Below are 107,289 nucleotides of genomic sequence, written 5' to 3'. Positions count from 1 at the left end.
GTTTTTGTTGTGAAGTAGACGGGGACCACCGAGATCTAAGCGGAGTGGATCGTCGGCAGCGTCAGATGTGAAGAAGAGACAGGTACGCGCCGCCGTCAACGCACGGCGACTGGCAAAGTCCGCGCGTTCGGCCTCAAGTACATCCAGATACACGCCCTCGCCTTCGGCAAAACGCGTGCGCGCAAACCTGGCCGCCTCACGATTGGCCGCCGCCTCCAGCAGCCGCAGGCCCAAGGTGCTGCCTGCGGCACTGTTGGCCTGGAACGCATCGTCGGTTTCCTGCAAGGCACGCAATACGGTCTGGTCATAGGCGATCAAGGCCGCCTGGGTACGCGACTCGCTGGCGGCGATCCGCGCACGCACGCGTGCGGTGTCCAGCAGCGACCAGCGAATCACCGGTGCGATAAAGTTCGACTGCATGCCCGCATCACCCAGGGAGCCAAGACTACCGGCCAGTAACCCGATGGAGCCCTGCACCTGGATATCCGGATACAAACCGGCGGTTTCCACACCTATTTGTGCGGTCTCAGCCGCCAGCGTGCGTTCAGCCGCAGCAATATCGGCGCGCCGGGCCAACAAGCCGGCCGGGTCGCCCACTTGCAGGGTGCGCAGGTTCAAGGGCTCACGACCGGGCCTGGCCAGCGGCGGCTTGAACCCTTGCGGCGCCTGCCCCAGCAGCACCGCCAAGGCGTTGGTGGAGGTTGCGCGACGCCGCTCAAGATCGGGCGCTACCGCCTCGACATTGCGCAGCAATGCCTCGGCGCGCAGCCGGTCGAACTCGGTGGCGGCGCCGACGCTGACCAGATGCCCCACCAGGCCCAGGCTGTCGCGCTGGCTCTGGCTGATGTCAGCAACCACCGCTTGTTCGGCTTCGATTCCTTGCAGTTCAAACCAGGTGGCGGCGACAGTGGCCGCGACGCTCGCCTGCACACTGCGCAGCAGCGCCTGGCGCGACCCGGCCTGGGCCTGCGCCACCTCAACCGAGCGACGCACGCGGCCAAACAGGTCGATTTCCCAGGCCGCATCCAGGGCCGCGCGGGTGGACTCAACGGAGCGCTGCTCGCCGTATGGCGTCTCGACTTCACTGCGCCGTCGGTGCTCATAACCGAGGGCGGCACCGCCGCTGGGCAAGAACCCCTGCCGGCTTTCGCGCAGCATCGCCTTGGCTTCGTCCAGGCGTGCGGCGGCGATACCGATGTCGTGGTTGGCCGCCAGCGCTTGCTGGATCAATTGGCTGAGTGCCGGCTCGTCGAACACCTGCCACCACTGCGCCTCGACATCGCCGGTACCGAGACCGGCGACGGGTGCACCGAAGCTTGCCGGCCGCTGCGCAGCGGGCAGTACAGGCTCGGAATAATCAGGCCCCACCGAGGCGCAACCGGCCACCAGCAGCAAGGGCAACAGAAACGCTGGATAAGACCGTCTCATGATGCGCGCTCCTCCAACTGCAACTTCGGACTCGAACCCTGACGCTGCACGCGCAGCGCCAGGCTGCGCATCACTACGTAGAACACCGGTGTGAGGAACAGGCCGAACAGCGTCACCCCGAGCATGCCGGCAAACACCGCAACGCCCATGGCGTGACGCATTTCGGCGCCGGCGCCGCTGGCAAATACCAGCGGTACCACACCGGCGATGAACGCCAGGGACGTCATCAGGATCGGCCGCAAACGCAGTTGGCAGGCGTGGATAACCGCCTCCAGCGGGCTGGCGCCTTCGGCTTCAAGACTGCGGGCAAACTCGACGATCAGAATGGCGTTTTTCGCCGCCAGCCCGACCAGTACCACCAGCCCGATCTGCACGAACACGTTGTTGTCGCCATCCACTAGCCACACGCCGATGATCGCGCTGAGCAAGCACATGGGCACGATCAGCAAGACGGCCAAAGGCAGCAGCCAGCTGTTGTACTGCGCGGCGAGGATCAGGTACGCCAGCAACACACACAGCGGGAAAATAAACAGTGCCGATGACCCCGCGAGCTTCTGCTGGTAGGTCAAGTCCGTCCACTCATAGGTCACGCCTTCGGGCAACACCTCTTGCGCCAGGCGCTCCATGAGTGCAACGGCCTGACCCGAACTGACCCCGGGCATCGCCCCACCGGAGATATCCGCCGAAGGGTAGCCGTTGTAATGAATCACGCGGTCGGGGCCGGAACCCGGGGTGACGGTGACAAACGCCGACAACGGCAGCATGTCCCCGGCCGCATTGCGCACTTGCAGGCGGCCGATGGCTTCGGCCTGCATGCGGTGGTCCGCATCGGCCTGGGCAGTAACCTTGTAGGTGCGACCGAACCGGTTGAAGTCGTTGACATACAACGAACCGAGGTACACCTGCAGTGACTCGAACACATCCGCCAGGCGCACGCCCTGGCTCTTGACCTGGGTGCGGTCGATATCGACATTCAGCTGAGGCGCGTTGACGTCCAGGCTGGTCATCAAGCCGGCGATCTGGCCTGACTCGGTGGCTTTGGTCATCAGCAGCTGGGTCTGCTGCACCAATGCGTCAAGCCCCACCCCGCCACGGTCCTCGACCTGCAGCTTGAAGCCCCCGGTGACGCCAAGGCCGGGCACTGGCGGCGGCGGAAACACGCCGAGGAAACCGTCAGGAATGCTCGCGAACTTGGCTTGCAGGCGCCCGGCGATGGCGACTGCGGCCATGTCGGGCGAGGTACGTTCCTTGAACGGATCGAGCATGACGAACATCACCGCAGCATTCGGCACATTAACGAAGCCGTTGACCGACAGCCCAGGGAACGCCACCACGCTTTCGACCCCGGGTTCATCCAGGGCGATTTTCGACATCTGCCGCACCACCGCATCGGTACGATCCAGTGAGGCCGAATTGGGCAATTGGGCGATGCCGACCAGGTAGTACTTGTCTTGCATCGGCACGAAGCCCGCCGGAACGGCGCTGAAGCCGAACCAGGTCAACGCCAGCAACCCGCCATAAGCCACCAATGCCAAACCGCGACGACCGACGACCTTGCGCACCGTGTTGCCATACGCCTGGGGCGCACGCTGAAACGGCCGACCCAGTACCTCCACCAGGTGCGCGGCACGCCCGCGAAGGCTGCGCGGGTCGTGGACCACGGCTGCACCGCGTGGCCGCAGCAACAAGCCGGCCAGCGCCGGGCTGAGGGTCAACGAGTTGACCGCCGAGAGGATCGTGGAAATCGCGATGGTCAGCGCAAATTGCCGATAGAACTCACCTTGCAGGCCACTGAGGAAGGCCGTGGGAATAAACACCGCAGCCAGCACCGAGGTGATCGCAATAATGGGCCCTGTGACCTCGCCCATCGCACGCCGCGCAGCTTGCGTGGGCTCCTCGCCGTTCTCGATATGCCGCTCGACGTTCTCGACCACCACGATGGCATCGTCGACCACGATACCGATCGATAGCACCAGGCCGAACAACGACAAGGTATTGAGGGAAAAACCCATCAGGTGCATGACCGCGAAGGTGCCGATAATCGACACTGGCACGGCCATCAACGGGATCAGCGATGCACGCCAGTTACGCAGGAACACCACCACCACGATGACCACCAGCAGGATCGCTTCCATCAAGGTGATGGCGACGGATTCCAGCGAAGCGCGTACAAACACGGTCGGGTCATAGGCAATCCGCGATACCAGCCCTTCGGGGAAATTGGTCTGCAGACGCTGCATGGTATCGCGCACCGCCTGCGCCACATCGAGCGCATTGGCCCCCGGGCTCTGGATGATTTGCAAGGCCACGGCCGGCTCACCGTCCAACAGGCTGCGCAGCGCGTAGGCATCGGCGCCCATTTCGATACGCGCCACATCGCGCAGGCGCGTCACCTGGCCGTTATCGCCGGTGCGAATGATGATGTCGCCGAACTGCTCCTCATCCGTCAGGCGCCCAAGGGTGTTGACCGTGACTTGGAAGGCCGCACTGGAATCAGGCGCTTGCCCGACGGAGCCGGCCGCCACTTGCACGTTCTGCTCGCGCACTGCGCTAATCACATCGCCGGCGGTCAAGCCACGGGCGGCGATCAAGTCCGGGGCCAGCCACAGCCGCATGCTGTATTCGCCCGCGCCCCACACCAGCACATCGTTGATCCCCGGGAGGCGCGACAGCTCGTCGCGCACCTGCAGGTAGGCATAGTTGGAAATGTACAGCGGGTCATAACGTTTGTCGGGAGACAGCAGGTGGACCACCATGAGGATGTCCGGCGAGGTCTTTTGCGTGACCACGCCGAGGCGCTGCACCTCTTCGGGCAAGCGCGGCAAGGCTCGCGAAACGCGGTTCTGCACCTGGATCTGGGCCATGTCGGCATTGGTGCCCTGAGCGAAGGTTGCAGTCAGGATCATGCGGCCATCGGTGGCCGCTTGCGACGTCATGTACAGCATGCCCTCGACGCCGGTAATCACCTGTTCCAATGGCGCTGCCACCGTCTCGGCAATCACCTGCGGGTTGGCCCCCGGATAAGAAGCGGTGACTTGCACAGTGGGCGGCGTGACTGCGGGGTATTCGCTCAGCGGCAGATGGAAGAAGGCCACGATGCCGCCAATCATCATCAACACCGACAAGACGATGGCGAAGATCGGCCGATCAATGAAAAAGCGTGGGAAGCTCATTGCACGCCCCCCACGGTCAACGGTGCCTCAAGCACCTTGCCCTCGATGCTGGCGGCCAGCGGCGTCACCTGCATGCCGGGGCGCACCAGGCCCTTGACGACAATACGCTCGCCCGGTTGCAAGCCTTGTTCGATCACGCGCAGGCCGTCGGCCATCGGGCCCAGTTCGACCGGGCGGTACTCGGTCTTGTCGCCTTCGCCGACTACCAGCACATAGCGGCGGCCCTGGTCAGTGCCGATGGAATGGTCGGCGATCAACACACGAGGTTGCGCCGCGCCGGTGTCCAGCTTGACCTTGGCGAACAGCCCGGGCGTCAAGCGCCCGTCCGGGTTGTCGACCACCGCACGCACGCGCACGGTGCCGGTCTTGCGGTCGGCCGCGTTGGCCAGAAAGTCCACCCGCCCAGCCCGTGCATAGGTCGCATCGTTGAGCATCGCCACCATGACCTTGGCAGCTTTTTCGCCCTTCGACCCAGCGTGTGCCCGCGTCGCGGCAAGCGAGTGCAGGTAGGTGCGCTCGTCGACATCGAAATACACATGCAACGGGTCGATGGAGACGATAGTCGTCAACGCCGTCACCCCTTGAGTCACGTAGTTGCCTTCGGTAACGAGCGCGCGGTCGATGCGGCCGCTGATGGGCGCGGTGACGCGGGTGTAGCTCAGGTCCAATTGGGCCGCATCCAGTGCGGCTTTGGCGGCCTCCACCTGTGCCCTGCCGGCGTTCAACGAGGCAATGGCGGTATCGAGACGATCACGCGCCACCACCTTCTTGGCGAACAGTTGCTCGGCTCGACCATGTTCGGCCTGGGCGAGCAGCGCGTTGGCCTCGGCCTCACGCAAGCGCGCCTTGGCAGCATTCAACGCCGCCTGGAACCCGCGCGGATCGATCACAAACAACGGGCTACCCTTGGCGACGAATTGGCCTTCGGGCACGCTGACATTTTGCAGATAGCCGCTGACACGCGGGCGCAACTCTACCTGATCAATGGCGGTGAGCGATCCGGTGTACTCGACAAACGGGGTCACCGCTCGCGCAACCACCTCGGCCACTGGCACACCCGGCGGCTTGGCGGCCGCGGCCGGCGGCGCGCTGTCTGTGCATCCGCCCAGCGTCAACACCACGGCCATCGCCCCGGTGATCAGGCTTATTGGTTTGGCGTACATCGTTCACCCTCCTTGGAATTTTCAAGAAAAACCGACACTGAGGGTTTTTATCGGGCTTGCCATATTGGGAAGGTCAAGCGCTGTAAAGCCGATAGGTATGTTTTTGGCTGAAGGGTGTTTGGAGGGGGGCGGCCTGACTGCGGGCGACTATCTAAATGATGCAACGCGATCCAACTGTGGGGCTGGCTTGCCTGCGAAGGCGGCCTGGCAGCTGGCCAGGATATTGGATCAGACTTTGTATATATCCGTTATCCAGGTAACGGCCACTTAGGGTTCCGCCCTGATACCGGGGGGTGGTTACCACATTGGAGCCGAGCCCATCAGGTCCACGCCACCACCAACAACCCCACCCCCAGCACCAGGCACAACGGCGAGTAAACGTACGTATCCAGCCGCGCAAACCTCGAGCCGCCGACCTTCTTGAAAAAACCCACCAGTTCCGAATCCCCAATCGCCCGGGCGAACATCAGCACCGCAATCGCGCTGATGCCCCACTGCAACGCCCCATGGGAAACCGGCGAGAAATACAGCCCGGCGCGCAGGCAAACGAGCAAGGCAATCGCCACCAGGCCCATGGCCACCAGCAAGGTGCCCAGCGCCGACGGCTTGAATGCCGGTCGCGGCCCGCTGGCAAATTCACCCGGCAGTTGCGGAATGGCAGCCAGGCTGCCGAACTTGCCGCCGGCGGCCCAATACAGATGCACCATGCTGATAAAAGTAAAAACCCCGACGACCCATCGTGCTATGACAAAGCTCATGGCGGGCGCTCCCCAAAAAATGTGGGAGTGAGGATAGTCGCCCTGAGATTTTTTGCAGGCATTTCGTCGGCGGCTGATGGTAAAGTGCCGCCCCATGAAACTCGCCCGTACCGATCGCTCGCTCATTGCCTGGATGCTCTACTGCTGCGTCCTGTTCAATGTATTCGCCTGCAGCATTGGTCACGGGCAAATGGTGGGAATGCAGCTCAACGGCATCAGCGGCCAGTTCTGTACCGTAGACCCACGCACCCAGGCGCCCCTGCAAAGCAACTCTACGGATGAGAGCCTGCCAACGCTGTCAAAGGCGTTCGGCTGCCCGTTGTGTTCGTCCGGCGGCATGGGCCCCGCGCTCAACACTCACCTGAATGTGGCGGTCTTGCCACAACCCCACGCACCGCCGGCCGCAGTGGTGCTCGCTGCTGACATTCCTGCCCGCTTCACTTGGCCCACGGCTAACCCGCGTGCGCCACCTGCCTTCGCCTGATCCCTGCGCTTTCTGATCTGCATTGCCCCCCGTTTCCGTGAGGAAGAACCGGCGGCCGTGCGTTGTTTTCAAGCCAAGTTTTCAGGATTCAACCATGAAACATTTACCCCTGTTGGCGGGCCTGTTCGGCTGCCTGCCTGTTTGCGCCTCTGCCATTGAGCTAGCGCCGACCACCATTGAAGGCGAGCAAGGCGTCGAGCCCGGGCTAGCCCTGGACCAATCCAGCGGCATGGCGTCGCGCCTGGGCCTGAGCGTGCGGGAAACCCCGGCATCGGTCGCTATCGCTAATCGCAACGACATCGAGCGCCATGGCGCCAAGACCTTTCGCGACGCGGCTAATACCTTGCCTGGCGTTAACGCCAGCGCGCCGCCCGGGTTTGGTGGTTTTGTCTCGTATCGAGGGTTTACCAGCAGCCAGATTACCCAGATGTTCAACGGTATCAATGTCGCCACGGGCCTGGCGCGGCCAGTGGATGCGTGGATCTATGATCGCGTCGAACTGGTGGGTGGCCCCTCCTCCCTGATCAACGGCGCAGGCTCTGTGGGCGGCTCATTGAACTACGTGACCAAACTGGCCAAGCGTGAAGAACAGACCGTCGAAGGCCAGTTGAACTATGGCAGCTATGACACCGCCGGCATGGCCTTCGGCCTCAATCATGCACTGACCGAGCCTGGCGCCGAGGTGCAGCATTACGCGCGCCTGGATGTGAGCCGCAACACCAACCACAGCTACATCGACCGCGACCAGCGGGATGCCTGGAGCCTGGCGTTTTCCCTGCTCAGCGACTTGACCCCCAACCTGTCCCACACCCTGGCCCTGGAATATCAGGACGAACATGAAGACAGCCCTTACTGGGGCACGCCGGTGCTCAATCCCAAGGCCGGCGAACTGAAGATCGACAAGCACAACCGCTTCAACAACTACAACGTCGCCGACGGCCGTTACGAACAGCGCACGATCTGGGCACGCTCGATCATTGACTACCGGGTAAACGACAGCACCACGCTGAAAAACACCCTCTACCACCTCGACAGCCAGCGCGATTATCGCAACCTGGAGACCTACCAGTACAACGCCGATAACAGCGCGGTGAACCGTTCAACCGCCTATCAGGTGCGGCATCAAGGCGAACAGAACGGCAACCAGTTCGAACTGCGCCATGACACCCGTATCTTCGGCCTCTCCACTACGTGGTCCGGCGGCTTTGAGTACAAGGTCAACAGCACCACCAACAGCCCCCTGAACGTAACGGGCAAAAGTACCGTGAACCCGAACAACTACGACCCGGGGCACTTCTATGACATCCCCGGCACCCGGCCGGGTTTCGTCAAGGACAAGACCAACCAGGTGACCACCAAGGCACTGTTCGTGGAAAACCGCCTGGGGTTGACGGATAAACTCTCGCTGCTGACTGGCCTGCGTTATGACGCCATCGACATGGACGTGACCAACCACCGCGCGATCACCGCCACAAGCCCACGGCACTTCAAGCGCAGCTGGGAACCGGTGACGGGGCGTGTGGGGATGACCTATCAGTTCATCCCCTCGGCCAATGTCTACGTGCAATACAGCACCGCCGTGGAACAGCCTAATACCACCACCCAGGTGTTTGATGTGTCCACCGGCAAGCAGTGGGAGATCGGCAGCAAGTTCGACTACTTGGAAGGGCGTGGTTCCGCCACGGTCGCTGCCTACAAGATCGAACGCAAAGACTTCGCCGTCACCGACCCACTGGACCCGATCAACAGCATCCCGGTGGGTGCACAGTCATCCAAGGGCATCGAGTTGGCCAGTTCACTGCGCATCACGCCTAGATTGCTGGCCGAAGGCAACTTTGCCTGGGTGGCTGCTGAGTACGATGAGTTCAATGAGAAAATCGCCAGCGGCGCCGTGGTCTCGCGCAAGGGCAATACGCCGACCAACGTGCCCAAGCGCGTGGGTAACCTGTGGTTGACCTACGACTTTTCCGAGGATTGGCAAGGTGGCGTGGATGCACGCTATGTCGCCCAGGTGTATGCGGACAATGCCAACACCCAAACGGTACCGGCCTACACGCTGTTCGGTACGTTCCTGCGCTACAAGCTGGACGCGCATACTTCAGTGACCGGCCGCGTGCGCAACTTGACCAATGAGGTGTATGCCGAGTTTGCGCATGTATCGCCAGCTTACTATCTGGGGTCACCGCGGACCTTCGAGGTAGCGGTACAAACGCGATTCTAAATCTGGAATGCAAAAAAACTGTGGGAGGGGGCTTGCTCCCGATGAGGGAGTGTCAGTCAATTTATCTGTGATTGACACTCCGCCATCGGGAGCTAGCCCCCTCCCACATTTTGTTCTGCATTCAGGCTATTTAAGGGCTGACTCAACTTTTTGCGCAACATCATCGGTCAGCCACGCCTTCCACACCTCAGGATGCTCCTTGAGGAACGCCTGGGCCACGTCACGCGGTGCCGTGTGGTTCTCGCTCATCTTCGCCAGGGCTTTGTTCAGCGGCTCGATGGGAAACTCAACCTTCTCGAAGAACTGCGCAATCTGCGGATGTTCCTGCTGGAACGGCGTCGATACGCCAATGCTCAACTTGGATGCCAACGACCGCGTAGGCTTGGGGTCTGGGTTATCCGCATCGGTCAGGGTTTTCCACGCATCCGCATCAAACGGCGGCTCTTCCAACTGGATCAATTTGTATCGCCCCATCAACGGGGTGGGTGACCAGTAGTAGAACAGCACCGGCTTGCCGCGACGGATCGACGAAGCAATCTCCGCATCCAGCGCCGCGCCCGAACCGCTGCGGAAATTCACGTAGCTGTCTTCCAGGCCATAGGCCTTGAGCTTCTGTTTGTTGACCACTTCCGAGGTCCAGCCGATCGGGCTGTTGAGAAAGCGACCCTTGCCCGGAGATTCCGGGTCCTTGAACACGTCTTTGTAGCGCGCCAGGTCCTTTACGCTTTTCAGGTCAGGAGCCAGGGGCTTGAGGTTTTTCGACGGGTCACCCTTGACCACGTATTCCGGCACCCACCAACCCTCAGTTGCGCCCTTGACCGTATCCCCCAGGCCGACCACTTTGCCTTCGGCTTCAGCCTTGACCCACACCGGGCTGCGGCCAGCCCACTCTTCGCCGATCACCTGGATGTCGTTCTTGGCCAGGGCTGTTTCCAGAGTGATGGTGGTGCCGGGCAAGGTGTCGGTGGGCAAGTCGTAGCCCTTCTCGACGATAAAGCGCAGGACTTCGGTGATCAGGCTGCCGCTTTCCCAGTTCAGGTCGGCAAAATGCACCGGTGCCTGTGCGGCCGAAACCGGCAATGACAGGCTCAAGGCCGTCAAGGACGCAGCCAACAGTGATTTCAATCCCTTCATGCTTTGCACCTCGCGTCTCAGCCATGGCGAACGGCTTTGCCGCCAATGCGCGAAGCCTCTGAATAGTTAAGTCAACTCAACTGTAGTAGAGGTTCCGCAAGAGACTGGTACACGAAGCGTTTAACGGTTACTCGCTGGCCTTGAAGGTGACCAGTTCACCCTTGCGCCATTTGGCAGCCTTGCCGGTCACGGCCTTGAGGGTCTTGGTCAGTCCTTCCTGCAACTGCTCATTGGCGGCAAATACCAGCATGACGCTGTGGCCCTCCTTGAACACGATGCCCTGGCCTTCGGCCGAGGAAACAAAGGCGTAATCGCCCAGCCCATACACGGTCAACTTGATATCGCGAAACTTCAGTTCGAACTTGCCACCTTCACGGCTAGGCAAGACAGCCGCACGGAAATGGTCACCCACCTTGAGTTCAAGGCGTGGCTTGTCATCCACGACCATCGCCGTTTCGGTGTCGATCTCGGCGATGTAAATGCCTTCCGGTGTCTGCTCAGTGACGTAGACAAACCGAGATTGAAATTGCTTGACCAACTTTGCGCGCAAATCACCCAGCACGAACAACGCGTGCATGTCCAGATTACTGACTGCCAAGGAAACGCCCCCACATCAAAAAAGCGCTGGCCGCCGAAGCGGGCAACCCAAAAACGGCCGTTACGGCACGATCACACATTTGTTAAAAACTGAAGATAACCCACAAGGCTAGTACAGACAGCCGCAGTGGACCTTAGACAAGGTCATCCGGTAGCACAGCAAATCACAGGTTTAGCGAATCGAGAATACGAGTCGACCAACTTCAGAGAATAACCCAATTAAAAATGCAGTTTTCCGACACGCAAATAAAAAAACACTCGGGCATGGAACCAGTCGCGAACTGCCGACGACAATACTAAAACAGCAACCCGGGTTAAACCACCCGAAACGCCACTGACAGACCAACTAGATCGACAGGAGCTGAGCATGCAGAGACATCAACACGACGCAGCCTCTTTCCACACACGTTCATCATGGTCAGAGGAACGCCAATACTACTGCTTGCTTAACCCTAATGGGTATGCGAATTCGGTTATTTATCAAGTTGTACCGGCTGGAAAGAATTTTTTCCACATTCTTGAAGTGCCCAGCGGCCGGATCAAGGGATTCCGCAGCGATCACAACAAGGCCTGTGAACTGGCCAAGACCCTGGAGGCCAAATTGCAAGCCCTGTGCGACACACTCGTTTCGTCAGCTAGGTGATTTTGCTGCGCCGCCGCCTCTCAACAACTGCCATACTGGCCCGTCCATTGAAGTTTGCCCCCTGCGGGTCAGGTTTCATCAGTGCAGTTACCTTGAAGGGAAGGCTATACGTGACGGAATTTGATATTGGCGAATTTTTTATCCACGGTGATGCCAGGGAAGTAGACGGAGAGTTTCAAGCAGTTATCGTAATGCGTGCCAAGCCACCCTTGACCACCGTCACTACGCATCAGGTAGAGAAGGACCGCTGGTTCAAAACCGTGGACGCCGCTGCCAGTGCCGCGAAGGACGCTGCCAAGGCGCTCAAGGCAGCCGTGGATTCAGGGGCGCTCACCTCCTGACAATCTGATAGAACTCTGCCGCGCCCCAAGCCTCCCATGCATACACACCTGAACTGCATGGAGTACGACATGGACACCACCACCCCCACGCTCGAAACCTTGTTCGATCAACTGGGCCTGGACTCGAGCCAGGAAGCCATCGAGCGCTTTACCGCCGAGCATCGCCTGCCGGATGATGTCAAACTCATCGACGCACCGTTCTGGAGCGAACAACAGGCGAGTTTCCTCAAGGAACAATTGCATGTAGATGCCGAATGGGCGCCTGCGGTGGATGACCTCAACGCACTGTTGCACGAATCGCCCAAGGAATAATTCAGTGCAGGCTGTCTGACTGTTCCATGCGCAACAGCGCTTGCCAGGCAGTCCTGCACTCCTCTGCCTCATCGCGGCTGGCGAAAGCGGTGCCGCGCTGTTCACCGTTGAGCAACACCACCCAGCAGGCTCTCTGGCCCAACGCACGCAAGGTTTCAGGTACGCCACTGCCAATCATCACGGCCACATCGACTTTGTTTTGCATGGAGCTTCTCCGCAGCATTAGTTAGCTTGCTAACAATGTTGGGCATGCTACGGTTTTATTCCAGTTGGAAAAAGCTATCTTCGGTATAGCTTCATTGCATTAACAGCAACAATCCACCGCGCTGGACGCGGCCGGATGCTCTCGCGATGCTGTTGCAGGCGGGGCGGCCGGCTCACTCGCAGGCGCCCCCGCTCACCCGTATCAGGCTTGGCGCTGGTGCTTGTCGATCTGCTCGTGGCGCTCTTGCGCTTCGATGCAGTACTTGGTGGTCGGGCTGATCAACAGGCGCTTGAGGCCGATAGGCTCGCCGCTGTCATCACACCAGCCAAAGGAATCTTCCTTGATGCGTTCCAAGGCACGCTCAAGCTGCGGCAGCATGCGCTGGTCGCGGTCGATGGCATTCACCAGCCAGGTGCGCTCTTCTTCGACGGAAGCAGCGTCAGCCGGGTCAGCCGGGGTATCCAGGCTTTCAATGGCGATGCGGTTCTGTTCAATGCGCTCGTGGTGTTCCACCTTCATGTCTTGCAGCAGCTGCTCGAAAAAAGCGTGCTGTTCGGCATTCATGTAGTCATCCGCCGGCATGGCCAGCAACTTTTCCTTTGTCATTGATTTCTCTATAAAAAATACGTGCATTAAGGCGAATAAGGGAGCGTTCCGGCCGACCTCTGCAGGTCTCGCAAGGGCGCCGTCCATTTCAAGCGCCACCCGGCACTCAATTTACGAGGGGCGGCAGTCTAAGGCCGACTTGAGGGCGCAGCAACTGAAAAGACAGGCATTTTTTCCCAATTAACCCCCAAAGGCACCAGGACGGGCTTGGTGAACGGTCATCGGAGTGCGTTTATAGCAAGAAATTCAGTGTTGTGGAGCTATATAGAAGACAAACGGTTGAAAGTGGCTGATCCCGGACTAAATGTGGGAGGGGGCTTGCTCCCTCCCACATTTGGTTGGTGTTGTCCTTGAAATAGGCTCAACGCTTGAGCTTGCGCTTATTGCGGTACTGGTCAATCACCACCGCCACCACGATGATCAGGCCCTTGATGATGTCCTGGATATACGCATCCACCCCGACGAAGGTAAACCCGCTGGCCATCACACCGAGGATCAGTGCGCCGATCACGGTGCCGGTAATGCGCCCTACCCCGCCCGCCAGGCTGGTGCCGCCGATGACCGCAGCGGCAATCGCGTCCAGCTCATAGGACATGCCCATACCCGCCTGGCCGGTAGCGGCGCGTGCCGACGCCACCACGCCGGCCAGACCTGCCAGCAGACCGGCGATGCTGTAGACGATGATCAAGTGGCGCTTGACGTTGATCCCCGAGGTACGCGCCGCCTGCATATTGCCGCCAATGGCGTAGGTGTACTTGCCGTACTTGGTGTAGCGCAGGGCGATGTGGAAGATCACCGCCACCACCAGGAAGATAATCACCGGCATCGCACCATGGCCGATAGCCGTGTAGGAGTCCGAGAGCATGCTCACCGGCTGGCCTTCGGTGTAATAGCGCGCCAGGCCACGAGCCGAGACCATCATGCCCAGGGTTGCGATAAACGGCGGGATACCCGTGACCGCGATGATGCTGCCATTGATTGCACCTGCCAGCAGTCCCACCCCCAAGCCCATCGCCACCGGGATCCACACCGGCAAGTCGGTCAGCGACGGAAACACCGCCCGGGAAAAATCGGAGGTCTGCGCCAGGCTGGCAGCGATCATCGCCGACAAGGCCAATACGGAGCCTGAAGACAAGTCGATCCCCGTGGTGATGATCACCTGCGTCACACCGATGGCCAGCAGGCCGATGATCGACACCTGCAAAATCATCAGCACCAGGCGCTGGGAGTTCATCAAAAAGCTCTGGTCGCGCACGATCCAGCCGAACAGTTCAAACACCAGGCCGATACCGATCAGCACCAGGAAGATGCTCAGCTCGGTAGGCATGCGTCGACGGTTCTTGACCGGTGCCGTCGCCGGCTTGTTGTCTGTTATTGCGTTCATAACCCATCACCTTCTTATTCTGTAGATCAGTGGACCGCGGTCATACCGGAAGCCAACTGCATGACTTTTTCCTGGGTGGCCTCAGCGCGATCCAGGGTGCCCATCAGCTCACCTTCGTGCATCACCATCACCCGGTCGCTCATGCCGAGCACTTCGGGCAGCTCAGAGGAAATCATGATCACCGCCATGCCTTCGCTGGCGAGGAAGGAGATCAAGCGATAGATCTCAGCCTTGGCACCCACGTCGATACCGCGGGTTGGCTCATCGAGGATCAGCAGGCGTGGTTTGGTCATCAGCCAGCGTGCCAGCAAGGCCTTTTGCTGGTTGCCGCCGGACAAGGTGTCGATGCATTGCTCCAGGGACGGGGTTTTCACCCGCAGCTTCTTGCACATGTCTTCACACAGGACGCGCAGGGCTTTTTGCTGGATAAAGCCGTTGCCCGAATAGTGCGGCAGCACCGCCATCTCCATGTTCTCCAGCACCGACAGGCACGGGAACAGGCCACTGAGCTTGCGGTCCTCGGTCAACAGCGCAAAGCCCTTCTCGATGGCCATGTGCGGGTCGCTGATGCGCACCGCCTTGCCGTCGAGGGTGATTTGCCCGCGGGTGCTTGGGGTGATGCCAAAAATGGTCTCTGCCACGTTGGTGCGCCCCGAGCCCATCAAGCCGGCGATGCCGAGGATCTCCCCGGCGTGCAGGTCGAACGACACGTCCTTGAACACACCGTCCAGGCTCAAGTCGCGCACCGACAGCAGCAGGTCACCAATAGGCGTCTCACGCACCGGGAACAACTGGCTCAACTCACGCCCCACCATCATCGCGATCAGGCTGTCGCTGTTCATGCTGTCGGCACGTTGCAGGCCGATGTACTGCCCGTCACGGAACACCGCCACTTCATCGGCGATGGCAAACACTTCGTTCATTTTGTGCGTGATGTAGACGATGCCTTTGCCCTGGGACTTGAGGTCGGCAATGATCGAAAACAGGTGGGCGACTTCCTTGTCGGTAATGGCCGAGGTCGGTTCATCCATGATCAGGATGTCGGAGTCGTAGGACACGGCCTTGGCAATCTCGACCATCTGCCGTTCGGCGATGCTCAGGTTGCCGACCTGTTCTTCCGGGTCGAGGTTGATGCGCAGGCGCGCCAGCAACTCGGCTGTGCAGCGGTGCATTTCGCGGTGGTTGACCAAGTGCAGGCTGTTGAGCTGCTCGCGGCCGATCCAGATATTCTCGGCGATGCTCATATGGGGCATCAGGTTGAGCTCCTGGTGGATCATCGCGATCCCCGCCTTCTGCGCCGCCAGCGGTGTCTCGAAGGTGATGGGCCTGCCACGCAGGCGGATTTCGCCGGCGTCCGGCTGGTAGATGCCGGCGATGATCTTCATCAGCGTCGACTTGCCCGCACCGTTCTCGCCCATCAACGCCAGTACCGTGCCAGGGCGCACCCGCAGTTGCACATCGTCCAGGGCCACGACGCCGGGAAAGCCTTTGCTGATGTTGAGGATTTCCAGCAGGTAGGGTTCGTCCAGCGCCAGCGGCTGGATGCCCGGGGGCTGCGAGACAGCGGCTTGAGCAAGCATAGGGAGGTACTCCATCTGCAGGGCGATCGTAACCGCCCTGCCGGCTTATTGTTGTTATGTCAGGGCTACTTGAAGTCTTTGACGTTGTCCGGGGTGATCAACTGGAACGGGATGACAATGTTCTGTTCGATCGTCTCGCTCTTCGCCATCTTGCGGGCCGCCTCCAACGAGCCGACTGCCTGGCCCTTGGCGTCCTGGAACACCGACACAGTCATTTCGCCCTTGGTGATCGCATTCAAGCCATCCGGTGTGCCGTCGACACCCGCAATCAATACGCTGCCCGGTTTGGTTCCGGCCGACTTCAACGCCATGGCTGCACCAATGGCCATTTCATCGTTGTTGGCGAGCACCGCATTGAATTCACGGCCCTGGGTCAACCAATCGTTGACCAGGGTCATGCCCTTGTCACGCAACCAGATGCCGGTCTGCTCCTGCTCGATCTTGATGTCTGGGTAGTTGGCCAGGACGGCCTTGATCCCCTTGGTACGGTTGGTAGTGGAGTTGTTCGCCAAGTCGCCCAGCAGGATCACGATCTTGCCCTTGCCACCAAGTTTGTCGGCGACGTACTGCATCTGCAGCTTGCCGGCTTCTTCATCATCGGAAGTCACAGCAGCCACACCTTTGGGCAAGTCTTTCTGGTCAGGCCGACGGTTGACGTACACCAGCGGGATCCCGGCTTCGATCGCCGACTTGCTGATCCGCGCCGTAGACGCCGTGTCCACCGGGTTAACGATGATGGCGTCGACTTTCTGGCTGATAAAGTTCTCGACCTGGCTCAGTTGCTTGACCACGTCGGCGCGGGCGTCCTCGAACTGCAATTGCACCCCATCACCCTTGGGATAGGACTTGGCTTGCTTGTCCATGTACTCACGCACGTTGGTCAAGTAGGTGTCATCGAACTGCGACATACTCACGCCGATCTTCAGATCGGCAGCCATGGCAAAACCGCTGCCCAGTAACATGCACAGGGCCAGCGCAGTAAAACGGATCGGGGTCTTCATGAACGGTCTGTCTCCACTTTCTTGTTGGTTTTCTGGACGTTGCGTTTATCAGGACTCGGCGGGCACACGAACCAACGGCGCGCCTGGAATGCAGCACACCAGCGCGCCTTGGTTTTCGACGCACAGCACATTAAGGAAGGAGAAGTAGAACGGCCGGGCGCGGGGCAGTGCGCGTGGCGCTTGGGCGGGGCGTAAAACTCGCAGTACAGCGTTGAAGATTTTCATCTGACGGTACCTGGTTGTTTTTGATCTTGTTTTTGTCGAGCCGTCCCAACCGTATCCGAGACGTACTTTATGCAACCTGGAAAAGACTGTATTAGAAAATAATTTCCATATCAACCTGTTTTAGAATTTTATTCTATTTTTGTCCAAACCACCTGCTGGCGCTCGGCGCTCAGGCGTGCGGCGTCCAATATACGGGTGGTTTCCAGCGCGTCATAGGCGCTTACAGGCAGCGGCCCCTGGCCTTGCACGGCCACTTGCAACTGCCGATAGAACTGGTTCCAGCAGCCCTTCTCCGACGGCACCCGCTCACGTTCCGGCCCTTGCTCGAACCAGCCCCAGCGTCGGTGCTCCTCAAAGCCCCAATGCTCACCTTCGGTTTTCGGCGATTTGCCGGCCATCAGCGCGTCTTCCTGGCCGTCCAGACCTTCCACGGTGTAGCAACCCAACGTGCCGCTGACCCGAAACCGTGGCGCCTGGCTGTTCTGCAAGGCGCTGCCCCACAGGTGAGAGATCACGCCGTTGGCATGGGTCAGGGAAACAAAGAAGCCGTGGTCCACGGTGGGGTGTTCCGGGGTGTATTGCAGTTGGGCGAACACCTGATCCACCGGGCCGAACAGTTGCAACGCCTGATCCACGAGATGGCTGCCCAGGTCACGCAGCCATCCACCGCCACTGGCATTGCCCACAGCCTGCGGGCTGTAGCGCTCTACGCGGGATTCAAATCGGGTAATGGTGCCCAGGGCGCCGGCGTCGATGAGTTTGCGCAGAGTTAAGTAATCCGAGTCCCAGCGCCGGTTCTGGTAGACGCTGAGCAGCGAGCCTTGGCGCTCGGCAGCGGTGATCAAGGCTTGGGCTTGTTCGGCGTTCGAGGCAAAGGGCTTGTCACTGACCACGGCTACGCCGTGTTCGATGGCTTCGAGGACTAATGCAGGGCGGCCTTTAAGCGTGGTGCAGATGACCAGAGCGTCGACACCGGCTTCGACGATCTGTCCGATGGAGTCAAACGCCTTCACTCCTGGCAGGTCGGAACTCAATTGCTGGCGGCGTTCGGGTGAGCGAGTCACCACCCCGACAAAGGTTGCGCCAGGCAGGGTTGCTATCAGCGGCGCATGAAAAAAGCGCCCGCCGTGGCCGTAGCCGACTAGTCCGATTCGCATGAATCAACTCCTTCTTGAACTGGAAACCCAATCCACATGTGGGAGGGGGCTTGCCCCCTCCCACATTGACCAGGTTCCACCTGTGAAATTGGGGTCAGCCGTAGAACTGCGGGCGATCCGGCAAGCTCACCGGCACAATCTGCCCACTGCCCTGCGCTTCAATACACGCATCCGCCGCTACCGCCGCGGCAAACCCATCCCACGCCGACGGGCCACCGACCTGCCCTGCCCGCACGCTGTCGATAAACGCCTGCAACTCCACGTCATAGGCGCCGATGAAGCGGTCCTTCCAGTCCATCAGGATCGCGTTGGACAGTTTCGCGCCACTGCGCAGTTGCACCTGGGACGGCTCCGGCAATTTGGCGATGCCGGTCTCCCCCACCACTTCGCACTGGATGTCGTAGCCGTATTGGCAGTTCACAAACACTTCCACATCGATACGCGTGCCCTTGGCGGTTTCCAGCAGCACGATCTGCGGATCGCGCAGGTGCGCCAGGGCCTTGCTGGTCTTGCGCGGGAACACCACTTGCACCGACACGTAGTCATCGTTGAGCAGCCAACGCAACACGTCCAACTCGTGGATCAGGGTGTCGGTGATCGCCATGCCCGTGTCGTAGTTCTCGCCCACCGTCGGGTTGCGGTGTGCGCAGTGCAGCATCAACGGTTCGCCGATCTGGCCGCTGTCGATCACTGCCTTGAGGGCGCGATAGCCTTCGTCGTAGGGGCGCATGAAGCCCACTTGCACCAAGCGCTTGCCGTGGGCCACTTCAGCCTCGACGATCTTGCGGCAGCCAGCGGCCGTCACCGCCAGGGGTTTTTCACAGAACACCGGTTTACCGGCGGCGATGGCGGCCAGTACGAACTCTTCGTGGCTCGGACCCCACGACGTCACCAATACCGCTTCGACCTGGGGCGAGTTGATCAATGCATGGCCGTCCGGGTACACCTCGGCATCCAGCTTCAAGTCCGCCACTACCTGGGCGGCCTGCTCAAGGTTGATGTCGGTGACCGCCACCACCTGGCTGTTGAGCAAGGTCTGGCTGCAACGACGGATATGGTCCCGGCCAATGGCGCCCGTACCGATCACTCCAAGCTTCAAAGACATGCAAACACTCCTCTTGTTATTAGTACTGCCGGGCCTTGGCCAGCTGTTCATTGAGTTTTTTTGCCGCGGCGTTGGTGCGTTCACTGGTGGACACCTGCGCTACACCCACCCGCCACCAAGACAGGTAGCCGTGGATCATGGTCTTGGGCAGCACCTTGATATCGATCAGGGTCGAGACGGTCTGCGTGCGCGCATCGGCCAAAGCCGCTTCGAGCTGTTCCACGCTGCTGACCTTGTAGGTCTTGCAGCCATAGGCCGCCGCACTCATGGCGAAATCCACCGGCACCAGGCCGCCGTCGAGCTTGCCGCTCTCGGGGTTGCGGTAGCGGAACTCGGTGCCGAAACTGTCCATGCCATTGCCGATCTGCAGGTTATTGATGCAGCCGAAGGCCATGTTGTCGAGCAGCACCACGTTGATCTTGCGGCGCTCCTGGATCGAGGTGGCCAGCTCCGAATGCAGCATCATGTAAGAGCCATCACCGACCAGCGCGTAGACCTCCTTGGTCGGTTCGGCCAGCTTCACACCCAGGGCGGCGTTGATCTCGTAGCCCATGCACGAATAGCCGTATTCGACGTGGTAGGTGTTGACGCCTTTGCTGCGCCAGGCACGCTGCAAATCGCCGGGCAGGCTGCCAGCGGCGGCGACGATGATTGCGTCGTCAGCCAGGCGGTCATTGAGCACGCCGAGTACACGGCTTTGGGTCAGGCATGAGCCGGTCAGTTCGATGAATTCACGCAGTACACCGCGGTCCAGGTGGTCGTCGACTTCGGGGACGAACGCATCGCCCAGATACTCCACTTGATGCACACGGTCCACTTCGGCGTCGAGTTGCGCCTTGGCGTCAGCGATTTGCTCACCCCAGCCAGAGCGGTAATCGCCCAGCGCATCGGCCAGCGCGTCAAGGGCGACTTTGGCATCTGCCAGCACTTGTAAGCCGTCAAGTTTCAAGGCGTCGCACGGGCTGATATTGAGGTTGAGAAACTTCACCTCGGCATGCTTGAACAGCGATTTGGACGAGGTAGTGAAGTCGGTATAACGGGTGCCGATGCCGATGATCAGGTCCGCCTCGGGCGCCAGCAGGTTGGCCGCCAGGCAGCCGGTCTCGCCGATGCCGCCAACGTTCAGCGGGTGGCTGGAGACCACCGCACTTTTGCCCGCCTGGGTTTCCGCGAAGGGAATGGCAAAGCGCTCGGCAAAGGCTTGCAGCGCCGCGTTCGCACCCGAGTACTTCACCCCGCCGCCGCAAATGATCAGCGGTTTGCGCTTGCCCCGGAAGGCGGCGAGCGCATCGTCAAGCATGGCGCTGGTGGGCGGGCGCCGGTCGATGCGGTGCACGCGCTTTTGCAGGAAGTAGTCGGGATAGTCCCAGGCTTCGGCCTGCACGTCCTGGGGCAAGGCCAGGGTCACCGCGCCGGTTTCCGCCGGGTCGGTGAGCACGCGCATGGCGTGGATCGCTGCGGTCATCAGTTGCTCAGGGCGGTTGATGCGGTCCCAGTATTTGCTCACAGAGCGGAAGGCATCGTTGGTGCTGATGCTCAAGTCGTGGAACTGCTCGATTTGCTGCAACACCGGGTCGGGCTGGCGGCTGGCGTAGACATCGCCAGGCAACAGCAACAACGGGATACGGTTGGCCGTGGCGGTGGCGGCGGCAGTGAGCATATTCGCCGCGCCGGGCCCCACCGACGCCGTGCACGCATAGATCTTGCGGCGCAGGTGCTGCTTGGCAAAGCCGATGGCGGCGTGGGCCATGCCTTGCTCGTTGCGGCCCTGATGCACCACCAGGTCACCGCTGTCCTGCTCCAGGGCCTGGCCGAGCCCCAACACATTGCCGTGGCCAAAAATGGTGAACACCCCGGCGACAAACTTGCTCTGTACGCCGTCGACTTCGATGTATTGGTTATCCAGGAATTTCACCAGGGCCTGGGCCATGGTCAGTCGGGTTGTGCTCATGTCGCGCCCCTTAGAGGTCCAGCAGCCAGCTGTGCTGCGGGTCGTTATGGAAATGCCAGGCGCGCTTGGGGCCGGCCATCACGTTGAGGTAATAAGACTCGTAGCCATACGGCACACTGACCGGGTGATAGCCCTTGGGTACCACCACCAGGTCGCTGTTTTCCACGGCCATGGCCTGGTCGATGCTGCGGTCGTCGGTGTACACGCGCTGGAACACGAAGCCCTGGGGTGGGTTGACCTGGTGGTAGTAGGTCTCCTCCAGAAAGCTCTGGTGCGGCAGGTCGTCGGTGTCGTGCTTGTGCGGCGGGTAGCTGGAGGAATGCCCCGACGGCGTGCGCACTTCCACCACCAGCAGCGAATGGGCCGGCTCGCTGTCAGGCAGGATGTCGCACACATAGCGGGTGTTGGCACCTTTACCACGTACGCTGCGCTTGCACTGCTCAGGGCGGATCAGACGCGGGGCGAAACCCTGGGCGCCCGGCGCAGCGCAAACAGCGATCTGTACGTCGCTCAAGGCGGTGACCTGGGCATCAGTGCCGGGCGGCAGGTAGGCGGCGAACGGTGATTTGTCTTCGAACACCGACTGGCGATCACCGAGGTTCTGCCAACTGAAGCCCGCGCCTTCGATAGTCACCCGACCGCTGAGCAACACCAGGCACAGCTCTTGATCGCCCGCGCTGACCGGCAAGGTTTCGCCCAAGCTCAGGCGGTAGGCGGCAAAGCCTACGTACTCCAGGCGCCCGGCTTCCAGGGCGACCATGGTTTGTCCACGTTTGCTGCTTTTGACCAACAAGCTCATCACTCAAGTCCTCTCGCAAAGAAGCGCACGCAAGGTGTCATAACCCTTTTTCGCATAGATATAGCTGGGCGCCACGGCCGGGTCCTGCTCGGCTTCCACCACCAACCAACCTTGGTAGTTAGCCGCGATCAGCACGTCCAGCAGCGGCGCAAAGTCGATATCGCCATCGCCGGGCACGGTGAAGGTGCCGTTGACGATGCAATCGGGGAAGCTCCACATCTGGTTGCGCGCCAGCTGTACCACAGGTTTGCGCACGTCCTTGAAATGCACGTGGCAGACGCGGTCGATATGTTTGCGCAACACCTCAATGGGCTCGCCGCCGCCCATGTAGCAGTGGCCCGAATCGAACAGCAGGCCGACTTCCGGGCCCGTTCGCTTCATAAGCTGGTCAATGTCTTCGGGGGATTCGACGTAAGCGCCCATATGGTGGTGGTAAGCCAGGCGCACGCCCTGGGACAAGGTGAAGCACGCCAGTTCGGTGAGTTTGTCGGCGTAGTCTTGCCAGGCCTGCTCACTGTGAAAACGCGGGCGTTCGATCAGGCGCACGTATGAACCCTGGATCGAGTCGGCGACTTCGCCGTACACCAGCACCGAGGCGCCATTGTGCTTGAGCAGTTCGACATGGCCGGCAATCGCCTCGATTTCCTCGGCCACGGAGCGACGGGCCAGGCGGCTGGAGTACCAGCCGGAGACCAGGGCCAGGTCGTAGGGGCGCAACACGTCGCCAACGCCCTTGGCATCCTTGGGGAATTTACCGTTGAGTTCGAAACCTTCGTAGCCGATGGCCTTGCCTTCGCTCAGGGCCGTGCTCAGCGGGGTTTCACCGCCGAGGGCCGGGAGGTCGTCGTTGCTCCAGGAGATCGGGTTGATGCCAATTCGGATTGCGGGCATGGCTGCACCTTTATTATTTTCAGGTATCACTGAGATCTGCTTTATGTGGGAGGGGGCTTGCTCCCTCCCACATTGGATTGCATTGAACATTTGGAATGTGTGACTAAGTTCGGGAACTGCGCCAGGCATTGATCAGTTGTTCGAAGGTCGCCTGTACTTGCTCAATCAGCGTCTCATCATCCATCTCCCCCGCCATCCACGCCCGGCTCGGTTCCTGGAAGATCGTGCGGCCTACGGCAAACCCGCGGCAGGTGCTGCTTTGACTGGCCTGCTTGAAGCCGTCAGCCAGAAACTCAGGGGACGCATTCAGGCCCAACAGCACCACGCCACGGCAGTACGGGTCGCGCTCCTGAATCAGCTCGTCGAGCTTTTTCCAGTCTTCGGCCGACTGCGCCTCGATCTTCCACCAGGCCGGGTAGATGCCCAGGTTGTACAGGCGCTTGAGGCTGCGATACAGCACGTCGGGGTAAGTGGACGGGTGATCCTTGGGCGGGATGACTTCCAGCAACAGTTCATGCCCACTCACGATGGACGCCTCGTAAACCGCCTTGAGCTGCGCTTCCTGTTCCAGGCGCAGCATCGGCTCGTCATCGGGATGGAATTGCACCAGGCACTTGATGATCTGTTCCTGGGGCCAGGCAATCAGGTTGCTGCCCACCGACCGGCCATGTTCGAACGCCAGGGGCCGTGAGTTCTGCACTTCCACCGGGCGTGCGATCCACCAGCCGCGACCGCTGGCAGCGTTGAGGGCATCCTGGCCGAAGCGTTGGTCGGCGAGCATGCCCACGTCAGCCTCGACGCCCTGCTCGCCGAGTTTGCGCTCCACGCGCTCGATGGCCTGGATAAACAACTGCTTGATCGCGCTGATACGCGCCGGATCCTGGCCGCCTTTTTGCGCCAGGTCCACCAGTTGCCAACGGTGGTCGAAGGCGAACACGAACAGCTGCTTCCAAGCCTTGCGCGGCACCGTGACGCGGTGCAGGCGTTGCAGGGTTGCATCCTGATCCGGCCGGGTGATGGGCACTGGACTGCTGAACAGGTAATCAAGTTCGGCCGGCGTCGGCATGGCGGGGGCGCAGGCGTGGCGCGAGACAACCAGGCCGCCGCAGGCATTGGCCAACTGGCTGCAACGTTCGTCGCTGGCATCGTTGATCCAGCCACTGAGGAAGCCCGACATGAAGGCATCGCCGGCCCCCAGCACATTGAGCACTTCAACGCGCACACCGGGGTAAATCGCCCCGTCCTCCAACCGCGCAGGAATCGCGCCGTGGATGACCGTGCAGCCCTGGGGGCCGAGCTTGACCACCAAAGTTGCCGGGGTCAGTTCACGCACGGTGCGCAGGGCCGTGAGCAGGTCTTCACTGCCGCCAGCGATAAGGAATTCTTCCTCAGTGCCAACGATCAGGTCAAAACGCGGCAGGATTGTCTGCACATGCTGGCTGACATTCTGGTCGGCGACGAAACGGGTTTCGCCATCGGCCTTGCCCGCCAGGCCCCACAGTACCGGGCGGTAGTCGATGTCCAGCACGCGTTTGACGTTGTGCCTGGCGGCGTAGTCCAGGGCCTGGATGCTGGCCTTGTACACGCCGTCGGTGGAGAAATGCGTGCCGGTGATCAGCAGCGCTTTGCTGGAGGCAATAAAGGCTTCGCTGATGTCTTCGGCGCGCAGGGCCATGTCGGCGCAGTTTTCACGGTAGAACACCAAAGGAAAGGTTTCGCGGTCCTTGAGGCCCAACAGCACCAGGGCAGTGAGGCGCTCCGGGTCGACCTTGATGCCGCTGACATCGCAGCCTTCGCGAGCCAGGGATTCCACCAGAAAACGGCCCATATGGTCGTCGCCCACCCGGCTCAGCATCGCCGACTTGAGCCCTAGCCTGGCGGTGCCGAAGGCGATATTGGCGGAGGAACCGCCGAGGTACTTGGCGAAGCTGGACACGTCCTCGAGCCGCGCACCGACTTGCTGCGCATAGAGGTCGACGCCCAGGCGCCCGAGGCAAATCAGATCCAATTGACGCCCACTGGCAAAACGAGTCTGGCCCATGCTGGCTCCTGTTATTTTTATCAGCCTGCGTTGTGCCGCCGTGGCGACGGCAAACGCTCTTGGTGGGAGCAGACTAGAACGTCCAACGGCGGCAATCAATATTTATTCCATAATTATTTTTAGTGGAATATTTTTTCCAATACGTCAGCATAGGGGCAAGCCAACGCTCGTGCATCGTTTCAGCAGGCCACGCGGGCCGTGATGCCGAGGTATTTTTTTGCGCCTACCCTGTAGACTTGCGCCACTCATCAGCGCATCAGACGAACACGCCAGAAGGATTGCCCATGTCTCGCACCGATCCCGAGCCCCCCCTGGAAGAAACTGTCGCCAGCCCGCCGATCAATGCCGAACGCCTGTTGCAGCTGATCACCGACGAATACGAGAGCCTGCCGCGTCAGCTCAAGCGCATTGCCAGCTACATGAGCCAGCAGAGCGACCGGATCATGGTCGACCGCATCAGCGACATTGCCCGCGAGTGCGAAGTGCACCCCTCGGCCATCGTGCGGTTTTCCCAGCGTTTCGGCTTCAGTGGGTTCAGTGAGATGCAGGCGCTGTTTCGCGAGGCGTATACGCACAAGACCACGCCGGTGCAGAACTACCAGCAGCGCATCCGCAGCATGATCGCCAACAAGTCGCAGAAGGCCAGCGGCGGCGACCTGGCGCGCGAATGCGTCAACGCTACCCTCTCGGGCATCGAACGCCTGGGCCTGGAGCTGGACGATAGCGCTTTCGAAAAAGCCGTAGACCTGGTGGTCAATGCCGACAACATCTACGTGGTCGGTGTGCGCCGTTCCTTCGCAGTGGCCGACTACCTGGTCTACAACCTGCAGCACACCAACAAGCGCATCCACCTGATCTCCGGCCTCGGCGGCAGTTACCGCGAGCAGATGCGCAGTGTGCGCGCCAATGACCTGGTGATTGCGATCAGCTTCACGCCCTACGGCAAAGAGACACAGCACTGCCTGCGCATCGCCCAGCATCATCAGGCCAAGACCCTGATCATCACCGACAGCAACCTGTCGCCCCTGGCCAAGCGTGCGAATGCGGTGCTGTTGGTGAATGAAGGCTCCTCGTTTGCCTTCCGCTCATTGAGCGCCACCTTGTGCCTGTGCCAGGCGTTGTTTATTGCGGTGGCGTATCGGTTGGAATTGAAAGTGGATGAGATTCACGAGCAGGTCGGTTTCGACGACTGAGGGGCGCCACCTGTAGGAGCGAGCTTGCTCGCGAAAAAACCAAAGGCACTGCGATCATCCAGGATGCACGCGTTATCGTTAACGATCTTCGCGAGCAGGTTCGCTCCTACAGTAATTGCGCCAGGGCCCGGCCGTGGAAACGGATCTGCGCGAGGGTCAACGCGGTGTAGCCGATAATCACGGCGGGCGGCAACGTCACATCGACACAGAACTTGCCCAGCGGTTGCAAGCTCAGCCCGGCGTTGGCGGCGCGGGCGCAGAAATCCGCCTCTTGCACCCCGGCCGGCAACCACAACACGCAATGCAGCCCGGCCTGCTGGCCACTGACCGTGACGCCCTCCGGCAGGCAGGCGAGCAAGGCATCACGCCGCGCCTGATACGCCTGGCGCGAAGCGCGCAAATGCCGAACGAATGCACCACTGCCAAGAAACTCCACCAGGCCCAACTGATCGGTTGCGCCCACTGAATGCCCGGTCAGTTGCAAGGTGCGCAGCAGTGCCGGGCGCACAACCTTGGGCACCACCATGAAGCCGACCCGCAAGCCCGGAAACAGGTTCTTGTTGAAGCTGCCGCAATAGATCACGCGGTTGTTCGAGTCCAGGGATTTGAGCGCCGCCAGCGGCGCGCTGTTGTAGTTGTACTCGCTGTCATAGTCGTCCTCGACCACCCAGGCATCGGCACGGCTGGCCCAGTCCAGCAACGCCAAGCGGTGCGACACCGACAGGGTCACGCCCAGCGGCGCCTGGTGTGCGGGGGTGACATAGGCCAGCCGTGCGTACTCAGGGAGCCGGGTAGTATCGAGCCCTTCGGCAGTGACCGGGATCGCCTGCACCTGCGCCCCGGCCAGGCTGAACAGCCGTTGCGCCGGTGTGTAGCCGGGGTCCTCGACGCAGGCCGTGTCACCCGGCTGAAGCAGCGTGCGGGCGATCAGGTCGAGGCCATGGCGAATGCCCGTGGTGACGATCACTTCGTCCGCCTCGCAGTGCATGCCGCGATAGCTGCGCAGGTAATCCGCAATCTGTTCACGCAAGGTCGGCAGCCCACCCGGGTGCGCGGCCTCCAGTACGCCGGGGCCTGCCGCCAGCAGCCCGCGGGAGATGCAACGTGCCCAGGCCTTGAGGTCGAACAGGCTGGCATCCGGGCGTCGTGCCACAAAGGGCACGTGGCTTTGTACGCCGGCGTGAGGAGGATCGGGTTCGACCGGTCGGCGCACGGGTTGCGCCGCCGCCGGGGCCGCGATGAATTGCTCGGGGATCACTGCGCACACTCGCGTCCCGGATCCAGCCACGCGTTGCACATAGCCTTCGCCATGCAAACGCTCGAACGCGGCTTCAAGGGTGCCGCGTGACACCTGCCAACGCTCGGCCAGGCTGCGGGTCGACGGCAAACGGCTGCCCGCCGGCAACTGCCGAGTCAGGATCGCACTGCGCAGCGCCTCGTAGGCGCCCTGCTGCTTCCCTACGTCCAGCGTATCGGGGCGCGGCAGGTCAAGGTTGGAGGCGGCTTTTCCTCGGCTCATAGTGGTCCAGTCATTCCAGGCCTAAGTGGTTCTCAGGATTAAACCACAAAGCCGCTAGAGTCCGAGCTCGACTCCTTGCGAAGAAACCCGCCCATGACTCAACGCCTACTCGCACCCTGGTTCTGGCTGACCCTGCTGACGGTCCTGGTGGGCCTGCCGCGTCTCACCCTGGACCTGCACTTACCCGCCATGCCCGCCATGGCCGACTACTTCCAGACCTCAGACAGCCAGTTGCAATTGGTCCTGACCCTGTACACCCTCGGCTCGGCCATTTCCTTGCTGGTCAGCGGCCCGCTCACCGACCGCTTCGGCCGACGCCCGGTGTTACTGGCCGGGCTGACGATGTATGTGCTGGCAACCATCACCTGCGCACTGGCCGACAGCCTGGGCGTGCTGGTCATTGCGCGGCTGTTCCAGGCGCTGGGCGGGTGCTGCACCACGGTGATTGGCCGGGTGATCGTGCGCGATTATTTTGACCGGCATGAGCAGGCGCGCCTGTTGGGGTTGATCTCCATGGCGATGGCCGTGTCGCCCATGGCCGCGCCGGTGCTCGGCAGCGTGTTGTTGCCGCTTTTGGGGTGGCGTGGCTTGTTTGTGTTGCTCGGGGTGGTCGGCAGCGTGCTGTGCCTGGTGGTCCAGCGCCGCTTGCCTGAAACACGCCCGCCGGAAGTAGCCGCTGCACCGCCCGCCAACGTGCTGCGCATTTACAGTCAACTGCTGCGTGATCGCTATTTCCTGCGCTACGCCTTGGCGATTGGCTGCGTGTACAGCACGTACTTTCCGTTTATCAGCGAGTCTTCGGCGTTGCTGCAGCGGGGCTTTGATTTGTCGCCGACTGCCTACGCCCTGGTGTTTGCCGCGACGATCAGCGGCTACATGCTCGGTGCCAACCTGTTCCGACGCCTGGTGGCGCGGTTCGAGGCAGACCGCTTGATCAGCGTCGCCATCGGCCTGAATGTGCTGGGCAGCATCCTGCTCGCCACGGCCACGACACTGATGGCGCAAGAGTGGCTGGCGATTGTATTGCCGATGGTGGTGATCATGGTGTCGGTGGGCCTGACGATGCCTGCCTGCCAGTTGTCTGTGTTGCAGCCTTATGGGGCGATCGCCGGCACGGCGTCGGGGCTGTTCTTTTTTATCCAGATGTTTGTCACGGCGGTGAGCAGTTGGGTCACCGGGCTGCTGTCGGACGGCAGTTCAGCACCGTTGGTGATCATGACATCGCTTGCCAGTGCATTGCTGGTCACCACCTGGCTGATGTTGCGCACAACGAAAAGTGGGAGGGAACAAATTCCCTCCCACTCTTTATCGAGACAGTCTCAGGTTTAGTGCATGAAGATCGCGATCAGGATGATCACCGGAATCGGCACGCCGAGGAACCACAGCAGTAATGAGCGCATGATGCTTTCCTTAAATGAATGGGCCTTGAATTAACGAACGTAGTTTTCGGTTTCGACATACACCACGGCATCCCGGCGGCGACCGCCAAAAGTAGCGGCGAAGCTGGCGAAGAACGCACCGATCAACAGCGCCACGAAGGTCCACAGCGAGGTATAGGCTGCGACTTTTGCGGCAGTGTCAGCAGCCTGCTTGGCCTTGACCTTGGCGTCTTCGATAGCTTTGCGGGCATCGCCGTAGACTTTGTCGATACGCGCTTCGGCATCGGCCTGGCTGAGGTTGGTGCGCTGGCTGATCAACTGGGCCAGGTAGGTACGGTCTTCGGCGGCGAGTTGGCCATCATTGCTCAAGGTACGGGCGAAGATACGACCGACGACAGCGTGAGCGGCGTCGTCGCTGACCGCGGCCGGGCGATCATCGCGGAACAGGCTGTCGACGTAGTAGCCAAAATCACCGCTGTCGGCGCCTTTGGCCACGCTGCCGGCCGCTTGGGTCAGGCCGCTCGCGGCACCCGAAGCAACGCTGGCACCGGCTTTCACACCGCCACTGACCACGCTGCTGACCGAACCGACTACCAGCATCGCGGTGACCAGCGTAGCCACTGCCCAGGCCAGGAAGCCATGGGCGGTGTCGCGAAAGTACACCTCATCGCCATGCATATTGGCCCACTTCACCCGCAACCGGCCGGCGATGTAGCCGCCCAGGCCCGATGCGACAATCTGGGTAAAGGCAAGCCAGACAATCGTGGAAATGCCAAGGCCCTTGGCACTGATGCCGCTGTCGGCCCACGGCGATACCGCCGAAAAGCCCAGGCCGAAGCCCAGCAACACCAGTATCAATGACAAGGCAGCGGCCGCAGCGGCCCCAGCGAATATCGCCCCCCAGGAAACCCCGGAGAGCGTGCTTGACTCTTGCAGCGTGGATGAGGATGTGATCATTGTTTTTTTGCTCCAGGCATGAAAAATGGTGTTACAAGTCTCAAAAAGGACAGTGCAGGCACCATGCCAGTTGAAGCAAAAATTAAAGTCTTTATTTTTCAATAAGTTAATTAAATTGAACTTACTAAAACCATGCAAGTTGCAAGAAATGGCTGTTCCGAGCGGGCGATATGCATTCTCTCAACGAACACAGCTCCATGTGGGAGCAAGCCCCTCCCACACTGGGTCGTGCCAGTCATGAACAGGTAGCAGTTTTGCCAAGATGAAGTTTTATTTAGGAAACATTCAGCAACTTCTTGGCAAAATGCCCTCACTTCTAGTGTGAACGCTCACCAGGTAATCCTATGACCCGCATTTTGACCATCGAGGATGACGCCGTAACGGCCCGCGAGATCGTCGCCGAGCTGAGTAGCCATGGACTGGACGTGGACTGGGTGGACAACGGCCGCGAGGGCCTGGTCCGTGCCGTGAGCGGTGATTACGACCTGATCACCCTCGACCGCATGCTGCCCGAGCTGGATGGCCTGGCCATCGTCACCACCTTGCGCACCATCGGGGTGTCGACGCCGATCCTGATGATCAGCGCCCTCTCCGATGTCGATGAGCGCGTGCGCGGTCTGCGTGCCGGGGGTGATGATTACCTGACCAAGCCGTTCGCTTCCGACGAAATGGCCGCCCGCGTCGAAGTGCTGCTGCGGCGCAAAAGCACGGTCAAGGAATTCGAAACCGCCCTGCGCGTGGCCGACCTGGAACTGAACCTGATCAGCCGCGAAGCCAGCCGTGCCGAGCAGCCGCTGACGCTGTTGCCCACCGAATACAAACTGCTCGAATTCCTGATGCGCAACACCGGGCAGATCCTGTCGAGGATGATGATCTTCGAAGAAGTCTGGGGCTATCACTTTGACCCGGGCACCAACCTGATCGATGTGCACATCGGTCGCCTGCGCAAGAAAATCGACCCCCCGGGCCTCACGCCGCTGATCCGCACGGTACGAGGTTCCGGTTATGTCATTGCTGAACCCCTCTAAAGGCTGGCGCTCTTCCAGCAGTCGGTTGCTGGCGCTGTACAGTTCGTTGTTCGTGGCGTGGAGTTGCATCCTCATGGGGGTGCTGTATTACGAGGTGTCTGGCTACTTGGCCGACTTGTCGCGCCATTCCCTGATGCAGCGCCAACACTTGTTCCAGCGCTTTGAAGGCGAAGAACTGGTGGAAGCGCTGACCACCAGCATGACCTTCGACATGAAAGGCGTAGACGCCTATGGCCTGTTCGATGAGCAATTTCGCCCGTTGAGCGGGCCGATACGCGCAGTGCCGGCTGACTTGCCGATGGATGGCAAGATCCACGCCCTGGCTAATTGCGTCGAGTCCGACGACCCGAAACTACCCAAGGACAGTTGCGACGCCGTCGCCACCCATACCGACGACGGGCGCTGGCTGGTGCTGGTGCGCGCCAACGGCTCGTTATTCGGGGTGACCCGGATCATTTGGCATGCGCTGCTGTGGGCGCTGTCGTTGACCATCATCCCCGGCGCGGCGGGCTGGCACCTGCTGCGCCGTCGCCCATTGCGGCGGATCCGTGGGATCCAGGCCAGCGCCGAAGCCATCGTCGCCGGCGACCTGACACATCGCTTGCCGCTGTCCAACCGTCGTGACGAGCTGGACATGCTCGCCGCTATTGTCAACGCCATGCTCGACCGCATCGAGAAGCTGATGAACGAGGTCAAGGGCGTGTGCGACAACATCGCCCACGACCTACGCACCCCGCTCACCCGCCTGCGCGCGCAGCTTTACCGCATCAAGCAACAAGCCGAGGAAGATTCGGCCCACGCGGTAAAACTCGATGATGCGATAGCCGAAACCGACACCCTGATGGCGCGCTTTCGCGGGCTGCTGCGCATTTCTGAACTGGAAGACCACCAGCGCCGCTCGGGTTTCCTGGTGATGGACCCGCTGCCGCTGCTGCGCGAATTGCACGACTTTTACTTGCCCCTGGCCGAAGAAGGCGAAATGGAACTGGTGCTGCAGGCGCCCGAATCAATGCCGTGGGTTACCGGCGACCGCGCGCTGTTGTTTGAGGCCTTGGCCAACCTGTTGAGCAACTCGATCAAGTTCACCCCGCCTGCCGGCAAAGTCATCCTGCGGGCGGTCAATGATATGGGCAGCACCCGTATCGAAGTGCTTGACTCAGGGCCCGGCATTCCGGCCGCCGAGCGCGCTTCGGTATTCCAGCGCTTCTATCGGGTGGATGAGAGCGATCAGCACGGCGGTTTTGGTCTGGGATTGTCGATTGTGGCAGCGATCATCAACTTGCATGGCTTCAAGCTCGAAGTCGGTACCAGTGAACTGGGCGGCGCCCGCCTGGTGCTGGAGTGCCGTCAGCAGTTGATGCCTGACTAGATCGTCGGGGCACAGAGAACCAAATGTGGGAGGGGGCTTGCCCCCTCCCACATGGGTACCGAGCCATTGAGCGCTACAACACACTCCCCATGGCCTTGATCAACACCGGATCAAATGCATAGATATCCGGCGCGTAGATCAGGCTCCCCTGGCGATCCACCTCCACGGTCCAATACCCCAACAGCACCGGCACCGGCGTGGCCAGCCTGAATTCATGGGTCACACCGGTGGCCAGCAATTCATCAGTGCGGGTGCGTTCGGCCGGGGTCACCAGCAGGTCGCGCAGTAGCAGCGGCTGCTCGACCCTCACGCATCCCGAACTGAACGCCCGCGGCCCCTTGGTAAACAACGGCTGACTGGGGGTGTCGTGCAGGTACACCGAATAGGGGTTGGGAAAACGCATCACAATCTTGCCCAGTGGGTTGCGCGGGCCGGCCTGCTGGCGCAGCAGGATGTTACCGGGGCGCGCCCAATCGACCTGGTCGGGCGACAGCGGGTGGCCTTCGGCGTCGAGCACTTGCAGGTTTTGCTGGCGCAAGTATTCGGGGTTGAGGCGGATGGCCGGGAGTTTGTCCTCGCGCATGATGGTGGGCGGGATGGTCCAGGTGGGGTTGAGGGTCAGCCGGGTGATGCGCGACTTGAGCAACGGTGTCTGACGTTCGGCGCGCCCCACTTGCAGGCGGGTTTGCCACACCGGGATGCCGCTCTGGTACACGCTCAGTTGCGCAGCTGCCACGTTGACCACTACGCCTTCGGGCTCCAGGTCCTGGGCCAGCCAGCGGAAACGCTCCAGGTTGATGCGCAGTTGCTCGCGGCGCATCTGCGGGCTGATATTGAGTTCGGCCACGGTGCCGGCACCGATCACGCCGTCGGCTTGCAGCGAGTGGCTGAGTTGGAACGCCTTCACCGCCTTGACCAACTCGCCCTGGTATTGCTTGCCGTTGCCGCTGGGCAACTTGGTCAGGTAACCGCCACTGTGCAGGCGCCGCGCCAGTTCCGGCACGCGTGGGTCTTCCATCCCCGGGCGCAATAAAGGGCCGTCGGCGACGGGGCCCCAATGGGGCAACGGCTGCTGGCGTACGCCGGCATAGACATTGCGCAGGCTGCGGTATAAATCGGCGCTGGGCCGTGCCTGGTCGAAGGCTTTGGCCATGTCTTGCAGGCCGGTGGCGGCGAACGCCAGCACTTCGGTATTCGGGTCGCGGGTGGGTGGCTGGGAACGCCAGAGCGGTTCGAAGCGTGATTGCTGCAGGCGCCCGTAATGCAAATCCTGCAGGGCTTGCAGGTACTGCTGGCTGGTAGCGATGTCGCTGCACAGCACGTTAGCCGCGGCATCCACCGTGGGCAAGCTATAGTAGGAGGGGTCCAGGCCGTCGTCGGCCAGTATCAGCAACTGGGTTTGCAGTGTTTTGCGGGGTTCTTCAGCCGACCACAGCGGCGCAATGCCCTGCTGCTGGTAAAAGGCCTGCAGGCGCACCAGCGCGGCGGCGTCGATCCGCGGGGCCAACTGGGGGCAGACGCTGGGCAGCTGCGCCAGGGCCTGTTGCACAGGCGCCAGGTCAACCGGCGCCGGCGTGGTTACTGGCAACGGCTCCAGCGGCAGTGCATCTGCCGTGGCGACCAATGGTGCAACGAGCAAGCAAATGCTCAAGTAACATGCGTGTTTTTTGAACAATTGACTTAGCTCCACTCCACAGCGGGGGAATCGACTGTAGATGCTGACTTTTATGCGCCACCTCGGCTTGATCACCGGGAGCCTGGCTTTACTGAGCAATTTTGCGCTCGCCGCCAATAGCCCCCCTCCTTCCTTGTATAGCAGCCTGGCGCGCTCGGCTCCAGAACTCAATCCCACCGTGCTTAAAAGCGCCCTGAGCGCGGTGCAGTGTGCGGTCAATAACGGCGAGGAGCGCTCCGATCGCCTAGCGGTTATTGACTACTCCCAGCCCTCGACCGCCCGTCGGCTGTGGATCTTCGATTTGCGCAAACAAACCCTGGTGCTGCGCGACCTGGTAGCCCACGGTGCCAAGTCCGGGGAAAACTTCGCCACCCAGTTCTCCAATCTCGAGGGCAGCCACCAGTCCAGCCTGGGGTTGTTCCGCACCCAGGAAAGCTACCTCGGCGCCCACGGCTATTCGCTGCGCATGGATGGCCTGGAGCCGGGTTTCAATGACCAGGCCCGCGACCGCGCGATCGTGATTCATGCCGCCGACTACGTCAGCCCGCTGTGGAGCAAGCGCGAAGGTCGGATCGGCCGCAGCCAGGGTTGCCCGGCAGTGCGCCCGCAGGTGGCGCGCCAGGTAGTGGACAAGCTCAAGGACGGGCAGTTCATGTTCTCGTGGTACCCCGACCAGCATTGGTTGAAGTCTTCGACGTACCTCAACTGCAAACCCCAACAGGTGGCGAGTAGTCGTACAATCCGTGGCGGATAGCCTGTCCCCATAGATAAAAGAGAGCGTCGCATGCTTCTACACACCAGCACCTGGATCGAAATCGGGCAATTTCTGGAGCGCAGCCGCACGGTGGTGATCCCCATCGGCTCCAACGAACAGCACGGCCCCACCGGCCTGCTGGGCACCGACTGGATGTGCCCGGAGATCATTGCCCATGAGGCGCAAAAAAACGCTGACATCCTGATCGGCCCGACCTTCAATATCGGCATGGCCCAACACCACCTGGGTTTTCCCGGCACGATCTCCCTGCGCCCTTCCACCTTCATCGCTGCGATTGGCGATTGGGTGCGCTCGCTGGCCGGGCATGGTTTCGAGAAGATCCTGTTTTTGAACGGCCACGGCGGCAATATCGCCACGATTGAAGCGGCGTTCTCCGAACTGTACGCCGAAGCCAGCTATGCTCGCCGCCCGGCCGGGTTCGCGCTGAAGCTGGTGAACTGGTGGGACCTGGAAGGCGTCACCGACCTGGCCCACCGCCAATTCCCGGTGGGCCACGGCAGCCACGCCACGCCGTCGGAAATTGCGATAACGCAGTGGGCTTACCCGCAGTCGATCAAGTCAGCCGACTACTCGCCGCAAATCGCCAACACCGGGCCGATCCGCGAAGCCCTGGACTTCCGCGCACGCTTCCCGGACGGCCGCATGGGCTCGGACCCGGCACTGGCAACGGTAGAGAAAGGCGGTGAGTTGGTGGCGTTGGCGTCGCAGGGGTTGGTCAAGGCGGTCGATAGCTTCAGCAACGAAGCCAAACCTTGAGTCGAATGTTGGCCCCCTCCCACATTTGATTTGTATTGTCTTCCAGAGCGGGCTTACCTGCAGCCCTGAGCCGCCTGCTCAAGTCGCGACGGCTTGATCGCAGAAGCCAGCGGCTTGCGCTCATACAGGAACACCTTGGTGCCGTCCTGTGACTTGTAGGCCTCCAGCACATCATCGGCAGCAATCTTGCTGGTCAACAGCACCTTGGCGTGGCGCGAGTTCTGCGTCACGGTCGAGGTGATGCCGTGCTTTTCCAGCTTGGGCAACACGCATTGCACATAGCCTTCGGGGGTCTTGTCGGTTTGCAGGGTCAGCGACGGGGCATTGGGAGCAGTGATACAACCGGCCAGCAACAAGGAAGCAAAGGCCAGGGCCGGGGCGAAAAAAGAGCGCATACAGATTCCTGAAAATAACAAATAGGGTTTACATCCATTCGCGGGTCAACCTGCGCGAACCAGGGCCTTGAGCGACACATCGAATTGCTTCAGGGCGTCTTGCTGGATATCTCGTTGTTGCTCGATCAGCGCGGCAATCTCAGGCGCCGCCTTGCCGTGTACCCACACCGACGGTACTTGCCTGTCCACCGAGCCCTCAGCTTTGGCGATGTACTGCAGGTTCGCGTCATAAAAGCGTGCGGCAAATCGCGCCTCGACCCGATCGTTACGCTGGGTCAGCAATTGGTTATGGGTATCGAGCACCACCACCACGTCCGGGTGCGCCTGCACCAGGGCATCCAGGCTGCTGTAGACCGTCACCGAGAGAAAAGCGCCTTGCAGCGAATTCATCAACCAGTCGATAGCCAGTTCCGGGTCGGAGCTGTTGACGAACGCCTCACGAATCCGCCCATCCAGGGCATCCTTGGCGCCGTTCAGCGCCATGGCGTGGTAGCGTTCAAGGTAGCTGAGGTTGTCGCGAGTGTTTTCGCTGAACAACACCCCCACCGAACGGTCTCGCTGCAGGGAGTCTACGCTAGCAGCGAGTGGCAGCAAATGGCCTGTACGCAGTTCATCAGCCATTGCCGGGGTGGTCATGACCGCCGTGCCAAGCATCAGGGCCATTAAAGCCAGCGGGATAATCGTCCTCATCGCACATTTCCTTGAGTCGCGTCTCGATGTGCAGATTCTGCGCGCTTGGCGAAAAAACAGAACTTGTGATCCTTGATGGTGACTATCATTTGAACCGATAGTGTCAGGCAGCCCATAAAACCTATAAGGACCCCGCCATGAAGCCCTACCAGAAAACCTTCGACCGCATCCGCGAAGCCGTACTGCCGGAGTTTCGCGAGCGGGTCGCTGATTACCTGGCCGTTTATGAAAAAGTGCTGCTGGACCAAAGCGCCAAAGCCGAGAGACGCTCGGCTAGTGCCCAACAACTGCGCGGCTACCTGCACGGCTTGAATACCACGCGGGTGCTGGGTATGGCGGACTGGGAAGAGCTCGACCGGCGTGTAACCCGAGAGTGGCAGCTAGAGCACAGGCCGTCGCAGGTCGACCCACTCTCGCACTGAGGGCCTTTGCCACTGGCGCTGCGTATACGCCACCAGCTCGGCCGGCACGGCGTCGCCGTTGAGGATGAGACGATTGAGCATCACCGCCAGGTCAACATCGGCAATCGACCACTCCCCGAACAGGTAGTCAGGGTTGCCCCCCAGCAACGCCTGCGCCGCACTGATCAACTTGCCCGCGGCGGCCTGCGCCAGCGGCGACAACGGCGGCATCTGCTGCCCATAGAACACCACCAGCGTCGAGCGCTCCTGGCGAATCGGCAGCAAGTCACTGCGCAGCCATGCCTGAACCTGTCGCGCCCTCGCCCGTTGCTGCAGGTCGGCGGGGTAAACGCTGGTCTCGGGGTAGGCCTGGTCCAGATATTCCGTGATCGCCGAAGACTCAGACAGCGCGAAGCCGCCATCCTCCAGAGTCGGCACGCGATGGGTCAGGGAGCGTTGGATGAAATCCGCCGTCTGGTTTTGTCCAGCGTCCAGGTCCAGGGTGACGGTGTCGAAAGCCAGGCCCTTTTCCCGCAGGGCAACGAACACCGACATGGCGTAGGGGCTGGTGAACAGCGAATCAACGTAGAGGCGCAGCAGGCGTTGGCTCATGGGCAATCTCCAGGGATGAATCCTCACGCTACGAGATCCGGGCCGATAAAGACAATGCAGGGTTTTTATGGGGGCATTCCTGGCGGGAATAGAGCAGATAGTGGCAATATTATGGCTACACGCTGATATTCAAGGACGAACAGCATATGAAACAAGCGGTTGTGGTCATCCACGGCATCGGCGAACAGCGCCCGATGGACACCCTGCGCGGCTTTGTCGAGGCGATGATCCCTACGGATACGCCCGATGACAAACCCCTCTACTGGAGCAAGCCGGATCGGCTGTCGCGCAATTTTGACCTGCGCGTATTGAAGTCATCGGGCCGCACCTCTACGGACTTCTACGAGTACTACTGGGCCCACAAGATGCAGGGCACCAAGCTCGGCCATCTATTGGGTTGGCTGTGGGACATCTTCAAGCGCCCGCGCCGCGACATTCCCGACGCGATTGTGCCGATCTGGCGCAGCACACGCTGGACAGTGATGGTGTTATTGCTGCTGATTGCCAGCGGCACCCTGGCCTCGATCTGGGGCCAATTCACCCCGGACGACAACCCCTTCGCGCTGATCCCGCTGCTGCTGGCCGGCATTGGCCTGGGGCTGCGCTATTCGGCGCTGTCGTACCTGGGAGACGCCGCGCGCTACCTGAGCCCCAACCCGCAGAATGTGATGGTGCGCGAACAGATCCGCGCTGACGGCGTTGAATTGCTGCGTGCCCTGCACAACCAGGGCAACTACGAGCGCATCATCGTCGTCGGCCACAGCCTGGGCAGCGTGATTGCCTACGATATCGTCGGCTACCTATGGCACGAACATCACGACCAGTTGACCCAGTTGACCCCCGGCAACCGTGAGTTGGCGGCTCGTTATGCCAACCGCGAACCGCTGCAGCCGGTGGTCAAGAATGCCCTGCCCACAGCCGGCGCCATGCTGGACGGCAGTTTGGGCAGCACCTTGAAATTTCGCGAGCAACAGGCCGAGGCATTTATCGAACAGCGCGGCCTGGGCAACCCCTGGCGCATCACCGACCTGGTCACCGTGGGTAGCCCGATGGCCCACGCCAGCCTGCTGCTGGGCCGCAGCGTCAGCGATTTCAAGCAGCGCATCGAACGCCGCGAAGCCCCGGCCTGCCCGCCCAACGAAGACACCCAAGGCTACGGCTACAACGCCCGCCAACCACTGATGCTCGGCCAAAAACCCTTCACCCCGTATTACCTGCACCATGCCGCGGCATTTGCGGTGACGCGCTGGACCAACCTCTACTTCCCTGCCCCCTTCGGCCTGTTCGGCGACATCGTCGGCGGCCCGGTCAAGCCGGTGATGGGCAACGGCGTGCTGGACTTGCCGGTGACCGTGGGCAAATACAAAGGCTGGCTCGCCAGATCCTGGCTCAGCCACACCCACTACTGGAGTGAGCGCGGCGGCGCCCAAGGTTATCTCGGCGCTCTGGGCGAGGACGAGCAAGCGATCACCCACGGCCCAAGACCATCAGCCACTGAAGCGCTGCGTTGGGCGATTGACCTTAAGGGGTTGCGGCGTTTTCGTAACGTCGGCGCCAAGCAAAGCCTGGCGCAAGCAGAAGCCTAACCGGAAAAGCCACCCGCTTTTAAGAAGGTATGCTCTTCTTCGGTGGTGACCCTGCCCAACACCGCATTACGATGCGGAAAACGCCCAAACCGCTCGATAATATCGGCATGCTCCTTGGCCCAGTGGTAGGTGTTGGCATCCAACTGCCGGTTGAGGTCGAGGGAGCGCTGCTGGTCCTGTGGATATTCCGAGTGCTCAAACGGCAAATAACAAAACGCACGCAGCTCGGGTTCGATTTGTTGATCCAGCCCGGCGTCCACTATCTGGCGCGCATACAGACGCGCCAGCGGGTCGGTGGCGAACATATGCGCGGTGCCGCGAAAGGCGTTGCGCGGGTATTGGTCCAGCAGGATCAATAACGCCAGCGCGCCGTCGGCCGAGGCCAGCCAACCCTCCAGCTCGCGCCGCGCTGCCTGCATGTGGGTGGCGTGGAAGGTGTCGCGAAAGGCTGCATCGAAGCCCTCGTCCTTGGCGAACCAACGCTTGGGCCCCGCCTGTTTCCAGAACTGGATCACGGCCTCGGCCGATTGTGTGGTCATGCTTGTCATCAGCACCTCGCTAAATGTTATAGGATAACGTCAATTTTTTGCCCGCTTGCGATCCTTACTTATGACTGACGCTACGCCTTTACGCCAACGCCTGCTGTCCATCGATGCCCTGCGCGGCCTGGTAATTCTGTTCATGTTACTGGACCACGTGCGCGAAACCTTCCTGCTGCACCGCCAGGTCAGCGACCCGATGAGCATCGACAGTACCGAGCCTGCACTGTTTGTCAGCCGCACCCTTGCCCATCTCTGTGCGCCGGTGTTTGTGCTGCTCACCGGATTATCGGCGTGGCTCTACGGCCAGAAATATCAGGGCCGCCGTGACGTGTCGGCGTTTTTGTTCAAGCGCGGGCTGTTCCTGGTGGTGCTGGAGTTCACCCTGGTCAATTTCGCCTGGACCTTCCAGTTACCGCCCAGTGTGATCTACATGCAAGTGATCTGGGCGATCGGCATCAGCATGATCGCCCTCGCCGCCTTGATCTGGCTACCTCGTGCATTGCTGATCGCGTTGGCGCTGGTGATCATTGCCGGGCATAACCTGCTCGATGGCGTGCATTTCACTCCGGGATCGGCGTGGCACATCCCGTGGACGATCCTGCATGAACGCAGTTGGATAGAGGTGTCTGAACACCTGCGCCTGCGTACTACCTACCCGGTGCTACCGTGGATCGGTGTGATTGCCCTGGGCTATGGCCTCGGGCCGTGGTTTGCCAAAGCCACGCAGCCGCTCATGCGCCAGCGCTATTTGCTGATCGCGGGTGTGGGGGCTTTGGTGAGCTTTGTATTGTTGCGGGCGGCCAACGGTTATGGCGAGCAGCCTTGGCACGCGTATGACAGTGGGGTGCTGACGGTGATGAGCTTTTTCAACATCACCAAGTACCCGCCGTCGCTGTTGTTCCTGACGCTGACGCTGGGGATCGGGCTGTTGTTATTGCTTGCGTTCGAACGCGCCGGGCAGCAACGCTGGATCGGCGTGCTGGCCGTGTTTGGCGCCGCGCCGATGTTCTTTTACCTGTTGCACCTGTATGTACTGAAAGTGCTGTATGTCGCCTGTGTGGCGTGGTTTGGGCTCAACCACGGCAGCTACTTTGGCTTCGACAGCGTTGGCGCGGTGTGGTTAACCGCGCTGTTGCTGCCGCTGGCCTTGTACCCGCCAGTGCATTGGTTTGCCGGGCTCAAAGCGCGTCGGCGCGACATCGTCTGGCTCAAATACCTCTGACCTGACGCCGCCCCCGCAGTTTGAGCCTCGCTCGGCTCAGGACTCAGGCCAACTCAGCGCGCAGTTGGCGAGCCGCAGTGACCATGTGGATCAATGCCGCTTCCGTTTCCGGCCAACCCCGCGTCTTCAAGCCGCAATCGGGGTTGACCCACAGACGGTTGGCCGGAATCCGCTTGGCGGCCTTGCGCAGCAGGTTGGCCATTTCCGAGGCATCCGGTACCCGTGGCGAGTGGATGTCATACACACCTGGGCCGATGTCGTTCGGGTAAGCGAAGGCTTCGAACGCGTCGAGCAACTCCATATCCGAACGCGAGGTTTCGATGGTAATCACGTCGGCATCCATCGCCGCGATGGACTCGATTACATCGTTGAACTCGCTGTAGCACATATGCGTATGGATCTGGGTTTCGTCACGCACGCCAGAGGCGCACAGGCGGAACACTTCGGTGGCCCAATCCAGATAGTGCTGCCACTGCGCCTGGCGCAACGGCAAGCCCTCACGGAACGCGGCTTCGTCGATCTGCACGATCTTGATGCCGGCGGCTTCCAGGTCCACCACCTCATCACGAATCGCCAGGGCCAATTGCCGGGCTTGCACTTCGCGGCTCACGTCTTCGCGTGGGAACGACCACATCAGCATGGTCACAGGGCCAGTCAGCATGCCCTTCATCACCTTGTCGGTCAGGCCTTGGGCATAGCGGATCCACTCGACCGTCATGGCCTTCGGGCGGCTCAAGTCACCAAAGATCACTGCCGGTTTCACGCAGCGCGAACCGTAGCTCTGTACCCAGCCGAAGCGGGTGAACACATAGCCATCCAGTTGCTCGGCGAAGTACTCGACCATGTCGTTACGCTCGGCCTCACCGTGTACCAGCACATCCAGGCCAAGGTTTTCCTGGACCTCGACGGCGTGCTTGATCTCACTGTGCATGGCTTCGACGTACTCGGCTTCGCTCAACTTGCCGGCCTTGTACGACTGGCGCGCCAGGCGGATCGACGCGGTTTGCGGGAACGAACCGATGGTGGTGGTCGGGAACAACGGCAGGTTCAGGCCGGCCCGTTGTTTCTGGATACGCTGGGCAAACAGTGAGTGACGCTGGCTGTCCTTGGCGCTGATCGCAGCCACTCGGGCTTGCACCGCCGGTTTGTGGATACGCGGCGAAGCGGCACGGGCTGCTTGCACGGCGCGGCTTTCAGCCAAGGCGGCAATAACGTTTGGCGCTTCAGGCTGGTTCACAGCCTGAGCCAGCACCGCCACTTCTTCGCACTTTTGCACGGCAAACGCCAGCCAGCTCTTCAGCTCGGCATCCAGCTTGTCTTCGCGGCCCAGGTCCACCGGGCTATGCAGCAGCGAGCAAGACGGCGCAACCCACAAGCGATCGCCCAACTTCGCATGGGCATGCTGCAAGGTGGCCAGGGCTTTTTCCAGGTCGCAGCGCCACACGTTACGACCGTTGACCACGCCCAGGGACAGCACTTTATACGCCGGCAGGCGGTCGAGGATGGTCGGGTACTGGTCCGGTGCACGCACCAGGTCGATGTGCAGACCGTCCACCGGCAGGTTGGCTGCCAGGCCGAGGTTCTCCTCCAGGCCACCGAAGTAAGTCGCCACCAGCTTTTTCAGCGGGTCACGCTGGATCAGGTTATAGGCACGCTCAAAGGCGTTTTTCCATTCCTGCGGCAAATCGAGCACCAGGATCGGCTCGTCGATCTGCACCCACTCCACGCCCAGGTCCGCCAGGCGCTGGAAGATCTGGCCGTACAGCGGCAACAGGCGCTCGAGCAGGTCGAGCTTGTCGAAATCGCCGCCCTTGGTCTTGCCCAGCCACAGGTAGGTCAGCGGGCCGATGACGACCGGCTTGACGGTGTGGCCGAGGTCACGGGCTTCCTTGACCTCTTCAAACAGTTGGTCCCAACCCAGGTGGAATTGCTGATCGACGCTGAACTCAGGCACCAGATAGTGATAGTTGGTATCGAACCATTTGGTCATCTCCTGGGCGTGGGCACCGCCGCAGCAGTTGTCACTGACGCCACGGGCCATGGCGAACAAGGTGTGCAGCGTGGCCTGGCCATCGGCTGGGCGGAAACGTTCAGGGATTACACCAAACATCAGCGAGTGGGTCAGCACTTGGTCGTACCAGGCGAAATCACCCGCGGGCAACAGCTCAATCCCGGCGTCCTTTTGCAGGGCCCAGTGGGTCTTGCGCAAGTCACGGCCCACGGCACGCAGGCCGGCTTCGTCGAGCTCACCCTTCCAGAACGCTTCCTGCGCTTTTTTCAGTTCACGGTCGCGTCCAATGCGCGGAAATCCAAGAGAATGAGCGACTGCCATGACTTACAACTCCAATAGGTGCGTTTATGGGAGCTATTGTCGACAGACCCTCATAGTGAGACAAACTCATTTTATTCTAGATGATCACAAGATCTACTCATGTTCAGATCAGATGAAACAGTGAACGTACGAACCACGAAATACCCACACACGGCGGCGCCAGCCTCAGTGCTGTGCCTGTCGGCCAAACCATTCCATGACGACAGCACAGCCTGGATGAGAGGCTGCCATCGGTTGCAGGCACAACGCATACACCCCACCCGTTGCCAATGGCTGACCCAAGGGCACCACCAATATGCCCCGGTCAATGGACTCGCTAGCCAACGTCAGGTCTGTCATCGCCACCCCAAGCCCGCGGGCGGCGGCATCCAATGCCAGCTCATCGAGGTTGAAAGGGAGATGCCGGTAATCGTCCAAGGTCCCGGCGCTGTGGGCGGCCAGCCATACGCGCCAGTCATGTTTGTCGACTGAACGATGCAGCAGCGTCTGCCGCAACAGGTCTTCCATTGTGGCCATTGCCCCCAGGCCAGGCGCGCACACCGGCACCAGTTGCTCCTCGAATAACGTCAGGCAGGCCGAGTCGTTCGGCGGCTGGGGCAGGTACTGGATGTAAGCGTCGCTGTCGCTGGCAGGCTCGACGACTTCGGTGGCGACGGTTTCGATCGCCAGGGAGGTATCCGGGTGCAACCGATAAAAATCGCTCAGCCTAGGCAGCAGCCAGCGCACAGCCAATGACACGTGCAGGCGAATGCGGAATGGGCGCTTGTACGGTGAGATCCGGTCTTCCAGCGTCTTCAGTTGCGCCAGGATATTGCGCGCGCTGGCCAGTACCTGCTCACCTTCGGCGGTGAGGCGCAGGCTACGACTGGTGCGGGCCAACAACGGCATGCCGAAATGGCTCTCCAATTGTTGTACCTGGCGACTGACCGCGCTCTGGGTCAGGCACAACGTCTGTGCGGCTTGGGTGAAGCTGCCGCTGTCGCTGACCGCAACCAACGCCTGCAAGCCCTGCAGCGAGGGTACATGACGAACCTTATCCATGCGTTTTCCAAATAGCTGGATGATTTTATAACGTTGGTTGTATCACCCAACCCCCTATAGATTCTAGCCATCGCCTTAAATCATCCATGCGAACAGCGCATGTAACCGAGGTCACCGTGGAAAATATCTGTGGCTGGATAGCCCAAACCGACCCCCTACCCGCCCGCAGCACCTTACAAGGCGCGCAACTGGCAGACTGGCTGGTAATCGGCGCCGGCATCACGGGGCTGTGTGCCGCTCATAGCCTGGCGGAAAAACACCCCGACGCCCGCATCGTCATCGTCGATCGCCAGTGTGCGGCGCAAGGTGCCTCAGCCCGTAACTCGGGGTTTGTGGTGGCCCACGAACATCCGGCCGACAACGAATTGATGGGGCGACCGGGCTACGCCGGCTTTGAGGTGGACACTGCCATCGCCCGAGCCGCCAGCGACGAAGTGCGCCAGCGCATCGCTCGCCACGGCATCCACTGCGACTTTCGCGACAATGGCTACTTCTTCGCCGTGCATGATGCCGACAAGCTCAACCAGGTCGACGCCAAGCTCGCCACCCTGCGCGCCCTCGGTGCGCAGGCGCAGTTCCTGCAAGGCGACGACCTGCGGCACACGCTTGGCACCGCGCACTACCAGGCGGGGATTTGGTGCGGCGCGGGCAACGCCTTGCTGCAACCGGCCAAATACGTGAAGGGCTTGCTGGAGGCATTGCCGGCGAATGTCACCCTGTATGAGAACACCGCCATCACCGGCCTGGAGCGCATGACCAACGGTGCCCTTCGCGCCACAAGCCCTAGCGGGCATATTGAAGCCCGCCAAGTACTGGTGTGCCTGAACGCCTTTATCCCCCGCGTCGGCTTGGACAACAGTGCCACCTTCCCCATGGAACTCAGCGCCAGCCTCACCCGCCCGCTGACGGAAAAAGAATGCGCCGCCGAACCTTGGGGTGTGTTGTCAACACGTCCGCTCGGGGCCACCGTGCGCCTGACCCCAGACCGTCGTGTGATGATCCGCAACACCGCCGAATACCGCACACGCGACTTGTCAAACCGCGACTTGCTTGAGCGCCGTCACCACCATGTGCGGGGCTTGCAATGTCGCTTCCCCTGGCTCACCGAGCAGGACATTCACTACACCTGGACCGGTCACCTGAGCGCATCACGCTCCGGCCAACCCTACTTCGCCCAGGTGCAAAACAACCTGTATGCCATCGCCGGCTGCAACGGCTCCGGCGTCGCGCGAGGCACCTTGTGGGGCCGGTTGTTGGCCGAGTGGGCCAGTGGTGAACGCTCGCCCTTGCTGCAATCGGTCATCCAGCGTGCGCAACCCGGCTGGTTGCCACCGCGCCCCTTGTTCGACCTCGGTGCCCTGCTGCGCATGCGCGTCGAAGCCGTACGCGCCCGTTCAGAAATCTAAAACAAAAAAGGTGAATGCAATGCCCATCAAGCGATTGTCCGTGGCCTTCATGCTCAGCGCATTTTCTGTGGCCAGTCACGCCGCCGAAGACGTGAACATCTCCAACTGGAACGGCTATATCGCCGACGACACTCTCTTGAGCTTTACCCAGGCCACCGGAATCAAGGCCACCTACGACATCCATGACAGCAACGAAGTGCTGGAGTCGAAGCTGATGACGGGCAATACCGGCTACGATGTGGTCAGCCCGTCGAACCATTTTCTGTCGCGCCTGATCAAAGCCGGGGCCATCCAGAAACTGGATCGCAGCCAGTTGCCCAATTGGAAAAACCTCAATCCGGTATTGATGAAAAAACTTGAGGCCAACGACCCCGACAACCAATACGGTTTCCCGTATATGTGGGGCACAGCCGGCATCGGTTACAACGTCGAGAAGATCAAGGCGATTTTCGGCAATACCGATGTGACCCGTTCCTGGAAAATGTTCTTCGATGAGGACACCATCAAGAAGCTCAGCACCTGTGGCGTGGCGATCATCGACAACCCCACGCAGATCCTGCCCATTACCCTCAACTACCTGGGCCTGCCCCACCACAGCCATGAACCGGGCGACTATAAAAAAGCCGAGCAGGCACTGTTGAAGATCCGCCCCTATGTGCAGTATTTCCACGCGTCCAAGTACATCAGCGACCTGGCCAACGGCAACATCTGCGCAGTCATCGGTTTCAACGGCGATGTGGTGCAAGCCGCCACCAGCGCCAAAGAGGCTAAAAACGGTATCGAGATCGCCTACTCCATCCCCGAAGAAGGCACGACGCTATGGCTGGACATGGTCGTAATGCCAAAGGCCGCACCCCATGAAAAGAACGCCTACGCCTACATGAACTACCTGCTGGACCCTAAGGTAATCGCCAACATCAGTAACAGCATCCACTACGCCAACCCCAACAGCGCAGCAGATGAATTCCTCACCCCAGCGGTAAAACAGGACCCGGCGATCTACCCACCGAGCAGTGTGATGGACAAGCTGTTTATCGTCGAAGACCTGCCACCGGCCATAGCCCGGCTGGCGACCCGGCTGTGGACCAAGTTGAAGACCAATACTTAAGCGCATCCTTCGCTGGGCACAATCAATCCGCTGCGATAACAGTGGGTCAAGCGACCGCCAAACTGACGGTACCCATGCGCCCACTCTCACCTCTCGTCGCCCCAACCTGGTTCCCTGCCCCGGGGGGCTCATCCTACTGACGGCCTGTCATACTCACAGGCCAGATTAAACGCGGCGCGCAAAATCCGCCCACTAACCTTTCGATCTGTTCCAAGTGCGGGCACAATGCGTGTCCTTTTTTGGCAGGCACCGCCGCAGGCTCTCAAAAATGATCAAAACGCCGTACTACCTCATCGATAAACAGAAGCTTCTGGTCAATATGCAGAAGATTGCCTACGTGCGCGAACAGTCCGGCGCCAAGGCTTTGCTGGCACTCAAGTGCTTTGCCACCTGGTCGGTGTTCGACCTGATGCAGCAATACATGGACGGCACCACCTCGTCGTCGCTGTACGAGTTGAAGCTCGGTCGCCAGAAATTCGAAGGTGAAGCGCACGCCTACAGCGTGGCCTGGGCCGACGATGAAATCGAAGAGATGCTGGAGAACTGCGACAAGATCATCTTCAACTCCATCAGCCAACTCAAGCGTTTTGCCGAGCGCTCCGAAGGCAAGACCCGTGGCCTGCGTGTGAACCCACAGGTGAGCAGCTCCGACTACCTGCTGGCCGACCCGGCGCGCCCGTTCAGCCGCCTGGGCGAGTGGGACCCGGTGAAGATCGACGGCGTGATCGATCAAATCTCCGGCTTCATGTTCCACAACAACTGCGAAAACGGCGACTTCAGCCTGTTCGACAAGATGCTCGGCACCATCGAGGAGCGCTTCGGTGAGCTGCTGCACAAGGTCAAGTGGGTCAGCCTCGGCGGCGGCATCCACTTTACCGGTGAAGGCTACGCGCTGGATGCATTTTGCGCGCGTTTGAAGGCGTTCTCCGAGAAGTACGGCGTGCAGGTGTACCTGGAACCCGGCGAAGCGGCGATCACCAACAGCGCCTCCCTGGAAGTCACCGTGCTCGACACGCTCTACAACGGCAAGAACCTCGCCGTGGTAGACAGCTCCATCGAAGCCCACCTGCTGGACCTGCTGATCTATCGCCTCAATGCCAAGCTGGCGCCAAGCGAGGGTGAACACACCTACATGGTGTGCGGCAAATCCTGCCTGGCTGGGGACATCTTCGGCGAGTATCAATTCGATCGTCCGCTGGCCATCGGCGATCGGCTGTCGTTCATCGACACCGCGGGCTACACCATGGTCAAGAAAAATTGGTTCAACGGCCTGAAAATGCCGTCCATCGTAGTGAAACAACTCGACGGTACAGTCGAAGTGGTTCGTGAATTTGGTTACGACGACTACCTGTCCAGCCTTTCGTAAGCTGGCGGATATAGGAGAAATAAAGCAATTGAAAAAGAACGTTCTTATCATTGGTGCAGGAGGTGTCGCCAAGGTGGTGGCCCACAAGTGCGCGCAGCACAACGACGAACTCGGTCGTATTGCTATCGCGTCGCGCAACATCTCCAAATGCCAGGCCATCATCGACAGCGTCAAGGCCAAGGGTAGCCTCAAGGTACCCGCCGATATCCAGGCCTTTGCGCTGAACGCCCTGGACGTGGAAGCGACCAAGGCCCTGATCCGCGAGACCGAGTCGCAGATCGTCATCAACGTCGGTTCCGCCTTCCTCAACATGTCGGTACTGCGTGCCTGCATCGATACAGGCGTGGCCTACCTCGACACCGCCATCCACGAAGAGCCGGGCAAGGTCTGCGAGACCCCGCCGTGGTACGGCAACTACGAATGGAACCACCTGCAAGAGTGCAAACAGAAGAACATCACTGCCATCCTTGGCGCGGGCTTCGACCCAGGTGTCGTCAACGCGTACGCCGCGCTGGCGCAGCAACAGCATTTCGACCGCATTGATTCGATCGACATTCTCGACGTCAATGCCGGCTCCCATGGCAAATACTTCGCCACCAATTTCGATCCGGAAATCAACTTCCGCGAATTCACCGGGCAGGTGTGGAGCTGGCAGAACAGCCAGTGGACCAGCAACACCATGTTCGAAGTCAAACGCACCGACGACCTGCCGGTAGTCGGTTCGCAGAACCTCTACCTCACCGGCCACGATGAAGTGCACTCGCTGTCGAAAAACCTCGACGTGCCCAACGTGCGTTTCTGGATGAGCTTCGGCGAACACTACATCAATGTGTTCACCGTGTTGAAGAACCTTGGCCTGCTCTCCGAAAAGCCGGTCAAGACCGCCGAAGGCCTGGAAGTAATTCCGTTGAAAGTGGTCAAGGCCGTGCTGCCCGACCCGTCTTCGCTGGCCCCGGGCTATACCGGCAAGACCTGCATCGGCGACCTGGTCAAAGGCACCAAGAACGGCCAGCCGCACGAGATGTTCATCTACAACGTGGCGTGCCATGAAGAAGCCTTCGCCGAGACCGACAGCCAGGGCATCTCCTACACCGCAGGCGTGCCCCCGGTGGCCGCTGCGCTGCTGGTTGCGCGTGGTGAGTGGGATGTGAAGCACATGGCCAACGTCGAGGAGCTGCCGGCAGAGCCGTTCCTCAAGGCGCTGGATGTGATGGGGTTGCCGACTCGGATCAAAGACGAGCACGGTGATCGTGCCTGGGATGCGATTGCCTGATAGGCGATAGCTGACCGGACAAAAAAATGCGCCCTCAGGGGCGCATTTTTTGTTGGAGCCTATAGAGACTCTTCAGAACAACGAAGCGGGACTACTGCTCAATCGCCCGGCTTGAAGCAACGTCCTGCGGTGGCAGTAACCAATGCCGTGTGGCTGTCCATCCCAGAAAGACTCTCGCGCCATCCTCAGTTGGCGCGTGCTGGGGCAACACTTCGCCGCCGCAAGCCTTGCGCAAGCCACTCATTAGCGGAAGAAATCTCTCTTGAAAGACCACTGGCTGTGTGGCGAAATAAGCCTCGACTGACGCCAAGGCATCTCTGCGCTCACACTCGTCAAGCATCGCCAGGTAGAACACCATCTGGCGCCAGGCATAGGCCGTATTTTTGAGCATTATCAACCGCGCATGATAGTGTTCAATTCGCATCTGATGCCGTTTGCAAACCCACTCAAAACACGCCTGCACCATGCTGCCCAGTCTAGGCTGCAGCAAAACCTTCAACCCAAGCTCTTCAAACAGTAGCGCAAGGTTCTGCGTAGTTAAAATTTGCTGCTGCTCAAGAATGGTGCCGTTGGTAGCCGGGTGCCACGTACCCAGCTCAGCCCCTGCACGCTTTGCGCACAACGTCGCGAAGGCATCGCTTGCAACTCGTGCACGTCGTCGCCCTCTGGCAACAAGGCTCGCCAGCTCATCGGTATCAATGTCGTAATAGCGTGCGTAAAGCGAACCTGCTATCACCCGGCCCGTTCGTCTGGCGGCATCGGCAAACTTATCGGAAAACTTACCCATGAAGATATCTGCAGCAACCTCTTCCACAAAGAGCAGGTCCAGCTCCGCAGTGTCCGCCAGTGTTGAATATTCCTGGAGAAGCTTGTTAGGCAGGATGGCGTATGGGAAAGCAGAAAGCGTCAATGCCGATGACTCAACCAGCGTCTGCTTGGCAGCTCCCGCCACCAGAGCACCGGGCTGGCGGTCGCCTTCAATTACGGCAACCCAAGGCAACTCACTGAGGCCAACCTGACGCTCAAGGTTCAGCAGTAATAACGAACGCCGCCGGCGGAACGCACGATAGGTAGAGGCGTAGACCATTCTAAGCGCTTCGTCGCGCAACCCCGAGCTACTCAGTTGCGCTGTCATTGCGGACAGCACCCGCGCGACGGTATCACCTGAAGTAATCAGCCCATGCTCAATCAACTCGCTAATCGTCCCACTCCGGCATCGCTGAAGACGGCGCAGGATCGCCGCGGGTATGGCTGTGCCCTCACTCAGCCCAAACGCCAATGCCTCCTCAGCGGTGATCGGCGCTGCCAAATCAGCAAAATCCGAGAGACCACTTTGCGCGGGATACGCTGAGAGACGCCTCGCCACAATACGAGCAATGAGGTGATGCTCTGGCCTCGCCACCTGACTAAGTTGATTCGCACGCAACGCAAGGTGAGAGGCTGAATCCGGATCGCCATGCTTTCGCACAAAATCATCGACGATTTGCCGTATGCGACCGACTTGACGCCCGGTGAGCGATTCCGCGTCGCGGGAGCATTGACCAAGTAAAGAAAACAGTTCCTCCACGCGATCCGAAGAGCGCCTGTCGATACCAAGCCGCTTAAAATCCACCTCTAACTCGGCCGCCAGCTCGCGCCACCCACTCGGGTAATTACGGCATGGCCAGCCAGCCACATAGGTCAGGAGGAAATGCGAAACAGCTGAATCATAAAGCGGTAAACGCGTTTCGATCGTCTGTTTCTGCACAACGATCTGAGCCTGGGAAGGCAAGGATGAAAGCAACTGCTTAATCTCGCCAGCGTCCACAATGTGAACCTGCGCTGCTGAGATCGGCAACTGCGTAGAGATCGACGGAAAAAACCGCAGTCGGTCAAAGAAGGGCCCAATCACGTCTATCAGCGCTCGAGCCTGCTCGGTGCGCTGCTGCCCTACTAGCCAAGCTACTGTCAGCAACGCGGCCTCTTCCGGCACATCGACCGCATAATCACAACGGGCTAAACGTGAGTGCAGGGACTCAAGGCCGTCATCCGTGAGATGCCAGGCATTGATATCGAGTCGTTCAAAGCCTGGACGAATACCTGGAATAGAGACGGCCAGTTCACGCTCATACTCCGTCAGCTCTCCACCTGCCGACAGATTGCCGGTAGCAAAGCCCCCCGTAACGACTTCCAGCGTAACCCATGCAGGAATCTCAGCAACCGGTGTGCGCGAGCCATACTCGACGCAGCCTTGCAGCAGGTTCCCAATGACCTGTTGCCAGCGTGAGATACGTCTGCGGGAGTTGAAGCGAGCGACTGGGCCGCAATCCAAATCGTGCGCGAGCAGCGCTTTCGCCAGTTGGAAGACCGCATAACCTGCGTCCATGCTAGTCACTCCGTGTGATCTGGAGGTGTTCCCAGATTGCGTGGTATGTGATGGGTCCGGAGGCTGGATTCGAACCAGCGCCCACCCGGTTAAGAGCCGAGTGTTCTACCGCTGAACTACTCCGGAACAGAGGGCGCATTGTCGAGCAACACCTGAAGAATGTGAAGGGTCATGATCTTCCTTAAGCTTTAACTGACAACGCTGTGCTTTTCTCCCACCTGCATCATCGAATCTGCCTCTGAATGACTACAGGTTTCGTTGTTGCATAGGATGCGGAGGTTCCATATAGACACCAGCGTGGCGTGGCAGAACCCTGCTGGGTCGGTTGACGACCAGAACAGTCTACAACTGTCCACACTCACAGATTACGCCTCCCAGGACCTGACGCTCATCTGCGAAATCGCCAACCACATGGCCTTTGAAAGCGACGGATCGCAGCGCAATGTCGCGCTGGGCATTTGCCGAATGCTAGGAGGCGTGCAGTTGCTGGTGGACAAGGCCCTGAACGTAGCCAACCCAGCCGTTTGACGATCGTTCCAACGCCTGAGATGGACGAGATAAAGCGCCTGAGCTATCTTCGAGCACTCTATCGAAAGCCCGCAACAGGAAGTTACCGCTTGAGCACGCCGCACCTTCGTCCTCTGCGAATTGTCGAAGATATAAGTTCGATTTGACAGCAATATTGCCTTGGAAAGATTTTCCAAGGAACGCTTATAACGGGATCGAATCTTGTCTGCTGGGACGTCATGCCCTCCCATGGAGGTCCTGTAAGCGACCCTGGCGACGTTGATGTCGGTATCTGCCGTAGCGACGTAGTAAACGTAGACCCGATAACCTGCGGCTTTCGCATGTCGCAGCAGCTCAATTTTGCTGCTATCCGACATAACGGTTTCAAAAGTGAAACTCACACGCTCCTCAATCAGAGAAACGCGAATAAAGTCAGATAGAACAGAAGCGATATAGGAATCAACGTGTCGTGAAGGAAAGGTGATCTGACCACCCTCTACAATGAGATCGTCCAACTTGGCAAGTGAGTCAGGAAATTTTAAAAGTAACGTATGGAATCGCTCAAAACACCGACCACCCAATCCGCTCACTCAACAACTCCAACGCCTTCATCCCTGCCAGCGAGTTCCCCGCTGCGTTCAACTCCGGCGACCACACGCACACCGTAAACTGCCCCGGCACTACCGCAACAATCCCGCCACCTACCCCGCTCTTGCCCGGCAACCCCACGCGGTAGGCAAAATTGCCCGCTTCGTCATACAGCCCGCTGGTGGCCATGATCGAGTTCACCTGTTTGGTCTGGCGCGGCGTCAAGATCTGCTCGCCACTGTGAGCACTCACGCCTTCGTTGGCCAGGAAGCTGAAGGCCCGGGCCAGGTCCAGGCAGCTCATCTGCAACGCGCAGTAGTTGAAGTAGCTGTGCAGCACAGCGTCCACATCGTTATGGAAATTGCCGAACGACTTCATCAGGTAGGCCATGGCCGCGTTGCGCGCACCGTGCTGCGCTTCAGAGTCGGCAACCACGCTGTTGACCAGGATCAGCGGGTTGCCCGACAGGCGCCGCACAAAGTCGCGCATCGACAGAATCGGCACCGCAAAGCGCGATTGGTTGATGTCGCAGATCACCAAGGCGCCGGCATTGATAAACGGGTTGCGCGGGCGGCCACGTTCGAATTCCAGTTGCACCATGGAGTTGAACGGCTGCCCCGACGGTTCATGGCCCAGGCGTTCCCAGATGCTTTCGCCGCCGTGGTCGATGGCCTGCACCAGGCTGAAGACCTTGGAGATGCTTTGCACCGAGAACAGCGTGTCGGCGTCACCGGCGCAGTAGGCCGCGCCGTCGTTGCCGTATACGGCGATACCGAGTTGATTGGCGGGTACGTCGGCCAGCGCGGGGATGTAGTCGGCGACTTTGCCGAGGCCGATCAGGGGGCGCACTTCGTCGAGGATCGACTCCAGCAGCGCCTGCATATCTTGTCCTGTCATCGTTGTTTGAATCAGTGAAAAACCAGGCGCGGAGGATACTTCAATGGGCGCGCAAGACCCACACAATCTCTACCACCCGCTCGGCAATCACCACATACGCCAGGATCAACAACAGTTGCAGCGCCAAGTGGTAACGCAACTTGGCCAGGCGCCGAATGCCGTCGCTGATATTCAATAACATCAACAGCGTCGACAGGATAATCAGCCCCCAACCGGCGACGTTGGAGGCAAATACCCCAATGAATAACGCTTGCTGCCCCACCAGCGTATTGGTCCCCGCCGCGAACAACAGCGCGCACACCAGCAGGTTCTTCACGTTGTCGAAAATCTGTGTGCTCAGGTCGTTTTCCAACAACGCCATATACCGTGTCCATAACGTGCGCATGCTTGAGTACCGAGTGGGAAGGCTCGTCAATCAAGGTAGTTCAATTGTGGACGCTGTCGAGTTTGACCAGGCTTAGAAATACGCCACATCCGAGACCTGCTCATCCAGCACATCCTCGGCCAGCGCCCAGGCGCGGTCCCTGGACTCCACCACCAGCAGTGGGTAACCCCAGGCCTTGCCGAACGTGACGGCAAATGGCTTGAGGGCCAGGCGCTTGGCGGCGCTGGGTTCGACCTGGATCATGCCTTTGACATAGGCACGCAGGGCCGCCTTGTGTTTCTTCATCCAGATCGAGGCGTGTTTGCGCTCTTCATGGGAATGCTCGTGATTGTTCTCGTCCACGGCTTTTTCATGCAGCAGCACGAAAGGCTGCTCACGGGCCAACAGGCGCTCGAAGATCAGGAAAGCATCCTCCGGCCCGCCTTCATTGGGCGCGTCAAAGACGATTTTCACCACGGGAAAAGTTGAACTGTCGAGTCGCATGGCCAAGCTCCTTGGATGAGATTAGTTCTCATCATAAAGATCAAGGTGCTAGACGGCATTGCACAGAATAGCCAGAATATTTCGCAAACCAGCCAAGGCAGTCAGCACCATGGTTCATCACCGCCTCGACCAACACGACCCCAGCCGGGTTCGCGACGCCGCTGCGATCCCGCGCCCGGTGGTTGCCGTGGGAGCCTCGAGTACCTCCGAGCGCTGGGAACATACGCCGCACCACCATCAGCACGGGCAACTGATCTACACCTTGCGCGGGGTGGTGCATTGTGTGATCGAGGCCGGCATCTGGATCGTGCCGCCGCAGTGCGCATTGTGGATCCCTGGCGGCGTGTCCCACGCGGCACGGGGTGCCGGCGAGGCGGACGTGTATTGCTTGTTGATCGATCCAGACGCCGCCAGCGCCCTGCCCCAACAATGTTGCACCCTGTCGGTGTCGCCACTGCTGCACGCGTTGATCGGCAAGGCTGTCAGCTTCCCGCAACTCTATGACGAAGACGGCGCCCAGGGTCGACTGGTGGCGACATTGCTGGATGAACTGGCCGAGGCGCCGATCGAAGCCCTGCATTTGCCGATACCTAAAGACCCCCGCTTGACGCGACTGGCCGATAGCTTGCTGGCCAACCCCGGCGACAAATCCACCTTGAGCGAGTGGGCCGTGCGCATCGGCATGAGCGAACGCAGCATGACTCGCCTGCTGCTGGAGCAGATCGGTTTGAGCTTCGGTCGCTGGCGCCGGCAGCTGCATGTGATCCTCTCACTGCAACGCATGGCCAACGGCGAAAGCGTGCAGACCGTGGCGCTGGACCTGGGCTATGAAAATGCCAGCGGCTTTATCACCATGTTCCGCAAAGCGATGGGCCAACCGCCGGCGCGCTACCTGGCGGACCGCATGGGCGCACCCCATCATGAAGCGCAACCCGGTATCGCAATGCGTGAGACCACTGATTAAATGCAAATTACTGATATTTAGTAAAACTATTCATTTTATTTTTTAATAATTAGGTTAGAACCAATCGGCATTTTACAGGCTTGGCCGCTGGCCCTACTTTCACGCTTACGGACCGACCCCCTGCCCGGTGGAGGCTTGTTTACCGACCTCGACAAGGACCTGACCATGAGCATTGAATTCATCGGCTATATCGGCGGCCACCACGCCTCGGAAATCCACCCTCGCAGCGGCCCGAGCCTGCAACCGGACTACGTCGAAAGCGTAGCGCGGGCTCACGAAGCGGCGGGGTTCGACCGCGCCTTGGTAGCCTTCCACTCCAATAGTCCGGACAGCACGCTGATCGCGGCCCATGCGGCCAGCGTCACCACCACACTGCAATTTCTTATCGCCCACCGCCCAGGGTTTGCCCAACCCACATTGGCTGCGCGCCAGTTCGCTACGCTGGATGTGTTCAACGGTGGGCGTACCGCCGTGCACATCATCACCGGTGGCGATGACAAGGAACTGCGTGGGGATGGCAGCCATATCGGCAAGGACGAACGCTATGCGCGCACCGACGAATACCTGAGCGTCGTGCGCCAGGAATGGACCAGTGAGCAGCCTTTCGATTTTTCCGGCACTTACTACCAGGTGGAAGGCGCGCACTCCACGGTGAAGTCGCCGCAACAGCCGCATATCCCGCTGTATTTCGGCGGTTCTTCAGCAGCGGCGATTGCCGTGGCCGGCAAGCACGCGGATGTATATGCACTGTGGGGTGAAACCTATGAACAAGTGCGCGAAGTGGTGACCCAGGTGCGTGCCGAAGCCGCCAGGCATGGGCGCACGATTCGCTTCAGCCTGTCGTTGCGGCCGATCCTCGCCGACACCGAGGAACTGGCATGGCAGCGTGCCGAGCAGATTTTGCAGCAAGCCACGGCACTGGCCGAGAAGAGTGGCTTTGTGCGCCGCGAACCGCCGAATGAAGGCTCGCGGCGGTTGCTGGCAGCGGCGGCGCAGGGGTCGCGGCTGGATAAGCGCCTGTGGACCGGGATTGCCGGGCTGCTCGGGGCGCAGGGTAATTCCACCTCGCTGGTGGGCACCGCTGAGCAGGTCGCGCAAGCGCTGTTGGATTACTACGATTTGGGGATTACTACTTTCCTGATTCGTGGGTTTGACCCGCTCAATGATGCGATTGACTACGGCAAGAAGCTGATTCCCCTCACCCGCCAGTTGGTCGCCGAACGGGAGCAGGCTCAACAAGTGGCTTAAGAACACAGCAGGTCGAAAAATGTGGGAGGGGGCTTTCCCCCTCCCACATTTGCTTTGCTGTGAATTCAGGATCAGTTTTTGTAGTCGGTATCGGTACGCTCCAACTGGCGCACCAACGCATTCCAATGCCGCGCCACGCCCGGCCCTTCCCCATTGCTGAACACCTTGGCCTGCTGCTCGACCTTGGCCACCACCTCTGCCGGCGGAAAGATCAACTCGGCATTCCCCGCCGCCTGCGCGGCGATCTGGATATTGCAGGCCCGCTCCAGGCTTTGCAGTTGCTGGAAGGCGTGCTCGACACTGACGCCTGCGGTCAACAAGCCATGGTTACGCAAGATCATCACGCTCTTGTCGCCCAGGTCGGCCACCAGACGCTCCCGTTCGTCCAGGTCCAGGGCCACGCCTTCGTAACCGTGATAGGCCACGCGCCCCGAGAATGCGATGGCATGCTGGGAAATCGGCAGCAAGCCGTCCTTCTGCGCCGACACCGCAATGCCGTCGCGGGTATGGGTGTGCAGCACCGCTTGCAAGTCATGGCGTGCGCCGTGGATGGCGCTGTGGATCACGTAGCCGGCGTAGTTGATCCCCAGGCCAGTGGGGTCGTCGACGAGGGTGCCGTCGAGGTCGACCTTGACCAGATTGGAGGCAGTAATTTCATCGAACAACAACCCGAAGCCGTTGATCAGGAAATGCTCGTCGGGGCCCGGTACACGGGCGGAAAAGTGGGTGTAGATGTGATCGGTCCACTTGTACAAGGCCGCCAAGCGGTAGGCGGCGGCCAGTTTTACGCGCACCTCCCATTCCTCTGGCGTGACGCGCTGGCGGACGGTATTGGAAACACTGGATAGCGAGGTGACGCTGCTCATGGCAAATCTTCCTGGATGGCCTTAAGGACTCCAGGCCAGCCTAGGGGAAGCAAAAAAATAATAAAAAGCACATTTTAATCTAAGCTAATTATTATTTTTTTTCATATCACGCCACCTTGCGTATCTTGTGCAAAGAATCTGCCACCCACTGACCAAACGCATCCACCGGCCCTTGCAGGTTGCCGAGAAAATGCGGGTAGATCAGCCAGAGATCCATCACCGGCTTGAAGTCCTTGAGCGGCATCGCCGCCAGTTGCTCGCGATGGGCACTGCGCTCCAGCAACGGGCGCGGCACCAGGCCAAGGCCCAGTCCATCCGCCACCAAACCCAATTGCAGTTCGGTGCCGAAGGTTTCCAGGTTCACCCGCAACACCAGGCCCTGGTCAGACAAGGTGCGCTGCAACCCGGCACGAAAGCCGCAACCGTCCGGGTTGAGGATCCAGCCGTTCTGGTACACATCCGCCAGCTTGCACGGCTTCTTCGGCAGTTGCGCCTTGGCACAGACCACCACCAGCTCCATCTTGCCAATGGACTCACCGACGATGTTGTCGGGGAAGATCTTGCCTGCCGGAAACAACGCCACCGCCGCATCCAGCTCGCCGCGTTCGATCTTGCCGACCAATTGGCTGCCCCAGCCGGTGGCGACCTGGGCGCGCAGGTCGGTGTATTCAGTGCGCAAGTGCTTGAGCGCGTCCAGCAGGACTACATCGCCGATGGTCTGCGGTACGCCCAGACGCAACACGCCGGTGGGCGGCGCATCGGTGGCCACCAGTTCGCGCAGGGCGTCCATCTCGCGCAGGATCAGCCGGCACTGCTCATAGACGCGGGTGCCGATGAGCGTCGGCTTGAGAGGCTTGGTGTTGCGATCGAACAGCTCGACCCCCAGCGCCTGCTCAAAGTTCTGCACGCGGCGGGTGATGGCCGGCTGGGTCAGTTGCAACGACTCGGCGGCGTGGCTGATGGACTGGCAACGAATCACTTCGACAAAGGCATCGATATCGTCAATTTTCATTTGGCCCGCACATAGAGAACAGTCATTAAGATGTGCGTGAAGCATAGTTGCCGCACACCGGTCTGGATAGCCCGTGCTGTGATCGATAACGTCTAACGCTATTCATACCCGTTCTAAATTACCTTCGGCTATAAGCTAATCATTAAAAAATAGCATATTAACTATAAACATTATGCTTATATGAGCTTATCAAAACAGCCCGATGGAATGGTCATGACCCAGGCCCGACACCCCGAGAGACTCAGAGCCTTCATAGGCGCCCTGGCGGAATTGATCGACGCCAACCCGCGTGAAGGCGACCTGCTACACCGTGGCGGCAAGCTGCTGGCGCAACTGGTCAGCCATGATGACTGGCTCCCCGACGAATTCGCCCAGCCCAACCCCGAGCGTTACCAGCAATTTCTGCTGCATGCCGATTCGCGCCAGCGTTTCAGCCTTGTCAGCTTTGTGTGGGGGCCGGGGCAAAGCACGCCGATTCATGACCATCGGGTGTGGGGCCTGATCGGCATGTTGCGCGGCTCGGAGTTTTCCCAAGGCTTTGCCCGTGCGCCAGATGGCAGCCTGTTGGCCGAAGGCAAGCCCATTCAACTGCTGCCGGGCCAGGTCGAGGCGGTGTCGCCCAAGATTGGCGATATTCATCAGGTCAGCAATGCCCACAGCGATCAGGTATCCATCAGCATTCATGTGTACGGCGCCAATATCGGTGCGGTGCGCCGTGCGGTGTATCAGCCCGACGGCAGCGAAAAACAGTTTATCTCTGGTTATTCGAACGCCTATCTCCCGAACATCTGGGACTTGTCCAAAGAAAAGAGCCCTGCCCTATGACCACCGTATCGACCCGCAGCTTTGCCCAGATTCGCCAGGCCCTGTTGGACCATGAAGAAGTCGCGCTGATCGACGTGCGCGAGGAAGCGCCGTTTGCCGAAGCCCACCCGCTGTTCGCCGCCAATATCCCGCTGTCCAAGCTGGAACTGGAGGTGTATTCGCGCATTCCACGCCGCGATACCCAGGTCACCCTGTACGACAACGGTGAAGGGCTGGCCAGCCGCGCCGCCGAACGCTTGGTTGCGCTGGGCTATACCCAGGTGAGTCTGCTTGAGGGTGGGCTGGACGGCTGGCGCCAGGCGGGTGGTGAGCTGTTTATCGACGTCAACGTACCGAGCAAGGCCTTTGGCGAACTGGTGGAGAGCCAGCGCCATACGCCGTCCCTGGCCGCCGAGGAAGTCCAGGCCCTGCTCGACAGCCAGGCCGATGTGGTGGTGCTCGACGCCCGCCGTTTCGACGAATACCAGACCATGAGCATTCCCACCGGCATCAGCGTGCCAGGGGCCGAGTTGGTGTTGCGCGCCCGTGAGCTGGCACCGGACCCGGCCACGCGCATTATTGTCAACTGCGCCGGGCGCACCCGCAGCATTATTGGCACCCAGTCGTTGATCAATGCCGGCGTAGCCAACCCGGTGGCAGCGTTGCGCAACGGCACCATCGGCTGGACCTTGGCCGGGCAAAAACTTGCCCATGGGCAAGCACGCCGTTTTGCGCCGACCTCGGAAAAACATCGCCAACGTGCCGCCGCAGATGCACGCCGTGTGGCCGACAAGGCCCGCGTCGGCCGCGCCACCCTCAATGATCTGCACAGCTGGCAGCAAGACACGACGCGTACCACCTACCTGTTCGATGTGCGCACCCTGGAAGAATTCGAAGCCGGCCACTTGCCCGGCGCACGCTCCACACCGGGCGGGCAACTGGTGCAAGAGACCGATCACGTTGCCAGCGTACGCGGGGCGCGCCTGGTGCTGGTGGATGACGACGGCGTGCGCGCCAATATGTCTGCGTCCTGGCTGGCCCAATTGGGTTGGCAGGTGCACGTGCTGGACGACCTGCAAGCGGCGCATTTCAGCGAACGCGGTGCGTGGGTCGCGCCGGTGCCCCCGCCGCCCCAGGCCGAACTGATCAGCCCCCATACCCTCGCCGACTGGCTCGGCCACGGCGACACTGTGGTGCTGGACTTCACCGCCAGCGCCAATTACGTCAAACGCCATATCCCCGGTGCCTGGTGGGCCCTGCGCGCGCAATTGCCCCAGGCCTTGGCCAAGGTGCCGAGTGCCCAGCGTTACGTACTGACCTGTGGCAGCAGCCAGTTGGCGCGCCTGGCGGTGGCCGAAGTCGAAGCCCTGACCGGCAAGCAGGTGTTCCTGTTGCAGGACGGCACCGCCGGCTGGATCGCCGCGCAACTGCCGCTGGAAGAAGGTGAGACCCACCTGGCCTCCCCGCGTATCGACCGCTACCGCCGCCCCTACGAGGGCACCGACAACCCACGGGAAGCCATGCAGGCTTATCTGGATTGGGAATTCGGCCTGGTCGCGCAGCTGGCCCGCGACGGCACCCATGGTTTCTATGTGATCTGACTCATTGCTGCACCGTTCCCCGGAAATCCGACCCCTTCTCCAGGCGGAGGTATCTCCCTTTACTCAACGCCTGGAGTTTGCCCCATGCTGTACGCCACCCCATTCAAACGCCTGCTGCTGGGCACTGCCCTGGCCCTCGGCCTGTTTTCCAGCGTCCAAGCCGCCGACCTGCAACCGCTGCGCGTGGCCAACCAGAAATCCACGATCAAGGCGCTGCTGGAAGCCTCTGGCGAAACCCAGAACGTCCCCTACGAAATCAAGTGGTCGGAATTCCCCTCCGCCTCGCCGCTGGGCGAAGCGCTGAATGCCGGCGCCGTGGATGTCGGCGCCCTGGGTGACGCACCGTATGTGTTCGCCCTGGGTGCCGGCGCGTCGCTCAAAGTGATCAGCATCATCCATGCGCAAGGGCGTAATACCACCGCGCTGCTGGTACCCAAGGACTCACCGATAAAGACCGCAGCCGACCTCAAGGGCAAGAAAATCGTCACCGGCCGCGGCTCCATCGGGCACTACCTGGCGATCAAGGCCCTGAACGATGCCGGCCTGAGCACCCAGGATGTGCACTTCATCTTCCTGCTACCCGCCGAATCGCGGCTGGTACTGGACAACGGCACGGCAGATGCCTGGGCGACATGGGACCCGTACACCACCGTGGTCACCTCACAGAGCAACGCCCGCGTATTGGTCAGCGGCAAAAACCTGTTGAGCAATCACCTGTACTTCGCCGCCACCCGCCAGGCCATTGCCGACAAGCGCGTGCAACTGGACGACTTTGTCGCACGGGTTGACCGCGCCTACGCCTGGGCCAACAGCCACCCCGATGAATACGCCGCCGCCCAGGCCAGGATCACCGGCTTGCCGTTGGCCGTGCACATCGAAGTGGCCAAGGACACCCATCTGTCCCCGGTCGCAATAGACGACACGGTGATCCACGGCCTGCAAGCCACCGCCGACACCTATGTCAAAGAAGGACTGCTGAGCAAGCACATCGACGTCTCCCAGGGCTTCGACGAAAGCTTCAACGCCAAGCGTACCCGCCTCGACCAAGCCTCGCGCTAAGGAGCAGAACATGAGCAAGCCACGCCAATTGAAACTCGGTGCCATGGTCCACGGTGTCGGCCACGGCTGGGGCGAATGGCGCCACCCGCAGGCGCAACCCAACGCCAGTACCGACTTCGGTTTCTACAAGCAGCAGACCGAACTGGCCGAAGCGGCGCGCTTTGATTTCGTGTTTATTGCCGACAGCCTGCATATCCACGCCAAGTCCAGCCCCCATTACCTCAACCGCTTCGAGCCACTGACCATTCTGTCGGCCCTGGCCGCACTGACGACGAACATCGGCCTGGTCGCCACCGTGACCGTCAGCTACACCGAGCCCTATCAGGTGGCACGCCAGTTCGCCTCGCTGGACCACATCAGCGGCGGCCGCGCCGGCTGGAACGTGGTCACCTCATGGCTCAGTGGCACGGCGGATAACTTCGGTAAAGCCGAACACCCGCCCCATGCAGTGCGCTACCGCATCGCCAAGGAACACTTGAATGTGGTCAAGGGCCTGTGGGACTCCTGGGAAGACGACGCCTTTGCCTACAACAAGCACAGTGGCGAATTCTTCACCCCCGGCAAGTTGCATCCGCTTAACCACAAGGGCGAATTCTTTTCGGTCAAAGGCCCGCTGAATATCGCGCGTTCACGCCAAGGCCAACCGGCGATCTTCCAGGCCGGCACCTCGGAGGATGGGCGTAACTTTGCCGCTGAACACGCCGATGCGATTTTCGTGCATGTGGAGCACATCGATGAGGCCAAGGCCTACAGCGCCGACTTGAAGCGCCGCGCCAGCGGCTTTGGCCGCGACGCCGACAGCCTGTCGATCCTGCCGGGTATCCGCCCGATTGTCGGGCGCGATGCCGCCGAAGTGGAAAGCCGCTACCAGCAAGCGGTGGCGCTGGTCACCGTGGAGGACGCCATCGTCGCCCTCGGCCGGCCGTTCAATGACCATGATTTCAGCCAGTACCCGCTGGATGCGCCCTTCCCCGAACTCGGCGACCTGGGCTCCAATAGCCAGAAAGGCGGCTCCGAGCGCATCAAGCAATTGGCCCGGGAGGAAGGCTTGACCCTGCGCGAAGTAGCCTTGCGCTTTTCGCGACCCAAGCGCGACTTTGTCGGCACCCCGGAGCAGGTCGCGGATGCCATCCAGCGCTGGTTCGAGAGCGGCGCCAGCGATGGTTTCATCATCAACTCGGTACTGCCCGATGGTTTGCAGTACTTCACAGAACTGGTGGTGCCGGTTTTGCAACGGCGCGGCTTGTTCCGAACCGAATACAGCGGCCACACGTTGCGCGACAACCTCGGCCTGGATGTGCCAGCGAACCGCTACAGCGTCGTTGAAGCCGCTGAAAAAGCCCTGGCCTGAACACTCTCCCTGTGGGAGGAGGCTTGCTCCCTCCCACATTTGACCGAGTACATACTGATGACTCAATCGTCTCTACGGGCTGTGGAAGCCGTCGATTTCGACACCACGCTCGACCGCCTCAGCCTCGAACTGGCCAGCACCGCTCACCTGTACGACGCAAGCGGCGCCTTCCCCCACGCCAACTTCAACCTGTTGCACCAACACGGCCTGGTCGCCCTCACCGTGCCCAAGGCCCTCGGTGGCGGCGGTGCCAGCCTGGCCCAGGCGCGCAAGGCCATCAGCGCGATTGCCAAGGGCGAACCGTCCACGGCGCTGATCCTGGTGATGCAGTACCTGCAACACACCCGCCTGCAAGACAGCCACACCTGGCCGGCACACCTGCGCGTTAAAGTCGCCGAAGACGCAGTGCGCAACGGCGCGCTGATCAACGCCCTGCGTGTCGAACCAGACCTGGGCACACCCGCCCGTGGCGGCTTACCGGCGACCACCGCCGTGCGCACCGCCGACGGCTGGCGCATCAGTGGGCGCAAGCTCTACTCCACCGGCAGCCATGGCCTGAGCTGGTTCAGCGTGTGGGCACGCAGCGATGACGAAGACCCGCTGGTAGGTGCCTGGCTGGTGCCCAAGGACAGCCCCGGCGTAAGCATCATCGACACCTGGGATCACCTGGGCATGCGCGCCACCTGCAGCCATGAGGTGGTGCTCGATAACGTGCTGGTGCCGCTGGACCACGCCGTCAGCGTCAGCCCCTGGAGCGCGCCGCAGCCGGAACTGGATGGCGATGGCTTGCTGTGGATGTCAGTGCTGCTGTCGTCGGTGTACGACGCGGTGGCCCAGGCGGCACGGGACTGGCTGGTGAACTGGCTGGAGGAACGCAAGCCGTCCAACCTCGGCGCAGCGCTGTCGAGCTTGCCGCGTTTGCAGGAAACCGTCGGCCATATCGACACCTTATTGTTCGCCAACCGCAGCCTGCTCAACGCCGCCGCCGATGGCCACACGCCTGCCGCCAATGCCGCGCAGTTGAAGTACCTGGTGACCGGCAATGCGATCCGTGCGGTCGAGCTGGCCATCGAAGCCTCGGGCAACCCCGGCTTGTCACGCCATAGCCCACTGCAGCGGCATTACCGCGATGTGCTGTGCAGTCGGGTGCACACCCCACAGAACGACGCCGTGCTGCAAGGCGTGGGCAAAGCCGTGTTCACCCAACGCCAGAAGGAACGCACATGAGTCAGGTGATTATTGCCAGCCAGTTGGACGAAGACTTCAACCAGGTGATCCGCGAGCGCCTGGCGCCGCTGCACCCCGACGCCCAGGTGATCGGCGTGCCGGTCGGCGTGCCCAGCGACCTGCCGCCCCAGGCCAATATCCTGCTGCTGCGCCCGATCAACGTGCGCGGCTACACCGCCCCCGATACCCCGCCACCGGGCTGGCCCTATGGCGCGCAATGGGTGCACCTGGTGTCGTCGGGCATCGACTTCTACCCGCAGTGGCTATTCAACGGCCCGCCCGTGACCACCTCCCGGGGCAGCGCCGCCGATAACCTGGCCGAGTTCGGCCTGGCGGCGATCTTTGCTGCGTCCAAGCACTTGCCGGATATCTGGGTAAAGGATTCGCAGTGGAATTTCACCGCCCTGCGCCCGCTCAAGGGCACCACCCTGGGCATCCTAGGCTTTGGTGCGATTGGCGCAAGCCTGGCGCAAAAGGCCCTGGCCCTGGGGATCGAGGTCGTGGCGCTCAGGCAAAGCCAGGCACCCTTTGAGGTTGACGGTGTGCAAGCGGCCAGGGATATCCACGACCTGTTCGCCCGCGCCGACCACCTGGTACTCGCCGCGCCCCTGACCGAAGCCACGCGGCATATTGTTGATCGCAAGGTACTGGCCAGTGCCAAACCGGGACTGCACCTGATCAATATCGCGCGCGGTGGCCTGCTGGATCAGGAGGCACTGCTGGAGGCACTGGATAACGGCCAGATCGGCCTGGCCTCCCTCGACGTCACCGAACCAGAACCACTGCCGGACGGGCATCCGTTGTATACCCATCCGCGGGTGCGCTTGTCGCCGCACACCTCGGCGATTTCCACCCGCAGCCAGCATGAAATTGCCGATACGTTCCTGGCCAACTTGCAGCGTTACATCGAGGGGCTTGCACTGCTCAACTTGGCGAATGCCAGCCCGCGCAGGTGATCTTCGTTCAGCAGCCTGCGGCCAAACGCTCACGCAAAAACTCCACCAACGCCTGCACCGGCCGTGAACTCTGCCGGTGCTGCGGGTACACCGCCGACAAGGTCAAGGCTTCTGGGGCAAAGTCTTCCAACACTGCCACAAGGCGCCCGTCCTTCAAGGCATCAGCGACGATAAACGTCGGCAGGTACGTCACCCCCAACCCGGCAATGGCCGTGTCACGCAACAGCTCGCCGTTATTCACGCGCATCCGCCCAGTGACATTCAACACCTGCAACTTGCCCTTGAAGCGCCACTGCACCTGGCGCCCATGCCCGTAGGGCAGGCAGTCGTGCGCGGTCAAATCTTCGGGTTTCAACGGTGTACCCCGCAGCGCCAGGTAATCGGGGCTGGCGCAATACACCCGCTGCACACTGGCGATCCGCCGAGCAATCAAGGTGGAATCCTCCAGGGTGCCGATACGCAGCACCAGGTCGTAGCCCTCGCCGATCAGGTCCACCGGGCGGTCGCTGAGATCGACTTCCACCGAAACCTGCGGATAACGTTGCAGGAACAACGGCAACAAACAACTCAGGTGAGCCATGGCAAACGACAGCGGCGCGCTGAGACGCAGGGTGCCACGCGGCTCGCTGTTCTGGCCGGCGATGCCCTGCTCCACTTGCTCGACATCATTGAGCAGGCGCAAGGCGGATTCGTAGTAACTCTGGCCCAGTGGCGTGACATCCAGGCGCCGCGTGGAGCGGTTGAGCAGGCGCACGCCGAGGCGTTCTTCGAGCTGGATCAGGCGGCGGCTGACAAATTGCTTGGACAGGCCCAACTGCTCGGCGGCGGCGGTGAAACTGCCGGATTCCATGACCTGGCAGAACAGGCGCATGTCTTCAAAGGGGTTCATTGTCGCTTCTCGGTGGACGATGGGCTGATTTATAGCGGGGTCAGAGGCACAGCACAAACCTAATGTGGGAGGGGGCTTGCTCCCGATGGCGGTGCACCAGTCAAAAATGCCGTGACTGACACACCGCCATCGGGAGCAAGTCGAATCGTCGCACCGCCCCTCCCACATGGGATTACCTACAGGTTTGAGAACCGGTTACTTGGCCGTGAACGCCGAGTAGCTGTTCATCAGGTTGCGATAGTTGGGGATGCGCGGCGACAGCAGGTTGGCCAGGCCTTCCATGTCGTTGCGCCAGTCGATCTGCAGTTCGCAGGCCACCGAGAACCAGTTCACCAGATGGGCGCCGGCAGCGCTCATGCGTGCCCAGGAAGCACGTTGCACGGCTTCGTTGAAGGTCCCCGAGGCATCGGTGACCACAAATACCTCGAAGCCTTCAGCCAATGCCGCCAGGGTCGGGAAGGTCACGCAAACGTCGGTCACCACGCCCGCGATGATCAACTGCTTGCGACCGGTGGCCTTCACGGCCTTGACGAAATCTTCGTTGTCCCAGGCATTGATCTGGCCTGGGCGCGGGATGTACGGCGCATCCGGGAACAGTTCCTTGAGTTCCGGCACCAGCGGGCCGTTGGGGCCGGTTTCAAAGCTGGTGGTGAGGATGGTCGGCAGCTTGAAGAACTTGGCCACGTCGGCCAGGGCCAGTACGTTGTTCTTGAACTCGTTAGGGGAGAAATCCTGTACCAGGGAGATCAGGCCGGTCTGGTGATCGACCAACAGTACGACTGCTTCGTCTTTGTTCAAGCGCTTGTAAGTCATGGGGTAACTCCTTTGGTTTCTGGATTAAAAGGCAAAGCAGGAGCAGCCGAACGCGCCCCAGAAGCCCTGGAAGTCGCTGACCGGCACGCTGGAAAGACGCGCTTTTTCATGGCTGTGGGAATGCACGCCACAGGGGCCGCTGCATTGATGGACCTGGGCTTGCAATGGCGAACTGGGGCGCCAGTGCCCCGGCACCTTGACCACCGGTGACCAGTCCGGCAGCACCGGTACCCGTGGTGGTGCGAAGTCTTCGAAGTCGCCGGCGCCGTATACGACCTTGCCGCCGACTACGGTCAGCACCGACTCGATCCACTTGATCGCCTCTTCATCGACGCTGAAAAAGTCCGCCGACAAGGCGGCCACATCCGCCAACTGGCCGACCTTGATCTGGCCTTTCTTGCCCTGCTCGGACGAGAACCAGGCGCTGCCGTGGGTGAACAACTCCAACGCGGTGAGGCGTGGCAGGCCCTCGGCATGCAGCTCCAGCCCGCCGACGGTGCGCCCGCTGACCATCCAGTACAGCGAAGTCCACGGGTTATAGCTCGAGACCCGCGTGGCATCGGTGCCCGCCCCCACCGGTACGCCTTCGGCAAGCATGCGCTTGATCGGCGGCGTGGCTTCGGCGGCCTTGGCGCCGTAGCGCTCGACAAAGTATTCACCCTGGAACGCCATGCGATCCTGGATCGCAATGCCACCACCGAGGGCGCGTACGCGTTCGATATTCTTCGGGGTGATGGTTTCGGCGTGGTCGAAGAACCATGGCAGGCCGTTGAAAGGAATGTCGCGGTTGACCTTCTCGAACACGTCGAGCATGCGCGAGATCGACTCGTCGTAAGTGGCGTGCAGGCGGAACGGCCAGCGCTGTTCCACCAGGTGACGGACCACCGGCTCCAGCTCCTGTTCCATGGTCAGCGGCAGGTCGGGCCGTGGTTCGAGGAAGTCTTCGAAATCCGCCGCCGAAAACACCAGCATCTCGCCGGCGCCATTGTGGCGCAGATAGTCATCGCCCTGATGCAGAGTGACGCTGCCGGTCCAGTTCTTGAAGTCGCTGAGTTCTTCCTTGGGCTTCTGGGTGAACAGGTTATAGGCGATGCGCACCGTCAACTGTTGATCCTTGGCCAGTTGCTCGATCACCGCGTAGTCGTCAGGGTAGTTCTGGAAACCGCCACCGGCATCGATGGCGCTGGTCAGGCCAAGGCGATTGAGTTCACGCATGAACTGGCGAGTGGAGTTGACCTGGTATTGCAGTGGCAGTTTCGGGCCCTTGGCCAAGGTCGAGTACAGAATCATCGCGTTAGGCCGCGCCACCAGCATGCCGGTGGGGTTGCCGTGGCTGTCGCGCACGATCTCGCCGCCCGGCGGGTTCGGCGTGTCCTTGGTGTAGCCGGCCACGCGCAGCGCCGCACGGTTGAGCAAGGCGCGGTCATACAGGTGCAGCACGAACACCGGGGTGTCCGGCGCGGCCTGGTTGAGTTCTTCCAGGGTGGGCATGCGTTTTTCGGCGAACTGGAATTCGTTCCAGCCGCCGACCACACGTACCCATTGCGGCGTGGGAGTGCGGTCAGCCTGGTCCTTGAGCATGCGCAAGGCATCGGCCAGGGAAGGCACGCCTTCCCAGCGCAGTTCAAGGTTGTAGTTCAGCCCGCCACGGATCAGGTGCAGGTGCGAGTCGTTAAGGCCGGGGATCACCGTGCGGCCTTTGAGGTCGATGACCTGGGTGCCGCTGCCGCGCAGGGCCATGGCCTCGCCGTCCGTGCCGACAGCGACGAAGCGCCCGTCGTGGATGGCGACAGCGGTGGCGCGTGGGTTTTCCCGGTCCACGGTGTGGAACTGGCCATTGAACAGAATCAGATCGGCGTTCATAGGGTTTCCTTTACAGAGGCTTGAAGCCAGGGGGCGAACAGGCGGGTGGCCGCGGGCATCAGCAGGTAGACCACCAGCAACACAATGGTCAGGGTGACCAGGAAGGTGGAGACCACGTAGTTGGACAGGAACGGGTGCAAGCGCAGGATCGGTCCCCAGATAAAGGGCAGGAGCAGGGTTTGCGGCAGAATCACAAACAGGCTGACCACCGCCTGCTTCCAGCGCGGCGGCGGCGCAGCGCCGTCGGCCTGGGGCGCGAACCAGAACTCATTGACGGCGCCGATTTCAGTCTGGTCGCCGTCCGCCAGCATCGGCGCGGCTTCGTCGATCAGGGCTTGGCGCTGGGGGGAGTCGAGCCACAATTCCAGGGCGTCCGTGGAGCGGTAGCGCAGTACGCAGGTGAACAACGCCATGCCGTTCTGCTGGCTACGCACCACATCGACGCCGAGATGACCTGGGCGCTCGCCGGCGATGCGCACGATGCGGCGTAGCCAGGCTTCGTATTCAGTTTCGCGACCCGGTTTGACCCGGTGCTTGACGACCAGGGTGACGACTTCGTCGGGGCTGGTTTTGGGTGTTGGGTCCATGGTTGGGTGACTCCCCCGCAGGCTTGAGTGATAGGAGAAGTTTGCCGGGCTGGGGGGGGCGGGGAATTGGATGTATGTGCTGTTTGGGTTTCTTGGAGAGTGGGTATGTACTCGGTCAAAAACCCAACATCCTTCCACGCAGTCAGTTAGCCGCCGCCATATACTCCACAATCCTCGCCCGTAACCAGCGCTCCGCGGGGTCATTGTCATGCACCCCACTCCACACCATCGACAACTCCGCCGCGTCAATCGCAAACGGCGGGTCTTCTGCGCGCAAGCGGGTGCCTTCGGTCAATGCGCACGCCGCGTAATCCGGTACGGTGGCGATAATCTGCGTGCCCGCCAGCAACGCGCGCAACCCGCTGAACTGCGGCACGGCCAGCACTACCCGCCGCGAGCGGCCGATGCGCGCCAGGTCGAGGTCGATATTGCCGCTCAAGTCCCCTGAAAACGACACCATCGCATGGGGCCTGGCGCAGTAGTCATCCAGGGTCAGCGGCGCCACGCCGTCATCGCCGCGCAGCACCTTGCAGGGGATGTCCCGCAGTTTTTTGCGCTTGGCATTCGCCGGCAGTTCGGTGGTGTAGCTGACCCCCACCGAGATCTCGCCGCTGGCCAGCAGCGCCGACATCAACAGGTAATTGGCCCGGCGCACCACCACGATGATGCCCGGTGCCTCTTCGCGCAGTTGACTGAGCAACGACGGAAACAGCCCGAACTCGGCGTCATCGGACAGGCCGATGCGAAACACCGCACTGCTGCTGGAAGGGTCGAAGTCCTTGGCGCGACTGACGGCGCCGGAGATGGTGTCCATGGCCGGTTGCAGCTCCTTGAGTATCGCCACCGCACGGGGCGTGGGTTCCATGCCGCGACCGTTGCGCAGCAGCAACGGGTCGTCGAACAAATCGCGCAAGCGGCCTAACGCGGCACTCACTGCCGGTTGGCCCATAAAGAGCTTCTCGGCCACCCGAGTCAGGTTTTTCTCGAACATCAGTGCTTCGAAAATCACCAGCAGGTTCATGTCGACGCGGCGCAGGTCGTTGCGGTTCATGGCGGTTTCCACACAGTTTCCAGACAGCCAGGGAAGCATGCCCGGAACGCCTGCGATTGCATGGCTGTGCTGTCATTTTCAGCCCCATAACTGGAGAAATTAACAACGATTAACTCGTCAGCCCGGCGGTCCGGCGCCAAGAATGGCGGCGTCTACACTGCATCCATCCACCGGGAACGCTCCCATCGACTAAGGATATTTGTCATGGCCCGACTCGAGCAATATGCCCCGCGTTTGTCCGCCACCGGTGGCCTGTGCCCACGGCGCGAGCGAATCGCCAAGCAACTGATCCTCGCCAACCTCGGCGAAAGCCTGGCCATCGCCGACCTGGCCCAGGCCTGCGCCTTGTCGCGCAGTCATTTTTCCCGCGCATTCAAGTGCACTACCGGCCTGTCGCCCCAGGATTGGATTCGCCAGCAGCGCATCCAGCGCGCCAAGGAGTTGATCACCGGTTCGTCCATGAGTCTCACGCAAATCAGCCTGGAATGTGGTTTCTGCGACCAGGCGCACTTCTGCCATATGTTCACGCGCAGCGAGGGTGTGAACCCGATGACCTGGCGAAACCACCAGTCGCGTCACAAGCCTGAGGTAATCGCCGCCTAGTGGTCTTCTCGCACCTGGAATATGCTGGCCCATCCCTGTATCCGGAACCCGGGCAGCCATGACTGACTTGAGCGACCAGGCCGTGCACTTCGGCCCCTATCGCATCCACCCGCGCCAGCGCCTGGTGCTGGAGGCCGGTCGCCCGCTGCGCCTGGGGCGGCGTGCGGTAGATATTCTGCTGGTCTTGCTGGAGCACGCCGGCAATGTGGTGAGCAAGCAGGAGCTGATCGCGCGGGTATGGCCCAGAACCGTGGTGGAAGACGGCAATCTTCGGGTGCACATGGCAGCCTTGCGCAAGGCACTGGGTGATGGCCAGGCCGGGCAGCGCTATATCGTCACGGTCGCCCAGCGCGGCTACAGTTTTGTTGCCCCACTGAGCATCGAACCGATGACGCTACCCACAGGCGGTATGCCTCAACGCCCAAGCCATAACCTGCCGCTGCGACGCACGCGAATGATCGGTCGCCAGGCCCTGATCGACACCCTGGTGCAGCAACTGCCGCAGCAGCGTTTTATCACCCTGACCGGCGCCGGTGGAATCGGCAAGACCACCGTCGCCCTGCGTGTCGCCGAGTTATTGATCGGGCATTACCGCGACGGTATTCACCTGCTGGACCTGGCGCCGCTCAGTACGGCATCAATGATCCTGCCCAACCTCGCCGCCCTGCTCGACCTTACACCTGGCGAGAATGCGCCGCTGGCCAACTTCGCCCGCAGCCTGCAGGCGCGCCAGATGCTGCTGGTGATCGACAACTGCGAACACCTGCTTGACGACATCGCCCTGATCAGCGAAACCCTGTTGCGCCATGCACCCCATCTGCACATCCTCACTACCAGCCGCGAAGCCCTGCGCGCCGAAGGTGAATATGTGCAACGCCTGGAACCGCTGGCCTGCCCGCCTGCCACCGGCAACCGTGCCCAGGCCCTGGGTTACCCGGCGATGCAATTGCTGATCGAGCGGGCCATGTCCCATCAGGACAACTTTGCCCTCAGCGGAGCTGAACTGCCACTGGCGATTGATATCTGCCAGCGCCTGGACGGTATTCCCCTGGCGATCGAACTGGTGGCCGCGCAAATCGAGCGCTTTGGCTTGCAGGGGCTACGGGTGCAGATGGAAGACAATTTCCGCCTGCTGACCCGCGGGCGGCGCAGCGCCCTGCCCCGCCAACAAACCCTGCGGGCTACCCTCGACTGGAGCTTTGACCTGCTCACCGAGTGCGAAAAAACCTGCCTGCGCCGCCTCGCGGTCTTTCGCGCAGGCTTCAGCCTGGTCAGTGCCGCGGCGGTGATCACCGGGGACACGATCGCCCCCGCCGAGGTGCTGGGCTCCATCACGCAACTGGTGGCCAAGTCACTGTTGAATGTGGAAGCCGGTGATGACGAGATGGTGTATCGCCTGCTGGATATCACCCGCACCTATGCCCTGGAAAAGCTCAGCCTCGCCGCTGAACTGGCAGCCACGCGAGAGCGCCACGCAGCCCGCTGCCTGGCGTTGATGGAACAGGCCCAGGCCGACTGGGAGCTGCTTGCCACGCAGCCTTGGATCGACCGTTATGCGCCGCTGCGCGAGGACGTACGCGCCGCACTCGACTGGGGCTTTGCCGAAGATCGCGGGCACTTGCTGGCTATCCGCCTGACGGTCAGCGCGATGCCCCTGTGGCAGGAATTGTCATTGCTGCGTGAACACGGCGGCTATGTGGACACGGCATTGGCGCTGATAGGCCAGGTCAACACCCCCTGCACCCAATTGACCCTGCAACTGCAATTGGCGCTGGGCAGCCTCTCCTACCACGCCATGGGTGCTGCGCCCCAAACCATCGCGGCCTTTGTCAGTGCCGAACGCTTGGCCAAGGCGCGCCAGGACCTTGCTGGCCAGTTGCGTGCGGTCTCCGGGCATATGGCCGTGAACCTGTGTGCCGGGCGCTACGCTCAAGCGCTGCAGCAGAGCCTGCAGTTTGCTCGCCTCGACCCGCGCACCGAACCGCTGCTGGACCTGAGCGCCCAGCGATTGCGCGCGCTGGCCCAGCATTACACCGGAAACCAGGCGCTCGCCCGACACAATGCCGAGCAAGTGCTGCAGCGCATGAGTCACAGCGGCCATGTGAACCGGTTCGCCCACGGCGTCGGCGTGCAATACGACCAAAGCGTCGCGTCCCTGACCCTGCTCGCGCGGATCCTGTGGCTGCAGGGCCTTCCCGATCGCGCCTGGCGCACCGCCAGCCAGGCGCTGGAACTGGCACTGCAGATCAACCATGGCACGTCGATCTGCTACACCCTGGCCCTGGCCGGGGTGGTGATCGCCCGTTACAACGGCGCCGAACACGAGGCACAAACCCTGCAAAGGCGACTGCTTGAGGAGTCGCACAAGCATTCAGCGCAGTTGTTCCAGACCTGGGCCGGGCATTACGCCGGTATCCTCGGCAATCAGCATTTGCAGGGCCTGGGACTGATTGAGGACACCCTGATCACTTTGGGTGCCGACGAAGTCGATGACGCAGCCTTCGAGCGCGCACGCAATGGCTCTGCGGGTTGGTGCGCGCCGGAAATCCTGCGGGTCCGCGCCGAGCAGTGGGTGCACCAGGGCGACAGGCTCGCCGCTGAACCCCTGCTGCTCGAAGCCCTGGGCGTGGCGCATCAGCAAGGTGCCCTGGCCTGGGAGCTGCGCTGTGCGACTTCCCTGGCACGACTTTGGTGCCAGCAGGGGCGCCTGCAGGCCGCCCGGGATCTGCTGGGCTCGGTCTACGGGCGTTTTACCGAAGGATTCGCCACCCAGGATTTAATCCGAGCACGCCGCCTGCTCGACCAGTTGCAGGACAAACGGCCGGCCTGAAAACACGCCCATGCATTGCCCATAGCCCTGCTGTAAGCGCTCGACCTGACGCGGGTCACGCAGTTGCGCCAGGGCGTAGCTGCGCACGCAGTTGAGCAGGCGATAGCGGCGCTGCGGGCCCAGGCCAGGCTCCACGTTCAATAGAGAGACATTGACCAGGCGCGCCAGCAGATAGGCCAGGTCGGCGTGCTCAAGCTCGGTACCGCTTACCAGGTCGCTCAAGGTAGGCAAGGTCACCGCCATCTTGAACAAACCCAACTGCAGGAACAGCCAGCACTCCGGCAGGCTCAGGCGTTCGTAGCTCCAATCCAGGGCAGCGGCCAGTGAACGATGATGTTCCACCGCCGTACGGCGCCCACGCGTCAGCACCTGCAGCCCCGTGCGCACTTGCCTCTGCACACCGCCAATGCCCAACGCGTCGACTTGGGCTGCCGCCAGTTCAAGGGCCAGCGGGATACCGTCCAGGCGCGAACAAACATCGCGTATCGCTGCCAGGTCCTGGCGCCTCAATACAAAACCCTGCTGACTGGCGCGTACCCGTGCGACGAACAGTTGTACCGCAGGACAGCCCATCACCTGCTCGACACTACTTAACGTTGACGGTGACGGCACGGCCAATCGCGGCACACGCAGCACCCACTCACCAGGGGCCAGCAAGGCTTCGCGGCTGCTGACCAGCACGCTGACGCCGGGCGCCCGTTCGCGCAATGCGCGCACCAGCTTGCGACAGGCACCCAGCAGCAGGTCGGCACCATCGAGTACCAGCAGCAACTGACGCGAGGCCAGTCGGCGGCACAGCTCATCAAGGCTCTGGCAGGCCTCCAGCTGAAATACCGTGGCCAGCGTGCCGAGCAGTTCGTGTGGTGCCTGCATCGGGGTCAAATCGACCCACCACACCCCGTCGCGATAGCGTGGCAACACGCGCTCGGCCACGGCCAGGGCCAACGTACTTTTGCCAATGCCGGCTACCCCGGTGAGCGTCAACAGCCGGTGCCCGGACAAGCGCCGCACCAGCATGCCCACCAGTTCATCGCGACCGCATACCGGGCTGAGCCGCGCAGCCAGGTTGTGTTGGGGCAGCAGCGCCGGCTGCGTGCCTTGCACGGGCGCGACGAAGCAGTAACCGCGCTGGGGATGATTGAGGATCAAGCGCCGCCCGTCGAGGGCACGTCGCAACGCCGCTATGTGCACGCGCAGGTTATTGTCTTCGACCACGCTGTTGGGCCAGACCCGCTCGATCAACGTGGCCTTGCTGATGAACTGCCCGGGCGCCTCGAGCAATACCGCGAGAATATCCAAGGCACGTCCGCCCAGGGGCACCGGCCAGCCCGCCTTGCTGACCAGGCGCTGTTGCCGATGAAAGGTGTAGGGGCCGAAATTCACCGCGACACAATTTTGCATGTCCGTAACAGCGCTGGAACACCCGTGCTTGAGTGCCTGCGCATCCTTTTCCATGGGCTCGACGCTATCTTGCCAGTTGGCGATATCAGGACAATGCCGACACGGGGAGCAATACGGACAATCGAGTGCCCCAGACGGACATTGTGTTGTTAACTGAACTGTTGTCGGTACTGGGTGGGGTTCAGGCCGAGCTTTTCACTGAACAGAAAGCGCATATGCCGCACGCTGCCAAAACCTGAGTGGAATGCCACGGTCTTGAGCGGCAGGTCGGTGGTTTCCAACAGTTGCCGGGCACGGTCGATGCGTGCGCCCTGCAGGAAAACCATCGGCGTCATCTGCACGTCCTTGGCGAACAGACGCGCAAAATGCCGTGCACTCATGCCAGCCAGTTCGGCCATGGACTCGATGGTAAAGGGTTGATCCAGATGCGCCAGCACGTGGTTCTGCACGCGGGTGATCGCGGTTTCCTGGGGCGCCACGGCAGCGGTCATCGGGCTGAACTGGGCCTGGCCGCCCTGGCGCTTCATCACCACCAGCAACACCTTGGCCACGTCCACCGCCACTTGCTTGCCATGGTCCTGGGCGACCACCGAGAGGGCCAGGTCGATACCGGCGGTGACGCCGCCCGAGGTGATCAGGCGCCCGTCCTGCAGGTAGATGCGATCGGTCTCGACGATGGCGTTGGGGAACGCCTTGATCAACCGCTCGGTGTAATGCCAATGGGTGGTCACACGGTGGCCGTCGAGCAAACCGGCATGCCCGAGCACAAAGGCGCCGGTGCAGATCGAGCCGAAACGCCGAGCACGTGGCGCAGCGGTTTTCAGCCAAGGCAGCAACGCAGGATGGCATTCGTTATAGGCGCCCGGGCCGCCTGGCACCAGCAGCAGGTCGTAGGCGACCTGGGCCTGGTCCAACTGCAGGTCGGTCTGGACCCTCACGCCGTTGGAGGCCCGCAATGGACCGGGCTCAGTGCCGAGGGTGAGGATCTGATAGTGATCGGCTGCGGGCAGGTAGCGGTTGGCAATCGAAAACACCTCCAGCGGCCCGGCCATGTCGAGCAGCAGGAAGTCCGGAAACAGCGCCATGGCCACGGTTTTCATAAGTGGGAATGTCCATCGAGCAGGAATGCGGCGGGCATTATGGCACGTCTTTCAATGTCCACCTGAGAGAGACAGTTATTCAACTTTCACCTTCTTAATGAATATATGGATAACCATTAATCTTCTTCTCACGCAAGCGCACTGCATCTCGCAACCCGCGCTCACTTGAGGACTGGACCATGCTGACCCTTCGCAAAGCTTCCGAACGCGGCGCCGCCAATCACGGTTGGTTGAAGTCGTTCCACACCTTCTCCTTCGCCAACTACTGGAACCCCAAGGAGCAGGGTTTTTCCGACCTGCTGGTGATCAACGATGACCGCGTCGCCGCCGGCAAAGGCTTTGGCCAGCACCCGCACCGCGACATGGAGATTTTCTCTTATGTGCTCGAAGGCGCCCTGGAACACAAGGACACCCTGGGCACCGGCTCCGTGATCCGCCCTGGCGATGTACAGCTGATGAGTGCCGGCAGCGGCGTGGCCCATAGTGAGTTCAACCATAGCCAAAACCGTGGGGTGCACTTCCTGCAAATCTGGATCGTGCCCGATGAAGCCGGCGCCAAGCCACGCTATCAGCAGGAGCACTTCAGTGAAGCGCAGAAACGCGGGCGCTTGCAGTTGATCATCTCGCCGGATGGCGCCAATGGCTCACTGAAGGTGCGCCAGGATGCGCGAGTGTATGCCGGGCTGTTCAACGGTGATGAAAGCACCCGCCTGGAGCTTGCGCCGGATCGTTATGCCTACATCCATGTGGCGCGGGGCAGCGTTGAACTCAATGGCCAGCGCTTGCAGGAAGGTGACGGCGCCCGCCTGCGCGATGAGCGCCAGATTCGCCTCAGCCATGGCGAGGACGCCGAGGTGCTGGTGTTTGACCTGCGCCCACAGGAGTTGCCGCACATGCCGTGACGGCCTGATTGATGGCCCGGTGAGACGGGCCATCGCTGGCGTCGATAGTCACCATCAGCGCAATGAAGTTCTCTTAAAAAATCCAACGCGTAACATCAAACCCATGCCAAACGGCACCCAACTAAAACATTCGGAGCACATCACCATGAAACGCCAACTCTTGCTTAGCCTCGCTTTCTCGGTACTCGCTGCCAACGCTTTTGCCCACCCGGTTGTCGCTGAAGGGGGTGCGGATCGCCTGATAGAAACCCGTGTTGCCGAAGGTGGCGCCGATCGCTTGCAGGAACGTGGCCTGGCTGAAGGCGGTGCCGATCGTCTGCAAGAACGCGGCCTGGCTGAAGGTGGTGCCGATCGTCTGCAAGAACGCGGCCTCGCTGAAGGTGGTGCTGATCGTCTGCAAGAACGCGGCCTGGCTGAAGGTGGTGCCGAGCGTCTGCTGAGCACCCACGTATAACCCCGCGCTGTCGGCGGGACACCCCAAACCGGCCTGATCAGCCGGTTTTTTTTCGACTGCGATTTGCATCTACACAATGCTGTAACGGCCACCGTAACCACGATGCGCAGCGAGCCGCTGTAAGAGCGGAACCAATAGCGGCCGTTACCGCAGAAATGGATATGTACTCGAACCAACGCAAGATCCTGGTCGCCTGTCAGGCCGCCTTCGCGAGCAAGCCCGCTCCCACATTTGGATCGCAGGGCATCAGCTAGTAGGTCTGCGACTAATACAGCCGTCGTCACCTTCATCCCTGAACAATCAGGAATTTCTTGCGATACGCCGCCGGCAACATCCCCACCCGTTGCTGAAACAGGCAGCGAAACGAGTTGCTGTCTGCGGCTTGCACTTTTCGCATGCAATAAGTCATTTGTGCACCTTCCTTAGCCGACTCCACGCCCTTACAGTGCTGCCATTGATCAACTGTCTGGCGTCTTTAATGAATCTCTGGTTTCGATTACTGCATATGCTCCTGCGTCGCCCCTGGCGCAAACCGGTACATGGTCTGGACACCACCGTGGTGCGCATGCGGGTCTGGCCGCTGGATCTGGACCTCAACCGGCATGTCACCAACGGCCGGTATTTCACCCTGGCGGATGTGGCGCGCATGGATTTTGTCTTGCGCACTGGCGCCTTCCGCGTGGCGCTGCGCCACAAGGCAATGCCGATCGTGGGGGATACCTGGGGTAAATTTCGCCGGGAATTGAAGCTATTCGAGGTGTTCGACGTGCACACCCGCATGCTCGGCTGGGACCACAAGTGGAGCCTGATGGAACACCGTTTCGTCAGTAATGGCCGGGTGGTCGGCGTGGTGGTGATGCGCGGGCTGTTTCGCTCTGCCAAGGGCACCCTGCCCCCGGCCGAATTTGTACGGGAGCTGGGCTTGGATGAGACCTCGCCAGCGATGCCGCAATGGCTGAGTGACTGGGCGCGCAGTTGCGATGAAATGAGTGTGCAACTGCGGGAAGAGGAACAGCTTTAGGGCAACACCGCACTTAGGTATCGCGCTTGACCTTTAAATGCCGCGCATACCAGGGCCGCTGCGGTACGCGTTTGAACAAGCCCTTGAGCAGTTCTTCGTCGGCGCTGAAGGTAATGCGCAGGGCCAGCTTCATGATTTCCGGGTCCATTTCCATCGAGCGCCCTTGTTGCAGCCCCGGCGTGGTGCTGCAACCGTGGGTGTCCGGGCCCAGCCATGGATCGCCCACTTCAACCCAGCGGCCCGGTGCAAACCAGGCCACGCCGTTGACCTCCATCCGGTTCACCTCGCCTGGGTTGAAGCGTTCGTGGGCGCGAAACCAGTCTTCGATGCGGTCATCGATCCAGCCATGGAAGTGCCAGAACACCGGGTTCACGTGGGATGAAAACGGGTCGCCGAGGAAGTCGTTCTCCGGCGCATACCAACGGGCGGCAAAGTCTGCCGGGTCACGGGCAAACGGCACCGGCGCACCGTTGGAGGGGTCGCGGGGCACCGAGGCCCAGCGCATGTGCAGCCAGTCGTGCAGACCCAGCTCCATCTCCGAGCCCAACTGGCCCAGGGTCAACTTGGCCAGGTAACGCGGGTCGCGGTATTGGGATTCCCAGACCTGGAAGTTGCTGTGATAAGTCTCGGCCGCCTTGATATCGCTGACCCACTGGGTGTATTCGGCGTCATCCGGTGCGGCCCAACAGGGCGGCAGCGCGAAGCCGTCGTGATTGTCGAAGTAACGCACAAAACCCAGGCGATCGCGCTCCAGCGGCGGTTGCGGCTCGGGGAATTGCGGCCAGGAGGGCAAATCCTGCAGGGAGCGTGCGGTGCCGAGCATATGGCGGTGCATGAAGAAAAAGTCGATGCCCGAGCCGTTGCGATCCTTGCGCTTGCCGCGGGCATCGCGCTCCTGGCCACGGGGCCCGGGCTGCCAGCCGACGCCGCGCAGGGCGTCACGTTTTTCTTCGGAGAGCTTGTGCCACTGGTCGCGGGTGGCGTGCCACAACTGGTGAAACAAGCGGTGCTCGGGAGAAATCAGCCAGGCCAGCAAGGTCGGGTTAAGGCCAATGCGCTGGCGGGCTTCGGGGAACAGCTGCTTGTGGGCGATAAAACGGTTGTCGCGTTCGGTCAGGGCCAAGGGCCGCTCGAGGTCGAGAATCTGCCCGCTGAGGGTGGCGCTGCCGGCATTGCCAAAGGCGGCCCAGACTTCATCGAGGATCATCTTGAACTCATAGGCGGGCACGCCGGCCGGCGCATCGCGGTCGATCAACCGCCAATAGAGCACGGCGCCCTCGCCCGTCAGCAGATTGCCCAATACGCGGTAGCGCGGTTCGCCGTCGACGCGCAGGTTCTCGGCAGTGTCCAGGTAACCGCGCAGGCCACGGCCACGGGGGGCGATATCGAGCAGCAACTCCAAACCCTGCAGGGGCAGGCCCTTGAGGCCGGCATCGCGGCCTTCCAGGCGCAGGCTCCAGACGCCGCGCAGGGTGTTCGCCAAGTGCTGGCCCTGGGTGTCGGCCAGGTCGACCGTGGCTTCGCCGGGGGTGATAGGAAATTCTTCTTCCCGCGTCAGCTCGCGATGGGCATAAAAGGCCGCCGGCACGGCCGCGCCGGTCAGCGCCAGGCCTGCGATGAACCCACGTCGAGAGATTGTCATTGTCTACCTTAGGAAACGGCTTAATCAGAGCTAGAACGTTTGCAGCCCGATGAAATTTACCGCCACACCACCGCCACCTAAATTTCCCCCGCCATCGCTCGTTCTTCCCTGATAGCAAAGGCCTCAACTGACTGAGATGGCAATGACAAAATCACGTTCGAAAAAGGCGCTGTATCTCGGCCTGCCGTTGGCCCTGGCGATCGGCGCCGGGGCCGGCTTTCTGGTCTGGAATCAGTGGTTCAAGGGCAATGCCGGCTACCCGCTGGAGGTGATCAAGCAAGCCAATGAAATGCAGGATCGCCTGTTGTCGTTCGACAGCCACATCACCCTGCCCCTGGATTTCGGCACGGCTGGCAACGAGGCCGACAAGGATGGCAGCGGTCAGTTCGACCTGGCCAAGGCGGCGCGTGGCCGATTGTCTGGCGCCGCGCTGACCATCTTCGGCTGGCCGGAAATCTGGAACGGCCCCAACGCCCCGCACAAGCCCACCGACGGTTTTGTCGAAGAGGCCCGCCATGAGCAGGAAGTGCGCTACAAGATTATCTCCGGCATGGTCCGCGACTTTCCCAACCAGGTGGGCATCGCCTACACCCCGGATGATATGCGGCGCCTGCACGGTGAAGGCAAGTTCGCGATCTTTATCAGCATGCTCAACGCCTACCCCCTGGGCAATGACCTGAACCAGCTCGACCTGTGGGCCGCACGCGGCATGCGCATGTTCGGTTTCAGCTACATCGGCAATAACGCCTGGTCTGACTCGTCGCGTCCGCTGCCGTTTTTCAATGACTCAGTCGACTCCCTCGAGGGCCTGTCGCCCATCGGCCAACAAGCGGTGCATCGCCTGAATGACCTGGGGGTGATCATCGACGTGTCGCAGATGTCGACCAAGGCCCTGGAGCAGGTCGCGCAATTGAGCCGCACCCCAATGGTGGCGTCCCACTCGGCACCACGGGCCTCGGTGGATATCCCGCGCAACCTCAGCGACAAGGAACTGCAACTGATCAAGAACAGCGGCGGCGTGGTGCAGGTGGTGGGGTTCCCCGCGTATCTGCGGCCCTTGAGCCAACCGACCCAGGACAAGCTCAACGCGCTGCGCACGCGCTTCGACCTGCCGCCGCTGCCCAACCTGGCCATGGCCTTGATGCCCGGCGATGCAATCATTGCCGCCTGGCCAGAGCAACGGTTCGGCCAATACGCCAGCGCGCTGTACGGCATCCTTGAAGAAGAACCCAAGGCCACCCTCAAGGACCTGGGAGACGCCATCGACTACACCGTGCGCAAGATCGGCATCGACCACGTCGGCATCGCCTCGGACTTCAACGACGGCGGCGGCCTCAAGGGCTGGGAGAACGTCGGCGAGGTGCGCAACGTCACCGCCGAACTGATCCAGCGCGGCTACTCCGAAGCCGATATTGCCAAGCTGTGGGGAGGCAACTTCCTGCGCGTGTGGGACCAGGTACAAAAAGCCGCCAAGCCATTGGCCAATCGCTAATGACCACGAAGTAAGTCCATGACCGACCGCCGTACATTTCTCAAGCAGGCCGACGAAGCCTTCAAGCTGCACCTGCAGTTGGGCAAGGCGCCGGTGCAGGCGCGCATCCATGCCCTCAACACCGAACTGAAGGACCAGTTGCTGGCCCGCCCGCAGATCGAACTGGTCACGCCGCGCAGCCCCGAGCTGTCGGCGGGCTTCACCTTCTTCCGGGTCAAGGGCCAGGACAGCGATGCAGTCGCGGCCTACCTGATGAAAAACCGTGTGGTGGTGGACGCGGTCGATCGGGACGTCGGCCCGGTGATTCGTACCTCGCCCGGCCTGCTCAACAGCTCGGATGAGATCCAGCGCTTCATGACCTTGCTGAGCCAGCGGTTATGACCCCTTTTTTCCTTTGAACGAGATGCCCACATGACTCCATCCCGACTCAACCCGCTCACCGCCCTGGCACTCACGGCCCTGTGCGGCGCGCTGCTGCCCAACCTGGCCCAGGCCGCCCCACAACCGGGCAAGGTCTTCAAGGATTGCAAGGACTGCCCGGAAATGGTGGTACTGCCCGCAGGCACCTTCACCATGGGCACCCCCGAAGACGAAGTCGGCCGCGAGCCCGACGAAGGCCCGATGCATGAAGTGACCTTCGCCAAGCCCTTCGCCATGAGCCGCTTCCATATCACCGCTGGCGAATGGGACAGCTACGTACGCCAGACCGGTGTAAAGATCGCCGATGGCGACACCCGCCCCGGCCGCGAATGCATCGCCAGCAAACCACGCTACCCCCAGGGCCCACGCCAGCCGGCGGTGTGCATGGACATGGATGACATCAAGCAATACGTGAGTTGGCTGTCGAAGAAGACCGGGCAGAAGTACCACATGGTCAGCGAAGCCCAGCGCGAATACGCCGCTCGCGCCGGCACTACCGGACCGTTCCCTTTCCCGTTCGATGAGGGCAAGGGCTACAGCATCGCCAAGCACGCCAACACCTACGGGCCGGCGGATGGCTACAGCTATTCGTCGCCGGTAGGCAGCTACCCGCCAAATGCGTTTGGCATGTATGACATGCATGGCAATGTGTATGAGCGGGTGGCTGATTGCGAGCACCCGAACTACGTCGGCGCGCCGACTGATGGCAGTGCGTGGGTGGAGCCCAACTGTGAGGCGTATCAGATTCGCGGAAATGACTGGGGTGAGGCTCCGGTGTTTTCGCGCTCGGGGAATCGCAATAACATTTATCCGCAGACCCGTGGGGACTGGATTGGCTTTCGGGTAGTGCGCGATCTCTGATCACGCAGTAGATCCAATGTGGGAGGGGGCTTGCTCCCGATAGCGGTGTGTCAGTCATCCATGCATTGACTGACATACCCTCATCGGGAGCAAGCCCCCTCCCACATTTAGATGCCATGCACCAGGAAGATTGTTTCAGCCTTGTTTGGCCAACAGCTCCAAGCCTTCGTGCAACGCCGGGAACAGACTGTTATTGAAGTTGTTCCAGCGCAGCTCGAGGATGGTGTCCTCGGGTGAAATCTCTGTCTTGAGCACGTCGTGGAACACTTCACCGGAGTCGATACCGTTATCCACGTAATGGAACGACGCACCGGTCAGGTACAGCGGTTCGCACGGTTGCGTCTGCCTGGTAGCCCAATCGATAACAGCCTGCCCACGCGCACCGTACAACGCATTCCAGGTGGCGTAGGCACCGCGGCGCTCGTAAGGCGATTCGATGCGAGTGATGCCTGGGTGGATGTTCATGATGCGGCGGGCAAACGGCGCGCCCGGGCGGACCAGCTCGTCGAGGATCACCAGCAGGCCATCCAGCACCACGATATCGGCCTTCAGCTCTACCAGAGTGTCATGCAGGCGTCGTTCGAAATCCTGCTTGCCGGCAACATGTTCAGCGCTGCCCCGTAGCAGGCGACGATAGGTGGACGGGACGCTCAGCAGCAGGTCGTTGACCAACTTGCCCTGTACACGCAAATCCGCCGGGTACAGCCACTGGCGACCCGGCTTGCAGGCAAAGCCATAGTCCGCCACCAACTGCTGGTCCCGTGGGTTTTGCTCATCATCGTCATACACCACACCCACCAGGTTGTAAGCCTCGCCCAACGGCGTGTCATTGAGCGAGCCCACCACAAACTCCAGCACCGACTTCATGTAGCGCTCGTGGTCCTTGTAGGCCACCGGCTGCCCGGCCTTGTCGGCGGCGGCATTTCTCAGGGACCAGACATACACCAGGTTCTTTTTCGTCATTTGTTTTGCTCTCGCTGAAAGGGCCACGCACGGCGTCAATACACCTGCGCCTACAGAACAAGAACGAACCAGGCCCCGGGCAATTTATCGGTCACTGCCACCGCCCGGCACGCCGAGCTAAATAGTCACGCCGGCGCTTCGTTTGTCATGGGTAAGGGTCTGTGTGCCCAGCCCCCTCTTTTTCACTTTCCGGGAAGTATTTATGACCGACCCCAAGCGCGGCGCCTTCAAAGGTTTGCTCGCATTGCTCAGGCCCTTTCGCACCATTGTGACGGTCTCCATTGCCTTGGGCATGGCCGGCGGCCTGGCCATCACCTTGCTGCTGGCGACCATCAACAATGCCCTGCATTCGGAGGGCGGCATGACGCACGGTGTGATCCTGACCTTTGCTGCGCTGTGCGTACTCGCCCTGATCAGCTCGATCGTGTCGGATATCGGTACCAACTACGTTGGCCAGCGCATCATCGCCGCACTGCGTAAGGATCTGGGAGAGAAGGTGCTGTCAGCGCCCATCGAGCAAATCGAACGCTACCGTACCCACAAACTGATCCCGGTGTTGACTCACGACGTCGACACCATCAGTGATTTCTCCTTTTCTTTCACCCCATTGGCCATCGCCAGCACTGTCACCCTGGGCTGCCTGGGATACCTGGCGTACCTGTCGGTACCGATGTTCCTGATGATGGTCGTGGCGATTCTGATCGGCACGTCTGTGCAGTACGTCGCGCGCTCTGCAGGGATCAAGGGGTTTGAAGCGGCTCGCGACCAGGAAGATGAGCTGCAACGCTACTACACCGCAATTGCCTCTGGCGCAAAGGAGTTGCGCATGCACAGGCCTCGCCGCTACCGGATGAATACCCATCGAATCCAGGCCACTGCTGATCGCATCAGCGATATCCAGGTTCGCTCGGTGAACATCTTCATTGTCGCCAAGACCTTCGGCTCCATGCTGTTCTTCGTGGTCATCGGCTTGGCGCTGGCTTTCCAGGCCTATAACCCGAACCCCGACCCAGCCGTGATCACCGGTTTTGTGCTGGTGCTGCTGTATATGAAGGGGCCGCTTGAGCATGTGGTCACCGCGCTGCCGATCGTCAGTCGCGCGCAGATCGCGTTTTCGCGCATCGCCGAACTGTCCGACCGCTTCTCGTCCCCCGAGCCGCACTTGCTACTCGAAGACAGCGAAGCCCCAGAACCAGTGGTACACAGCCTGGAATTGCGCGACGTGAGCTACAGCCCTCCACCGGTGGAAGGCAGCGAGCCGTTCCACCTGGGGCCTGTCAACCTGACCATCAAGCAAGGCGATATCGTGTTTATCGTCGGCGAGAACGGCTGCGGCAAAACTACGCTGATCAAGCTGCTGCTGGGCCTTTATCAGCCGCAGTCCGGTGAGATCCACCTCAACGGCGAAGCCGTGATTGCCCCTACCCGCGATGATTACCGCCAGTTGTTCACAACCGTATTCGCCGACTACTACCTGTTTGACGACCTGGTCCAGGGCGGCGGTCAACAATCGATGGACAGTGCGGCCCAATACCTGGAACGCCTGGAAATTGCGCACAAAGTCACCATCAAGGATGGCTCATTCAGCACCACCGACCTGTCCACCGGGCAGCGCAAGCGTCTCGCCCTGGTCAATGCCTGGCTGGAGGAGCGCCCGGTGCTGGTGTTCGACGAATGGGCTGCGGACCAGGATCCGGCTTTCCGCAGGATCTTCTATACGGAGTTGTTGCCGGATCTCAAGCGCTTGGGCAAGACCATCATCGTCATCAGCCACGACGACCGCTATTTCGATATCGCTGACAAACTGGTGCGTCTGCGTGCGGGCAAGGTAGTCCACGAAATGGAGCCTGCTTGAATTTTTTCCGGTTTTGCGCAGAAGAAACGTCTCACAGGAGTTAATGAGAACCAAACCCAATAAATACCTATAATCTGCCAACCAAAAATAGTGGAGAGAACGCATTCATGTCCGTACGACTCGGTCTCAGCCCCCTGAGCAAAGCGCTGTCCATGCGGCGGGCCATGAGCTTTAACTTGAAACCGTGCGCGCTTGCTGTTGCGGTCTCGCTGCCCATCGCCGGTTATGTACAAGCCCAGGAGATCGACGTCAACATTCCTGCCCAGCCGCTGGGGGCGGCGCTGCAGGAGTTTGGTCGCCAGACCAATTTGCAGGTGCTCTATAGCCCGACGGATGTGCAAGGCAAGAACAGCAATGCCGTAAAGGGCAAGTTGGCACCAACCCGGGCTATCGCCGCTCTGCTCCAGAACACCGGCGTCACTTACGGCCTGCAGGGCACCACCATTACCATTGCAGCCACTGCCGGTGAATCTTCGACGCTGGAACTGGGTGCGACCCAGGTCACTACTAACCAGCTGGGTACGGTGACTGAAGATTCAGGCTCCTATACACCGGGCACCATCGCCACCGCCACGCGGATGGTGCTGACCCCGCGTGAAACACCTCAGTCGATCAGCGTGATCACCCGCCAGCACATGGATGATTTTGCGCTTACCTCTATCGATGATGTGATGCGCCATACGCCAGGCGTCACCGTATCGAGACTGGACAGCGAGCGGACGCAATACTTCGCACGTGGATTCTCGATCGAGAACTTTCAATATGACGGCATCCCTACCCTGCGTAACGCAGCTTATTCGTCGGGCCAGACGCTCACTGACATGGCGATCTATGACCGCGTTGAAGTACTCAAGGGTGCCAATGGCTTGTTGTCGGGCGCCGGGGCCCCTGGGGCAACGCTCAACCTGATCCGTAAAAAGCCAACCAAGGACTTCAAGGCGAGTCTCGATTTGGGTGCGGGCAGCTGGGATAACTACCGCTCCCAGGTGGACGTCAGTGGCCCACTCACGGAAAGCGGCAACATCCGCGGTCGTGCGGTGGCCGCGTACCAGGACAAGCACTCGTTCCTGGACCACTATGAACGCAAGACCAACGTGTATTTCGGCACGATTGAAGCCGACCTCAGCGAAGATACCCTGCTGACTGTCGGTTTCGATTACCAGAACAGCGACCCCTCCGGCGCAGGCTGGGCGGGTAGCCGTCCTTTGTTTGACCGCAGCGGTAACCGCATCGACGTAAAGCGCTCGTTTAACAGCGCCGCCAAGTGGAGCAGCTGGCAGCAGTTCACCCAAAGTGCATTCGCCACGCTGGAGCACCAATTCGCCAACGACTGGGTGGTGAAGGGCCAATACACCCATCAATTCAGCGGTTATGACGCACAGATGGGGTCGATCCAGGCGGGCCCTTTCCCTGCGACCGGCCTGTCGACACTCTATGCAAACAAATTCACCGGCGATACCCGCGCCGACTCCGGCGATATCTACGCCAGCGGCCCGTTCAGCCTGGGCGGGCGTGAACACGAGCTGGTGGTGGGCGTTTCTGCGTCGAACTCCCACTGGAAAGGTAAAAATTACGCCGCCCCCATTCACGCCAATGGTCGCATCGTCGATTTCTGGAACTTCGACGGTGACTTCCCGAAACCGGACTGGGGCGCGGTGACCGACAGATTCGATGAAACCACCCGGCAAACTGCAGGCTACGCGACTGCACGCTTGAACCTCACGGATGATTTGAAAGTCATTCTCGGCAGTCGTGTGGCCAACTATTGGCTGACAGGCACCAGCGACAGCACGGAAACCGGCAAACTGATTCCCTACGTCGGCACCACTTACGACCTCAACGACAACTTCACCGCTTACGCCAACTACACCGAAATCTTCTACCCGCAGACGGCACGCGACCGGAACAACAAGGTGCTGGAACCAGACGAAGGCAAGAACTACGAACTGGGTGTGAAAGGCGAGTTCTTCAACGGTGGGCTGAACACCAGCCTGGCCTATTTCGAAGTGCATGAGTCCAACCGTGCGGAATCTGACGCCGAATACAACGCCAACCCGACCAACCCAGCGATCAAGGACGCCTCCAGGGGCATCAAAGCCAAGACCAAAGGCTTTGAAGCCGAGTTGTCCGGTGAGCTGGCACCTGGCTGGCAAGCCCAGGCGGGCTATACCCACAAAGTCATCCGCGACGAGCACGGTAATAAAGCCTCAACCCTGGAGCCCCAGGATCAGATCAGCTTCTTCACCACGTACAAGCTCACAGGGCCGCTGGACCGCTTGACCATCGGCGGCGGCGCTCGCTGGCAGGGTAAAACCTGGCAATCGGTCTACAACAGCGCGAAATTCCAATCCGAAGACGTTCGCCAGGAAGCCTACTGGGTGGTCGACGCCATGGCCAAATACCAGTTCACCGACAACGTCTCTACGACACTGAACGTCAACAACCTGTTCGACAAGTATTACCTCACCAACATCGGCTTCTTCAACACGGGCTATTACGGCGACCCACGCAACGTCATGCTGACCACACGCGTGGACTTCTGACCCCGGCAGGTACCGCCTGAACAACCCAGCCCCCGCCATTCGGCGGGGGTTTTGTTTGGGCCCGGACACTCTGGCCACTGCCCGCACGCTCAATAAAAACACCGGCGCGGGGCCGGTGTTCGAGGGGAAAAACCCGCCGCAAACTAACGTCTGGCGCGCTTGACTGCGGATACGAACGAGGCAATGAACTCAGGGTTGTGGACGATCTTGTCATGGGTCGTATCGATCACCACCGAAGCCTGAACACCATGGCCAATGCCCTCCTCAAGCGCCGTACTGATCACCTGGCGGTCCACTTCAGACTTGCTTTGAGCGGCCCACCAACAGCTCACCGGTGCGGCAATGCGCACGTAGTCGGCCTCTTTCAAGCGCTCATCCAGCGTAAGTTTCAACGCCCACGAAACATCCAGCTCCCCACCCTGTTGCAACTCACTGCGCAGACGGGTGAACGTTTCGCCCAGGGACGAATCTGCCCAGTCACAGAACACTGCCCATTGTTGATCAGCAGCGACGCCGGCGTGTTCGATATCCTGCCAGGCGTGTGTAATGGCCTGCGCAGCATCAGGGAACATCACCGCCAGCAGTTCCACGCGCCGCTCCAGGAACGTATCGCTGGTTGCCAATAACTCGGCAGCGGGGATCGAGGGTTTTTCCCTGTCCCAGAACGCCTTGACGCGCAACGGTGGCGGCGCGTCGATACAGCCCACGAACGCGACTTCGGCGCCCTGCTCTTCCAGAAACGCCGCCACCTGCAACGCCAGATTACCCCCCAGTGACCACCCTCCAAGGTAATACGGCCCCTGCGGCTGAACAGCCTGGATCTGCCGGGCATACTCGTCGACCATCGCATCCCAAGCCGGCACCTCGCTCTGCGGGTCGATCAGTGCACGGCAAATGATGCCGCGTACCGGCATGTCCACACGCAACGCCATACCAATGGCTTTATAGCAGTGCGCCGAACCGAAGCTTGGATGAAACAGGAACAATGACGGGTCAGCCTGGTGGCCGTTCAGATCAACGATCAGCGAGTGCTGGCGTTCATCCGGTGTATCGCTTGCCAGCGCCCTGACGGTGGGCCGGGTCATCAGTTGGTTGACCGTGAGTACCAGCCCGCAGTGAACAGCCAAGCGCTCCTTCACCACCAGCAGCAGCAGCGAATGCCCGCCCAGCTCGAAGAAATTATCGTCAAGACCGACGCGCTCAACACCCAGCACTTGCTGCCAGACCTGCGCGACCTGCTGTTCCAACGCAGTGAGCGGTGGCGCATAGTCGCGTTGCCCTGTACCCGCTTCAGGCCGCGGTAGCGCCTTGCGCTCCAGTTTGCCGTTGGGGCTGAGCGGCATGTTCTCCAGCAGCACCCATTGGGCCGGCACCATAAAGCTCGGCAGGTGTATGGATAAATGCGCGGCAAGGCCTTCACGCCACTGTGGCCCAGCCTCTTCAAGCACCACATAGCCGACCAGTTGAGTGCCATCCAGCGCCACGACTGCCGCTTCACGCACCGTTTGATGTTCCAGCAGGCGCGCCTCGATTTCACCCAACTCGATACGCAGGCCACGCAGTTTGACTTGATGATCGATACGCCCGGCGTACTCGATCACCCCATCAGGGCGATAACGCGCCAGGTCGCCGGTACGGTACATCCGTTGCCCGGCCCCGAAAGGGCTCGCGACAAAACGCTCGGCGGTCAACACTGGCCGGCGGTGGTACCCGCGCGCCAGCCCCTTGCCCGCCAGGTATAACTCGCCCAGTACCCCGATTGGCACAGGCTCCAGGTTAGCGTCCAGGATATGGCAAGCCAGGTTCGCGATGGGTTTGCCAATGGGCACGGCATCCTTGCCCTCATCGACACAGGTCCAGTGGGTCACGTCGATGGCTGCTTCCGTGGGGCCGTAGAGGTTGTACAAGCTGGCCTGCGGTAACTTCGCAAAGACCTGTTGCTGCGCATCGACGGGGAGCGCTTCACCACTGCAGATGATGCGCTCCACACTGGTACAAGCCCCCACTTGGCCGTCCTGCAAGAAGGCTTGCAGCATCGACGGTACAAAGTGCAGCGTCGTGACACCTTCGCGCATGATCAGCTCGACCAGCTTGGTCGGATCGCGATGATCGCCGGGCGCCGCCACCACCAGCCGGGCGCCGCTGAGCAAGGGCCAGAAGAATTCCCACACCGACACATCAAAGCTGAACGGTGTCTTCTGCAGCACCGTATCACTGGCGCCCAATGCATAGGCGTGTTGCATCCAGCACAGGCGATTCTTCAGGGCCGAGTAACTGTTCCCCGCGCCTTTGGGCTTGCCGGTCGAACCGGAGGTGTAGATCACATAGGCAAGGTTCTCGCCGTTGATCGCCACGCCGGGGTTCGCCTCGCTGTAGGTTTTGAGCCAGGCGTCATCGCAATCCAGGTCAATACGCAGCACATTGCCAACCGGCGGCAGGCTCACGTGTGACTGGCTCAACAGCAGCTCTACCGCACTGTCCTCAAGCATGTAGGCCTGACGCTCCTGGGGATACTCCGGGTCCACAGGAACATAGGCTCCCCCGGCCTTGAGGATCGCCATCAAGGCGACGACCATCTCCACCGAGCGCTCCATCGCCACGCCCACCAGGCTGTCGGGGCCGACACCACGGGCGATCAAGGCATGGGCCAGGCGGTTTGCGCGCTGGTTCAGGGCCGCGTAGGTCAATTGCTCTGTACCAAACACCAGGGCGGGCCGGTTGGGGGTACGCTCGGCGTGCTCTTCAAAGCAATGATGCACCGCCTGCTCAAGAGAATAATCGGTGGCGGTGGCATTCCAGTCATCGACGATCTGCCGACGCTCTTGGGCATCCAACAGTGCCAGCGAGTGGATTGAAGCCTGCGGCGTTGCAATCATTGCCTTCAACAGGCGCTGCCAGTGATGCGCCATGCGTTCGATGGTGGTCGCGTCGAACAGGTCGGTCGCGTAACCAAATGAAGCCTGGATACTCGAACCCTCCTCGGAGACGTTCAAGCTGAGGTCGAACTGCGCCGTGCGGCTCTCCCAATCCAGCCCTTCCAGCACGAGACTGGAGGCCTGCGCCACGCTGGCGCTGCCGGCACCACGATTCTGATGATTGAACATGACCTGGAACAACGGGCTGTAACTCAAGCTGCGTTCCGGACGGAGCGCTTCAACCAATTGTTCGAAGGGCAAATCCTGGTGCGCCTGGGCCTCCAATACGCGCTGACGGGCCTGGTGCAACAGCGTCAGAACCGTGGTGTGTTCGTCCACATCGGCCTTCATCACCTGAGTATTGACGAAGAACCCGATCAGACGCTGCGTCTCCACCCGATTGCGGTTCGCGGTCGGCACACCGACACGGATATCCTGCTGCCCGCTATAGCGATACAGCAACGCCTGAAAGGAGGCCAGCAGCAACATGAAACTGGTCGCCCCTTCGCGCTGGGCCAAGGCCCTGACATCAGTAGCCAGTTGGTCATCCAGCATCAGGTCCAGGGACGCTCCACGATAACTCTGTACTGCCGGACGCGGGCGATCCAACGGCAACTCCAGCACCGGTTGTTCACCCGCGAGCAGGTTGCACCAGTATTCCAGTTGGCGTTCCTTCTCCCCGGCTTCCATCCAACTGCGTTGCCATATGGCGTAGTCCGCGTACTGGATCGGCAAGGCCGGCAAGTCAATCCCCTGCCCGAGGCTGAGGGCGGTATACGCCTGTACCACTTCTTGCACCATGACGTGCATCGACCCGCCGTCAGAGATGATGTGGTGCTGCACCAGCACCAGCACGTGATCCTCCTCTGCCAGGCGCAGCAAAGTGATGCGTAACAGCGGGCCTTGCTCCAGGTCGAAGGGCCGCGCAATTTCCTGTTCGACACGCGCCTTCAGGCGGTCTTCATCAATGTCCTCAGGTTCCAGTACCACAGGAAGTCCGGGTAGCACCTGCTGCTGCGTGATCTCACCGACCCGACGGAACCGCGTGCGCAGGCTTTCGTGGCGCCCGATCAGGTATTCAAAGCTCTCCCGTAACGCGGCAATATCCAGGCGGCCCTTGAGTCGCAAGGCGCTGGGAATATGATAAGCCGCGCTCTGCGGGTCCAACTGCCAGAGAAACCACTGACGCTCCTGGGCATACGAAAGCGGCAAGGCAGCGGCCTCAAGCCGCACTTGCGGGATAGGCAGGTTCGCTGGCGACACGCCCTCCTGCAGCATCCTCTGCAGATAGACCTTGCGCTGTTCAAGCCCCAGCCCGATAAAGCGCTTCATGATTTTCTGGGCCATCTGGCTATCCATTACACCTCCTCCATTTCGTCGAGGAGCGAATCCAGGAACGACAGTTTTTCTGTGCTGACACCGCTGCCCTGCCCCTGCAGGAGGTCTGCCAGCTGCTTGAACTGGGCATGCTGGAACAGCTCATGCACGCTGATCTTCACCCCCAACTCCAACTGAATGCGCGACATCACATTGATCACCAATAGCGAATGCCCGCCCAGCTCGAAGAAATTGTCATTGAGCCCCACTTGCTCGACGTCCAGCACGTCCTGCCAGATCGCCGCCAACTGCTTCTCAAGGTCGCTTTGAGGTGCCACATACTCGCTTTGCGAGACGTGGTTGCCAGGCTCCGGCAACGCTTTGCGATCCAGCTTTCCACTGGGGCTGAGCGGCATGCCGGGCAGGCGCACAAAGTACTTGGGCACCATGTAGTCCGGCAGTTGTGCCTGCAGGGTATCGCGCAACGCCTGGCTGTGCTCGGCCTCGTCCGGAGCGGACGGCTGGGCAACGTAGTAGCCAATCAACTGGCCGCCGCCGCTGCCCGGGCGCAGAATCACTTCGGCCTGCGCCACTTGCGCCTGGAGCAGCAGCAACGCGCAGATTTCCTCCAGCTCAACACGGAAGCCGCGAATCTTGATCTGCTGATCCAGGCGGCCCAGGTACTCCAAGGCGCCATCATCGCCCCAGCGCACGCGGTCGCCGGTGCGGTACAAGCGCGCTCCCGCGCTGCCGAATGGGTCGGCGATAAAGCGCTCGGCCGACAACCCCGGTCGCCCGAGATAACCGCGCGCCAAGCCTTCTCCGCCGACGCACAGCTCTGCGGCAACGCCGACAGGCACCGGGTTCAGGTCACCGTCCAACACCCGGCAGACCACATTGCCCAACGGCCGGCCAATCGGCGAACGCGCGCCATCTTCCAGGGAGCATGGCCACCAGGTTGCATTGATCGTCGTTTCCGTCGGGCCGTAACGGTTGTGCAGCACCACGGCCGGAAGGGTCCGCAGGATCTGGTTGCGCAGGTCCGCACTCAGCGCTTCACCGCCTGAGAACAATCGGCGCACACGCGTACATTGCGCAACACCCGGCGTATCCATGAACAATTGCAGCAATGAGGGGACGAAGTGCAACGTGGTCACGCCGAATGCCTGGATCAACTCCATCAGGCGCACCGGGTCTCGGTGTTCGCCCGGCGCCGCTATGACCAGGCGGCTGCCGCTGATCAATGGCCAGAAACACTCCCACACCGATACGTCAAAACTCATCGGTGCCTTTTGCAGCAGCACATCGTCGGCCTGCAAGTCGTAGGTTTCCTGCATCCACGCCAGGCGTTGTGCCAACGCTTGGTGAGTCACACCCACGCCTTTGGGGTTGCCAGTGGTGCCTGAGGTGTAAATCACATACATCAGGTTCTGGCCGCTCACCGCCACCTGTGGATCTGTTTCGTCGCTGTCATTCAACCAGGCTTGATCACCTTCCAGGCTCAGGCACTGCACGCCCTCGGCCGGTGGCAAGTCCAGATGCGACTGAGTCAGCAGCCATTTTACGCCACTGTCCTTGAGCATGTAGGCCAGGCGCTCTTGCGGATAGTCCACGTCAAGCGGTACGTAGGCACCGCCGGCTTTGAGGATCGCCAGCAAACCCGCGAGCATGTCGAAGGAGCGCTCCAGTGCGATACCCACCAGCGAATCGGGGCCAACGCCTTGCTTTATCAACCCGTGCGCCAGGCGGTTGGCACGTCGGTTCAAGGCGTCATAGGTCAATTGCTGATCGGCAAAGATCGCCGCTGTTGCCTGCGGCGTACGCCGTACCTGCTGTTCGAATTGGTGCTGGACAAGGCTGCGTGGAGCGTCATTGAGCACGCCATTGCCTTGCGCCATCAGCGCCAGGTGCTCCGGTTCGGTCAATAACGTCAATTGCGCCAGCGCGTCCTGAGGCCTGGCAACCATTGCCATGATCAGATGCAGCAAGTGCTGGTGCAGGCGCATGACCGTGGCGGCCTCAACCTGGCCAAGGTCATAGGTGTAGTGCAGGCTCAGCGTTTCACCGGAACCGACGGCAATCGACAACGGATAGTGCGTCTGCTCGCGACTCTTCACCTCACCGAAGCGAACTCCCAACGGGGCGCCCTGCTCCAGCACCTCTGATACCGGGTAGTTCTCAAACACCAGAATGGTGTCGAACAACGCCTCACCGCCCAATCCGGCCAGGCGTTGCAGCTCGAACAGCGGTGTGTGCTCGTGCTCGCGCAAGGCCAGGTTCTGTTGCTGGATTTGCTGCATCCAGTGCGCCGCCGTCATATCGGGCCGAGGCGTTGCCACAACCGGCAAGGTATTGATGAACAACCCGACCTGCTGCTCAACGCCGCGCAGATCTGCGGGGCGTCCCGAGACGGTGGCACCGAAGGCGACGGTGTCCTGCCCGGTGTAACGTTGCAGCAGCAGTAGCCAGGCCGATTGCACCAGGGTGTTGAGCGTGATCTTCTGACCCTGGGCAAAGGCCTTGAGCCTGGCCATCTGCGCTGCATCCAGCTCATGCGCATATTCACCCAGACCAGACGCCGCTTGATCCTTATTGCGCGCCAGCGCCTGGAACAGCCGTGTCGGTTCATCCAGGTTGGCCAGTTGCGTCTGCCAGAAGGCTTCGCGCAGGGTTTTATCCTGGGCATGCAACCACTCGATAAAGTCGCGGTAACGCGTGACCTGGGCTTGCGGAACAACGCCTGCGTAACGTTCCAGCACTTCACCGAGCAATTGGGAACTGCTCCAGCCATCCATCAGAATATGGTGGCTGGTGTAGATCAGCTGACAACGCTGGGGCCCGGTATGGGCCAGCGCGATACGCACCAACGGCGGGTTCTCCAGGTTGAACCCTTGCACGCGCTGCGCGTCGGCCAGACGGTCCAGCATCTGTTGCTGCCCGGGGCCTTCAGGGCATTCGGTTTCGATAAACGGCAACTGCACGTGGCGATGCACCACTTGCAACGGATGCTCCAGGCCGCCATGCCAGATAAAGCCAGTACGCAGGATGTCATGGTTATCCAGTGCCGCTTGCCAGGCATCGCGGAAACGCGGAACGTCCAGGCCCTCTACATCCACGCGCATCTGGTTGACGTAATCGCCCGCCTGCGGTTCATACAGCGCGTGAAACAACATGCCTTGCTGCATGGGCGACAACGGATACACGTCCTCGACGCCCGCCAGCTCAAACCCGTCCAGTTGCGCCTGGGTAAGCGCGGCCAGCGGGAAGTCGGACGGCGTCACCCCCTGATGGGATGACAGGCAGCAATGCTCGATCAGTTGTTTGAGTTCCTGCGCATACGCGTCAGCCAGACGCTGCACCGTGGCCTCACTGAACATTTCACGGCTGAAGCTCCAACTCAGGTTCAGTTCACCGCCATAAACCTGGCCGTTGATCTCCAGCCAGTTACCCAACTGGGCCTGTTCGCTTTGCTCAGGCCCGGCCTCCTCGCCCGTCGGGGTAAAAAAGGCCGCCGCTTCATCCTCCTCGAAGGTGCCGTCAAACTGGCCCAAATAGTTGAACGTGATCCGTGGCTGCGCGAGGCCGCTCAACACCTGCTGCGCATGCTCATCGCCCAGGTAGCGCAGCGCGCCGAAACCGATGCCTTTGTCTGGCACCGCGCGTAACTGCTCCTTGATGCCCTTGATCGAATCCGCCAGGGTCGCCGCCGGCGTCAGCGCCAGTGGGTACATGCTGGTGAACCAGCCGACAGTGCGAGTCAGGTCCACATCGTCGAACAGGTCTTCACGGCCATGCCCTTCCAGCTTGACCAACAGTGAATCACCACCTGTCCAGCGCGTAATCACACGGGACAAGGCGGTCAACAGCAGGTCGTTGACCTGGGTGCGATACGCCGCTGGTGCCTCTTGCAACAGGCGACGGGTAAAGGACTGGTCGAGGTGGGTGGCGACGGAAATTGCCAATGCGTTATGCAGGCCACCCTGTGGGTTATCGCACGGCAAACCGGCATCGGCGCCCTGCAACTGTGTTTGCCAGAATCGCAGTTCCTCCTGCAAAGCCGGGCTCTGCGCATGGGCCTGCAAGCGTTTTGCCCAGGCTTGGGTCGAACTGGTCTTGGCCGGCAATGCAACGGCCTGCCCGCTTTGAAGTTGGGTGTAGGCGGTCTGCAGGTCCTCCAGCAGAATGCGCCACGACACGCCGTCCACCACCAAGTGGTGGATCACCAGCAGCAGCCGCTGAGAGGCATCCGGCAATTCAACCAGCACCGCACGCATCAACGGCCCCTCGGCCAGGTCCAGGCTGCGCTGTGCCTCCAGACCTAGGGGCTCAAGTGCGCTAACAGTCTCCAGAGGCCTGTGCCAGAGCAGATTGTCGTGCGACGCAACACCACGATACTCAGCCTTCCAACTGCCCGCTGACGAGCTGAAGCTCAAGCGCAATGCGTCGTGATGCTCAATCAACGCCAACAAGGCGGCGTTCAATGTAGCTACATCCAGCTGCACACCCGGGCGCAGCACCACGGACTGGTTCCAGTGGTGACGCTCGGCAATGTCCTCCTGGAAAAAGTACTGATGAATCGGCAACAGCAGTGCTTCACCGGTGGCCAGCCCTTGCTCGATGATGAGCCCCTGCCCTCCGGTCTGGGCGACCGTTGCCAGGCTCTGCACCGTCTGGTGCTGGAACAGATCCTTGGGGGTGAAACGAATACCGGCCTGCCGTGCGCGGCTGACCACCTGGATGGAAATGATCGAGTCGCCCCCCAGCTCGAAGAAGTTGTCATTCAAGCCCACACGCGGCAGGCGCAATACATCGGCCCAGAGGCTGGCAATCTGCTGTTCCAGCGCATTTTGCGGGGCCACATACACCTGCTGCAATTGGCTGGCATCCGGCTGCGGCAAGCCCTTGCGGTCGAGCTTGCCGTTGGGCGTCAGCGGCATTTGCGCCAGGAACATGAAGTGCGCAGGCACCATGTAATCCGGCAGGCGCACCTTCAGTGCGCGACGCAAGGCGTCACGAAATTCAACCTCGTTGACCTGGGCGGATACAGGCACCACATAGGCCACCAGCTGCTTGCCGCTGGGCCCTTCCTGGGCGACCACCACGGTTTCACCGACGCTGTCCTGTTCGCGCAGGCGCGCTTCGATTTCCCCCAGCTCAATGCGGAAACCGCGGATTTTAACTTGGTGATCGACACGGCCAAGGTAATCCACCACGCCATCCGGGCGGCCACGGGTCAGGTCGCCGCTGCGATAGACGCGGCTGCCAGGTTTACCGAAGGGGTCGGGCACGAAGCGTTCGGCGGTGAGTGCCGGACGCTCCAGGTAACCACGCGCCACACCCTCGCCGCCCAGGTACAACTCGCCCGCGACGCCAATGGGTTGCAGGTTGAGCTGAGCATCCAGCACGTAACCGCTGCGGTTGCCCAACAAGGTGCCAATGGGCGCGTAGACGGCGCCGCATGGATCGCCACGGCGGGCTTTCCACAGCAACGGCGTGACAACGGTTTCGGTAGGACCGTAACCATTGAACAGATAGGTCGGCTTCAATGCGCGCCATGCCAGGTCATAGCTGGCTTGTGCCACCGCATCACCGCCAAAGCAGTAGACCCGCACCGCAGGCGGGTTACCATCGCGCTCGGCATGCTCGGCCAACTGTTGCAGATACACCGGCGGAAACACAGCCATCGTGACGTTATGGCGGTGCATCTGCGCATAGGTGTATTCGGGCAACCACAGGCTGTCATCACGGATCAACACGCTCGCGCCATTGATCAGCGGGTGCATCCAACCTTCGTGGGAGCCGTCGAAGGCGAACGACATGAAGTGCAATTCACAATCGCTCGGCGACGTTTCATAGCGTTCGCCGGTAGCGATGATGTGTGCGACCAATGGACCATGGGCAACCGCCACACCTTTGGGCATACCGGTGGAACCAGAGGTGTAGATCACGTAGGCGAGGTTGTCACCCTCGAGCCTGACATTCGGTGCTGCATCACTGAAATCCGCCCACGTTTCGGTACGATCAATGGTCAGCATCTGCATGCCGTCGGGGACCGGCAGCTGCGCTAACGCACGGGTGTGGGTGAGCAGCAGCTGTGCACGGCTGTCCTGCATCATGTACAGCAAGCGATCACGCGGGTATTCGATATCCAGCGGCACGTAGACGCCACCGGCCTTGAGCACCGCAAGGAACGCCACCATGATGTCGGCGCTGCGCGGCATGGCGATGGCCACGCGTACTTCGGGGCCGATGCCACGGGCGATCAAGGCATGGGCCAGGCGATTGGCCTGGCGGTCGAGCTCGCCGTAGGTCAGGGTTTGCGCGTCAAATTTCACCGCGATGGCTGCCGGATTCTCGCGGGCACGGTCGGCCACCAACTCGTGTACCAGGCGCTGGGCCGAGAAGCCAGAGTCCGTGCGATTCCAAAGCTGCAGAATGTGCTGCTGCTCTTCAACGTCGAGCAGGTTCAACTGGCCAATACCTTGCTGCTGATCGGCAACCATTGCCTGCAACAGGTTTTGCCAATGGCGTGCCATGCGCTCGATGGTGGCGGCTTCAAACAGATCGGTGCTGTAGCCCAGGGAGGCCCAGAGCCCGTCACGACTGTCGTGAGCATCCAGGTCAAGATCAAAGTGAGCCGTGCGGGTTTCCCAGTTGATGTTTTCGAAACGCAGGTGCGCAAGCGTCGGCGCATCGACGGTGGGCCCGTCGGTCTGGTAATTGAACATCACCTGGAACAGCGGGTTGAGGCTCAGGCTGCGCTCCGGTTGCAGCGCCTCCACCAGTTGCTCGAACGGCAGGTCCTGATGGGCCTGGGCTTCCAAGGCGCGCTGTCGGACCTGGGCGAGTAACTCACGCACGGTGGTGTGCCCGTCAATGTCGGCCTTGAGCACTTGGGTATTGACGAAAAAGCCGATCAGGCGCTCGGTCTCGGCCCGGTTGCGATTGGCAATCGGCACACCGACGCGCACGTCTTGCTGGCCGCTGTAGCGGTGCAACAGGGCTTGGAAGGACGCCAGCAGCAGCATAAACATCGTCACGCCCTGAGCCTGGGCCAAGTCTTTGAGGCCGGCAGTGAGCGAGGCCGGCAACAGCACCTCCAGACGCGCACCACGATGGCTCTGCTGAGCCGGCCGCTGGTGATCGAACGGCAGCTCGAGGACCGGCTGCTCCCCGCCCAACAGGTCGCGCCAATAGCTCAGTTGCCGCTGCTGCTCACCCGCTTCCATCCAGTCGCGCTGCCACAAGGCATAGTCGACGTACTGGATCGGCATGCCCGGTAGCTGCACGTCCTGGCCTTGGCTGTAGGCCGCATACAGTTGCATCAACTCATCGACCATGACCTGCATCGACCCGCCATCGGAAACGATGTGGTGCTGCACCAGCACCAGTACATGCTCATCCGCAGACAGGCGCAGCACGGTCACGCGCAACAGCGGCCCCTGCTGCAGATTGAACAGCTTTGCAATTTCGGCTTCGACCCGCATTTGCACAGTGGCCTCTTCCACCTCGGCAAACACGATAGAGACCGGGGCGAACGCTTGAATGACTTGCACGGCCCCCTCGTCCGTCTGCTGTATATGCGTGCGCAGACTTTCATGCCGCGCCACCAGGGTGTCGAAGCTGCGCTGCAAGGCAGCGATATCGAGTGGGCCGTGCAGGCGCAATGCGCTGGGGATATGGTAAGCAGCGCTGTCAGGGTCCAGTTGCCATAGGAACCATTGGCGTTCCTGGGCATACGACAACCGCAACGGCTGATCACGACTCACCGCTCGCATCGGCGGTGCCGACGGCGCTGCGTGCGCCGCGTCAGCCACCACGCTGGCCACAAAGCCTTGCAGACGCGGCTGCTCGAACAGGCTGCGCAGCGGCACATCGTGGCCAAGCAACTGACGCAACTGCGAGATGACTCGCATCGCCAGCAACGAGTGCCCACCCATCTCAAAGAAATGGTCGGTCAACCCTACTCGCTCGGCCCCCAGGACCTTGGCCCACACGGCCGCCACCTGCTGTTCAAGCGCGGTCACCGGTGCGACCCATGCCTGCTGCAACTGGCTGGCATCGGGTTTGGGCAGGGCTTGGCGGTCGAGCTTTCCATTGGGGTTGAGCGGCATGCGTTCCAGGAACATCAGATGCGCGGGCACCATGTAATCCGGCAGTTGCTCGCGTAGCACGCTTTTAAGCGCGTCGGCGTCTTGCGGGTCGGCCACCAGATAGGCAACCAGTTGGTTATCGGCCGCCAGAACCAGGGCTTCACGCACGCCATCCTGGGCCAGCAACAGCGCTTCGATTTCTCCCAGCTCAATGCGAAAACCGCGAATTTTTACCTGATGGTCTACTCGGCCGACGTACTCGATAACACCATCGGCGCGGTAGCGCGCAAGGTCGCCGGTGCGGTACAGGCGCTCGCCACTGCCACCCAATGGGGCCGGCACAAAGCGGTCAGCGGTCAGCCCCGGACGGTTCAGATAAGCACGGGCCAGGCCGCATTCACTGCCGATATACAACTCGCCCACCGCGCCCAATGGCGCCAGGTTCAGGTCGCGATCCAGCACATACAGCCCCCGGCCCGGCAGTGCGCGGCCAATCGGACTGGCGGTGGCACCAACGCCGTCATCGCCTGACATGCAGTCCAGCACGCTCGAAACCACAGTAGCTTCGGTCGGGCCGTAGGTGTTGAGCAACCGTACATGGCCGAGGCCGGCTTTCAACCATTGCGCCGGCCCGTCCAGCGGCATCGCTTCACCGCCGATATGAACCTGACGCAGCGCACCGTACGAACGCGGCCCCGCCGCCAGGCAGTCCAACAGGAACAGGTTCCAATAGGCGGTCGGCAAGTCGGCCAGGGTAATGCGCTGGGCGATGATTTCAGCGTATAGCCGTGCGCTGTCCCACAACTCGGCACCGCGTAAGACCACGGTGGCACCGTGGGTCAATGCCGGGTAAAGCTGCTCGACGAAGCCGTCGAAGTTCAGGGTCGAGAATTGCAGCACGCGATCATCAGGCACCAGGCGTGAATAACCGGCGGCGATGCTGGAAAACTCGGTCAGCGCCGCATGATTGATCGCCACACCCTTGGGCTTGCCGGTGGAACCGGAGGTGTAGATCACATAGGCGAGGTTCTGCGGGGCCACTGTCACCTGTGGATCATCTTGCGCACAGCGCTGCAACGCCGCTTCGGCGCGATCTATATCCAACCGTGCCACACCAGCAGGCAACGCCAGTTGCTGTGTGGATTGGCACAGCACCAAACGCACGTCACTGTCTTGCAACATGTGCAACAGGCGTTCGCGCGGGTATTGCGGGTCGAGCGGCACATACGCACCACCAGCCTTGAGGACCGCCAACAGGCTGATGACCATGGCAAACGAGCGCTCTACCGCGACGCCGATCATCACCTCGGGGCCGGTGCCCTGGCTGATCAGGTAATGGGCCAGCCGGTTGGCCTGGTGATTCAGGTCGGCATACGTGAGCGACTGACCGTCAAGGCACAACGCAACAGCGTGCGGCCGTTGCTGCGCCTGGGCTTCAAACAGACCATGAACGCAGCTTGCGCTTTCAAACGCAGCGGCACTGTTGTTCCAGTGATCCAGCAGTTGTCGCTGCTCTTGGCCGGCCAACATCGCCACTTGGTCGATACGCCACTGCGCACCATCGGCCAGCGTGCGCAACAGGGTTTGCCAGTGCTGCGCCATGCGCTCCACGGTGGCCGCTTCAAACAGGTCGGTGGCGTACGTCCACGAAGCCCAGAGGCCTTGATCGGTTTCCTCGGTGTCCAGGCTCAGGTCGAACTGGGTGCTTTGCTCTTCAAACGCAAGGGGCTGCACTGCCAGGCCCGGCAATTGGTGTTTGCCAGCCGGTTTTCGCGCTTGGACCTGATGATTGAACATCACCTGGAACAACGGGTTATGGCTCAGGCTGCGTTCAGGTTGCAGCGCCTCCACCAGTTGCTCGAACGGCAGGTCCTGGTGGTTCTGGGCCTCCAGCGAACGCTGTTTGACCTGGGCCAGCAACTGACTGAATGTCATTTGCCCATCGATATCAGCCTTGATCACCTGGGTATTGACGAAGAAGCCGATCAGGCCCTCGGTCTCGCCACGGTTTCGGTTGGCGTTCGGCACGCCCACGCGGATATCGGATTGGCCGCTGTAGCGATACAACAGGGTCTGGAACGAGGCCAGCAACAGCATGAACAGGGTCACGCCCTCGCGTTGCGCCAAGGCCCTGAGGCTGGCGGCCAGCGCCGGCTCCAGCGCGACATCATGGCGCGCGCCCCGATAACTCTGCCGGGCTGGGCGCGGATGGTCCAAAGGCAACTCCAATACCGGTTGCGTGCCGCCCAACTGTTCGCACCAATAACCCAGCTGACGCGCTTTCTCTCCGGCTTCCATCCAGCTGCGCTGCCACAGAGCATAGTCCGCATACTGGATCGACAACGGCGCCAGCTGACATTCAAGGCCTTGGCTGAAAGCAGCGTAGAACTGCATCAGCTCTTGCACCATGATCCCCATTGACCAGCCATCCGAGACAATGTGGTGTTGCACCAGCACCAGCACATGTTCCTCTTCGCCCAGATGCAGCAAGCTCAACCGCAATAGAGGCCCGTGCTGCAAGTCGAATGGCCGCGTAATTTCTGCCTGCACGCTGGCCTGCAACTGCGCTTCGTTCACTGCGCGCTCAGCCATCGCTATGTGCGTATGTTCCAGCACCACTTGGGAACGGCTTTCGCCCTCCAGATTCAGACGCGTGCGCAAGCTTTCATGGCGCGCCAGCAAGCTGTCGAAACTGCGCTGCAACGCTTGCTTGTCCAAAGTGCCGGTGAGGCGCAGTACGCCCGGAATATGATAAGCGGCACTGTCAGGGTCCAGTTGCCAGAGAAACCACTGGCGCTCCTGGGCATAGGACAGCGGCGTGGCCTGGCCGGCCTCGCGCACCGAGACGATCGGCAATTGCGCAAAGCTCATGCCACGGCTTTGCAGGCGTTGGTAAAACTGCTGGCGTTGTTCCAGAGGCAGGCGAAGAAAGCGCGAGACCAGATCAGTATTCGGGTTGGAAAGCATGGTTCAAATCGCCTCTAGTTCGCTCAGAAAGTCACGAAGATCATCAAAGTCTTCCGCGGTACCGGCGCGGAAGGTGGCAGCGGCCTGCACATAGGCGCGCAACGAATCGGTCTGGAACACTTCCACCAACGGCACGTCCAGGCCCAGTTCGGACTGGACGCGGGAAGTGATCTGGATGGCCAGCAGTGAATGGCCGCCGATTTCAAAGAAGTTGTCGTTCAAGCCCACCTGCGGCAGGCGCAGCACGTCGGCCCAGATCGCGGCGACCTGTTGCTCCAGCTCGGTTTGTGGCGCTACGTAGTGTTGCTGCAGCTGGCTCGGATCCGGCTCGGGCAGGCCTCGGCGGTCAAGCTTGCCGTTGGGCGTGAGCGGCATCTGCGCCAGGAACATGAAGTACGCCGGCACCATGTAATCGGGCAGGCGAGTTTTCAAGGCGCGGCGCAGGGTGTCGCGGAATACGGCTTCGTCGGGCATCGCCTCTGCCGGCACGACATACGCCACCAGTTGCTTGCCGGTCGGGCCGTCCTGGGCGACGACAACGGTTTCACCGACGCTATTCTGTTCACGCAGGCGCGCTTCGATTTCGCCCAATTCAATGCGAAAGCCACGGATTTTCACTTGGTGGTCGACACGGCCGAGGTAATCCACCACGCCATCAGGGCGGCCACGGGTCAGGTCGCCACTGCGATAGACACGGCTGCCAGGTTTGCCGAACGGGTCCGGCACGAAACGTTCGGCGGTGAGTGCCGGACGCTCCAGATAACCCCGCGCTACGCCCTCGCCCCCCAGGTACAACTCACCGGCCACGCCGATGGGTTGCAGGTTGAGCTGTGAATCGAGCACATAGCCGCTGCGGTTGCCCAGCAAGGTGCCAATCGGTGCGTAGACAGCGCCGCATGGGTCGCCTTGGCGTGCTTTCCACAACAACGGTGTGACCACGGTTTCCGTCGGGCCGTAGCCGTTGAACAGATAGGTGGGCTTGAGCGCGCGCCATGCCAAGTCGTAGCTGGCTTGGGCCACCGCATCACCACCGAAGCAGTAAACCCTGACCGCCGGTGGGTTACCGTCACGCTCGGCATGTTCGGCCAGCTGCTGCAGATAAACCGGTGGGAACACTGCCATGGTCACGTTATGACGGTGCATCTGCTGGTAGGTGTACTCCGGCAGCCACAGGCTGTCATCACGGATCAACACACTGGCGCCATTGATCAGCGGGTGCATCCAGCCTTCGTGGGAACCATCGAAGGCAAAGGACATGAAGTGCAGCTCGCAATCGGCCGGGCTGGTTTCATAGCGTTCGCCGGTGGCGATGATATGCGCAACCAGAGGCCCGTGAGACACCGCCACGCCTTTGGGCATACCGGTGGAGCCCGAGGTGTAAATCACGTAGGCGAGGTTGTCGCCGTCCAACGAGACGTCGGGCGCGGTATCGCTGTAATCGGCCCAGTCTTCGCTGCGATCGATTGCCAGGGTGCCCAGGCCTTCAGGGATCGGCAGTTGCTGCAACGCACGGGTATGGGTCAACAGCAACTGCGCGCGACTGTCCTCCATCATGTACAGCAGGCGATCACGCGGGTACTCGATATCCAGCGGCACATACACACCCCCCGCTTTCATCACCGCGAGAAAGGCCACCATGATTTCGGCGCTGCGCGGCATGGCGATCGCTACGCGTACCTCCGGGCCGACGCCACGGGCAATCAGAGCATGGGCCAGACGGTTGGCCTGGCGATCCAGTTCGCCGTAGCTCAGGGTTTGCGCGTCGAACTTCACCGCCACCGCGTCCGGGGTTTGCAGGGCGCGGTCGCCCACCAACTCGTGCACCAGGCGCTGGGCCGGGAAGCCTGCGCCGCTGCAATCCCACACTTGCAGAATGTGCTGCTGCTCGTCAGCGTCAAGCAACTTCAACTGGCCAATCATCTGCTGCTGGTCGGCAACCATGGCCTGCAACAGGTTCAGCCAGTGACGCGCCATGCGTTCAATAGTGGAGGCTTCAAACAGGTCGGTGGCGTAGCTCAGGGAAGCGGCCAAGCGGTCCTCGGCCTCCTCGATATCCAGGGTCAGGTCGAATTGCGCGACCGCTTCATCCCAGCTCACCGGGCTCATGTCCAACTGTGCCAAGCGCTGCAAATGGCGACCGGACAGGCTGATATGGTGGTTGAACGCCACCTGGAACAATGGGCTCAGGCTGAGGCTGCGTTCAGGCTGCAAGGCTTCCACCAGTTGCTCGAACGGCAGGTCCTGGTGGGCCTGGGCCTCCAGTGCGCGCTGCTTGACCTGTGCCAGCAACTGATGAACGGTGGTGTGCCCGTCGATATCGGCCTTGAGCACTTGGGTGTTGACGAAAAAGCCGAGCAGGCGTTCGGTCTCGACACGGTTGCGGTTGGCGATCGGCACGCCAACACGGATGTCCCGCTGGCCGCTATAGCGATGCAGCAACACCTGATAGGACGCCAGCAACAGCATGAACAGCGTCACGCCTTCACGCTGGGCCAGGTGCTTGAGACTATCGATCAATGGCGTCGGCAGTTCGATATTCAAGCGTGCCCCACGATGGGTCGGTACGGCGG

Annotated in this window: 80 protein-coding genes, 1 tRNA gene and 3 pseudogenes (1 of these 84 cut by a window edge); 37 read left to right on the top strand and 47 right to left on the bottom strand. The window is 61.1% G+C overall.

Annotated features, from left to right (window positions below; all coding sequences use genetic code 11):
• The 4 genes from JFT66_RS23445 to JFT66_RS23430 all read right to left on the bottom strand — a co-directional run.
• Window positions 1–1,428, bottom strand: a 1,428-nt coding sequence (locus tag JFT66_RS23445) for an efflux transporter outer membrane subunit (protein WP_233097181.1), incomplete at its 3' end; no start/stop codon positions are given.
• Window positions 1,425–4,601: an efflux RND transporter permease subunit gene (locus JFT66_RS23440; protein WP_198860276.1), complete on the bottom strand. Its 3,177-nt coding sequence runs from the start codon at window positions 4,599–4,601 to the stop codon at window positions 1,425–1,427. The genes JFT66_RS23440 and JFT66_RS23445, both read right to left, overlap by 4 nt.
• Entirely contained in the window at window positions 4,598–5,764 is a 1,167-nt protein-coding gene (locus JFT66_RS23435; RefSeq protein ID WP_034120016.1) for an efflux RND transporter periplasmic adaptor subunit, read from the bottom strand. The genes JFT66_RS23440 and JFT66_RS23435 overlap by 4 nt, the downstream gene beginning before the upstream one ends.
• Window positions 5,765–6,084: 320 nt before the next feature.
• Window positions 6,085–6,522 (bottom strand): DUF3995 domain-containing protein, encoded by a 438-nt coding sequence (locus JFT66_RS23430; RefSeq protein ID WP_198860275.1) that lies wholly within the window; start codon window positions 6,520–6,522, stop codon window positions 6,085–6,087.
• A 94-nt stretch (window positions 6,523–6,616) separates the two neighbouring features.
• Between JFT66_RS23430 and JFT66_RS23425 the strand changes: the two genes are divergently transcribed.
• Window positions 6,617–7,006: a DUF2946 domain-containing protein gene (locus JFT66_RS23425; protein ID WP_034120018.1), complete on the top strand. Its 390-nt coding sequence runs from the start codon at window positions 6,617–6,619 to the stop codon at window positions 7,004–7,006.
• A 94-nt stretch (window positions 7,007–7,100) separates the two neighbouring features.
• Window positions 7,101–9,227 (top strand): TonB-dependent receptor, encoded by a 2,127-nt coding sequence (locus tag JFT66_RS23420; protein WP_198860274.1) that lies wholly within the window; start codon window positions 7,101–7,103, stop codon window positions 9,225–9,227.
• Between the two features lie 126 nt (window positions 9,228–9,353).
• On the opposite strand, the gene JFT66_RS23415 is transcribed toward JFT66_RS23420, so the two are convergent.
• Together JFT66_RS23415 and JFT66_RS23410 are read right to left on the bottom strand one after the other, a co-directional pair.
• Window positions 9,354–10,361 (bottom strand): ABC transporter substrate-binding protein, encoded by a 1,008-nt coding sequence (locus tag JFT66_RS23415; protein WP_034120020.1) that lies wholly within the window; start codon window positions 10,359–10,361, stop codon window positions 9,354–9,356.
• Window positions 10,362–10,488: 127 nt separating this feature from the next.
• The gene (locus JFT66_RS23410; RefSeq protein ID WP_034120021.1) at window positions 10,489–10,938 is read right to left on the bottom strand and encodes a hypothetical protein; all 450 of its coding nucleotides are present in this window, start codon (window positions 10,936–10,938) and stop codon (window positions 10,489–10,491) included.
• Between the two features lie 387 nt (window positions 10,939–11,325).
• Between JFT66_RS23410 and JFT66_RS23405 the strand changes: the two genes are divergently transcribed.
• The 3 genes from JFT66_RS23405 to JFT66_RS23395 all read left to right on the top strand — a co-directional run bounded on the left by JFT66_RS23405 (window position 11,326) and on the right by JFT66_RS23395 (window position 12,254).
• Window positions 11,326–11,601, top strand: a complete 276-nt coding sequence (locus tag JFT66_RS23405; RefSeq protein WP_034120022.1) for a hypothetical protein — start codon at window positions 11,326–11,328, stop codon at window positions 11,599–11,601.
• Window positions 11,602–11,711: 110 nt separating this feature from the next.
• Window positions 11,712–11,942 (top strand): hypothetical protein, encoded by a 231-nt coding sequence (locus tag JFT66_RS23400; RefSeq protein WP_034120023.1) that lies wholly within the window; start codon window positions 11,712–11,714, stop codon window positions 11,940–11,942.
• 69 nt (window positions 11,943–12,011) lie between these two features.
• Entirely contained in the window at window positions 12,012–12,254 is a 243-nt protein-coding gene (locus tag JFT66_RS23395) for a DUF2789 domain-containing protein (protein ID WP_034120024.1), read from the top strand.
• 1 nt (window position 12,255) lies between these two features.
• Here JFT66_RS23395 and JFT66_RS23390 read toward each other — a convergent pair whose 3' ends face one another.
• From JFT66_RS23390 to JFT66_RS23335, 12 genes are all read right to left on the bottom strand, one after another.
• Window positions 12,256–12,459: a hypothetical protein gene (locus JFT66_RS23390; RefSeq protein WP_034120025.1), complete on the bottom strand. Its 204-nt coding sequence runs from the start codon at window positions 12,457–12,459 to the stop codon at window positions 12,256–12,258.
• Window positions 12,460–12,660: 201 nt separating this feature from the next.
• Window positions 12,661–13,065: a TraR/DksA family transcriptional regulator gene (locus tag JFT66_RS23385; protein ID WP_010564800.1), complete on the bottom strand. Its 405-nt coding sequence runs from the start codon at window positions 13,063–13,065 to the stop codon at window positions 12,661–12,663.
• 361 nt (window positions 13,066–13,426) lie between these two features.
• Window positions 13,427–14,449, bottom strand: a complete 1,023-nt coding sequence (locus JFT66_RS23380; RefSeq protein WP_003191668.1) for an ABC transporter permease — start codon at window positions 14,447–14,449, stop codon at window positions 13,427–13,429.
• 26 nt (window positions 14,450–14,475) lie between these two features.
• Window positions 14,476–16,029: a sugar ABC transporter ATP-binding protein gene (locus JFT66_RS23375; protein WP_198860273.1), complete on the bottom strand. Its 1,554-nt coding sequence runs from the start codon at window positions 16,027–16,029 to the stop codon at window positions 14,476–14,478.
• Window positions 16,030–16,094: 65 nt separating this feature from the next.
• Window positions 16,095–17,030, bottom strand: coding sequence for a sugar ABC transporter substrate-binding protein (locus tag JFT66_RS23370; RefSeq protein ID WP_198860272.1), 936 nt, complete (start codon window positions 17,028–17,030; stop codon window positions 16,095–16,097).
• 48 nt (window positions 17,031–17,078) lie between these two features.
• The gene (locus JFT66_RS23365; protein WP_167524299.1) at window positions 17,079–17,255 is read right to left on the bottom strand and encodes a hypothetical protein; all 177 of its coding nucleotides are present in this window, start codon (window positions 17,253–17,255) and stop codon (window positions 17,079–17,081) included.
• A 128-nt stretch (window positions 17,256–17,383) separates the two neighbouring features.
• On the bottom strand, window positions 17,384–18,412 hold the full coding sequence (locus JFT66_RS23360; protein WP_034120028.1) for a Gfo/Idh/MocA family protein: 1,029 nt from the start codon (window positions 18,410–18,412) through the stop codon (window positions 17,384–17,386).
• Between the two features lie 94 nt (window positions 18,413–18,506).
• Window positions 18,507–19,517 carry a Gfo/Idh/MocA family protein gene (locus JFT66_RS23355; RefSeq protein WP_198860271.1) on the bottom strand — a complete coding sequence of 337 codons (1,011 nt, stop codon included), beginning with the start codon at window positions 19,515–19,517 and terminating at the stop codon, window positions 18,507–18,509.
• A 19-nt stretch (window positions 19,518–19,536) separates the two neighbouring features.
• Complete coding sequence (gene iolD / locus JFT66_RS23350) at window positions 19,537–21,468, bottom strand: 3D-(3,5/4)-trihydroxycyclohexane-1,2-dione acylhydrolase (decyclizing) (protein WP_153838319.1); 1,932 nt, start codon at window positions 21,466–21,468, stop codon at window positions 19,537–19,539.
• Between the two features lie 10 nt (window positions 21,469–21,478).
• Complete coding sequence (gene iolB / locus JFT66_RS23345; RefSeq protein ID WP_034120031.1) at window positions 21,479–22,267, bottom strand: 5-deoxy-glucuronate isomerase; 789 nt, start codon at window positions 22,265–22,267, stop codon at window positions 21,479–21,481.
• Between the two features lie 3 nt (window positions 22,268–22,270).
• On the bottom strand, window positions 22,271–23,158 hold the full coding sequence (gene iolE, locus JFT66_RS23340; RefSeq protein WP_198860270.1) for a myo-inosose-2 dehydratase: 888 nt from the start codon (window positions 23,156–23,158) through the stop codon (window positions 22,271–22,273).
• A 103-nt stretch (window positions 23,159–23,261) separates the two neighbouring features.
• Complete coding sequence (locus JFT66_RS23335) at window positions 23,262–25,199, bottom strand: bifunctional 5-dehydro-2-deoxygluconokinase/5-dehydro-2-deoxyphosphogluconate aldolase (RefSeq protein ID WP_198860269.1); 1,938 nt, start codon at window positions 25,197–25,199, stop codon at window positions 23,262–23,264.
• Window positions 25,200–25,483: 284 nt separating this feature from the next.
• On the opposite strand from JFT66_RS23335, the gene JFT66_RS23330 reads away from it, so the two are divergent.
• Complete coding sequence (locus JFT66_RS23330; protein ID WP_034120034.1) at window positions 25,484–26,392, top strand: MurR/RpiR family transcriptional regulator; 909 nt, start codon at window positions 25,484–25,486, stop codon at window positions 26,390–26,392.
• Window positions 26,393–26,498: 106 nt separating this feature from the next.
• On the opposite strand, the gene pdxR is transcribed toward JFT66_RS23330, so the two are convergent.
• The gene (gene pdxR, locus JFT66_RS23325) at window positions 26,499–27,911 is read right to left on the bottom strand and encodes a MocR-like pyridoxine biosynthesis transcription factor PdxR (RefSeq protein ID WP_034120035.1); all 1,413 of its coding nucleotides are present in this window, start codon (window positions 27,909–27,911) and stop codon (window positions 26,499–26,501) included.
• 93 nt (window positions 27,912–28,004) lie between these two features.
• Between pdxR and JFT66_RS23320 the strand changes: the two genes are divergently transcribed.
• Window positions 28,005–29,240 carry a multidrug effflux MFS transporter gene (locus JFT66_RS23320; RefSeq protein WP_198860268.1) on the top strand — a complete coding sequence of 412 codons (1,236 nt, stop codon included), beginning with the start codon at window positions 28,005–28,007 and terminating at the stop codon, window positions 29,238–29,240.
• Between the two features lie 101 nt (window positions 29,241–29,341).
• Here JFT66_RS23320 and JFT66_RS23315 read toward each other — a convergent pair whose 3' ends face one another.
• A complete protein-coding gene (locus tag JFT66_RS23315) occupies window positions 29,342–30,247 on the bottom strand; it encodes a hypothetical protein (protein WP_034120037.1) in 906 nt (301 codons plus the stop codon).
• A gap of 344 nt (window positions 30,248–30,591) precedes the next feature.
• Between JFT66_RS23315 and JFT66_RS23310 the strand changes: the two genes are divergently transcribed.
• Both JFT66_RS23310 and JFT66_RS23305 read left to right on the top strand, forming a co-directional pair.
• Complete coding sequence (locus tag JFT66_RS23310; protein ID WP_005787712.1) at window positions 30,592–31,275, top strand: response regulator transcription factor; 684 nt, start codon at window positions 30,592–30,594, stop codon at window positions 31,273–31,275.
• Window positions 31,253–32,644 (top strand): sensor histidine kinase, encoded by a 1,392-nt coding sequence (locus JFT66_RS23305; RefSeq protein WP_198860267.1) that lies wholly within the window; start codon window positions 31,253–31,255, stop codon window positions 32,642–32,644. Before JFT66_RS23310 ends, JFT66_RS23305 begins: the two co-directional genes overlap by 23 nt.
• A gap of 73 nt (window positions 32,645–32,717) precedes the next feature.
• Here JFT66_RS23305 and JFT66_RS23300 read toward each other — a convergent pair whose 3' ends face one another.
• Window positions 32,718–34,319, bottom strand: coding sequence for a L,D-transpeptidase family protein (locus JFT66_RS23300; protein WP_198860266.1), 1,602 nt, complete (start codon window positions 34,317–34,319; stop codon window positions 32,718–32,720).
• A 40-nt stretch (window positions 34,320–34,359) separates the two neighbouring features.
• Between JFT66_RS23300 and JFT66_RS23295 the strand changes: the two genes are divergently transcribed.
• Window positions 34,360–35,073: a murein L,D-transpeptidase catalytic domain family protein gene (locus JFT66_RS23295; RefSeq protein ID WP_198860265.1), complete on the top strand. Its 714-nt coding sequence runs from the start codon at window positions 34,360–34,362 to the stop codon at window positions 35,071–35,073.
• 30 nt (window positions 35,074–35,103) lie between these two features.
• The gene (locus JFT66_RS23290) at window positions 35,104–35,850 is read left to right on the top strand and encodes a creatininase family protein (protein ID WP_034120041.1); all 747 of its coding nucleotides are present in this window, start codon (window positions 35,104–35,106) and stop codon (window positions 35,848–35,850) included.
• A 53-nt stretch (window positions 35,851–35,903) separates the two neighbouring features.
• Here JFT66_RS23290 and JFT66_RS23285 read toward each other — a convergent pair whose 3' ends face one another.
• Window positions 35,904–36,245: a hypothetical protein gene (locus tag JFT66_RS23285; protein ID WP_198860264.1), complete on the bottom strand. Its 342-nt coding sequence runs from the start codon at window positions 36,243–36,245 to the stop codon at window positions 35,904–35,906.
• Between the two features lie 45 nt (window positions 36,246–36,290).
• Window positions 36,291–36,935, bottom strand: a complete 645-nt coding sequence (locus tag JFT66_RS23280) for a hypothetical protein (protein WP_034120043.1) — start codon at window positions 36,933–36,935, stop codon at window positions 36,291–36,293.
• Between the two features lie 137 nt (window positions 36,936–37,072).
• On the opposite strand from JFT66_RS23280, the gene JFT66_RS23275 reads away from it, so the two are divergent.
• Window positions 37,073–37,357, top strand: coding sequence for a hypothetical protein (locus tag JFT66_RS23275; RefSeq protein WP_034120044.1), 285 nt, complete (start codon window positions 37,073–37,075; stop codon window positions 37,355–37,357).
• Here JFT66_RS23275 and yfcF read toward each other — a convergent pair.
• Entirely contained in the window at window positions 37,316–37,948 is a 633-nt protein-coding gene (gene yfcF, locus JFT66_RS23270) for a glutathione transferase (RefSeq protein WP_198860263.1), read from the bottom strand. The genes JFT66_RS23275 and yfcF overlap by 42 nt on opposite strands.
• Before the next feature lie 146 nt (window positions 37,949–38,094).
• Between yfcF and JFT66_RS23265 the strand changes: the two genes are divergently transcribed.
• The gene (locus JFT66_RS23265; RefSeq protein WP_198860262.1) at window positions 38,095–39,534 is read left to right on the top strand and encodes a hypothetical protein; all 1,440 of its coding nucleotides are present in this window, start codon (window positions 38,095–38,097) and stop codon (window positions 39,532–39,534) included.
• Here the strand turns inward: JFT66_RS23265 and JFT66_RS23260 are convergent.
• Window positions 39,531–40,073, bottom strand: coding sequence for a DUF924 family protein (locus tag JFT66_RS23260; RefSeq protein ID WP_198860261.1), 543 nt, complete (start codon window positions 40,071–40,073; stop codon window positions 39,531–39,533). The genes JFT66_RS23265 and JFT66_RS23260 overlap by 4 nt on opposite strands.
• A 70-nt stretch (window positions 40,074–40,143) precedes the next feature.
• Between JFT66_RS23260 and JFT66_RS23255 the strand changes: the two genes are divergently transcribed.
• The gene (locus JFT66_RS23255; RefSeq protein ID WP_198860260.1) at window positions 40,144–41,298 is read left to right on the top strand and encodes a DUF1624 domain-containing protein; all 1,155 of its coding nucleotides are present in this window, start codon (window positions 40,144–40,146) and stop codon (window positions 41,296–41,298) included.
• Between the two features lie 43 nt (window positions 41,299–41,341).
• Here JFT66_RS23255 and metE read toward each other — a convergent pair whose 3' ends face one another.
• Together metE and JFT66_RS23245 are read right to left on the bottom strand one after the other, a co-directional pair.
• Entirely contained in the window at window positions 41,342–43,630 is a 2,289-nt protein-coding gene (gene metE / locus JFT66_RS23250; RefSeq protein WP_153872192.1) for a 5-methyltetrahydropteroyltriglutamate--homocysteine S-methyltransferase, read from the bottom strand.
• Window positions 43,631–43,795: 165 nt separating this feature from the next.
• The gene (locus tag JFT66_RS23245) at window positions 43,796–44,671 is read right to left on the bottom strand and encodes a LysR substrate-binding domain-containing protein (RefSeq protein WP_153838335.1); all 876 of its coding nucleotides are present in this window, start codon (window positions 44,669–44,671) and stop codon (window positions 43,796–43,798) included.
• A gap of 116 nt (window positions 44,672–44,787) precedes the next feature.
• Here JFT66_RS23245 and JFT66_RS23240 point away from each other — a divergent pair, with 116 nt between their 5' ends.
• The 4 genes from JFT66_RS23240 to JFT66_RS23225 all read left to right on the top strand — a co-directional run bounded on the left by JFT66_RS23240 (window position 44,788) and on the right by JFT66_RS23225 (window position 49,824).
• Entirely contained in the window at window positions 44,788–46,077 is a 1,290-nt protein-coding gene (locus tag JFT66_RS23240; RefSeq protein ID WP_198860259.1) for an NAD(P)/FAD-dependent oxidoreductase, read from the top strand.
• A gap of 19 nt (window positions 46,078–46,096) precedes the next feature.
• The gene (locus JFT66_RS23235; protein WP_198860258.1) at window positions 46,097–47,185 is read left to right on the top strand and encodes a polyamine ABC transporter substrate-binding protein; all 1,089 of its coding nucleotides are present in this window, start codon (window positions 46,097–46,099) and stop codon (window positions 47,183–47,185) included.
• A gap of 268 nt (window positions 47,186–47,453) precedes the next feature.
• Window positions 47,454–48,551, top strand: coding sequence for a carboxynorspermidine decarboxylase (locus JFT66_RS23230; protein ID WP_153838338.1), 1,098 nt, complete (start codon window positions 47,454–47,456; stop codon window positions 48,549–48,551).
• Window positions 48,552–48,579: 28 nt separating this feature from the next.
• The gene (locus tag JFT66_RS23225; RefSeq protein WP_198860257.1) at window positions 48,580–49,824 is read left to right on the top strand and encodes a saccharopine dehydrogenase family protein; all 1,245 of its coding nucleotides are present in this window, start codon (window positions 48,580–48,582) and stop codon (window positions 49,822–49,824) included.
• Window positions 49,825–49,915: 91 nt separating this feature from the next.
• Here the strand turns inward: JFT66_RS23225 and JFT66_RS23220 are convergent, their stop codons facing one another.
• Both JFT66_RS23220 and JFT66_RS23215 read right to left on the bottom strand, forming a co-directional pair.
• Window positions 49,916–52,189, bottom strand: a complete 2,274-nt coding sequence (locus JFT66_RS23220) for a hypothetical protein (RefSeq protein ID WP_198860256.1) — start codon at window positions 52,187–52,189, stop codon at window positions 49,916–49,918.
• Window positions 52,190–52,240: 51 nt separating this feature from the next.
• Window positions 52,241–52,315 (bottom strand) — tRNA-Lys (locus tag JFT66_RS23215).
• A gap of 228 nt (window positions 52,316–52,543) precedes the next feature.
• Here JFT66_RS23215 and JFT66_RS30295 point away from each other — a divergent pair.
• Window positions 52,544–52,717: pseudogene (locus JFT66_RS30295) on the top strand (DUF6124 family protein); the annotation flags it as partial.
• Window positions 52,718–52,833: 116 nt separating this feature from the next.
• Here JFT66_RS30295 and JFT66_RS30055 read toward each other — a convergent pair.
• The 4 genes and pseudogenes from JFT66_RS30055 to JFT66_RS23195 all read right to left on the bottom strand — a co-directional run.
• A pseudogene (locus JFT66_RS30055) lies at window positions 52,834–53,286 on the bottom strand (zeta toxin family protein); the annotation flags it as partial.
• Window positions 53,258–54,166, bottom strand: coding sequence for a glutaminase B (glsB, locus tag JFT66_RS23205; protein ID WP_034120059.1), 909 nt, complete (start codon window positions 54,164–54,166; stop codon window positions 53,258–53,260). The gene glsB and the pseudogene JFT66_RS30055, both read right to left, overlap by 29 nt.
• A 55-nt stretch (window positions 54,167–54,221) precedes the next feature.
• Window positions 54,222–54,566 carry a hypothetical protein gene (locus JFT66_RS23200; protein ID WP_034120062.1) on the bottom strand — a complete coding sequence of 115 codons (345 nt, stop codon included), beginning with the start codon at window positions 54,564–54,566 and terminating at the stop codon, window positions 54,222–54,224.
• A gap of 72 nt (window positions 54,567–54,638) precedes the next feature.
• On the bottom strand, window positions 54,639–55,049 hold the full coding sequence (locus JFT66_RS23195; protein WP_034120063.1) for a hypothetical protein: 411 nt from the start codon (window positions 55,047–55,049) through the stop codon (window positions 54,639–54,641).
• A 109-nt stretch (window positions 55,050–55,158) separates the two neighbouring features.
• Between JFT66_RS23195 and JFT66_RS23190 the strand changes: the two genes are divergently transcribed.
• Together JFT66_RS23190 and JFT66_RS23185 are read left to right on the top strand one after the other, a co-directional pair.
• Window positions 55,159–56,013 (top strand): AraC family transcriptional regulator, encoded by an 855-nt coding sequence (locus JFT66_RS23190; protein WP_034120065.1) that lies wholly within the window; start codon window positions 55,159–55,161, stop codon window positions 56,011–56,013.
• Window positions 56,014–56,178: 165 nt separating this feature from the next.
• Window positions 56,179–57,261 carry an LLM class flavin-dependent oxidoreductase gene (locus JFT66_RS23185; protein ID WP_198860255.1) on the top strand — a complete coding sequence of 361 codons (1,083 nt, stop codon included), beginning with the start codon at window positions 56,179–56,181 and terminating at the stop codon, window positions 57,259–57,261.
• A gap of 71 nt (window positions 57,262–57,332) precedes the next feature.
• On the opposite strand, the gene JFT66_RS23180 is transcribed toward JFT66_RS23185, so the two are convergent.
• Both JFT66_RS23180 and JFT66_RS23175 read right to left on the bottom strand, forming a co-directional pair.
• Window positions 57,333–58,127, bottom strand: coding sequence for a class II aldolase/adducin family protein (locus JFT66_RS23180; RefSeq protein WP_153872202.1), 795 nt, complete (start codon window positions 58,125–58,127; stop codon window positions 57,333–57,335).
• Between the two features lie 106 nt (window positions 58,128–58,233).
• Window positions 58,234–59,139, bottom strand: coding sequence for a LysR family transcriptional regulator (locus JFT66_RS23175; RefSeq protein WP_198860254.1), 906 nt, complete (start codon window positions 59,137–59,139; stop codon window positions 58,234–58,236).
• 213 nt (window positions 59,140–59,352) lie between these two features.
• Here JFT66_RS23175 and JFT66_RS23170 point away from each other — a divergent pair, with 213 nt between their 5' ends.
• The 6 genes from JFT66_RS23170 to JFT66_RS23145 all read left to right on the top strand — a co-directional run bounded on the left by JFT66_RS23170 (window position 59,353) and on the right by JFT66_RS23145 (window position 66,137).
• The gene (locus JFT66_RS23170) at window positions 59,353–59,964 is read left to right on the top strand and encodes a cysteine dioxygenase (RefSeq protein ID WP_198860253.1); all 612 of its coding nucleotides are present in this window, start codon (window positions 59,353–59,355) and stop codon (window positions 59,962–59,964) included.
• Entirely contained in the window at window positions 59,961–61,544 is a 1,584-nt protein-coding gene (locus JFT66_RS23165; RefSeq protein WP_198860252.1) for a rhodanese-related sulfurtransferase, read from the top strand. Before JFT66_RS23170 ends, JFT66_RS23165 begins: the two co-directional genes overlap by 4 nt.
• Before the next feature lie 84 nt (window positions 61,545–61,628).
• Window positions 61,629–62,603 carry an ABC transporter substrate-binding protein gene (locus JFT66_RS23160; protein ID WP_153838344.1) on the top strand — a complete coding sequence of 325 codons (975 nt, stop codon included), beginning with the start codon at window positions 61,629–61,631 and terminating at the stop codon, window positions 62,601–62,603.
• A gap of 10 nt (window positions 62,604–62,613) precedes the next feature.
• Window positions 62,614–63,954: an LLM class flavin-dependent oxidoreductase gene (locus JFT66_RS23155; protein ID WP_198860251.1), complete on the top strand. Its 1,341-nt coding sequence runs from the start codon at window positions 62,614–62,616 to the stop codon at window positions 63,952–63,954.
• A 57-nt stretch (window positions 63,955–64,011) separates the two neighbouring features.
• Window positions 64,012–65,181, top strand: coding sequence for an acyl-CoA dehydrogenase family protein (locus tag JFT66_RS23150; RefSeq protein ID WP_198860250.1), 1,170 nt, complete (start codon window positions 64,012–64,014; stop codon window positions 65,179–65,181).
• A complete protein-coding gene (locus JFT66_RS23145; RefSeq protein WP_198860249.1) occupies window positions 65,178–66,137 on the top strand; it encodes a D-isomer specific 2-hydroxyacid dehydrogenase family protein in 960 nt (319 codons plus the stop codon). Before JFT66_RS23150 ends, JFT66_RS23145 begins: the two co-directional genes overlap by 4 nt.
• A gap of 7 nt (window positions 66,138–66,144) precedes the next feature.
• Here the strand turns inward: JFT66_RS23145 and JFT66_RS23140 are convergent, their stop codons facing one another.
• The 5 genes from JFT66_RS23140 to JFT66_RS23120 all read right to left on the bottom strand — a co-directional run bounded on the left by JFT66_RS23140 (window position 66,145) and on the right by JFT66_RS23120 (window position 71,340).
• A complete protein-coding gene (locus JFT66_RS23140; protein ID WP_198860248.1) occupies window positions 66,145–67,026 on the bottom strand; it encodes a LysR family transcriptional regulator in 882 nt (293 codons plus the stop codon).
• A 195-nt stretch (window positions 67,027–67,221) separates the two neighbouring features.
• Window positions 67,222–67,839 carry an isochorismate family cysteine hydrolase YcaC gene (gene ycaC / locus JFT66_RS23135; RefSeq protein ID WP_034120078.1) on the bottom strand — a complete coding sequence of 206 codons (618 nt, stop codon included), beginning with the start codon at window positions 67,837–67,839 and terminating at the stop codon, window positions 67,222–67,224.
• A gap of 24 nt (window positions 67,840–67,863) precedes the next feature.
• Window positions 67,864–69,702, bottom strand: a complete 1,839-nt coding sequence (locus tag JFT66_RS23130; RefSeq protein ID WP_153838349.1) for an amidohydrolase — start codon at window positions 69,700–69,702, stop codon at window positions 67,864–67,866.
• Window positions 69,699–70,289, bottom strand: a complete 591-nt coding sequence (locus JFT66_RS23125) for an antibiotic biosynthesis monooxygenase (protein ID WP_198860247.1) — start codon at window positions 70,287–70,289, stop codon at window positions 69,699–69,701. Before JFT66_RS23125 ends, JFT66_RS23130 begins: the two co-directional genes overlap by 4 nt.
• A 142-nt stretch (window positions 70,290–70,431) precedes the next feature.
• Window positions 70,432–71,340 (bottom strand): LysR family transcriptional regulator, encoded by a 909-nt coding sequence (locus JFT66_RS23120; protein ID WP_198860246.1) that lies wholly within the window; start codon window positions 71,338–71,340, stop codon window positions 70,432–70,434.
• A 204-nt stretch (window positions 71,341–71,544) separates the two neighbouring features.
• On the opposite strand from JFT66_RS23120, the gene JFT66_RS23115 reads away from it, so the two are divergent.
• On the top strand, window positions 71,545–71,943 hold the full coding sequence (locus JFT66_RS23115; RefSeq protein WP_034120082.1) for a helix-turn-helix domain-containing protein: 399 nt from the start codon (window positions 71,545–71,547) through the stop codon (window positions 71,941–71,943).
• A 58-nt stretch (window positions 71,944–72,001) separates the two neighbouring features.
• Window positions 72,002–74,773 carry an ATP-binding protein gene (locus JFT66_RS23110; protein WP_198860245.1) on the top strand — a complete coding sequence of 924 codons (2,772 nt, stop codon included), beginning with the start codon at window positions 72,002–72,004 and terminating at the stop codon, window positions 74,771–74,773.
• On the opposite strand, the gene JFT66_RS23105 is transcribed toward JFT66_RS23110, so the two are convergent.
• Window positions 74,720–76,228 carry a winged helix-turn-helix domain-containing protein gene (locus tag JFT66_RS23105; protein ID WP_198860244.1) on the bottom strand — a complete coding sequence of 503 codons (1,509 nt, stop codon included), beginning with the start codon at window positions 76,226–76,228 and terminating at the stop codon, window positions 74,720–74,722. The genes JFT66_RS23110 and JFT66_RS23105 overlap by 54 nt on opposite strands.
• Window positions 76,229–76,323: 95 nt before the next feature.
• Window positions 76,324–77,274: a GlxA family transcriptional regulator gene (locus JFT66_RS23100; protein WP_198860243.1), complete on the bottom strand. Its 951-nt coding sequence runs from the start codon at window positions 77,272–77,274 to the stop codon at window positions 76,324–76,326.
• 179 nt (window positions 77,275–77,453) lie between these two features.
• Here JFT66_RS23100 and JFT66_RS23095 point away from each other — a divergent pair, with 179 nt between their 5' ends.
• The 3 genes from JFT66_RS23095 to JFT66_RS23085 all read left to right on the top strand — a co-directional run bounded on the left by JFT66_RS23095 (window position 77,454) and on the right by JFT66_RS23085 (window position 79,651).
• Window positions 77,454–78,176, top strand: a complete 723-nt coding sequence (locus JFT66_RS23095; RefSeq protein ID WP_198860242.1) for a pirin family protein — start codon at window positions 77,454–77,456, stop codon at window positions 78,174–78,176.
• Between the two features lie 145 nt (window positions 78,177–78,321).
• Window positions 78,322–78,630 carry a hypothetical protein gene (locus JFT66_RS23090; protein WP_073526504.1) on the top strand — a complete coding sequence of 103 codons (309 nt, stop codon included), beginning with the start codon at window positions 78,322–78,324 and terminating at the stop codon, window positions 78,628–78,630.
• Window positions 78,631–79,108: 478 nt separating this feature from the next.
• Window positions 79,109–79,651: an acyl-CoA thioesterase gene (locus JFT66_RS23085; RefSeq protein WP_034120087.1), complete on the top strand. Its 543-nt coding sequence runs from the start codon at window positions 79,109–79,111 to the stop codon at window positions 79,649–79,651.
• A gap of 13 nt (window positions 79,652–79,664) precedes the next feature.
• Here the strand turns inward: JFT66_RS23085 and pvdP are convergent, their stop codons facing one another.
• Window positions 79,665–81,293, bottom strand: a complete 1,629-nt coding sequence (gene pvdP, locus JFT66_RS23080; protein WP_198860241.1) for a pyoverdine maturation tyrosinase PvdP — start codon at window positions 81,291–81,293, stop codon at window positions 79,665–79,667.
• Between the two features lie 142 nt (window positions 81,294–81,435).
• Between pvdP and pvdM the strand changes: the two genes are divergently transcribed.
• The 3 genes and pseudogenes from pvdM (at window position 81,436) to pvdO (ending at window position 84,066) form a co-directional block, all read left to right on the top strand.
• The gene (pvdM, locus tag JFT66_RS23075) at window positions 81,436–82,785 is read left to right on the top strand and encodes a pyoverdine-tailoring dipeptidase-like protein PvdM (protein ID WP_198860240.1); all 1,350 of its coding nucleotides are present in this window, start codon (window positions 81,436–81,438) and stop codon (window positions 82,783–82,785) included.
• A gap of 48 nt (window positions 82,786–82,833) precedes the next feature.
• Window positions 82,834–83,166, top strand: a pseudogene (locus JFT66_RS23070) (aminotransferase class V-fold PLP-dependent enzyme); the annotation flags it as partial.
• A gap of 30 nt (window positions 83,167–83,196) precedes the next feature.
• Window positions 83,197–84,066 carry a dihydropyoverdine dehydrogenase gene (gene pvdO, locus JFT66_RS23065; protein ID WP_198860239.1) on the top strand — a complete coding sequence of 290 codons (870 nt, stop codon included), beginning with the start codon at window positions 83,197–83,199 and terminating at the stop codon, window positions 84,064–84,066.
• Window positions 84,067–84,201: 135 nt separating this feature from the next.
• Here pvdO and JFT66_RS23060 read toward each other — a convergent pair whose 3' ends face one another.
• A complete protein-coding gene (locus JFT66_RS23060; RefSeq protein ID WP_198860238.1) occupies window positions 84,202–85,029 on the bottom strand; it encodes a formyltransferase family protein in 828 nt (275 codons plus the stop codon).
• Window positions 85,030–85,231: 202 nt separating this feature from the next.
• On the opposite strand from JFT66_RS23060, the gene JFT66_RS23055 reads away from it, so the two are divergent.
• Together JFT66_RS23055 and JFT66_RS23050 are read left to right on the top strand one after the other, a co-directional pair.
• The gene (locus JFT66_RS23055) at window positions 85,232–86,884 is read left to right on the top strand and encodes a cyclic peptide export ABC transporter (protein ID WP_198860237.1); all 1,653 of its coding nucleotides are present in this window, start codon (window positions 85,232–85,234) and stop codon (window positions 86,882–86,884) included.
• Between the two features lie 107 nt (window positions 86,885–86,991).
• Window positions 86,992–89,427 carry a TonB-dependent siderophore receptor gene (locus JFT66_RS23050; protein WP_198860236.1) on the top strand — a complete coding sequence of 812 codons (2,436 nt, stop codon included), beginning with the start codon at window positions 86,992–86,994 and terminating at the stop codon, window positions 89,425–89,427.
• A gap of 143 nt (window positions 89,428–89,570) precedes the next feature.
• On the opposite strand, the gene JFT66_RS23045 is transcribed toward JFT66_RS23050, so the two are convergent.
• The 3 genes in view from JFT66_RS23045 to JFT66_RS23035 are tightly spaced (at most 3 nt apart) and all read right to left on the bottom strand, a layout consistent with a single transcriptional unit that may run on beyond the window.
• Complete coding sequence (locus JFT66_RS23045) at window positions 89,571–93,701, bottom strand: amino acid adenylation domain-containing protein (RefSeq protein WP_198860235.1); 4,131 nt, start codon at window positions 93,699–93,701, stop codon at window positions 89,571–89,573.
• Window positions 93,701–104,719, bottom strand: coding sequence for a non-ribosomal peptide synthase/polyketide synthase (locus tag JFT66_RS23040; RefSeq protein ID WP_198860234.1), 11,019 nt, complete (start codon window positions 104,717–104,719; stop codon window positions 93,701–93,703). Before JFT66_RS23040 ends, JFT66_RS23045 begins: the two co-directional genes overlap by 1 nt.
• 3 nt (window positions 104,720–104,722) lie before the next feature.
• Window positions 104,723–107,289, bottom strand: partial view of a non-ribosomal peptide synthetase gene (locus tag JFT66_RS23035; protein ID WP_198860233.1) — the 3' portion only. Its footprint extends 8,431 nt past the window's final position; 2,567 of the gene's 10,998 nt are visible here — the last part of the coding sequence; its start codon lies beyond the right edge, outside the window; its stop codon occupies window positions 104,723–104,725.

Source organism: Pseudomonas sp. MF6755 (assembly GCF_016405635.1).
In the GTDB taxonomy this organism is placed as follows: Bacteria; Pseudomonadota; Gammaproteobacteria; order Pseudomonadales; family Pseudomonadaceae; genus Aquipseudomonas; species Aquipseudomonas haemolytica.
The sequence above is the reverse complement of the archived record's forward strand: the minus strand, read 5'-3'. Positions and strand labels throughout refer to the sequence as shown.

What these genes read in the sequence shown, in the direction of transcription:
- JFT66_RS23440 (WP_198860276.1), bottom strand. Translation starts at nt 4,601, where the DNA reads ATGAGCTTCCCACGCTTTTTCATTGATCGGCCGATCTTCGCCATCGTC.
- JFT66_RS23435 (WP_034120016.1), bottom strand. Translation starts at nt 5,764, where the DNA reads ATGTACGCCAAACCAATAAGCCTGATCACCGGGGCGATGGCCGTGGTG.
- JFT66_RS23430 (WP_198860275.1), bottom strand. Translation starts at nt 6,522, where the DNA reads ATGAGCTTTGTCATAGCACGATGGGTCGTCGGGGTTTTTACTTTTATC.
- JFT66_RS23425 (WP_034120018.1), top strand. Translation starts at nt 6,617, where the DNA reads ATGAAACTCGCCCGTACCGATCGCTCGCTCATTGCCTGGATGCTCTAC.
- JFT66_RS23420 (WP_198860274.1), top strand. Translation starts at nt 7,101, where the DNA reads ATGAAACATTTACCCCTGTTGGCGGGCCTGTTCGGCTGCCTGCCTGTT.
- JFT66_RS23415 (WP_034120020.1), bottom strand. Translation starts at nt 10,361, where the DNA reads ATGAAGGGATTGAAATCACTGTTGGCTGCGTCCTTGACGGCCTTGAGC.
- JFT66_RS23410 (WP_034120021.1), bottom strand. Translation starts at nt 10,938, where the DNA reads ATGCACGCGTTGTTCGTGCTGGGTGATTTGCGCGCAAAGTTGGTCAAG.
- JFT66_RS23405 (WP_034120022.1), top strand. Translation starts at nt 11,326, where the DNA reads ATGCAGAGACATCAACACGACGCAGCCTCTTTCCACACACGTTCATCA.
- JFT66_RS23395 (WP_034120024.1), top strand. Translation starts at nt 12,012, where the DNA reads ATGGACACCACCACCCCCACGCTCGAAACCTTGTTCGATCAACTGGGC.
- JFT66_RS23390 (WP_034120025.1), bottom strand. Translation starts at nt 12,459, where the DNA reads ATGCAAAACAAAGTCGATGTGGCCGTGATGATTGGCAGTGGCGTACCT.
- JFT66_RS23385 (WP_010564800.1), bottom strand. Translation starts at nt 13,065, where the DNA reads ATGACAAAGGAAAAGTTGCTGGCCATGCCGGCGGATGACTACATGAAT.
- JFT66_RS23380 (WP_003191668.1), bottom strand. Translation starts at nt 14,449, where the DNA reads ATGAACGCAATAACAGACAACAAGCCGGCGACGGCACCGGTCAAGAAC.
- JFT66_RS23375 (WP_198860273.1), bottom strand. Translation starts at nt 16,029, where the DNA reads ATGCTTGCTCAAGCCGCTGTCTCGCAGCCCCCGGGCATCCAGCCGCTG.
- JFT66_RS23370 (WP_198860272.1), bottom strand. Translation starts at nt 17,030, where the DNA reads ATGAAGACCCCGATCCGTTTTACTGCGCTGGCCCTGTGCATGTTACTG.
- JFT66_RS23365 (WP_167524299.1), bottom strand. Translation starts at nt 17,255, where the DNA reads ATGAAAATCTTCAACGCTGTACTGCGAGTTTTACGCCCCGCCCAAGCG.
- JFT66_RS23360 (WP_034120028.1), bottom strand. Translation starts at nt 18,412, where the DNA reads ATGCGAATCGGACTAGTCGGCTACGGCCACGGCGGGCGCTTTTTTCAT.
- JFT66_RS23355 (WP_198860271.1), bottom strand. Translation starts at nt 19,517, where the DNA reads ATGTCTTTGAAGCTTGGAGTGATCGGTACGGGCGCCATTGGCCGGGAC.
- iolD (WP_153838319.1), bottom strand. Translation starts at nt 21,468, where the DNA reads ATGAGCACAACCCGACTGACCATGGCCCAGGCCCTGGTGAAATTCCTG.
- iolB (WP_034120031.1), bottom strand. Translation starts at nt 22,267, where the DNA reads ATGAGCTTGTTGGTCAAAAGCAGCAAACGTGGACAAACCATGGTCGCC.
- iolE (WP_198860270.1), bottom strand. Translation starts at nt 23,158, where the DNA reads ATGCCCGCAATCCGAATTGGCATCAACCCGATCTCCTGGAGCAACGAC.
- JFT66_RS23335 (WP_198860269.1), bottom strand. Translation starts at nt 25,199, where the DNA reads ATGGGCCAGACTCGTTTTGCCAGTGGGCGTCAATTGGATCTGATTTGC.
- JFT66_RS23330 (WP_034120034.1), top strand. Translation starts at nt 25,484, where the DNA reads ATGTCTCGCACCGATCCCGAGCCCCCCCTGGAAGAAACTGTCGCCAGC.
- pdxR (WP_034120035.1), bottom strand. Translation starts at nt 27,911, where the DNA reads ATGAGCCGAGGAAAAGCCGCCTCCAACCTTGACCTGCCGCGCCCCGAT.
- JFT66_RS23320 (WP_198860268.1), top strand. Translation starts at nt 28,005, where the DNA reads ATGACTCAACGCCTACTCGCACCCTGGTTCTGGCTGACCCTGCTGACG.
- JFT66_RS23315 (WP_034120037.1), bottom strand. Translation starts at nt 30,247, where the DNA reads ATGATCACATCCTCATCCACGCTGCAAGAGTCAAGCACGCTCTCCGGG.
- JFT66_RS23310 (WP_005787712.1), top strand. Translation starts at nt 30,592, where the DNA reads ATGACCCGCATTTTGACCATCGAGGATGACGCCGTAACGGCCCGCGAG.
- JFT66_RS23305 (WP_198860267.1), top strand. Translation starts at nt 31,253, where the DNA reads ATGTCATTGCTGAACCCCTCTAAAGGCTGGCGCTCTTCCAGCAGTCGG.
- JFT66_RS23295 (WP_198860265.1), top strand. Translation starts at nt 34,360, where the DNA reads ATGCTGACTTTTATGCGCCACCTCGGCTTGATCACCGGGAGCCTGGCT.
- JFT66_RS23290 (WP_034120041.1), top strand. Translation starts at nt 35,104, where the DNA reads ATGCTTCTACACACCAGCACCTGGATCGAAATCGGGCAATTTCTGGAG.
- JFT66_RS23285 (WP_198860264.1), bottom strand. Translation starts at nt 36,245, where the DNA reads ATGCGCTCTTTTTTCGCCCCGGCCCTGGCCTTTGCTTCCTTGTTGCTG.
- JFT66_RS23280 (WP_034120043.1), bottom strand. Translation starts at nt 36,935, where the DNA reads ATGAGGACGATTATCCCGCTGGCTTTAATGGCCCTGATGCTTGGCACG.
- JFT66_RS23275 (WP_034120044.1), top strand. Translation starts at nt 37,073, where the DNA reads ATGAAGCCCTACCAGAAAACCTTCGACCGCATCCGCGAAGCCGTACTG.
- yfcF (WP_198860263.1), bottom strand. Translation starts at nt 37,948, where the DNA reads ATGAGCCAACGCCTGCTGCGCCTCTACGTTGATTCGCTGTTCACCAGC.
- JFT66_RS23265 (WP_198860262.1), top strand. Translation starts at nt 38,095, where the DNA reads ATGAAACAAGCGGTTGTGGTCATCCACGGCATCGGCGAACAGCGCCCG.
- JFT66_RS23260 (WP_198860261.1), bottom strand. Translation starts at nt 40,073, where the DNA reads ATGACCACACAATCGGCCGAGGCCGTGATCCAGTTCTGGAAACAGGCG.
- JFT66_RS23255 (WP_198860260.1), top strand. Translation starts at nt 40,144, where the DNA reads ATGACTGACGCTACGCCTTTACGCCAACGCCTGCTGTCCATCGATGCC.
- metE (WP_153872192.1), bottom strand. Translation starts at nt 43,630, where the DNA reads ATGGCAGTCGCTCATTCTCTTGGATTTCCGCGCATTGGACGCGACCGT.
- JFT66_RS23245 (WP_153838335.1), bottom strand. Translation starts at nt 44,671, where the DNA reads ATGGATAAGGTTCGTCATGTACCCTCGCTGCAGGGCTTGCAGGCGTTG.
- JFT66_RS23235 (WP_198860258.1), top strand. Translation starts at nt 46,097, where the DNA reads ATGCCCATCAAGCGATTGTCCGTGGCCTTCATGCTCAGCGCATTTTCT.
- JFT66_RS23230 (WP_153838338.1), top strand. Translation starts at nt 47,454, where the DNA reads ATGATCAAAACGCCGTACTACCTCATCGATAAACAGAAGCTTCTGGTC.
- JFT66_RS23220 (WP_198860256.1), bottom strand. Translation starts at nt 52,189, where the DNA reads ATGGACGCAGGTTATGCGGTCTTCCAACTGGCGAAAGCGCTGCTCGCG.
- glsB (WP_034120059.1), bottom strand. Translation starts at nt 54,166, where the DNA reads ATGCAGGCGCTGCTGGAGTCGATCCTCGACGAAGTGCGCCCCCTGATC.
- JFT66_RS23200 (WP_034120062.1), bottom strand. Translation starts at nt 54,566, where the DNA reads ATGCGCACGTTATGGACACGGTATATGGCGTTGTTGGAAAACGACCTG.
- JFT66_RS23195 (WP_034120063.1), bottom strand. Translation starts at nt 55,049, where the DNA reads ATGCGACTCGACAGTTCAACTTTTCCCGTGGTGAAAATCGTCTTTGAC.
- JFT66_RS23190 (WP_034120065.1), top strand. Translation starts at nt 55,159, where the DNA reads ATGGTTCATCACCGCCTCGACCAACACGACCCCAGCCGGGTTCGCGAC.
- JFT66_RS23185 (WP_198860255.1), top strand. Translation starts at nt 56,179, where the DNA reads ATGAGCATTGAATTCATCGGCTATATCGGCGGCCACCACGCCTCGGAA.
- JFT66_RS23180 (WP_153872202.1), bottom strand. Translation starts at nt 58,127, where the DNA reads ATGAGCAGCGTCACCTCGCTATCCAGTGTTTCCAATACCGTCCGCCAG.
- JFT66_RS23175 (WP_198860254.1), bottom strand. Translation starts at nt 59,139, where the DNA reads ATGAAAATTGACGATATCGATGCCTTTGTCGAAGTGATTCGTTGCCAG.
- JFT66_RS23170 (WP_198860253.1), top strand. Translation starts at nt 59,353, where the DNA reads ATGACCCAGGCCCGACACCCCGAGAGACTCAGAGCCTTCATAGGCGCC.
- JFT66_RS23165 (WP_198860252.1), top strand. Translation starts at nt 59,961, where the DNA reads ATGACCACCGTATCGACCCGCAGCTTTGCCCAGATTCGCCAGGCCCTG.
- JFT66_RS23160 (WP_153838344.1), top strand. Translation starts at nt 61,629, where the DNA reads ATGCTGTACGCCACCCCATTCAAACGCCTGCTGCTGGGCACTGCCCTG.
- JFT66_RS23155 (WP_198860251.1), top strand. Translation starts at nt 62,614, where the DNA reads ATGAGCAAGCCACGCCAATTGAAACTCGGTGCCATGGTCCACGGTGTC.
- JFT66_RS23150 (WP_198860250.1), top strand. Translation starts at nt 64,012, where the DNA reads ATGACTCAATCGTCTCTACGGGCTGTGGAAGCCGTCGATTTCGACACC.
- JFT66_RS23145 (WP_198860249.1), top strand. Translation starts at nt 65,178, where the DNA reads ATGAGTCAGGTGATTATTGCCAGCCAGTTGGACGAAGACTTCAACCAG.
- JFT66_RS23140 (WP_198860248.1), bottom strand. Translation starts at nt 67,026, where the DNA reads ATGAACCCCTTTGAAGACATGCGCCTGTTCTGCCAGGTCATGGAATCC.
- ycaC (WP_034120078.1), bottom strand. Translation starts at nt 67,839, where the DNA reads ATGACTTACAAGCGCTTGAACAAAGACGAAGCAGTCGTACTGTTGGTC.
- JFT66_RS23130 (WP_153838349.1), bottom strand. Translation starts at nt 69,702, where the DNA reads ATGAACGCCGATCTGATTCTGTTCAATGGCCAGTTCCACACCGTGGAC.
- JFT66_RS23125 (WP_198860247.1), bottom strand. Translation starts at nt 70,289, where the DNA reads ATGGACCCAACACCCAAAACCAGCCCCGACGAAGTCGTCACCCTGGTC.
- JFT66_RS23120 (WP_198860246.1), bottom strand. Translation starts at nt 71,340, where the DNA reads ATGAACCGCAACGACCTGCGCCGCGTCGACATGAACCTGCTGGTGATT.
- JFT66_RS23115 (WP_034120082.1), top strand. Translation starts at nt 71,545, where the DNA reads ATGGCCCGACTCGAGCAATATGCCCCGCGTTTGTCCGCCACCGGTGGC.
- JFT66_RS23110 (WP_198860245.1), top strand. Translation starts at nt 72,002, where the DNA reads ATGACTGACTTGAGCGACCAGGCCGTGCACTTCGGCCCCTATCGCATC.
- JFT66_RS23105 (WP_198860244.1), bottom strand. Translation starts at nt 76,228, where the DNA reads ATGGAAAAGGATGCGCAGGCACTCAAGCACGGGTGTTCCAGCGCTGTT.
- JFT66_RS23100 (WP_198860243.1), bottom strand. Translation starts at nt 77,274, where the DNA reads ATGAAAACCGTGGCCATGGCGCTGTTTCCGGACTTCCTGCTGCTCGAC.
- JFT66_RS23095 (WP_198860242.1), top strand. Translation starts at nt 77,454, where the DNA reads ATGCTGACCCTTCGCAAAGCTTCCGAACGCGGCGCCGCCAATCACGGT.
- JFT66_RS23090 (WP_073526504.1), top strand. Translation starts at nt 78,322, where the DNA reads ATGAAACGCCAACTCTTGCTTAGCCTCGCTTTCTCGGTACTCGCTGCC.
- JFT66_RS23085 (WP_034120087.1), top strand. Translation starts at nt 79,109, where the DNA reads ATGAATCTCTGGTTTCGATTACTGCATATGCTCCTGCGTCGCCCCTGG.
- pvdP (WP_198860241.1), bottom strand. Translation starts at nt 81,293, where the DNA reads ATGACAATCTCTCGACGTGGGTTCATCGCAGGCCTGGCGCTGACCGGC.
- pvdM (WP_198860240.1), top strand. Translation starts at nt 81,436, where the DNA reads ATGACAAAATCACGTTCGAAAAAGGCGCTGTATCTCGGCCTGCCGTTG.
- pvdO (WP_198860239.1), top strand. Translation starts at nt 83,197, where the DNA reads ATGACTCCATCCCGACTCAACCCGCTCACCGCCCTGGCACTCACGGCC.
- JFT66_RS23060 (WP_198860238.1), bottom strand. Translation starts at nt 85,029, where the DNA reads ATGACGAAAAAGAACCTGGTGTATGTCTGGTCCCTGAGAAATGCCGCC.
- JFT66_RS23055 (WP_198860237.1), top strand. Translation starts at nt 85,232, where the DNA reads ATGACCGACCCCAAGCGCGGCGCCTTCAAAGGTTTGCTCGCATTGCTC.
- JFT66_RS23050 (WP_198860236.1), top strand. Translation starts at nt 86,992, where the DNA reads ATGTCCGTACGACTCGGTCTCAGCCCCCTGAGCAAAGCGCTGTCCATG.
- JFT66_RS23045 (WP_198860235.1), bottom strand. Translation starts at nt 93,701, where the DNA reads ATGGATAGCCAGATGGCCCAGAAAATCATGAAGCGCTTTATCGGGCTG.
- JFT66_RS23040 (WP_198860234.1), bottom strand. Translation starts at nt 104,719, where the DNA reads ATGCTTTCCAACCCGAATACTGATCTGGTCTCGCGCTTTCTTCGCCTG.